Raw genomic sequence first — 113,401 nt, 5'->3', positions numbered from 1 at the left:
GTTGGGGGTGTCGGTGGCGTTGACGTCATCAGGCCGCAGGCCGTCCCACACGAACACGATCGTGCGCGTCGCGGCGAGCGGGGTGGGCGCAGAAGTTGGCGTGGGCGTCGGGCTGGTGGCCACTTGAGCGCGGCCGCCGCCGTCATGGCAAGCCGACAGCATCGCCGTCATCGACAGCATCATCGTCGTTGCCAACAAACCCGCGCGCTTCATCGGTTCGCCCCCTTAAATAACCAAGTGGGATGTGCGCTAATTCGGGTTGGTGACTCTGTTATGAAATAGTGTGCCTTGCTGAACTAAAATCAATGAAGGCAAGATGAAGACGATCTTGCACTTATCGGTCTGCTATGGAGGCGCGGTAATTGCTTTACAGGCTCCAGGTTGCTGACTTTCTATGCCCATTATCGATGCGTTGATCGATCAAGGGGATATCGACCTCCCGGATTAACGATCGGGGGCACGCAGATTGTCAGAGGGCATTGATGCTATCCGCACGCGAACTCTCGCGAACGCTTGCTCGCGTCCGAGTGAGGGGCAGCGATTTGATGGAGCGGGTGAAGGGATTCCGATCCAATTTCTTACGGCGCCGAAAGCCACGGAAATCCGCGGTTCTTGGTTCGTCCGATCAGCCTTGTGCTACAGGTTGGTGCACAGTTCAATGCACAATCCCGACGCCCGCAGCGTGCGGGACTCGCTTGGCGGATTTAGGTCTGCGTGGTGGTTAGCGGAATGACCGCTCTCGGGCGGCGATCGCGAGAAAGTGGACGTTCGTTCAGGTGGCGGAGCAGGGCCTCGAATGCCCGTCGATGGTGGTTAGCGGACCGGCAGCTTCCGGTAGCTGCGCGTCACTTAGAAGACCTTCGTTCAGGCAGCTCTTGAACGACTGTGGATGGCTGATCATGAGGGAAACGGCCCGGTCGCTCCCGAACGCGGAATGAACTCTCGCCGCTCGTTTAATCACTTTCGGACGGCAGCTAGGTGCCGGTATCGGCCGCTCGTCGTACTGCTACCCGCTGCCTGAGCTTACTTTTCGGTGCTGCGAATGCGATTTAGCTAGATCAAAGTCGGTAGCAATCGGGCGCATTTCAGAACTGTCACACCTCGCATGTGAGGGCCGCCCACCTTGTAACCGGCACCTCTTAGACGCCGTTCGCGCCAGCCTCTCTGCCGAGCCGGGCTAAATTACCTTCGAGCCGCCGCTCCACGTCGGTTGTAGGCTCGCCCCAAATGCCGCTGAGTTCGGTGAGAGCACCTGCGCCTTCCCACGGCCACATGGCGCGGCCTGCTACCTGAGCGAATGGTCCATCACTCTCGGTCAGCAGTCGATCGCGAGGCATGCGCTTCGCCAGCTCCCGGCCTTTGTCGCTTCGCAGCATGGCCGGTCCTACGCTGAACCAGCAGCCAAGATCGACCGCGCGCGCGAGCTCGCGGTGCGTGCCCGAGAACCAGTGCAGGATCGGCGTGCCGACGCCGGGCCTGGCTTCGATCGCGTCGAGCACAGGGGTGGCTGCTCGGCGGCTGTGCAACGAAAGGACCCGGCCGCCGGCGGCGCTGCAGATGTCGAGGACGCGCCCGAAGACGAACGTTTGGTCTTCCCAATGCCGCTTGAACTCGGGGGCACCATCGAGCCCGATTTCCCCGACGTAGCGGGTTTCGCCGATCAGCCGCTCAAAGAGCTGCACCTCACCCTTTCGCTGATGGGCGATCTGAGGGTGCAGGCCGAGGGCAGTCCGGATGCGCGGCGCACCTTGCGCCAATGCCGCCGTGCCCGACCATGCGGAGGGCGTGGTCGTGACGGAGAGAACGTAGAGTCCGCTCTCCGCACAAGCGCGCGCGACGCCGTGCGGGTCCGGGTAAAGATCGAGGTGGCAGTGGAAATCGATCACTTGACGCCGTGTTGCTGATGCAGCGCTCGCAGTTCCTTCAACCCTCGCTCGATCAGGTTCCGCAGCGGCGCCGGATCACCCATCCTCGGGTAGGCCAAGGCCGGCCCCAACCAGGCGTCCAATCCGTCGGCCGCTACCTCGGCGTTCGCCATAACGACCGAGCGAACGTCGTCGAAGTTGGCGTGATCGGTGTCGTTCTTTCCCAGCTTGGAGAATTTGTAGAAGGTCGTGTCCGCCTCGCCCCAGGCGAGGAAGGCGGCGCGCCTCACCTGGCACGGTACGCAGCGACCACAATGCTTGTAGTTAAAGACACGATATCGGCCGCAGCTCACCGACGCGACGGCGTGTGCCTTGAGGCGCGGCTGGTCGGCGCACTCTCGCATCATCTCGCCCTTCGTCATGTGCTCGTAGGGGTTGGCGATCCGCACCCTCAGGTTCGCCGCCGCAAGGACGTCGCGCAGACGGTTCAGAACCTCGGGATGCGCAGTGCGAGTGCTGAGGCTGCCAAGTCGCGCGCCGGTCAGCGGCGGGTTGATCGCGATGAAGCCGTTCTCGCACACGTAAAACGACACTTCGTCGCCATTGTGGTAGGCGGCGAGCGACGTGGCCGCGAGCACGCCGAAGGCGATGAAGATCAGGGACCGGGCGCGCTGCGAGTCCTCCTTCTTCCATGGCGGCGTCGCGTTGTGATTAAGGGCAAGGTGCCGGAGCCCTCCGCCGATCGCGGCGGCGAATGCGGCTTGATTGGCCCCGTCACCGCGGACGATGTTGCTGACCGCGAGCGGCTTCCGGCCGGCTTTGGCCAAGTCGATCGCGCCGATAAGGCTGTCGAGACCACCGGACAGGAGCACTACGCAGTCTTCGGCCGGACGCACCGGCTCGCGAGGAGGTGCGGGCAGTACGCCGCCGCCGACGAAGGTCAGGCGCCAGCGATCGGTGGAGAGGAACTTCAGGACAGCTTCAAGCGCCGACGCCTGCGTGTTCCAGAAGTCGGGATCAGCGACCGCGACGGTCAGGTCAAACTCGCGCGTCCATCCGTCGGCGCTCTCCGATCGCCAACCGGCCAGGTCGGCCGTGACCACGGCCAGAGCGAGCGAGAGAAAGTCCCAAGCTTTCGGCGCGCCTTCCAAGCGTGCCCGCAAGAAGTCGGCCTTTGCGGCTTGGCCGGCGCTGCCGCGAGGCGACCGGCCTTCCTCGGCGGCGCCCGGCTGCCCGTACAGCACCACGTTCAACGCCCCGTCCTCGACGAACGGGTAATCCTCGGGCGCGCAGACCAACCTCATTCTGCGTACCCCTCGAAGACCTCGAAGGTTTCGCGCAACGCTTCCCTCACCACCTCGCTGATGCGCCCGGCGGTCAGGGTGCGCCCGGCTTCGCGCAGCTTGCGGAAGGCGGCGGACACGGTCTCCTTCACGTAGTCCCGCGCCTGCTTCAAGCGGGACAGCGCGGTCGTCGCGCTCGGCGCCTTTTCGCGGATTGTCTGGCCGACATCGAGATCGAACCGGCGGAACACGTCATGGGCGGTGAACCGCTCGATGGCGAACTCGCGCTGCTCGGGGGTGAGGTTCAGGAGGTCGGCGTCCGGGAAGCGGGTGAGGAGCTCGGAAAGGGCGTCACGGATCGCCGCGCGCGACGCCTCAGCGTCCTGCGTCCCGTCGACCGGACGAACGGCTTCGACGACCGCGTCCATGATCTCGTCGGCCGAGCGACCGGCGAGGAGCGCCGGATCGAGCGAGCTGCCGGGGGCCGCCGGCTGGCCCGCCGCCAATCCGGCCAGGGCTCCGCCGAGCGCACCGGCGGTCGAGGCGGTCCCGCCCATCCGCCGCGCGGCCATGCGCGATCCTCCGTAGCCGCTGCGGGCGTAATGGCCAAAGCCCCGCCGCATCGCGCCAGTGTCGCCGCTGCCCGCGTAATCGCCAAGGCTGCGGGTCACGCCAATCCAGCGTCGCTCGGGCGCGATCGGCGCCGGCGGCGGAGCCGCAGGCGGAACGTCATCCCGAGCCGGCTCATCGCCCACTGGCGCTTCAGGCGGCGGGTCATCCACCCACGACGGGACCATGGAGACGCCCGAGCCGGGGCCCTTACTGGACTGCGACGTTCCCACTTTCCCTCCGCTTTTTGATAGCCGCCTTCACCGGCCGGCTGACCTCGCCGCGCTCCCAGGCCTGAAACACGCCAGCCGCCCACGGGCGATCGCCGATCTTCGGCACGATATTGGGCTCGATCTGGGCCGGCGGCCGTTCGCGCAGGAAGGCCGCAAGCCGCGCGCCCTGCGCAGGGTCCGCCTCGGCGATCGCGAGACATGCCTCCAGTATCGGCGGAACGCCCCAGGCTTGTTCTTGCCGAGCGCGGTCGAGCAGCCGGTCCATCATCACCGTTGTCTCCGCCCGGGCGACCTTCGCCAGTCGATCGCCAAGCGCGGCGGCCATGTCGGGGTGCTCGAGCAGCGCCGAGAGCAGGTCGGCGGCTTCGGAGGAGAGGCGGTCCTCGGGGGTGACGAGCGGCGCGTGCTCGCGGCTGACGTAGAGCGCGCCGCGCAGGTCGACGTCGGCGAGCGCCGGCGGCAACGTCAGCCACTCTGTGACGAAGGGGTCATCCCACGGCGCCTGGAGCTTCAGCTCCGCCCCGGCCACCGCCTTAGCCTCCCACTCGGCCAAGAACGCCGGCTTGCCGCTGTCGTTGGCGCTCGCGGCCGCTATAAGCTCGGCGTATGCCTTTGGATCACCAAGCCGTTCAAACAGCAGAAGCTTGGCCAAAACAGCTTCGTCGACGCCCACGCCCTGCGCCTTCGAGATCGTCATGCGGATCGCAAGCGCGTTCAGGAAGCGCTTGATCAGTCGCGGGTTGCCCAAGATCCCGGATGCAGTCGTCATGAGCGGGGCCAGCCGGTCGGCCGTGTCGAGCTTACCCACTAGCTCGTCGGGGAACGCGTCGTGGAGCGACTGGACGAAGGCGCGGTCGACGCGCTTCCCCTGCCAAGTCTGGCGGAGCTGCTGGCAAACGCCGGCGCGGATCGTCTCCTTCACCTCGTCGCGGAGGTCGCTGTTCTCGACGAACAGCAGCATCATGTAGGCGCGCACCTCCTGCGTGCCCAAGGCGGGCACGCGGATTGGCACCTGAATCAGCTTGTCGAAGTAGTTTGTGACGAGCAGATCGTCGCTCACGCCCTCGAAGTGCTTGCGCACCGCGTGCTTGATCATCTCGTTGTCGGCCGCGATCACGAAGGCGGTGTGCTTGAGGAACAGGAAGAGGCGGATCGCCTCTAGCGTCGAGATGGTGGTCGGCGGTAGGCAGCGGTCGAGATCGTCGATGAGCACGACCAGCGTGACGCCGAGTTCCTCGAGCGCCTCCTCGAAGCTCTCCCGCAAGGCCTGGATCTCCTTCGGCGGGGACGTCTCCGCCTTGGGCGCGAGCAGGCCACCAGCGGCCTCCGCCGCCTCCTTCGCCTTCTTCTGAGCGTCATCGAGCTCGCCCTCATCGACGCCGTCGAGCGCGCGCTTGCCCAGGCCGAAAAGGCCGCCGAGCATTCCAACGGGCGGGAGGCCGAGCGCCAGCGCGGCGGCATCGCCCGCCACGATTTTGGCGCCACGCAACCAACGAACCCGCCTGACGATGCTCGCGACCTTATCGACCGCGGTCTCCCGCTTTTCGGCTTCGGCCTGTAGCTTGGCGGCGATCACGTCCATCAAGGCCGCGCGCGCGTCGTCGTAGCCCTGATAGAGCCAGGCGTTGAACTCGACGAAGACGAACTCTCTGCCGTCGGCTTCGGCGGGCCGCGCCGCGAGGGAACTCTGGGTCAGTTTGATCAGCGACGACTTACCGATGCCCCACGCGCCGGAGACGCCGATTGAGATCGGCCGGCCGCGGGCCTGGACGATGATCTCGGCGACGGTGTCAGCAACGCCGGAGAAGTTGAGAAAATCTCGCGCGGTCTCGTTGTCAGCCCACACGTTAGACTCCGATTCTACTTGTGGCCGAGCTACTCGGGTCGACAGGTGAGAACAACCCGCGAACGCTCCGCTCGATGACCTGAAAAGGGGTGCTCGCCCGTCCTGAGGAGGCGGGGACCGGCCCATGCCGATCCCCGAGGCTTCACTCCGCGGCGTCGAGCATGTCCCGCTCGTTGTCCGCGACGTCTTCCTCATCGTCGACGTCGACATCGGTGCTGGCCACCGGCGCGGGCCGTGCTGCGTCGACGCCGTGCACGCGCCGGAAGGTGCGGGACCACACGACGAACTCCTCGTCCATTTGGGCGATGAGGTCGCGCCACGCCTTGCAGTCGCGGGAATCGACGCCCTTGACGTCCACCATCAGCCGGCCGTCATCACCCTCCACCTTGCCGAGCGCCTCGAAGGCGGCTGCGACGGCGTCCATCGCGGTCGCCAGCACGGCGGTGGCGTTGTGCAGGCGATCGGCGGGGGTGTCGCCCGGCCGGTGGGCCTTCGACTTGCCCGGAGGCGGAAACTCGCCCCGCAGAAAGGTGTCGTTCACGATGCGTTCGCCGCCGTCCTCGTCCGCCACCACGTTCCCGGAGTCATCGACGATCCGGATCGCCCGGCCGGCGGCGTGGTCGCGCAGCGCTTGGCCCAGCTGCTGGACGCCCTGCGGCGTCTGACGCATGGCCTCCAGCACCTCGCCGGGTGTCCGCCGGTCGGGCTGGAGGTTGTTCGCCGTGCCGCGGTCGCCGCTCAGCCGCCCGTCGATGACAAGCGGCAGGGCTGACCGCACCGCGAGCTCGAGCGTCGACGGCCCGGGCTCGTCCGCCCGTCCGGCAACCGTCGCCGCCCGCACCTCGTCGAGCGCGTCGGCGACGAGCTTGTCGGTGTCGCGGCCCGTCGGAGCCCAGTCGCCGGCGTGGACCGCCTTGCCGAAGCCCTTGCGCAAGTAGCGCCGGGCCTGATCAAGCCGGCCCGGATCTTCGGCCACCGCACGCAGGATGAGCGCGGTGGCGAGCGAGTTCAGCAGACCCTGGTTGACGTTCTTGCGCGTGGACTGGCTCGTGACGGCCACTCGGATCGCCTCACGCACATGCGGCTCGGGGTTCGTCAGCAGCCGCACGATCTCGGCCGCCCGGCGAGCCGGATCGTCCGACAGGTGCGCCGCTCGCGCCTCGTCCTTGGTCAGGCTCCCGGCGTAGTAGGCGGCCTGCGTCGGCGTGATCAGCCGCCGCCGCTCCAGCTCGTCGAGCACCTCGTCGGCTAGCGACTCGTTCTCAGGCCCTTCGCCCCACGGAGTCGGAGGGTCGACGTGGCGAAGCGCCACGAGCGACTTCAGCGCCGTCGGGAACCCGGTGGCGAAGCCGGAGGCGCCAGCGGAATAGGGCTCGAACCCGACGATGATGAGCGCGGGGATCCGCTCGCAGCGCATCACCGCCTGGTCGTCGCCGCTCGCCGCGCCCGCCTGGAGCGCTTCGTTCAGCCGGCGGATATGCGCCCGGAACTTGGCGTCGCCCTCCTCGTAGGGCACGTCCGCCGAGCGAATGCCGAGGATGTCGTGAGCAGCGGTGAGCCGCGACGACCCTTCGGCCGTCGCGAGCACCGTCACGGGTTCAGAGCCGTCCCCATGGCCGTAGGTAGTCGCCACTAACCACACCGCCTCCATCACGCCCTGATTGCGGATGGAGTCTCGCCAATCATTATTCGCGATGACGTAGGCCTTGGCCTGCTCCGCGGCCCAGGTCAGGTGGTGGCGGCTCTCGATGTCGACCGCGAGCTCGGCCGTCGTGGCCGACACGCCCTTCGGCGTGCGCGGCTCGGGCAGCGGCCGGAACTTCGAGTCCTCTTTGCCAGTGCCGGGGTCGACCGCGAAGGGGTGCTTGCGCGCCGGCAGCGTGCGCGGATTGCGAGCGTCCGGCACGCCCTTACGTGCCCAAACGGTCGTGCGGATGCCGAGCAGCACGCCGCCTGGCACCGCGATGCGCTCGGCGTTGGGGTCGCTCGGTTCGCCGATGCTCTTGCGCACGGCGGACGGGTCAACGACCGCGTTCGCGATCGCCATGGCCGCGCCGCGCGAGAGCCCGAAGGACTCGACGAGCTTGTCGCCGAGCGTCTTCCGTGCGCCGGCGTGGGCGTACTCGGGGAGGGCCTCGACCGGACGGGGGAGGACGGGAGTGTCGTTAAACTTAGGCATCTCACAGGTTCCTTGGCATGCGCGACCGGGCCAAAAGCCTGGTAGGGCCTCGGTCGCGACGGTTAGCGTCGATCCGAGGTGCCAAGGACCGTGAAGGTCCGTGCGCTTCCTCCTTCCGCTTACCGAGCAGGGCTCGGCGTAACCGAAGGCGGCGTTAGCGGTGCGAGACCTTGTCGAGGCGTACAGGACCAGGGGCTCAAACGCCGATGTCCCGCGTGACCGCCCCTTCGCGCGCGAGGCGCAAGGGTTGAGGGTCCCACGACGCTACGTCGCGGTTTCTGTAACATAGATGACGACGAGTGCACGAGTCAATGCCGCGTCGAACACGCCGGCGCGCTTCAGGCGGTCGGATCCGGCTCGGCCACGAGATCGCGCTTGATCCAACTCGCTCACCGGACACGCCGATCCAACCTCACCGACTCGGAACCCTGAATGGAAGTTCCTCGTTCGTTCTGATATTAGAGCGATGCAGGATTATCGAGGAACCCGAAGCGTGACTCCGAGCCGCCCCTTTCTAGGCGAGACCACTGATCGGGAGAAAGCCTTTCCCGACATCGAGTCGCTCGAGCTCACGGTCGCTCAGGACCCTTACGAGCACTACGCTCGCCACGCGTGGCAGCGAGAGAGCCGGTTCACGAAGACGGACATTCCCCGCCGGCTGGGCTGCCTCAATCCCCGCTGCCAGCAGGGCGGGCTCGATTTGGAACAGATCGTTCTGTTCTCTTCCCCTGGCAAGCACAGCTACTACTGCAATGGCCACGAGGGTACGCCCAAGGAGCGTCGCAAGGGCGACCCGTGTGACAATCGCTTCGACGTGATGCTCGCCGTCGTCCGCCGCCCATCTAGGAGCGGTAAGGTGGTTCGGTCCAAAGAACAGCGGCTAGGCTATCTGCGAGGGAAGACGACCGACGGCGACGAGGTCGTAGTCAGCGTGGCGAAGATCGGACGCGACTACCGCATCGGATACGGTCACCGTGATCATCTTTGCCCTCCCTCCGTGCGCGACATGGAAGGGGTCAAGCGCGAGGCGCTCCTCGTCTTTCACGTCCGCGATGCAGCCTTCGAGCCGCAGTGACTCTGCGGCGCCAAAGCCATGAGCGACGAGGAAGAACAGGAAACAGACCCGCCAAGCGTGGTGCTCGCATCGCTGGCGGATCTCGCCTCCGCTGACATCGCGGCCGCGCTCGACGGCCTCGACCACGCTGACGATCATGCGCTGGAGCGGGCGCTGGATCACGCAGCGAAGGAAGCCGAGGCCCGCGGAGCCTCGCCCGCGCAGCGCGGCTACGGGCTGCTGTCGATCCTCTGCACGCTTCACCTGCGCGTCGAAGACCAGGCCGCAGTCTGGGGACCGCGTTGGCAGGGGCCGGAGGGGCGCTCGTACACCGCGAGCGACTTTCGCGGCGAACAGACCGCCATCTTAGCCGAGATGGCGGGGGCGATCACCCATCCCGCGCTCCGAGCGAGGGTAGCGGACGTCGTCTGGCATAACGACCGTGCGCGGCGCGCGGCAGCGAACCTCGCGGTCGAAGCCTACTGCGAACTGATCGAACGCCGTTTGGACGGCAGCTACGTGCGCCGGTTCTCGCCGGATAGCATCCTCGATCTCGTGGACTGGTTCCACCGCGCTCTCCAGATCGTCGCTTTGTCGCGCAAGCGCGGGGAGATGCCGGAGGCACCCCGGCGCGTGTTCGAGTCCCTGTACGCTCAAGCCGACCCGGCCGGGCAGTATGTCGCTTTCACCAAGCTCGCGCGTCTTGGCGTGGAGTACGGCCTGACCGAGTGGGCCAAGGTTGCCCCCGACGCTGAGCGGCTCGCGGACCGACGCGGCGGCGGCGATTACCCGATGGCCGTGCAAGGCGTCTGGGACCTAGCCGCCCAGGGCTACGCCAAGCTCGGCGACGATGAGGCTCAGCGCCGCTGCCAGGAACGGTCGGTCGACGAGACGCTTCGGATGCGCGAGCAGGTCGGCTCCGCGGCGGCGCAGGCCTACTGGACCCGCAAGGCGATCGGCGAGCTGCGGGCGGCGAGGGGCTTCAAGGACCGCATCGCCAAACTGCGGGCGGAGCTGCGCGAATTCCAGGACGCCTCGCTCGACGAGTTCGGCCAGTTCAGCATCCCGATGGACCTGACCAAGGAGCGCCAGGGGACGATCGAGCTCTTCGACGGGCTGACCCTGCCTGACATCCTGCTCCAGTTCGCCCTGCTCTCGACGTCGCCCAAGGTAGAGGAGCTACGGCGGCAGGCGCTCGAAAGTCGCAAGAGCAGCTTCTTCGGCTCGCTCTTCGGGGCCAGCTATTCCGATCACGAAGGCAAGACGGTCGCCGAAACGCGGGCAACACCGCTCGAGGGCGAGCCCGACGAGGCTTGGTTTAAAGAGCAATCGCTTCAATATCTCGACCTCTGGCGGCACCAGATCGTCGGCGGCTTCATCGAACCGGCCCGGCGCACCGTCATGCTCAGGTTTCCGCTGGAGGAGCGGCACTTCGGGCCGATCGCGAGCATGAGCCCGTTTGTTCCGCCGGGGCACGAGCACCTGTTCGCGCTCGGCCTCGCGCGATTTTGGCAGGGCGACTACGCCTCGGCCGCACACCTGCTCATCCCGCAGCTCGAGAACTCGCTTCGCTACGTCCTCCTGAACGCCAACCGCGAGTCGTCGAAGATGAAGCCGAACCTACTCCAAGAAGATCGTTCGCTATCGGGGCTGCTCCAGTGGCTACGTCCCGAGCTTGCGGAGATTTTCGGCGCGGACCTCGTCAACGAGATCGACCTCCTCTTCAATCATCGTCCAGGCCCCGCGCTGCGGCACGACCTGGCGCATGGCAAGATGTCGGTCGGGGCCTGCTACGATCCCACCGCGATATATGCGTGCTGGCTGATCTACCAGCTCATGTGCCTCCCTCTGGTCCGCCATTGGAAGGATCGGGTCGCACCAGCACTCGAGCGGGCTGCCATCTAAAGAGTTGGGGGCCGCATGCTCCCTTATGCGGGCTCCTGGTCGCTCCGAATAGCGCAACGCTCGGTGTAGCAGGCCGGAACTCACCCCGGTTTACTTAATTCCCCTTCGACCGTCGGATCAGGTGCTTTAAGTTCAAACGTCGGGGTGTCCGTCCACTTCAGCGCCTGGTGCACCCGGACACGGAGCGTGCCTTTCATCTCTTCGCCGAGCTCAAAGGTCAGCTCGGCGTGCCGATCAGGAGCTGTCGTCTCGGCATATCGCACCTCGCGAAGCGACATTGCGGAGAACAGCCAAGCCTCGCCCGGTCGGAAATCGGCACCAAACACGTCGACGCCCTCGACCGTGGCGATGTAGGACGCCCCTCTGCCCGCGCGCGGGCGCTGCTCGATCGCTAGTCCCGGTCGATCCGCGGCCGGCGCATAAAGGAACCGTCGGAGCGCCCGGCCCTCGGCGTTGCGCGAAACGACGAGCACTGGCTCTGGGCCGACTTGCTGGATCAGTGGTCGCAAGTCGCGCCAGAATGCTTCCTCTTCCGCTCGACCAGCGACCGTCGCCTCGATGCGAGGGCGCTGGCAGAACGCAGCCCAGGCGTGCCGACCCGCCATTTCGCGGGACCCGGAGACCAGCATCTCCTCGAAGCTGGAGCTAGGCGACTCCATCGGCGGCTCTGTGAGCTGCGCCTTGCCGATGCCCGAGAAGGTCATGTCGCGCCACTCGGCGATGTCGCTTTCGGCTGCGCGACCGACCTCCACACCGCGAAAGAAGGGCGCCTCGACTTCCGAGGTCAGCAGCGCTTCTTCGATCGCTAAGCGGAGACGCTCCAGATTCGCGGGGTCGGCAGGGCGAGCTTGAAGTCGGTGTCGCCGCTTCTCCTCGATCGCATTTGCAATCTCGCTGACGATCTCCCGCAATCGAGCCTTTGACCGCTGCGGGTCCCGGTTTGGCGAAAGAAGCTGCATGCCGCGATCAAGCGCGGGAAACGGCTGCTCCAGCGTCGAGTGGAAGCGCTCGAGCTGGTGGAGGATGTCTCGCAGCGAGCCGTCGCCTTCCGGTAGCACATCCTCCTCGTGCGCGAGCGCGGTGATGCGCTCCTTCAGACCGTCGTCGCCCTCGTCGGGAACATGCGCAAGCAGGATTACGAGGTCGGACAATAAGAGACCGTCACGCCCGTGCAGCGTAGAGGGCGTAAACACGCGCCCTGGCACCACGCGACGCTCGGTCATGTTGTCGAGCACTGCGACGGAGTGGTCGAGCTCGGCCGCGTAGGAGCCATCGCGATACCGCTCTCCCGTCATCTCAAGGCGCAGCAGGTCAAGAAACAGCGAACGGAAGCTCAGCGGTTCCCAACCTGTATGACGGTGATCGTCGTCGCTCGCCTCTCGGCTGAGCAGCGCCCGCGCGGTGCGCGCACCAATATCCGAGGCTTGCTTCTCGTTGATGGTCCAGAACAGTAGCAGCGCTGACGTCAGCAACACGGTGTCGTCGTGCGCACCCCGGATTACACTTGCGAACAGCTGGTCCGGTGTTGGCGGCGGCATGTAATCGTAGCCGAGCGGAGCGGCCTTTGCGCTCGCCTCTGGCCAGTCCAGTTCGAGGATGCTCGGGAACAGCAGACGCCGGTGCCGCAGCTCGGCTCGATCGTCCAATCGATGATCGACCGCGTGTGCCCACCGCACCAGCGCCTCACGGAACAGGGCGGCACCCGTTTCGTCTTCGTTCCAAACAGCCGTGGCGAGGCAGTAGGCCGTGTTCGTCAGGTGCTGCCACAGGAAGGGCCAGCTCGCCCTGAACGCCGCCCAGCGCTCGACGTCCGTGCGCTCTCCACGCTCACGCCAACCGTACATGGACCGCGGGTAGTGGAGCAGGCTTTCCCAAGCTCCCACGATATCGGGAATCGCGCTCTCGTACGCCTTCGCGTCAGACCCCGCGAGCGCCAGCCGGGGCTCCGCAGCCTGCCCCTGACGGGTCTCGACGGTGGTGCGCTTCGTCACCCAGGCTTCGAGCCGGCTGACGAGCAACGGACCAAGATCCAAGATCGCGCGCAATACGTTCGGCGACATCTCCGGGTCGCCGGGTCCTGGCATGAGTCGGCCGGGAACGTAGGCGAGGGATCGGGCGAAATGGCTGTCGTCAACGAGCTTGTCCGCGGCGCGCTCGAATAACCGACGGTACTGCCTGATCCACTCCTTATGTGGCGCATGCCATGCATTCCCCGCGATCTCGGCGAAGTTGAAAGCAGCACCTTTCGGGTCGCGCGAGGCTCCGAGCGCCAGCAAGAACCGGTGATAACGGGTCATCTCGCGGAACGCGCCGTCGAAGGCGACCGGCGCAAGGCGCTCGATCTGCGCCGCTACCTTGTCGGCCAACTCTTCGAGGATCTCCTCGGGGCTGGGGAGCTCACTCTTAATCGCGGCTGCTCCTAAAGATGAAAGCATGCCGCAAAACGAGTTTCTCGAAGGCGGTCAGGGGCATACCTTCGCGCCTTCGGCACCAGCTGACGTTTCCACGAAGTATCCCGCCCATCTGGGGCGTGAACCATATCGAGGGTCCCTGGCGCCCAAGACCTCGCGACGGTGGCGTGGGTTGCTCAGCAGTCGCTCTAACACACCGGGCGGACCAGCGCCGCAACACCCAGCGTACCCACGCCATCCTGACGTCGTGCAGCACGGCCGGTCGATGAAAGACCGTCTCGACTTCGACGGCCCAAGGCGCGCCGAAGTCGAAGCCGAAGGCCGCGGTGGGGCGCTCCGGGTCCTCATCGTTGTCGCCGATAAGCTCCTTCGTCGCGAGCCCATACAGCTGCTCGCAGAGCCGCTGGGTCAGATCGCGCGGCAGTACGACATTGGCGGTGTAGCGTTCGCGGAGCATCTCGCGAGCCGACTGCTGGACGAACCGAAACGTCGTCGCGATGAAGTAGGCCACCGCGGCGAGGTTCAAAAGCAACCAGGCAAGGTGGAGACCCAACAAGCAAAGCTTGAAGATCTGAAGCTCGGTCCCGAGCCCGAGGCGGTGAAGTAGGAACTGCAAGGGCCAGAGGAGCTGGGCGCACAACACCGCTGCCAGGGCGACGCAGCTCGCGACGAGCTCGAACGAACAAGCGGCTGAAGATGGAAGCGCGGTAGCCGACCCGAATGTCGATAAGTTGGTCATCACGCCATGTGCTTTCCTACGTGAGTCGCTGATCGTTGAGCGATCCGCCGTGCATGTTGACCGAAGCCAGAGCCACGGTTTGCGGATCGTAGGTCATGCCGGCCAGCGTTCCGTCGGCGATGCGGGCGACAATTTCGTCGATTATGGGCAACGGAACCAGGAACCATTCGCGTGGACGAACCGGTTTGCCGAATCGATCGGGTATCTCGACGTCGAAGCGAACGGGGTCGAGGACGCGGTGGATCAGCGCCTCCAAGCGGGAGCGGTGTACGTCGTACAGCTTGTAGGTGGCGACGACGTCCACACCGGCAAGGAGATAGGTGGCGTCCTCGGCGGCACCTGCGACGCGCGCCTCGACCGATCCGCCGGTAATGCCGATCTTGTGGACGAGATCGCGGTGCGCGGCGATGGTCGGGTGCGTCGAGCGGCTGCGCAGGACGTAGAGTGTGCCGGTCGGCAGGTGGTCGGGCTCGACCTCGGCCTTCGCGGTGCTGTCGAACAGCGGTCCGGCGGTCGGTTCGGTGATCCGGCGGCCGCCCTCGTCCTTGTACAGCGCGCGCTGAAGCGAGCGGAGCAGCAGGTCGCTTTCGGTGCCGTTGGAATAGACGACGCGCAAGCGGGCGTCGGTTTCGCCATTGGGCGCCGCGATCGGCTCGCCCACCTCGGCCACATAGGCCAACTGGCCGCTGACGATGAAGAATTCGCCCTGCTTAATATCGGCCTTCGACATGCCGAGATCGCGGACGAAGGGGCGCGTGGTGCGGACGCCTGCGTCGAGATCGGCCTGGACCTGGTCGAAGAGCGGCCTGAACGTCGCGAAATCGTCGCATCGTTTGGCGCTGGCGACCTCCTCGGCGGCCTGGCGATCGGCATTGGAGCGGACGTTGCGCAACTGGGTAATGTCGTTCGATGCGTCGAACTCGATCCCCAATTCGGCGAGCAGCGCGTTGTCGTCCAGATCGTCGATGGCATCGGCCCCCATCGCGCCGTCCAACAGGCCGTGTACGTCCATATCCGCCAGCAGTTCGCGGCATTCGGCCTGCGCGCGGAGCCGGTCGAGGCGCACGGCGTAGAGCCGCTCAAAGATGTCGCGGCCTTCGCCATGCCGGGGGACGCGGCCGTGTTCGTCATGGAAGCGGACGATATCCTCGAAGCCCGCTATGATCCGTTCCTCGCGCGGGGTGCGGGCGCGGACCTTCTTGGGTGTTAGGTCGACGCCGAGTTCGGCGAGAATATCGTCGTCGGTCATGTCAGCCATGAACGGCGCCCCCCGCGGCCTGAGCTTTCGCGCGAAAGCGGGCGAATGCGGCGACGCCTTCCGCCAGCTGGCGCTCCCAAGGATCCTGCGACGTCGCCTCGGGCGCGCGGCCACGTTCGCGTTTCCACTGGACCGCGCGGATCGCGAAGGCGCGCGCCTCTTCCTCGGTCAGCGTGGTCTTGCGCGCCGAGATCGCCGCCTGCACCTGCCGCAGCGTAGCCTCGTTCATCGCCTTGGCGATGATCGCCTGCGCGGCATCGAAGGGGTTGATCCGGTCGATCAGGTCGATGTCGAGCTCGCGCACGTTCATGAACTTCCGCACGCCATCGACGAACGAGGTGTTCGCCTTCAACTCGCCCGTACCGTCGTCACTCGCCGTCTCAGTGACGATCTTCGCCGCCTGCTGGGTGATGTTGAGCGCGGCGATGGCGTGCTGGCGGATCGCTTCCTGGTCCGTCTCGCTGAGGTCGGGGTAGCGGTCGCGGACGATCTTGCCCATGCGGACCTGGGTCAGTTCCTCCGGGACCACCTCCGGGTCGAATAGGCCGCGCTCGATCGCCTGCTTGTCCTGGATGAAGCTGGTGATGACCTCGTTGATGTCCTCGGCGCAGATGCGCTTGCCCTCGGTCGAGCTCGGCAGCACCAGGTCTTTCAGCTCGAAGTGGAACTGGCCGCGTTCCTCGTTCCACCCGACATTCGTGCGGCCCTCGACATACCCGTCGGGACCATAGACGAAGCCGTCCTTCGGCCCGACGTCCTTGGGCGTGAACTCGAAGCGCGGGGCCAGCACCTGTTCCATCAACAGGCTGGCGGCGATCGCCTTCAGCGTGTCATTGACCGCCTCGGCCACCACGTCGTCGGCGGCGGCGGGTTCGGCGATCAGGTTGGTGAAGCGTGCGACCGTCTTGCCCGGCGCGTCGCGGGTGGCGCGGCCGATGATCTGGATGATCTCGGTCAGGCTGGAGCGATAGCCGACGGTCAGCGCATGCTCGCACCAGATCCAGTCGAACCCCTCCTTCGCCATGCCCAGCGCGATGATGACGTCGACATGATCGCGGTTGCTCCGCGCCTCCGGGCTTTTCAAGGCCGCCGCTACGCGGTCGCGCTTGGCGGGATCGTCATCGACCAGATCGGCGACCTTGATCGTCGCGCCCGCCGCCGTTTCGATCAGGTGGAAGCCGGTGACGGGATCGGTGCCTTTCCACGTGCCGAGGTGATCCATGATCTCCTCGACCTCGCGATGCTTGTCCTTGGTGCTTTCGCGGCTGTTGACGCTGGGGATGTGAACGATCGTCTTCACCGCCGGATCGAGCAGATCGTTGATCTTGTCGATATAGCGGCCGGTGTAGAAGCTGTACGCAATGTCGAGCGTCTTCAGGTAGCGATAGCCGTTGAGCTGCTCGTAATAGGTGTAGGTGACGGCGGTGAACTTCGCCTCGTCCTCCGCCGACATCACCGCGACCGCGTCGCCGCGGAAATAGCTGCCGGTCATCGCGACCAGATGGACCTTGTCGCGCGCGATCAGCTGGCCCAGTTGCGCGCCCAGCCGGTTCTCCGGGTTCGCCGAGACGTGGTGGAACTCGTCCACCGCGATCAGCCGCCCGTCGAAGGCCGCAATGCCCAATTCGTCAATCGCGAAGCGGAAGGTGGCGTGGGTGCAGACGAGAACCGTGTCGTCACAGCCCAGAAACTCGCCGACTGCCTTCACTTTCGACTTAGCGACCTTCACGTCGTCGGCGCCGGGCGTGTTGCACAGGTTCCAGTGCGGCTTCACCGTCCAGTCGGCCCAGAAGCCGTGCGCCGACAACGGCTCGTCGGCGAAGCTGCCACCGATCGAGCGTTCCGGGACGACGATGATCGCCTGTCTGACGCCCTGGTTGTGCAGCTTGTCGAGCGCGATGAACATCAGCGCGCGGGACTTGCCCGACGCGGGCGGCGACTTGATCAGCAGATATTGCTCGCCGCGATGCGCATAGGCGCGCGCCTGCATCGGCCGCATGCCGAGTTCGTTGGCGCTGGAAGACGCGCCGGTCTGGCCGGTGACGAGGCGGACGGCGGGGATGGGTCGGTTCTCGGTCACTGGTCAGCCTTATCGTGTTGGTCGACGAAGGCGGCCACGGAGCCGTAATGCTCCTTCACCCGCGTCTGCACCTTGCGCATCATGTCGGAGCCGCGCTCCGCCCAGCCATGCTTTTCGAACATGGCAGCGAAACCGCCATATCGTTCGGACGCGATCTGCGAGATCGCCTTGGCGTCGCCACCTTGTTCGAATTTGCTCATGCCATCGCCTCGTCCGCCCCAAGGCCGAACTGCTCGCGGAGGAAGTCAGCGGTCTGCTGGTCGTAGATCTTACAGGCGATCGCCTGATTGGCGAAGATGCCCTGATACGTCTTGGCCTCGCTGCGCGGATAGGTGCGTCGCCAGTCCACCCCCACTACATAAGCCGCGCGATCGGGATCATCGCTGAACTGCGTCAGATACCGGGTCGGCAGCACGTCAGTCAGCTTGCGGCCATCCGCCAGCACGAAATCCGATGCGAGCGTCTTGGGCGTGGTGACACGGCCATAGCCGAGATAGCCGGTCTTTTTCTGATAATAGAAGATCGGTGCACCGACCTCGAGCCGGTCGAGCTGATTGGTATAGTGCCGCCCGCCGTCGGCACCGAAGATGCCGTGCTGGCGCAGCTCTTCCCACGGCCGGTCTTCCTCCGCCCCGCCGGTGACATAATAAAGCCCCGACCACGGCGCCCTCGCCTTCTTCACGGCGCGGTCCTTCACCTCTTCCTGATCGAGCAAGCTGTCGGTGGTCAGCCATTCGTGACCCTGGTCGCCGAAGATGTTGAAGAAGCTGGCGTTGATGCCGACGTCATGCTCCTCGGACAGATATTCGATGATCCGCTTGGTCGCCTCGTCGACTTCGCTCGCCACCACAATCATCTGGTGCGAGGAGTTCAGCGTTTCCGGCACCGCCTTGCCGTAGCGGTCGCGGTACAAGTCCGCCAGAGAGCGGCCGGTGGCGGCGCGGACCAGATCGTGCACGTCCTTGGTGGTCAGATGCCGCACCCAGGACGCATAGTCGAGCACCTGCCCGACGATGTCGCGGGGAGAGCGATCGCGCTTCAATTCGATGATGATGAGGTTGCCGTCCTCGTCCATCGCCAGGAGGTCGATGCGCGTGCCGTGATCGGTCGCCACCTGACGGCCGATGACGAAGCCGTCGACGCCGACCAGGCTGAGGTCGGTCACCACCCAGTCCTCGATCCGGCTCTCGAGGTCGAGCGGCTTGCGGCGGCTTTCGACCAAGCCTTGCTCAGTGATGCGGAACAGGCGGGTCATGCGGCCTTTTTGCCCTTCTTCGGTTTCGGCTGGTTCGCCGTCATCTTGGTGTAGAGGCCGAACAGCTTTTCCAGCCGCTCGGTATCGTTGCGGAAGCGGCGGCCGATATAGATGCGCTCCAGTACCTCGTCATTCTCGTCATGCGCGCGGCGCAGATCGTCAGGCATCGCCTCGGGATCGTAGAGATCGGCGATGGTGGCGGGGAAATGCGCCTCGCGCGCGAGCAGGATGTTCTCGGCGGTGCGGGTGAGGTCGGCCTTGTCCTGTTCGGTGAGCTTGGGGACGGGGAAGGTGTTCCAGCCGAGGGTGTTGGAGTAGCGGTAATCAGTCTTAAGTTTGCCGCAAACGGTGCTCAGCCACGCCAAGTGCATCTTCGATGCAACGATCGAGAGCGCCCAGATGGGCGGATCAAGCATGACAAAAGCAAGGTTCGAGACGACCGTTCCGGCGGGCAAATAGCCGACGGGAAACCAAGCTCGAGACTCGGAGCTAACCGATGGTACGACTATAATCGACCGTGATCCCCAGCCAGCGTTGTGCTGAAATCTATGGGGGATCATGGAAAGCTCTTCTCGCGCCTCTTTTTTTGGACTGAGAAGCCTCAATTCACGAACTCTGCGCAATCGCTCAACTAAAGTTGGGATGAGATCAACCTGAGGCAGGTCCGCGTCAGGAATAACAAGGCAATTTCTTTTTAGCCCTTGAATGAAATCTGCAGAACCCATGAACGAACGTAGCCACTGGGAGGAATTTGGATATCTTACAAGTAGCTGCTCGCTCTCAGCTTCGGAAAGGATGAGGTTCCCACCGTCATTCGGGACGCTGCCGGTGATTAGGGTCGGTAATTGCGTGCTAATTGGACGAGGCTGACTCTCGACATAGGTGTTCTCACCGTCGAGCAGGTAGGCATTTATCTGTCGAACCGCCTTGGCGTGACCCTCCTCGTAGATCATCCTAGCTCGCCCGCACGATCCGGCGCACAAACCAACCACGACTACGATAACCCCAGCATTATTCGCAGCGCTATTTCGCCATTTGAACGAAAGGTGAGCGAATGACACGCTCACTCCACCCGCAAGCACAACGGGCCATAGCTGGGGTAGCTGACGACCTTGGGCGATAGAATTCGTCATCACTAAAGCAGATTGTGCGGAAGTTATGCGCACGTAATCCGAGGCAAGCAAAAGAAAGGCGCCAACGTAGTCGACGTACCCCCATTTGTCTAAGCGGCCACCGAACACGGCGTCCATATCCGCTAGATGCCATCCCTCCTTTTTGCCTTTGCCAAGGTAGGGAGGGTTGCCGCAAATATACGTCTCCGCTCCGGCGCCTTCCTCCAGACCATTCGCCTCCAGCGCTAGCCGCCCGGTCGCTCCAGCCAGATCACGCTCCGCTCCGGTCGCCACCCGTGCCGGCGGACACACCTCGAGCCAGTCCAGCCGCAGCGCATTACCAACAGTGATCTGACCCGTTTTGTGCAGCGGTAACACCATCGCGCGCGCTTCTTGCTGGCTGAGGTACAGGCAGTCCGCCTGGAACTCGGCGATCAGCATCGCGAGGCGGGCGATTTCGGCGGCAAAGCCCTTGATCTCGATGCCGTAGAAGTTGCTCAAGGGGATGACGCTGCGCCGCTCCTCCAGCTTCAGATTGGCCTCGCCGCCCAGCCGCTCGACGATCACCGCCTCGATCTCGCGCATCTCCTTGTACGCGATGACCAGGAAATTGCCCGATCCGCACGCCGGATCGAACACGCGGATGTTCGCCATCCGCCGCCGCAGGTTGCGGAGCTTCTGTCGGCTGTCGCCCGCCGCCTCCAGCTGCTCGCGCAAGGAGTTGAGGAACAGCGGGTTTAGCACCTTCAGAATGTTGGGCACGCTGGTATAGTGCATGCCCAGTTCGCCGCGCTCGCCATCGTCGGCGACCGCCTGTATCATCGAGCCGAAGATATCCGGGTTGATCTCCTTCCAGTCCAGCTCGCCCGCACGCAGCAGGTACGCGCGCGCCGTGCGGCTGAAGCGCGGACTCTCGGTCGCGCCGGTGAACAGGCCGCCGTTCACATAGGGAAAGACGTCGGCATAGGGCCGGATGCCTGCCGCGCGCCGATAGCGGTCGTCGAGATTGCCCTCATGCGTGACCGGCGTGTCCATCGCGCGGAACAACTCGGTCAGCACCTCGTGCGTGTTGCCCCATTGCTCATCGCCGCTGCCGTGACCGGCATGGCTCATCTGGGTGATGGTGGCGGTAAACTGGTTCTCGCGGAAGATGCCGGTATCCTCGGCGAAGAAGCAGAAGATCAGCCGTGCCATAAACTGGTTCAGCTCGTGCCGCCGCTCCTCGGTCGCCCAGTCCGGATTGTCCTTCAGCAGCTCGACATACAGCTTGTTGAGCCGCCCCGTCGCCTTGACGTCGATGGGGTTGTTCTTGATTTCCTTGACCGTTGAGATGCCCGCCAGCGGCAGGAAGGTCGCGAAGTGGCGAGGCAGGTCGGTGTAGGCGCAAGCGACCACGTCGCCGCCGACCAGATCCTCGGCCTCAACCGTCTCGCCATCGGTAGCGAGGAGGAACTTGGCCTTGGCGCTAACGGTCTTGGGACTGGCGCGCAGGGCGGCGAGCGTCGCGCAGACTTCGCCTGCGGGGGCGATGCCGATATGGATGTTGTTGCGCTGCAGGACGCCACCGACATCGGACTGATTGGTGCCGTTCTTCGTCGCTCGCAGGCGGTCGACGGTCGCCTTCTTGGCGCCGAACGCGGTGATGAACTGGAACGGGAATTCGGCGGCGTCGAACGGCTGTTGGACGAGGTCGGATACGGCTTCTTCGATTTCGACGGCGTTCATGCGGTTCGACAGGTCCAAGGTGCTGGCCCGCATCGGCGGGACTGAGTTATCGGGCGGACGATAGGACACGTCCGCCCGATAGTCATCGGTCGTGTGCCGCGTCAGGCTGCCGAGCGGATCGCCTCCATCGGCATGGCGTCGGCGTAGCTGCCACCGGCGGGAACGAAGACCGAGCCAGGAAGCTCGACGCCGTGAACCCGTTCGGTCACTTCTCGCCAGCGGCGGTGAGCGCGCTCGATGCCACTCTTGATCCGGCTCCGCGGCGGCAGCGCCGATGCGGTCAGAACATTGCGGGGGCCGACCGACCAGCGATGCGTGTCCGTCAAAATCTCGACCGACGTGTCGTTGCTGTCGAGGTAGAGCTGTACGTCGGCATGCCAGTCGACGTGGATGGTGGAGCGTGTGGCGAGAGAGACGCCCACCGGTCCGTCGGCGATGGGCAGGTCGAATTGGACGAGGATCATGTCGCGGCCGATCTCCTCGACGATGGCGGCGATTTTGAGCGCTTCGGCGAAGTTCTTGCGCCCGCCGGAGGCGAAGGCGATCGGATTGGCGATGGGTGCATATTCCGGATAGCCCATCGCGACCCGCAGGCCGTGGGTCCACGCCTGCATCGTGTCGATCGAATGCTGCTTGATCATGTCGATAATCTCCTTTGGGCCACCGGCCCGTTCGTTTCTTTTCCGCCCCCTTCACGAAGGCCATCATCGCTGCTCAGCGACAGGCCACCGGTGCGAAAATTTCCGCCTTGCGGGCTTCTGCGGCGAAGGCTGTGGCGAGCAGGTCGTCGCCGTATCGCCGCCAGTCGGCGGCGTAGGCGCGGTGGGCGCAGTGCTCGGCGACGAAGCCCGTCAGCCGTCGCGTCGCCTCCAGGACGGAGGCGGTGCCGCCGGACAGATGACGCCAGCGCATGAGGAGCGTGGCCGTGGTCAACACATCCCCTTCGCAGACCGAGCGGACGGCCGACCATTTCCCCTGCTCCATAAATCGGGAGACGAGGTCCGGGCGGCAGGTCAGTTTTGCCGGGATCCCTAGCCGGGCGGCGATCTCGGCCAGATGAACAGGCACTGCCCCGCCGCACATCTCGCCGCACAAGTCGAGATGCCCCGAGGCATCGCGGCGCCAAGGCGACTGCAGCGCCGTCAGGCTAGACGGCAGCCGCAGCCCCGCATCAATTGCCCCGATCAAAATTTGCGGCAGGTCGGTATGGAATCCACCCCACGTCACGATCCGGACGTGACCGAGATGATCCATGTCCGCAAAGAAGGCCCGCAAGGCAGCGGCCTCGTCCTGCTCCGGCAGGCCCCGGGTTTCGAGACGCACCGGACGCAGGCCGTCCTCGGCCTCAGTCATCACCAGCCAGCTCAGGGTGGTGATCCGGTGGCAGGGCCAGCGTGGCGTGACGCGCGGGTCGGTGCGCACTTCGCGCGGCGACAGATGCCCGGCGTCAACGGGCAGGAAGCGCTCGGCCATCTGGTAGCGGGCATGCGCTTCATGGTCATAGGCGAGCTCGGCGTCGAGGACGACGACGAAGCGGGGCGATGTGCCCTTCCAGAGCGAATTAAGGTCGTGATGCATCATGGTTCTCCGGCGGGCGCTGCGCGTCCGCATGTTGCGCGAGAGGTAGGTCAGCGGGCGGCGGGCTGAGCAGCACGCCAGCGGTCGAGCGCGCGAAGCGCGGCTTGGGCGGGGTGGCCGGCGTCGTCGAAGTTGCCGAACGACCTTGCCCAGCATTGCCAGCCAGCGATTGCCTCGCCGATCAGTTCGATGGCGGTGGTCGCCGGGTTTGGCAGCAGCACGGTCGGCATCGCCGCGTCACACTCGTCGACGGGGGTGCCTCGCGGACACAGGCAGGGCATGAGGTGCGCGCGCGCCTGACGGACATGCCAAGTGTGCCCACGCGGCATGTCGCGCCATCGCCCGGCGGTGTCGGTGGCGGCGGCGATGATGCGCGGATGCCGTGCCGGATCGACGAGCGCGAGTAGACGGCGCGGAACGCTGCCCCAGTTATCCCAGGTGACGATGCCGCTGGCCGCGGGGATGTACCGCTCCAGCCAGTCGAGCAAATCGACGGGTGTATCTCCCTCGTCCAGACACCGGGCGTCGGTAGTGAGGGCATGGCGGCCGCCATCCTCCAGCGTGACGCAGAGCAGCCCGATGCCGCACAGGAGGCGGCCATCTGGCCGGTGCTTGGCTGCGGGGCAGGCACCGATAGTTCTTACAGCTAATGCGATCGAAGCAGGCGCGTAGCCGCGCTCCTCGATCGATAGATCGATGAGGGACATGAATGTTTCCTTGGAACTGGCCACGGTCGCGGCCGGGATCAATCAGTCGGCGGTGAACAGCAGGTCGGCGACGTGAGCCTTTGCAGCGGGGCAGTCCGCCTCCTCCAGCCAAGTGGCAAAGCAGCCAGCCATGGCGCCAGCAACCCCCCGCGCAACGGGGTTCAGCATCGCCAGGCGCCGAATGACCAGCCGGAATGAGGCGATCGCATCGACCTGCGCATCCTGCTGGATGTCGTAGACGTCTGAGCGCATCCAACTGGCGAACCGCCTGCCCGCATCGGTGGGCGCACACAGGATCTGCGAGTGGGTGCAAGCCTGCTGGAACGTCACCGGATCACCGTTGAGGCGGGCGGACAGATCGAGCACGTACTGGTTGCCGCAACCCGCCAGCGTACGCAGGACCGGTGACCACTGCGCACCGGGCAGACGATCGAGTAGCGCGACAGCGTCATCCAGCTGATAACCGGTGATCGTCACGCCTTCGCGCATCAGATGCCGATTTAGCCAGAGCAGCAAGGTGTCAGTGGGGTCCGACGGCCGCAGGATGCAGCTGTCGAGGCTGAAGCGAACCCCCGATCCTTGCAGCGTCGCGGTTAGAACGGCGCCGCCGACAGGCATCTCCCGTTTGATGCCGACATGATGGCCGACATCGAGTTTAATGACGCTCAGCGCGCTGATGATGGATGTAGGAAGCATATGGTTGGGCTCCGGACGCGTGATCGCTTGCCGGATCGCTGGAGCGATCGGTTGTGGACACGCGAATGTTGGGGATGACCGGCGGAACCGGTCGACGACAAAGATTCTGATCGGAGGCCTACCGGCGAATGCCGATCTTGTTTTTCCTTCTTTCAAAATCTTCGCATCAGTCTTTCATAATAATCAGCGACACCGGCGCCGTTTTCCATGCTGCCGATATCGGCGCGGCTACAGCACCGGCTCTACGCCGGTCGCGGTCGTCGGCAGGCCCAGGAAGCGCGAGAAACGCCTCTCCTCGCTATCAGCTGGTGATATCCCGAAAGTTGTTTCGGAATGGCCAGTCGGACCGTCGTCGGCGATCCGGATCGCAGTGTCAGGGTGCCGCCATGCGCCAGCGCGATCTGGCGGGCTAGGCTGAGGCCGATGCCGGTACCGTCGGGCTTGGTGGTGTGGTCGGGGCGGAAGATGCGCGCGGCGGCGTCGGGCGGCACGCCGGCACCATCGTCCTCAATGTCGATCGCGAGCCCTGCGTCAATGACGTGCATACGCAACGCGACCTGGGCCTCGGTGCCGGGGGTGGTTGCCTCCGCGGCGTTCTGAAGCCGCGCCCAGATCGCCTGGTCCATCTGATCGCGGTCGAGCGGCCACCACAGGTCGCCCCCACCGCGACCGACAGCGTTGCCGCGGGCCAGCGTCCGGCGAACAACCGGGCCAGATCGTCTGCCATGTTGCGCAATCGCACGGGCGTCCGCGTCGGGGCGGGCAGCCGGGCGAGCGCGCGGGACGCTTCGGTGAAGCGTTGCAGTCCCTCCGCGCGCCGTGCCAGCGTGCCAGCGTGCCAGCGTGCCAGCGTGCCAGCGTGCCAGCGTGCCAGCGTGCCAGCGTGCCAGCGTGCAGCAGATCGATATCCATCACTGACTGCTCGACCGCCGCCTGGGCCTTGCTGACCGCGGCGCAAGCGCGATTGCAGGCCAATATCGACGGACTGGCCGCGGCAGATCTCGCGCTGAAGGGCGTGCGCGCCGAACATGGCTTCGGCCTGCGTCCAACGATCGACATCCTCGTCGCGGACCAGAGCTTCCGCGGCGCGCAGCTCGCGGCGGCGTCGGCGCGAGCCGATGTGCTGGTGGCACAAGGAGCGCTGTTGCGCGCAACCGGCCGGCTGCGGCAGGACGCGTATGGATGATGGAGATAGCCGGATTGTGTCGCAAAATTCGCCTGACCAGCCTTAACAAAAACCGCGTCCCTTCCTAAAAAGGATTCATGAGCTTCGAAGGCGGAGATATGGATCGCAGTCGCGCTAGCAGCGGCTTGGCGATTTGTGTGTTCGTCGAAGCGCGTTGACGATGAGCGAACTTTACGCCCTCTTGCGATTGATCGCCATGCTGATCTGGCGTGCCAACGATAAGGCAAGATCGATCCTGCCGGTGGTACCGTTGAGGTTGTCGCGCATGTCCGCACGGTTCGTCGATCACCCGCCTTCGGCTTGGGCAGCCCCGTAGATTCCTGTTGATCCGTCTTACCGCCGATCAACAAGGACAATGTCATGAACGAAATAGAACGCGGGCGCGGGCCGGCGAACGTAGCTGCGCATCAGAATGAAGACCCGGAAATCCTAGAGGAGGCCGGGCGTGTCCAGCTCAATGCCGATGGTTCGGTTACCATGGAAGCGCTAGACGAGCTATCAACCTGGGTACTCGGTATAGCCGCGACCTGCGGCAGCGAGGTCGCAGAAAAGGCACGTTACGTCCGCCAGCTGCGCGCGGCGAAGGGTGGTACGTCGAATACGAGCCAGACCGCCGGCCGCTTCCTCGCTCACCCGAGGTTGAAATCGGTGACGCTCACGAATGACCACCGAGCGCTGCTGGAACGGGTAGCCAAGGCGCAGGAGGCGCTTCGGCCCTTGATGGTCGCCGCAATCAGTAAAATGCTCGAACTCGAGCTGCATCTGGCCGACCTTCGGCGATGCGAGGACGCCATTGAGGGCAAGCGCCTTCGTGACATGGAGCAGAGCTATACCTGCATCTGGCCCGAGGCTCGCTCCGTCGTGTCGCGGCTGGGACGGGCCGGGGTACGAGAAGGCCACTGGTCGACAGTGACCCGTGCCACGGAGGATCAGATCGCCCAGCTCATTCTGACGGACAACCTGCTCGCCGGGGTGGGATCGCCCGACGATCCCCAGATGACCGTCGATGGCGAAAGCGATTTGTAGATGAGTGGCCACGCAAGGATGCTCGGCCGGCGGTTGCGGCGCACCCGCTCCTCCCGCGCTAGCGCTGGCCCGCGTGAGCGGGCCAAAAACTCGGCCGCAAGGTCGATCCACCGCTCTGCAGGAGCGCGCATAGTAAAAGATGCTGCGCATCATTTACTAGGTATTGCGCCTCATTCCCTGCTTTTCCATGCAGACCATAAAAAAGCATCAAGTTTGTCAACTTTGACAAATTACCGCAATTTATCTTGCTACATGCCACGCTTGTCGAGAATGGCCGGCAGAGTAGTGGTGATTTTCTGTCGGGCGAAGTCGCCAGATGTCAGCCCACCAGCTCATGCTGGACATCGCTCCATGACAAACTGGTCTGCAAAATCAGTATCTGACAACGGAAAGCATTCCTGATGCGGGAAGTTAATGATCTGATGGCGCTCCTTGTCGCCAGTGTCATGACCCGCGTCACGGGCTTGGACCGATCCGGTCAGGAAATGGTCGAAGCCCTCCATGCCAAAATGATGGCTGGCGACGTGACCGCGAAACACACGCTTCAGAACCCGTGGAACAGCTCGGTTCCGGCTTCGCGGCGCATGCCCGCCATCGAGACACGATTGGAGGAGTTGGGTGGCCAACTGCAAGAAGCCGGACCTGCTTTTTTGGCGCTGCTGCTGGAAATGCAGCGCCTCGAGAAGCAACGGCTTCATCAGCAGGACCGCGAGCAACAGTCGGTGCGCGGAGCAGTCGATATACAATCAGGATCGCTGGAAGCGGGATTCGAGCGCATCGTCCGTGTCCTTCAGGCTGAAGGCGTTACCAACCGGCACGGTAGCAGAGTCTCGGTGGCGACGCTGGCACGGTCAGCGCGTCTGATCCTGCGCCAGACGGAGGACCGCTGGTCCGATGAAGTTGTTTCGGTACGAGAATTGTCGCAGGCGAACGTTTTGCAGCGCGTTTGCGTGTTGCACGGCTGGAGTCTCCGCACCGGCGAGGTTCATGATTTCGACGGGTTGGGCGTGTTATGGCATCAAGACCCCGTGCACGGTACTTGGCGTACGGAGATCGCCCGAAATCCCAATTTCGATGCGAGCCGGTATCGTACGGCGTTGCCTGTCCCGGTGACGATCGATCCACCAGGTATTCCTCGGGATTGGACGCCGGAGAGTATGGTAGAGATGCATCCCGTCATTTGGGACGCACTTCCGCCGGACAAATATTATCGGTCATTCGTTCGTGAGCTGGAGGACGGAGAAAATCTCGCGTTCAATTGGACAGACGATTGGTCCGGGAACCCGGAACCGATGCCACGTCACGCCACCCTGGAGGCGATGCTCCGGTGGGACGAACGGTTCGCGGGCGATTATCGGCGGGCGGAGATGCGTTTCCGCGTGCTAGACGGGTATCGCGCGGAATTGGGGGACGTGACGCTTGAGGAACTTGCGCAATCCCCCAAGGAAAAAGCCAGAGAGTTGCTCGATTTTGCTTTTCCGGTGGGCAGGACCGTGCTTTTCGATGTCGTCAAATGGGATGCTTGGCGGCCTTGGGGCATTTTATTAAAAACATTGAAAGTTTTTTTGGAATGTCATCCCGACGATCAGGGTGCGCGTGGCAGCCTTGTTTTCGCTTGGGCATATTTCCTGAAGGGCCGTTTGGCTCAATCCGACGACGACCTTCCCGCCTTCGTGCGCGAGGCGCTGTTCGACTGGATGATGCTGCCCGTCACTTCTACGCTGACCCCGGCCGTGCGTATTCTCGTTCCACGCGATACGCTTACGATAGATGGCGGGCGAAGGCTGGAGGAGAGCGACGAGGATTAGGTCACGATCCGGCCGTCAGGCTTGTTTTGGAACACTGACTCGCCACAGCGAGGCCTGCAAATAATTCGATTGTAACATTTAGTAGCTGTTATCGCGTTCGACGATCGTTAGGTGGGTGTTCGGGAATGCCGATCCAACGAAGCGGATACTCGTTTGCAAAAAGAGCCGGTCAACGGAAATCGAATCAAGTACTGGCTGGTCCTGCTGATCGGCTTGGACGTGAGGTGGGGGCTCGCGCGCACATAGCACTGCCGTGCCGCGGTTTAGTCCGAGCGAGCGGACACGGCAGGTAGCTTGGCGATCAACCCTTTCTTCGTGATGCACATCCCACCGACGACCCGGTCCGCGAACGCTCTTCCAGCGGCAACAGGCCGAGGGAGGCGGGCGTGAGATGGGCAGTGACGTTCGGCGTCGCTTCGCACATCAGCGCGAGCCGCTTTTCCAGGATCGCGGCGCCCCCTTTGGCGAACCATGCCTTGCTATAACTGCGCGGGCCCGTGCCCTTGCGCGCATGGCCCATGATGTCGTCGACGTGGATCTGCTTGGCTTGTGAATCCTCAAGCGCGCTGCCCCCTGAGGTGCGCATGGAGTGGAGATCGGCCCGCTTGCCCGACGCGGTGCGGAGGAGCGGTGTGATCCTGTCGACGTGGTCGAGCAGATAGCGGCCGCACGTCGCGTAGAACCGGACGCCGCCACGCTTCGCCAGATCCCCGCGATACAGTTCGGGAAACAGCATTTTATGCCCTTCGCTCTCGATCGCCTCCACATACTCCTCGAAGCCGAGGCGCAGCAGTTCCGGGTGCAGCGGGATGACGCGATAGCGCGAGGGGCGCTTGAGCCCTGCCGCCGTGACGCCGTCCTTGCTCTTCGTCATGTTCGCCTTGACGAGAAGGAAGGGGGTGCTGACGTCGAACACGACCTCTTCGCACTCCAGACCGCACGCCTCTTCGCGGCTCATGAAGGTATAGGCGAGCAGCAGCGGTACCCAGTAAGCGGCATCCTGCCAGACAACACCCTGCGGATCGGCCTTCAGCCGCCGCTTGCATCCGCCGCCGCCGGTGTAGATCGGACTGGAGAAGGCGCAGACCAGCTGCTCTTCCATCCACGGCATTCTATCGGGATCGCCGGGATTTTCCGGGATCGACGCGGCGTAGGCGAGGAAGTCGACGATCAAGTCCTTGCCGTACCTCGACCGCCAGGATGTCTTGGCCAGCTCTCGCGAAAAGCGCGCCATGATCGTCAGGTCGCGATTGTAGGTGCGGTCGCTGCGTGGCGTCTTAACCTTCATCGCTTTGATGTCCGCTAGGACCTCGTCGAGCGGGCGGGACATGGCCCCCTCTGCGAAGGTTCCCCACCGAAACTCCACCGGCAGCTTTCGCAAGGTCTGTGCAAAATGCTGAGCGTCAGCTGGGCCATAGTCGCACAGTCGCTTGTCGCCGGTGATCCACACGAAACCATGGATGACACGCCGGCGCTGGTCCATGTCCGCATTCCAGCTGCCCGATCCGCGAATCAGTGCGATGGTGGGCTCGATTACCTCGCTGAACCTTCGGGTGTCCGGGATTAGGAACAGTGAGCCGGCGGGTGCGTGCGAGTCGCCGCTACCGGTTGCCGCGCCATTCGTATCAGCCGTGCCGACTGCCGCTGCCCGGCGGATCGCTGCGACCACATCGTCGTCGAGCAACGCCGCGAACGGATCGCCCTGTCGAATGGCAAGCGGATGGCCCGCGAAGTTCGCGCGCGCCTGAGCCTCCGCCCGGGCGAGGAGAAGCTGGACTCGCGCATCGCCGATCGTCCGGTCGGTCACCGGCGCCGATAGCTGGTGCAGCACACACTCGGCATCTCGCCGGGCACTTCGATGCGGAGCGAGCGATTTTAGCATGAGCACGACCGCGGCGCGGTCCTTCGCCGAGAAGCCATCGGTCAGCTCGTCGATCAGGTCGGATGGCACGCTATCGGCATCGACAGGCAGGCGGGCGGCAATCCGGTAGGTCGCCTCAAGGACGCGGAGCGGTCGACGGTCGAGCCCCGCCGTCATGTCACCGTCGAGCCGGGAGGCCATCGCCAGCCCCAGTTCCTCGTCTAGGGCCACCCGGAACACGCTCTCCAACTCGCCCGCTTTCAGAAAGCCGCGACCGGCACGATCGAACATCTGCATCGTCAACACCTCCCATTTTACCGATAGCCGGGTGGCGAGACGACGTGCCTCGACCGGATCTGCGGTGGTCAAAGGGACCGTTATAGGACGGTTGACGATTTTCCGCAGGTACAACCTGCGGCGATAGTGATAGCGCGCGCCGCGCCGCCACAGATAGGAAATCGAGGCCACATCCACGTCTCGCCCGGACGCCGGCGCGGACCTCTCATGCGGGCGGACGCTACCATCGTGTGCACAGCTTGGTGCACAATCCGGTGTCCCGCGAGGCGCGGCCGGACGCCGGAATGGCGGATTTATGTGGGTTCAGCGCGAATGTGGAGCGGGTGAAGGGAATCGAACCCTCGTCGTAAGCTTGGGAAGCTTCTGCTCTACCATTGAGCTACACCCGCGTGGCGCTCCCGTTGCCATGAGGCAACCGAGACGTCAACGCGATTCGGCGTGGTAGCCCAGCACGAAGGCGATCACAGTCGCCGCCGGCATCTCGCACGGCCGCAGCGCGACGCGCCCGCCGGCGAGGCGGTAGAGGTTGAAGCTTATTCGCAACGTGCCGCCGAGTTCCTCGCCGTACAGCCACAGGCGCCGTCGGTCGGCGCTCTCGGCGAGTGTGACGCCCCAGCGCCGCCCGTCGTACGTGCCCTCGCCGTGACCCGGCGGCCAGTCCTCGAGCGTGGCAAGGAAGGCCGCCGGGGGCATCTCATCAGTCGAGATCGCCATTGCCATGACCATGGCCGACCGTCACCTTCGCGCCGGTGTCCGCGCCGCGACCGGTGCCGGTTTCCCACCAGTAAGGCAGGCGCTTGCGGTTGCCGGTCGCGACTTCGTTGAGGGTGGCGGCGTCGTAGAGCCGGCCGCCGAGCATCACGCGATTGATCCTGTCGCTGTTGCGGATGTCGGCGGACGGATCGGCGTCGAGCACGACCAGATCGGCGAGCTTGCCGGGTTCCAGCGAGCCGACGTCCTTCTGATAGCCCAGCGAGGTCGCCGAGGCGATCGTGCCGGCGCGCAGCGCCTCGATCGGGGTCATCCCGCCACGCACGAAGCTCCACAGCTCCCAATGCGCGCCGAGCCCGGGTTGCTGGCCGTGTGCGCCGATTGCGACATGCACGCCCTTGTCGGCAAGCTTCTTGGCCTCGCGCGCTGTGGCGCCGTCGACATAATCCTGCTCGGGCGCGATCGGACGGCGCGCGTTCTGCGCGGCGAGCAAGGCGGGCGGGGCATGTCGGGTGAGCAGCGGGTGCCGCCACACGTCGCTGTGCGCGCGCCAATACGGGTCGCCCGCCAGCCCACCGTAAGCGACGACCAACGTCGGGGTGTAGCCGACCGTCGTCTGCGCCCACAGGCTGAGCACGTCATTGTAGAAATGCTCGAGCGGGACATTGTGCTCGAGCGTCGAATTGCCGTCCTGCACCAGCGACATGTCGAGCGTGTAGAGCGAGCCGCCCTCCGGCACGACTTCCATCGCCTCGGCCTGCGCGGCGGCGACTACCATCTGGCGCTGTTCGCGGCGCGGCTGGTTGTAGTTCTTGACGCTGTGCGCGCCCTGCGCCTTCAGCCTGCGGACGATCGACAGCGCATCGTCGTAGCTGTCGATCTGCGCATAGACGTCAGGGCTTTTCGCGCCATAGATCACCTCGCCAGTCGAGAAGGTGCGCGGCGCAAGCACCAGCCCGGCGGCCTGCATCTCGGCGGCGGGGAAGATCTCCGCCGAGCGCGACGACGGATCGTGGACGGTGGTGGTGCCGAGCGCGAGATTGGCCATCGCCGACCAGTTCTGCTGCGGGACCAACTCGTCGTCGCCTTGCGGCCCGTGCGCATGCGCGTCGACGAAGCCGGGGATGATCGTCTTGCCGGTGACGTCGACGGACGTCGCGCCCGCCGGGATCTGGACCGAGGCGCGCGGGCCCACCGCGACGATGCGGTCGCCGCGGATCAGCACCGTGGCGTTATCGATGATACCGCCATCGGCGCCGGCCATCGTCACGACGCGCGCGCCGGTGAGCGCGACGGTCGCAGTCGGCTTTGCGGCGGCGACGTCCATCGACAGCGACACGCCGGTGCGCGGCGCGGCGAATTTGGCGGCGTCCTCGTCGGCCGGCGCGGTGCGGAACAGCGCGGCGGTGTCGGCGGAATAGAGCGTCGGGCCGGTGCTCCAGTGGATGCGCTTGCCGTTGTCGGACCAGTTGATGAAGTCCGCCCCGTCCGCGCTGACCCGCGTCACCGGCAGCGCGCCCGACTTGGTGTCGACCTCGACTGCCTGCGTGCCGGGCATCAGCGGCATGACGAAGGCTTCGTAATTCTGGCGGAACGCGACGTAATCGCCGGCCGGCGAAATCTGGAAGTCGTTGACCAGCTCGCCCGCGGCATGGACGCGGCGGTTCTCGCCCGACAGATCGGTGCTGACCAGCTGGCGCTTGTTGGCTTCGTTGACGATCAGGAAGACGCGGTCACTGGCGGTGCCGAATTGTGGCGCGGCGGCGTCTTTCGCGACGCGGACCGGCGCGCCGCCGCTCGCGGCAACGCGGTAGACGCCGGTGCCGGGGTTGCCACGCGGGGCGGTCAGCTCGCCGCCCTCACCCTGTTCGAAGACGATCGTCTTGCCGTCGGGCGAGAAGCGCGGCCGGCGGTAATGGCCCGCAATTGTCGTCACCGCCTTCGCGGCGCCGCCGCTCGCCGCGACGGTGCGGATCTGCCCGAGCCCGGCGTCGGTCCAGCCGGTGAAGACAATCGTGCGCCCGTCACGCGACCAGCTTGGCCACAGCTCCATCTCGTCGGTGGCGCGTGTCAGTCGCTTCGGCGCGCCGCCGGCGAGCGGCTTGATCCAGAGCTTGCCGAGCGTCTCGAACACCACCTGTTTGCCGTCGGGTGAGACGGTCGCCCAGCGTGTCGCCCTGGTCATGAAGCGGGCGGGGGCGACCTCGACCTGCGGGTGCGCGGCCTCGGCGATCACGCGCGTGTCGTCGACGCGGAACGGGATCACGCCCGCAGTGCCGCCGTCGATGCCGACGCGGCGCAGCTTGCCGCCCGACCAGAAGACGATCGCCTTGTCGTCGGGGGTCCAGCTCATGTTCGGATAGACGCCGGTGACCGCCCACGTCTCCTGCACGTCGCGGTCGAGCGGGCCGTAGACGATCCGCTCGTCACCGCTGGCGAGATCCTTGACCCACAATTTCGTGACATTGTCGTCGCGACGGACGAACGCGATCATCTTGCCATTGCGCGACGGGGTCGGGCGCACCGAGCCGCCGACGCCGCTGACCGCAGTCGTCACCTCGCCGGTGTCGATGTCATAGCGCTCGATGTCGAACAGGTCGGTGCGCGAATTCTGCGCATATTCGAAGATCGGTCCCGACGAGACGTTGCGGGTGTAATAAATGCTTTTGCCATCCGGGGCGTAGATCGGTTCGCCCAATTCCTTTTGCAGCACCTCGCTGGCGCGCTTGACCAGCTGCACCCCGCCGCCGCCCGAGACATGGTAGAGCCACACCTCGCCGGTGCCGAGCGAGCGGCCGGTGGTGAAATGCTTCTTGGCGGCAATGAAGCGCCCGTCCGGGCTCCACGTCGGCTGGTTGAGCAGGCGGAAATCCTCCTTGGTCACCTGCCGCTTGTCGCTGCCGTCGACGTTCATCACCCAGATGTTGTCGCCACCGCCGCGGTCGGAGGTGAAGGCGATCCGGCGGCCATCGGGCGAGAAGCGCGGCTGATGCTCGAACGCCAGCCCCTCGGCGATGCGCGTCGGCGTGCCGCCCGCGATCGGCATCGTGTAGATGTCGCCGAGCAGGTCGAAGGCGATCGTCCGCCCGTCCGGCGACACGTCGACGTTCATCCAGCTGCCTTCGTCCGTCGTGATCCGCACCTGCTTCGTGCGTAGCCCACGCGGTGCGTTGACGTCCCATTTGGCGGATTTGGCGTCCTTCGCGCCGGCGGCGGCGGTGGCCGGTGCGGGCGGCGGCAGGGTTCCGGCGGGATCGGGTGTCGGTGCGGTCGCCTCATTCTCGGGCACCTGGGTCTGTTCGACCGGCTTTTCCTGTGCGGCGAGCGGCGCGGCGAGCAGGCACAAGGCGATGGCGGTCATGGCGCGAAAGGTCACGTTAAGAGATTTCCCCTGATTGCACCGCCATCGTGCCGCGATCCGGACGGCACGTCACGCGCCAAATCGCGGCGAGTGCGGCCATGATGCGAAAGTGGCCGGTCCAATAAAATGGATCAGCGCTAGCGTCGTCAAACCATGTCTAGGATGCGATCGGACTTTGCGGGAATATTGTGTGCCTGAACGCTTGCCCCTACATCGTTTTGAGGAATTTGTCGCGCTGTCCGAAGAGGATCGGCAGCGGGTAAATGCATTGGGGGATGCGTCGACGCCCTTGCCGCGCCATGCCGTGTTGCGCCGCGAGGGCGAGGTGCCGCGCCATGTCTATCTGTTGCTGAGCGGCTGGGTCGGAGCGTCGGTGCTGCTGCCTGGCGGGGAGCGGCAAATCGTCAAGTTCCACCTTCCCGGCGATCTGCTGGGCACGCCGAGCATGTGCCTCGCGCAAGCCGCCGATACCCTGACCGCGCTGACGGCGGTGACAATCAGCCGCGTGCCACTGGCGGCGTTCGGCGCGCTGTTCGCATCCTCGCCGCGCTTCGCTGCCGCGATGTTGCTGAGCGTGCAGCGCGAGCGCGTCGCGCTGATGGATCGGCTCGCTGCTATCGGGCGCACTCCGGCGATCGCACGGGTCGCGGCGTTGCTGCTGGATGTCCAAGAGCGGTTGCGCCCGCTGGGCGCGGTGAGCGAGGACGGCTTCGACATGCCGCTGACGCAGGAGCAGATCGGCGACCATCTGGGCCTGACCGCCGTGCACGTTAACCGCGTCTTCCGGCAGATGGCCGAAGCCGGTCTCGTCTCGCGCGACCGGCACCGGATCTCGCTGCTCGATGCAGGACGCTTGCGATCGATGTCGGCACGGCAACAACGTGTCATGACGCGCGACGTGGGATGGCTGCTGAACGACGGGGGCGGCTGACGCGCTGTAGTTAACCGCTTCTTCGTCAACCTCGTCTAACGGGCTGCCATCGGTCGGAACGATGGGACGAGCACAGGCGTGGCGATTTTCTACGATGCCAGCGGGCGACGCGCCCGGCGGGTGCGTGTGGCGTTGGGCGTCGCGATGGGCGTACCGCTGCTGCTCGCCGCCTTGCTGATCGCGGCCGTGGTGCGCCCCCTCGCAGCCGTCGCGCCACGCTTTCAGATGCCCGACGCTCCTCATGCTGCAACGGCGGTGCCGGCGCGCGACGTGCCGGGCGGGGCGTGGTTGCCCGCGAAGAACGGCGCTGCACTGACCGGCGGGACGATGGGCTTCTACATGCCCTGGGATGCGCCGTCGCGGCAATCGCTGGCGGCGCATGTCGGCGAGCTGGAGTGGCTGGTGCCAGGGCTCGCGACCGTCACCGGCGCAAATCACCGTTTCATCGCCGAGGACGATCCGTACATGCGGCAGGTGCTGGCGCACGCGAGGCGTCGCCCGCGCGTGCTGCCGATGGTGCAGAATGCCGCGGCGGACGGAAGCTGGGATGGTTCGGGCACCGCCGCATTGCTCGCCGATCGCGCCGCGCGCGCACGGCTCGCGGACCAGATCGTCGCCTTGGTCACGCGTGAGCGCGGCGCGGGCGTGATGCTCGATCTCGAGAGCCTGCCGGCAAGCGCGCATCGTGACTATCGCGTGTTCCTCGGTGAATTGCGGACGCGCTTTGCGCCGCGTGGCTGGACGGTGGCGCTGGCGACGCCGGTCGCCGATCCCGATTGGGACCTGCGCGCTTATGCCGCGGTTGCCGATCGGCTGGTGCTGATGGCCTATGACGAACATTGGATGGGCGGCGCGGCGGGGCCGATCGCGTCGCAACCGTGGTTCGCGCGCGTGGTGGCACAGGCGGTAGCACAGGCCGGTGCGGACAAGGCGATCGTCGCGATCGGCAGCTATGCCTATGACTGGCAGGGACGCACGACCGTCCCGCTCGCGATCTCCGACGCGCTGGCGCTGGCCGCGCAGGCCGGGGTGACGCCGCAGTTCGACGTCGCGAGCGGCAACAGCCACTTCGCCTATAATCGGGACGGCCGGCATCACGAGGTCTGGATGCTCGACGCGCCGAGCGCCACCAACCAAATGGCGGTGGTGCGGCGCACCGGTGCGGCCGGCGTCGCCTTGTGGCGGCTGGGCAGTGAGGATTCGTCGGTGTGGCGCGCATTGTCCGGCTCCAGGCGACCTGATCTGCGCACGGTGCCGGCCCCGGCCGGGATCGCGGTGCGCGGGAAGGGTGAGATCATGCGCATTACCGCGGAGGCGACACCGGGCACGCGCGACGTGACGTGGCGTGACGGGCTGATCCGTGCCGCGCGCTTCGTACAATTGCCGCAGCCCGATATCGTCGAGCGCACCGGCGCGCACCGCCGCCAGATCGCGCTGACCTTCGACGACGGGCCGGATCCGGCGTGGACGCCACGGATCCTCGACATACTGGCGCGCGAACACGCGCCTGCGACTTTTTTCGTCACCGGCACCAATGCGCTGGGGCAGGGCGCGCTGCTGCGGCGGATCGTCGCGCAGGGCGGCGAGCTGGGCAACCACTCTACCTCGCACGCCGATCTGTCGCGCCGGTCGGAGGACGCCATCGCACTGGAACTGAAGGCGACCGAGCGGATCGTCGAGGCGTACACCGGGCGCGCGATGACGTTGTTCCGTCCGCCATTCCTCGGCGACGCCGATCCTGACCGGCGTGACGAGCTGCATGCGACCCGGGTCGCCGCGCGGCTGGGATATCTGACGGTCGGGCTCAACGTCGACCCGCTCGACTGGCAGGGGCCGCGCGCCGAGCTGATCGCCGAGCGAGTGATCGCGCAGGTCGCGGCGGGCACCGCCGAGCGTCCGGCCCAGGTCGTGCTGCTCCATGATTCGGGCGGCGACCGGACGCAGACGCTTCGCGCGCTGCCGCTCATCATCCACGGATTGCGAGCGCGTGGGTATGACTTCGTTCCCGTCTCGACGCTCGCGCGGCTTTCGACGGCAGCGGTGATGCCGCAGCTGCGCGGCTCGGCGGCGGCAGATGCGGCGGGGACGCGCGGGCTGTTCGACGGGCTGGCGTGGCTGCGCGATGCCGGGGCGGTGCTGTTCGCGACGGTGATCGCGATCGGCATGATGCGCGCGGTGGCGCTGACCGGGCTCGCGCTCTGGCGGCGGCGGCGCGAGGCGGCGCCGGACAATGCACCGCATCTGGTGCCGACGTTCGTTTCGGTGCTGATCCCCGCCTTCAACGAGGCGCGCGTGATCGAGGCGTCGGTGCGGCGCATCCTTGCCAGTACCGGACCGCGCATCGAGGTGATCGTGATCGACGACGGCTCGACCGACGGCACCAGCGCAGTCGTGCAGGCGGCGTTCGGGATCGACCCGCGCGTCCGGCTGCTGACGCTGACGAACGGCGGCAAGGCGCGTGCGCTCAATACCGCGCTGGCACAGGCGCGCGGCGATGTGGTGATCGCGCTCGACGCCGATACGCAGTTCGAACCCGACACGATCGCGAAGCTGACGCGCTGGTTCGCCGACCCACTGATCGGCGCGGTGGCGGGGAATGCCAAGGTCGGCAACCGGACCAACCTCATCACGCGTTGGCAGGCGCTGGAATATGTCACCGCGCAGAATCTGGAGCGGCGCGCGTTGCTGGCGCTCGGCGCGGTGACGGTGGTACCGGGCGCGGTCGGCGCATGGCGGCGCACCGCGCTCGATGCGGTCGGTGGATATCCCGAGGACACGCTGGCCGAGGACCAGGATCTGACGATCGCGGTGCAGCGCGCCGGGTGGCGCGTGGCGTGCGACAACGAGGCGATCGCCTGGACCGAGGCGCCGGAGACGGTGCGTGCGCTGTTCAAGCAACGCTTCCGCTGGGCATTCGGGACGCTGCAATGCCTGTGGAAGCACCGCGGCGCGCTGGGGCAGCGCGGCGGGCTGGGGCGCGTCGGCTTGCCGCAGGCGTTGGTGTTCCAGTTCCTGTTCACGCTGGCGGCACCGTTGATCGACATCGCGCTGTTGCTCGGCATCGGAGGCACGATGTGGCGCGTCCATGATCGCGGCTGGGACGCGGCGGGCGGTGACGCGCTGACCGTGGTCGCGTTCTGGGCGGCGTTCGCGGCGGTCGACCTGGCGTGCGGGTGGATCGCCTACCGGCTCGACGGACGCGAGGCGCGTTTCCCGGGTATCCGCTTGTTGATGCAGCGGTTTGGGTATCGGCAGTTGTTGTATGCGGTGGTGTTGCGGGCGCTGTACGTCGCCGCGACGGGGCCGAAGGTCGGATGGGGCAAGCTGGAGCGCACCGGCAGCGTTGCGGTGAACGAAGCGGGCGCGCCGCCGGAACCGCTGCGCGCGGCGGCGTGACCTCAACCGCGGATGTTGCGAATGTTGAGACGCTGGCGGGGTGAACGTTGAGGATGGACGGCGGCATCATTACGGCGTGATGCCGGATGTGGGACGGTGTAGGACAGGGTTTCGCCGGGCTGGCGCGGGCGGCAAAATGCGGTAGCGTGCCTTACCTGATGTTGCCGGAGCGTGCCCTCATGTCGTTGTTATCTGCCCTGTTCGTCCTCGCCGCCGCTGCGCAGGGCGAGCATGTCGCGATTCAGGCGTCGGATATCGATCGCAGCGCGACCTTCTATCACGAGGCGTTCGGGCTGCAGCTCATCAAGCAGCCGCTGCCCAACCGGCGCTGGATTGATCTCGGCAACGGTTTCGCGATGCACATCCTCGACGGACGGACCGCGCCCAAGCCGTCGAACATCGCCGAGCATGTCGCGATCCATGTCGACGATCTGGCGAGCGTGACCGCGTGGCTCGACGCGCACAAGCGGCCGTGGACCGATCTGGCGGGCAAGCCGCGGACGATGCAGACCCGCTTCGACGGCGTGCGGCAGATCTACACGCAGGACCCGGATGGCTATTGGCTGGAAGTCAGCGACAGCCGTGGGGTGGCGGCGAAGTAGCGCTGACCGATTGCCCCTCTACTTGCGTCACCTCGACGAGGCCGGGTCAAGCTTCGGAACGATCGTGACGACGTGGAACGCCCTGTTACCAAGGCCTTCCCAACTGGGCCCCGGCCTTCGCCGGGGTGACAGCTACGTTAGTCGACGATTGCGTGCGGGACGAAGCGGGCTAGGTCACGGGTGATCGGGCCGTCGTCTTCGCGGATCGACAGCGCGACCGGCTCGTCGCCGACGATCCATGATCCGATCACCGCATGTTGGCCGTCGAAGACCGGGAGTGGGCTGAGCGCCTGAATGATATGGCCTTCCTCGCCGTAGCCGCCTTCAGGGCCGTGGTCTTCGGACGGGCCGTCGTGGAGCTCGATGTCCCAGCCTTCGCGTGAAAACAGCGGCTTGCGGACGAAGCGGTCGCCGATTTTCGCGACGCCTGCCGCATCGTCGGCGAAGGCGGCGGGGAGGAGGTTGGGATGGCCACGGTGGCGCTCCCAGAGCAGCGGGAGCATCCCCTTGTTCGACAGGATCGCCTTCCAAGCCGGTTCGAGGAACATGGTCTTCGTCGCGGGCAGGTGCGCAGCGTACGGCTCGCGCAGCATGTCCTCCCATGGGTAGAGCTTGAAAAGCGCTGCGATCAGAACGCTTTCCTCGTCGACGAACTGGCCGTCGCGGTCGACGCCGATCCGGTCGATCGCGACGAACGCCGGATCGAGCCCGGCCTGACGCGCGGTATCCTCGAGATAGCGGACGGTCTGCCGGTCTTCCTCGTGATCGGCGACGCTCGCGAAATGCAAGGTACTTCCGGGGGTTAGCAGCGCGCCGAAGCGAGCGACCAGCGCGTCGTGGAGGCGGTTGTACTGGTCGGCGTCGGCGGGGAGGGTGCCGTCGGCGATGCGGTCTTCGAGCCATTGCCACTGGAACAGCGCGGTCTCGTAGATGCTCGTCGGGGTGTCGGCGTTATATTCCAGCAGCTTGGCCGGGCCGGTGCCATCATAGGCGAAGTCGAAGCGGCCGTAGAGCGAGGGCGCGTTCGCCTTCCACGACGCCGCGACCACGTCGCGCATCGCCTCGGGGATCGCCAGCCGGTGCATCAGGGTATCGCTTCCGACCACCTCGGTGACCAGATCGAGGCAAAAATAATGCAGCTCTGCGCTCGGCGTCTCTATTCCCGCCTCGATTTCGTCGAGCGAGAAGCGGTAATAAGCGCGTTCGTCCCAGTAACGCTGACCATCCATGTGATGGAAGGTGAAGCCCATCGCGCGGGCGGTGTCCTCCCACCCGGCGCGCTCACCCGTGACGATGCGTTCCACCGACGATCAGCCGCCGGATTTGTCGTCGAGGCGTTTCGCCTCGCCGCCGTCGCGCGGGGCGGACAGGCGGGCGAGGATGTCGTCGGCGCTCGACGCGCCCGGCAACAGCCCGGCGCGCTCCAGCTTGGCGTCGAGGTCGGCGCCGGTGCGCATGTCCTCCAGCTCGGCCGAGGCGCGGAACTTCTCCTCGCGCACCGCCTGCCGCTCCTTGAGCCGCGCGAGGCTGTCAGCGGCCGAGCCGAGCTGCGATTGCGCGCCATGCGTGTTGCTGGCGATCTGCGCCTGCGCCTGCTGGACGCTTTCGTTGGCGCGGACGACGTCGACCTCGCGGCGCAGCGCCTCGATCTTGCCGTCGCCCTGCTTGATGATCCCGCGCATCCGGTCTTCGGCGGTGCGCATGTCGGCGACCTGCGGGTTCTTGGCGTTCAACTCGCGCTCGATCTGCGCGAGCCGCTCGGCGACTTCGCGCGCGAGGTCCATGTCGCCGCGACCCATCGCGGCGCGCGCCGACGCCTCGTACTTGTCGCGCTGCGCCGAGAGCTGCTCGATGTCCTTCTCGATCAGCCGACGCTTGGCGGTGACGGTAGCGAGATCGTCGCGCGCCTTGGCCTGCGCGGTCCCGGCATCGCGGAGCTGCTGGTCGAGGATCGTCAGCGCACGCGCGTCGACCACCGACTGGCCCGCCTCGTGCGCGGTGCCGCGGATCAGCGTGACGAATTGCTTCCACATCGACATGGTATCGTAGTTCCTCAGGCGGCGGCGAAGGCGTGGCGCAGGTCGGCGGCGGCGTCGAGCGCATTGTGCGCCAGCACGCGCAGCTCGATCAGGATCGTGCGCAGCGTCGACTCGATCGAAAGCTCGCCGATCAGCTCGTAATATTCACGCCCGTCGACCTCGGTGATCGCGAAATTGGACAGCGGGACCAGCTTCTGCGCCTTGAGCAGAAAGTGGTTGAAGGCGGCGGGGTCGTCCATCTCGGCGACCGGCCACAGCAGCGTGGAGACGACGATCTGCTCGCCCGCGACGCTGAGGAACACCGCCAGGTCGCCGTGTTCGCGCATCGTGACGCGCAGCACGTCGCCGACGCGCTCGACGCTGACCTCCGCGGCATGATCGGCGGCACCCAGCGCCTCGGCCAGCCGCCCGATCGTCCACACCCGTGCCGTATCGTCCACGCTCTTCGTCCTATCGCTATGCTTGACACTCCAAGCATAAGCCCGCAGCCTTTGGCAAGGTGATTGGGCTGACGGGAATGCGCGCGACATGATCTTCGGCAGCCTGTTCGGCGGCGGACGCGACGCGGCGCGCAGCACGGTGGCGGTGGTGCGCGACGTGACGATCGGGCGGATGGTGCGGCTCGATGCGCTGGCGTGGCGGCGGCTGGCGGGCGGCACCTTCACGCTCGACCGCGACACGCTGGAGATCACCGCGCAGGGGATCATCAAGCTGGATGACGGCGGCGGGTACGTCCACCGTTTCTATACCGACGACGAACTGATGCTGCAGGCGGTCAGCCAGCAGCCCGACGGATCGGACGCCGACGACTTCACGCTGTTTCGCCCGTGGTCCTCGACCTATGCGACCGGCGGGTGGGACGATGCGGCGTTTCGCGACCGGCTGAGCCAGCCGGTGTGGAACGAGGCCGGGCTGCCGCCTTTCCGCCGCTTCTGGTACGATGGCGACGAGCGGGTGCAGCCGCCGGTGCAATTGTGGGAAGCGCTCTATTACGAGCGCGACGGCGATCCGGTGAAGCATATCCGTCAGCAATGTATGCTCTACGTCCGCGATCTGGCGCCGGAAGGGCAGGAGCTGCTGCTCGCGCTGTCGGCGCGACCGGAAGGGGGCGATACGACGCACGACATCATGATCGGACTGCCGCTGTCGCCGGCGGAGTTCAGTGCGTAGCCTCATCTGCCGTTCGCATCGAGCTTGTCGACGTGCGTGTCTCCGGTGTTCCGCGTGGCGCACGTGCTTCGACAGGCTCAGCACGAACGGGGTGGGGCGGACTTGCCGCGTCCTGCATCATGGCGGGGTAAGGGGATGAGGCCGGAGTCAGCCGTCATTGCGAGCGTAGCGAAGCAATCCAGTGTTGGACCAGGACGCCCTAGATTGCTTCGCTACGCTCGCAATGACGGTTTCGGGTGAGGCGGGCGGTCGTTAGACGATCGATCACGTAGAAAAGGGGAGCACGCATGTTCGACACGACCGCCTTTCTGTTCGGAGCCGGGCATTTCCTGATCGCCTTCGCGATCGCATGCCTGTTCCTCGCGATCTTCAAATGGCTGTATCAGGTCTCGACGCCCTATGACGAACGGCGGCTGGTCGCGGAGGGCAATATGGCCGCCGCGATCACCTTCGGCGGGGCGATCGTCGGGTTCGCGCTGCCGCTCGCCTCTGCGCTGGAGGTGACCGCCAACCCGCTGGAGTTCGTGGCATGGGGCGTGCTGGCCGGGGTGATCCAGGTGGTGGCGTCGCTGGTGGTGCGGCGGATCGTGATCCGCGATCTGGTGGCGCGGATCGAAACCGGCAATGTCGCGAGCGCGGTCTATATGGCGGCGACGTCGATCGCGATCGGGCTGCTCAACGCCGCCTGCATGAGCTATTGAGGCCGACGCGATGACCGATTCCTCTCCCCCCCGCCGCAAGCGTTCCGCCGCCGCCGGGCTGACCGCGGCCGGTGCGCTGGCGATGCTGTCGGGCTGCGACGGCACACCCGACCAGCAGCAGTTCGGCCCGCCCACCGAAGTGTCGGCGTTCAAGACCGTCGACGAATGCGTCGCCAGCGGCGCGTTCGCCAAGGTGACGTGCGAGAATGCCGCCAAGGAAGCCGCGAACACCGACGGAAAGGCCGCGCCGCGTTTCGACGAGAAGAGTCTGTGCGAGGACCAGTTCGGCTCCGGCCAGTGCCTGGCGCGCAACGAGGGCGGGCAAAGCTTTTTCGTGCCGCTGCTGACCGGGTTCATGATCGGGCGGCTGCTGAACGGCTCGGGCTATCGCTACAACGGCCTGTACCAGAACCGGCGCGACGGCAGCTGGTACACGCCGTCGGGCGCGTGGCTGTACGGCGGCGGCTATGGCGGGCGCGGGTACAATTATCAGGTCGGGTCGCGCGCGGTGACCGCGCCGATCACCACGCAGCGCATCCAGACGCGCAGCTCGGTGGTGTCGCGCGGCGGGTTCGGCGGGCGGGTCTCGGCTCGCTCCAGCGGTGGCTGGGGTGGCGGACGCTCGTTTGGCGGCTGAGGGCCGAGGGTGACGCAGCCGATCGGCGCGTGATGCGTTCGCGCTGAGGTCAAGCGAACAAAGGACAGGAATGACCCGGCTTTTCCACGTCAGCGACGTTCATTTCGGCGCGGAGGACCCGGATGCGGTCGCGTGGTTCCGCGACGTGGTGGCGGAAGAACGGCCCGATGCGGTCATCATGACCGGCGACCTGACGATGCGCGCGACCAAGCGCGAGTTCGATGACGGCGGCGCGTGGCTGAAGAGCCTCGGCGTGCCGGTGACGCTGGAGGTCGGCAATCACGACATCCCTTATTACTGGGACCCGCTGCGGCGGCTGTTCGCGCCCTATTCGCGCTATGCGGCGGTCGAGAAGATGATCGAGCGACCGCTGGAGATCGACGGGATCACGATCGTCCCGCTCAAGACCACCGCGCGCGCGCAATGGCGGTGGAACTGGTCGAAGGGGCGAGTGAGCCATGGCTCGCTGCGCCGCGCGCTGGCGCTGGTCGAGGCGGCGCCGCGCGGCAATCTGATCTTCGTCGCCGGGCACCATCCGCTGATCGACGGCGGGAGCCAGGGGACCGCGAAGACGAAGCGCGGCGATGTCGCGCTGGCGGCGCTGGCGGATGCCGGGGTCCATGCGGTGCTGTCGGGGCATGTCCACGACCCGTTCGACATGCCCTATGAGCGCAACGGCTGGCGATTGCGGATGATCGGCGCGGGGACGCTGTCGAAGCGGACGCGCAACTCGCCACCGGCGTTCAACGAGATCCGGGTCGAGGGCGATCGGTTCGAGACATTGGTGCGGACGATGTCGGCGCAGCCGGTGTATCCGATCAGCGAGACGACGGCGGCGGGGCGGTAGGGCACCGCCGTAGCCCTCTCCCCGGCGGGGAGAGGGCTTAACTCGATGGCTTTCGCGCGCCACAGCCCCTATCTCCCGTCCGTGCCCAAGAAACCCAGCCCCGGCCTGCCGACGCGCGAGCAGATCCTCGATTTCATCACCTCCTCCGCGACGCCCGCGGGCAAGCGCGAGATCGCGCGTGCCTTTGGGCTGACCGCGCAGCAGAAGATCGCGCTCAAGGCGCTGCTCAAGGACATGGGCGACGAGGGGCTGATCGACTCCGCACCCGGCCGCGCGTTCCACAAGATGGGCGGGCTGCCGAAGGTGACGGTGCTGCGGATCGTCGACGTCGATCAGGGCGGGAACGTCTGGGGCGTGCCCGAGCGCTGGGAGGCCGATGTGCCCACCCCGCGGATCCGCGTGCGCGACCGCAAGCATGGCGCTTTGGGAGTCGGCGAGCGGATCCTCGCGCGCACCGAGGAAACCGGCGGCGGCTGGACCGCGCATCCGATGAAGGTGCTCGCGCCCGCTTCCGAACAGGTGATCGGGGTGCTGCGGCGCGAGGGCGACCGGCTTTGGTTGCAGGGCGTCGAGAAGAAGGAGCGGCGCGAATATCCGGTGTCGGACGCCGGCGGCGCCGAGGCGGGCGATCTGGTCAGCGCCGAGATCGCCGGGCGGCCGCCGCGCGTGATGGCGAAGGTGGTGCAGCGGCTCGGCGATCCGTTCGCGCCACGCAGCTTCTCGCTGATCGCGATCCACAAGCACAATATCCCGGATGTCTTCGCGCAGGAGGCGCTCGACGCGGCGGAGACGGCGGCGCGGCAGCCGCTGGGCGAGGGGCGCGAGGACCTGACGCACTTGCCGATCGTGGCGATCGATCCGGCCGATGCGCGCGATCATGACGATGCGGTCTGGGCGACCCCCGACGACGATCTCGCCAACGACGGCGGGTGGAAGGCGATCGTCGCGATAGCCGATGTCAGCTTCTACGTGCGGCCGGGCAGCGCGATCGACCGCGAGGCGCGCGCGCGCGGCAATTCGGTCTATTTCCCCGATCGCGTCGTGCCGATGCTGCCCGAGATCCTGTCGGCGGATGTCTGCTCGCTGAAGGCGGGCGAGGATCGCGCGGCGCTGGCGTGCCATCTGAAAGTGACGAAGGCGGGGGCGCTCAAGAGCTGGCGGTTCACGCGCGCGGTGGTGCGGCTGGCGGCGAACATCGCCTATGAGGAGGCGCAGGCGGCGATCGACGGCGGCAGCGGCTTTGGATGGGACGATGCGCTGACCGAGAGGGCGCTGGTGCCGCTGTGGGACTGCTGGCGGGCGCTGGCCGCGGCGCGCGACAAGCGCGAGCCGCTCGACCTCGACCTGCCCGAGCGGCGGGTGGTGCTCGACGAGAAGGGGCGGATCATGTCGGTGGCGGCGCGCGAGCGGCTCGACGCGCACCGGCTGATCGAGGACTTCATGATCGCCGCCAATGTTGCCGCCGCCAAGGCGCTGGAGGCGAAGAAGGCGCCGGTGATGTACCGCGTCCACGAAGCGCCGGCGCGCGAGAAGCTGGTCGCGCTCAAGGATTATCTCGAGACGTTCGAGGTGCCGTTTGCGCTGGGGCAGGTCGTGAAGCCGGCGACCTTCAATCGCATCCTCGATCGCGTCGGCGACGTGCCGTTCCGCCCGGAGATCATGGAGCAGATCCTCCGCTCGCAGACGCAGGCTTATTACGCGCCCGCGAACCACGGGCATTTCGGGCTGTCGCTGGGAAGCTATGCGCATTTCACCTCGCCGATCCGCCGTTACGCCGACCTGATGGTGCATCGCGCTTTGGTGTCGGCTTACGGGCTGGGGCCGGGCGGGTTGAACGGCGACGAGGATTTCGAGCTGGCGGGCACGACGATCAGCAAGCTGGAGCGCCGCGCGATGGAGGCCGAGCGCGAGACGATCGACCGCTATGTCGCCGCGTTCCTGTCGGAGCGGGTCGGCGAGCTGGTCGAGGTGCGGATCACCGGCGTCACCAATTTCGGCTTCTTCGCGACGGTCGACGGGATCGGCGGTGACGGGCTGATGCCGGTCCGCGATCTGGGCGGCGAATATTTCCGCTTCGACGAGGCGGCACGACGGCTGGTCGGCGAGCAGAGCGGCGAGGAATATGCGCAGGGGCAGCGGCTGGAATTGCGGCTCGCCGAGGCCAATCCGGTGTCGGGGGCGCTGCGCTTCGAGCTGCCCGAGGGGCGCTATGGCGGCGCGCGGACCGAGCGCGCGCCGGCGAAGGGCATCAAGCCGCCGCGCGTGCTCAAGCGGCGCGGGCGGCCCGGCAACCTGCGTCATCAGAATCGCAAGAAGTAAGAAGGAGTTCGCATGTCCGGCACGATCATGGCGGCGCTGATCGCCAAGGCGCGCAACCGCGTCACCTGGCACTTCACCTCGGCGGGCGCGACGGCGAAGGAGACCGCAACGAAGTTCCCGACGCCGACGTCGCGGCTCGACCGGCGCGTGTTCGAGCGGATGTTGGCGTTCGGCGCGATCGAGAAGACGCCGGAAGGGCTGTACTGGCTCAACGAGGCACGGCTGTCGGATTACCGCAAGGAGTCGCTGGCGCGGGTGCTGGGGATCCTGGCGATCGCCGGATTCGCGGCGGCGGGTGCGATGGCGGTCGGCGGGTAGGCGCGTCGACGCTGGGAGCCCTGCGGCGCAAGTAGGTCCGTCAGCGCCAGCATTTCACATCATGGAGGATCGTCACTCCGGGCTTGCCCCGGGGTCTCGCTGTTGCCCGCACGTCGGGTGAAACGCGGGACCCCGATGCGAGACCGGGGTGACGGCTGTTGGACGATCGGCCGGGCGCTCTCTTGCGGCCGAACTCTTCGCCATGCCAGTCATCCACAATCTGTCCACAGCTTGCGAACGTTCGATCCACCGTCTGTCCACAGGTCAGCAAACCGCCTGTCCGCCGTTTGCCAACCGACTGTCCACCGAGTTATCCACAGGCACATAACCCGCTCACCAGTGGCGCGGGGCGCGTGCAGGCGCTAACCGGGCAGCCATGTCGCACCGTCCGAACCGCCTGTACCTTTCCTCCGACGCACTGGTCGCCAACTGGCGCGCGCTGGCGCGGTTGAGCGGGGCGGCGGCGTGCGGGGCGGCGGTGAAGGCCGATGGCTATGGGCTCGGCGCGCGCGCGGTGGTGTCGCGGCTGCTCGACGCCGGGTGCCGCGACCTGTTCGTCGCGACCTGGGCTGAGGCGGCGGCGATCGCCGACCTGATCGACGGCCGTGACGCGACGATCGCGGTGCTGCACGGGTTGCGCGAGGCGGACCTGCCGCTGCCCGACCTGCCCGGCGTCCGCCCGGTGCTGAGCACCGCGGCGCAGATCGCGCGCTGGCGGCTGATCGCGCCGGGGCAGCCGTGCGACGTGATGGTCGACACTGGCATGAACCGGCTGGGCATCGGCGAGGCCGAGGTCGCGGGCGGGCTGCTCGATGGGCTGGCGATCGACACTCTCATGAGCCACCTCGCCTGCGCCGACGAGCCGGCCCATGCGCTCAACGAGACGCAGCGCGCGCGCTTCGCGGCGCTGGCGGGGCGGACCGATGCCAAGCGGATGAGCCTCGCCAATTCCGCGGGGATCGCGCTGGGCGATGGCTATCATTTCGATCTGACGCGCCCCGGTTTGGCGCTGTATGGTGGGGTGCCGGTCGCGGCGCTGGCGGGATCGATCTGCCCGGTCGCGACGATCGCGGCGGAGGTGCTGCAATGCCGGACGGTGCGCGCGGGCGAGACGGTCGGCTATAATGCGACATGGCAGGCGGAGCGCGATCTACCGGTGGCGATCGTCAATCTCGGTTACGCCGACGGCTATCGCCGCGCGCTGTCGAGCCGTGGCTGCGCGTTCGCGGGCGATGCGCCGCTGCCGGTGATCGGGCGCGTGTCGATGGACCTGCTCGCGCTCGACGCCAGTGCTGCGGCGGTGTGCGAGGGCGACTGGGTACGGTTCGACGACGATCTGGTCCATGTCGCGGCCGCCAGCGGGGTCAGCCAATATGAGCTGCTGACCGGGCTGGGGCATCGGTTCGAGCGGGTGTGGTCGTAAGGAATTGCGCACGCGCGGTGCACGCCACATCCGTTCGTGCTGAGCCTGTCGTAGCACGCATCCCGTCGCGCACGTCCTTCGACAAGCTCAGGACGAACGGCAGGTTGTATGCCGACGTGCGGGAAAATGTCCGGCATCACCCCGCCATGCGCAGCCAGTCGGTGAGCGGATCATAGAGCAGCGCGCGCGCGCGGCCACCGACCATCATCCCGACATGCCCGGCGGCAAGGTCGCGGCGCGCGGCAAGACCGATCGCGGTGGCCGCGGGCGTGATGCGGTCGGTGAGTGACACGAACTCGATCGCGGGGCACGGCAAGGCGTGCGGGTCGACCATGTGGCCGCCGACCTGCCAATTGCCGCGCCCCGGCCGGTCTTTGGCGAGCAAGGTCTCGAACAGATCGGCCCCGGCGGCATAGGTGAGCGGGGCGCCGCCGTTCGCCCAATCCTCCAACTGCACGAAGTCAGCGGCGCGCTGCGGCGCCATCGTCGCGAAGGCGGCGTATTTGGCAATCGTGCGCGCCGGGTCGAGCTGCCAGAAAGCGGTCTGGAGCACTTCCATCGGCAGCACGCCCAGCGACTTTGCGCCCGGCGCAACCTGCGTCCATAGCGCGGCGAGCGCAGCGCGTGCCTCGTCGCCATAGCCGGCGAAGTGCCAGGGAGCGGCGATCGTTGCGACGCCGGCGACGCGGCCGGGGGCGGCGGCCGCGGCGGCGGCAAGCGCGAGTGTCCCGCCGAGGCAATAGCCGACGAGCAGCACCGGGCGGTCGAACCGCCTTAGCATCGGGAGCAGACGGTGCGTGACATGGCCGGCGAGGTCGAGCGTGGCATCCTGCGTGCGCGGCGTCCCCCAGTCGACCAGCCACGGGTGGAAGCCAGCCGCGGCGAGATGCGCGACGAGCGAGCGGCCGGGGGCGAGGTCGAGCACCCAGGGCGGGTTGATGAGCGATGGCACCAGTATCACCGGCACGCCGTCGCTGCCGCGCGCACCATCGCGCAGCCGTGCGGCACCGCTGCGATAGCGCACCGGTCGCATCCGCCGCCGTTTGCGCGGCGCGTCCTGAAAACGACGCAACCCGGCCAATGCTGCAACCGCCTGTTGCGGTGATGTTGCAGTTTCGCGGCGCAGCATGTCGAGGAAAAGCGGAAGCGGTCGCGGACCGTAACCAGCGTGTTGCAGCGCCACATTTTGTGCAATACCACGAACGGGTTCGGTCACGGGGATCTCGCGCGATGAAGAAGCAGCATGGTACCGACGGCGTGGTCGTCATCAAGAAGTACGCCAATCGCCGGCTCTACAATACCGAAAGCTCCTCCTACATCACGCTGGAACATCTCGCGGCGATGACGCGCGAAGGCCGTGAGTTCAAGGTCGTGGATGCCAAGACCGACGAGGACATCACCCACAACGTCCTCACCCAGATCATCATGGAGGCCGAAAGCCGCGGGCAGACGATGCTGCCGGTCAATTTTCTGCGCCAGTTGATCGCGCTGTACGGCGATTCGATGCAGGCGATGGTGCCGGATTATCTCGACGCCTCGATGGACAGCTTCCGGCGGAATCAGGCGCAGTTCAAGACCGCGGTCGAGGGGGCGTTCGCGGGTTCGCCCTTCGCCGAAATCGCCAAGCGCAATCTGGAGATGTTCGAGGCGGCGGCGCAGGCGTTCAAGCCGCCGGTGGCGCCGGCCCCCGCCGCGGCGGGAACCGGCAAGGACGGGGAGATCGCCGCGCTCAAGGCCGAGCTGGCGCAATTGCGCGACAAGGTCGACAAGCTGGGGGAATGAGCGGCGGGGTCCCCACTCACACCGTTCGTGCTTCGAAAGGCTCGGCACGAATGGTGTGGGCGGGGCTTTGCAGCAGGGCCGGGGCGACGCCGGCTTACTTCGGTTTCACGAACTTGAGCGTCATGCGATCGCTCTCGCCGATCGCGGCATATTTGGCGCGGTCGACGTCCTTCAGCGCATAGCTGGGCGGCAGCGTCCAGACGCCGCCCGGCCAGTCGGCGGTGTCCCTGGGATTGGCGTTGACCTCCGACCTGCCCGCCAGCCTGAACCCGGCGGCGGTCGCGAAGCCGATCACGCTGCTCGGCTTCATATAACCGCTCTTTTCCTCGGCGGCGGAGTCGCGCGCTTCGGGGAGGCGGTGCTCGACGACGCCGAGCGTGCCGCCGGGCTTGAGCATCCGGTACATCGCCGCAAACATCTGGCGCGCCTGATCCTCGCCGCCGAACCGCCAGTTGTGGACGTTGCGGAAGGTGAGCACGACATCGGCGCTGCCGTCGGGCACGGTCGGCTGACCGGCTTGCGCAGGGAGCGCGGCGAGCTGTACCTTGCCATAGGTCGCGGCGTCCTTGCCCTGCAGCGCGCGGACCGCGTTCAGCCCCTTCTCCCATGGCCCCGCGACATAATAGCGCCCGCGCGCGGCGGTGAGCGGGGCGAGGATCTCTGTGTACCAGCCGGCGCCCGGCCAGACCTCGACCACGGTGTCGGTTGGCTTTACCCCGAAAAATGCGAGTGTTTCGGCGGGGTGGCGATAGCGGTCGCGCGCGATATTGGCGGCGGTGCGCGTCGGCGCGGCGACCGCAGCGGCGATCGGCGCGCGCGCGCGCGGGGCGGCGGTGGCCATGGCGGGTAGCGCGAGCAGCAGGACGGGAGCGAGACGATGCATGGACGTAAACCTCTCCGCGATTGGATGCGCCGGAGGCTGACGCGGCGATGAGCGATGCGCAAGACCTGCTGTATGTCATTGCGGTCGCGGCGCTCTGTGTCGCGGTGCTTGCGGGGTGGCGCGAGCATCGGCGGCGGCGGCGCGCGGACCCCGATGCGGTGGGCTGGATCGACTGGACGTTGGTGCAGGTGATCGCGCTGATCGTGGCGGCGATTGCGGGGTGGGTTGCGCTAAAGGCCTGAACCGGCAGCGGGAACCACAGCTGGCGCACCGGGTTTGTGTTCGGATCGAAGGCTCTTGTCGCAGCGCTTGACGCGCAATTCTGCCCTTAGTGTCGGCAGGATGACGGTGCTGTGGCCTTCACCCGTCAGTGCAGGTGCAAGCATGAAGCCAGATATATGTACGATTGCGCCGAACGTCAGCGCCGATGACGGGGTCGTCACCGTGCTGTCGCGGTGCGGCGCAAGTTACAATCTGACCGCCGAGGCCGCGATGCGGCTGAGCGAGGAACTGGTCCGCAGCGCCGCGCGCGCGCGGGGGCAACAACGGATGAGCGAACCTAGAGCCGACGACCGGCTGCGCTAGTCAGGATTTCGTGAGCGGCAGGGGCGAGGGGCGCGGAGTGACCGTGGCGACGATGACGGTCGCGGCAGTGCGGCCGACATCGTCCTCTACCGTCACCCGCCAATGGCCTTCTTCCGCATATTGCGGGTGATCGGCGAGGTAGCGGCCCAGCCGCTGCACCGCCTGATTGCGGGCCGCCGACAGGTCGGTGCAGTCGATCGTGGTCCGTTCGGATTCGCGTCCGGCGAAGATGATGGTGAACTGCGGCATCACAACCCTTTTGTGTTTCCAGTATGACAACGATTGGAGCGGCAGGTCGATGCCGATGGCCGACGCTTTTGCGTCAGTAGAACTGCCGCAGCGTCAGCGATCGACGCGTGCCGTCGCAACCGTCGAGCGTGACGACGCGCCCGACCGCCCCCGCAGGCCATGCGGCCAGCGGACTGCGGGCATATGTCGGGCCGACGCGCGTTCCGTCGACCGCGCAGATCGTCTCGCCCTCCCGCCAGCCGCTCGCCGCCGCCGGGCTGCCACGCATCACATGCAGGACGCGCAGCCGCTCCCCGGACAGGGCGAGCAACAGCCCGCTGGTCGAGCGCAGCGTCGGCGCGTCGGTCTGCGGGGTGGCGCCGAGCAGCATGTGCCCCGCGGCGGGGTCGAGCAGCACGCGGTAGCGCTGGAGGAAACCCGAGCCGATCCGCCCGGCGGCCCCAATCGTGTCGGAGAAGCCGCCCGCCGGCTCGACGCGCACCTCCACATCGCGCGCGATCGCGTCGCCGATCCGTAATGCGGGGACGATCGCCATGTCGCTGACCACCGCGCCGGCGAGCCCGAACGAGACGGTGGTCGTCACCGGTCCGGCGGCGGCGCGCGCAGTCGCCCACGCGGCCGGGCCCAATGTGATCGCCGATCCGTCGCCGGTATCGACCACCATCGGCGCCAGCGTCGCGCCCCCCGCACCGATCGCGCTGACATAGACCATCCGCTCGGGCGCGATCGACAGCGGGGCGGCGGCGCCCGCGAACGGGCGGCTGCCGCTGCGCAGCAGGCGGAAGCGGCGCGCCTGATAGTCGATGTCGAGCGCATAGGGCGCGGTGAGGTCACGCCCGACGAGCAGGTCCACCGCCAAGGCGCTGCCGGTCGCGGCGGCGGGCAGGTCGGCGACCGCGAGGCTGCCGCCGCGCCGCGTCACCGCGCCGATCGCGATCGCGCGCGTCTCGACCCGGCCGATCGCGACGCTGCCACCGATCACGATCGCGCGGCCCTCGGCGCGGACCGGCAGCCGATACGCCTCGGCGAAGCGGCGCGCGAGCACCGAGTAGCTGACGCCGGTGTCGAGGATCGCGGTCACGGGGCGCCCGTCGACCGCCATGGTGAAGCGGATCTGGTTGCCGGGCGTCAGGTCGAACGGGATCCAGCGACCCTCGGCATCGGCGGCGAGCGTCGAGCGTCCGGCCCACGCCGCGCGGGGTTCGGGCAGCGGCGCGGCGGCGAGGGCGAGCGGCAGAAGTGACAGGATCGGCACGCGGATGGTGTAGCGGATCGTGTGGGCGTGTCACGGGTGGCTTAGCCGTGTGAGTCATCCCCGCGTCGGCGGGGATCCAGACGCGCAGATCTGTCGATAGAGGGGCGAGGTCAAAGGTTCTGGATTCCCGCCTTCGCGGGGCGACGGCCGCGTGCCCCGTTACAGGCACGCCTCCAGATACGCCTGATCGAAGCCGAACTGCTTGGCCTTGTCGATCGTGTACGGGCGCAGCCCCATCGAGCGATATTCGCCGATGATCTTCCCGTCGGCGCTCTCGTCGAGATATTCGAACTTGAACAATTCCTGCGTGACGATCACCGGGCCTTCCATCCCGATCACCTCGGTAACGTTGGTGACGCGGCGGCTGCCGTCGCGCAGGCGCTTGACCTGGATGATCATGTCGACGCTGTCGGCGATCTGGCGGCTGATCGCCTCCTTGGGCACCTTGATGTCCGACATCATCACCATGTTCTCCATGCGCGCCAGCGCCTCGCGCGGGGAGTTGGAGTGGAGCGTGCACATCGAGCCGTCGTGGCCGGTGTTCATTGCCGCGAGCATGTCGAAACACTCGCTGCCACGGATTTCGCCGAGGATGATGCGATCCGGACGCATACGCAGCGCGTTCTTGACGAGGTCGCGGATGCTGATCTCGCCCTGACCCTCGAGATTGGCGGGGCGGGTTTCGAGCGGCAGCCAGTGCGGCTGCTGCAGGCGCAATTCGGCGGCGTCCTCGATCGTCAGCACGCGCTCGCCCGGGTCGATCATCTTCGACAGCGCGTTGAGCATCGTCGTCTTGCCCGAGCCGGTGCCGCCCGAGATGACGATGTTGAAGCGCGACGCGCCCGCGACCTTCAGCGCGGTCGCCATCTTCGGGCTCATGCTGCCGAAGCCGGCCATCATGTCGAGCGTGATCGGCTTGGCGGAGAATTTGCGGATCGAGATGGCGGTGCCGCGCAGCGACAGCGGCGGCACGATCACGTTGACGCGGCTGCCGTCCTTCAGGCGTGCGTCGGCGAGCGGGGTGGTCTGGTCGACGCGCCGGCCGACCGAGTTGCAGATGCGCTGCGCAATCTGGAACAGATGCTCCTCGTCGCGGAACTGGATCTGCGCCATCTCCAGCTTGCCCTTGCGCTCGACAAAGGTCTGATCGGGGCCGTTGACCATGATGTCGCTGATCTCGGCGTCGGCAAGCAATTCCTCGAGCGGGCCGAGCCCGAGCAATTCGTCGACCAGCACCTTTTCGAGCGCGAATTGCTCGCGACGGTTGAGCGTCAGCTTCAGCTCGGCGAGCACCTCGCCGATGATCGGGCGAAATTCCTCGGCCAGCTCGTCCTTTCCGAGGGTCGCCGCCGCCTCCGGGTCGACGCGTTCCAGCAGGCGCGGAAGCACCTGCTCCTTGATCTTGTGGATCGACGCCTCGAAGCCTTCCATGCGGCTTGCGCCGGGCTCGCCGGTGGCGTTCTGTCGATCCGACAGCCGTTGCATCGCATCGACCTGCCCCGGCGGGGTCAGCGGATCGAGCACGGCCAGCGCGTCGAGCGGCGGTGCGGTTTCGACGGCCTGGTCGTCGCGCGCGCCAGTGCCGGGCTGGACGTGCATCGGACGCGCCACGCCGAACCCGCCGCGTACCCCCACGCCATTGCCACCATTACCCATGCCGCCGTTGCGGCGTCCGAACGCGTTCATCGACCCTGATCGTCCTCGAAGTGGCTCGGCAACGATCGCTACCGCGCAAGCCTTTCGATTTGGCTAACCAATCGCTGTCGCGCTCTGGTGGAGCAAGGTGCGGAAGGCAGTGCGACGTACCGGGCGGGGCAGCGAGACGTCGCTCGGCACCGCCGCCGCGCATGACACCAGCGCGGCCGCGCCCGCCCGCCACGCCGGATCGCCGCGCCGCAGCGTGGCGGCGGGGAAGGTGGCGTGCAGCCCGGCACCGTCTTCATCGAACGCGAACCGGCACCATCCCCGCGCGGTCGCGGCGAGCAATAACGCACCCGGCGGGGCGATGAGGCATGTCCAGTGGATCACCTCGTCCGCGCCCCCCGCCGCCGCTGCCTGCGGCGTCATCCCCAATCGCGCCGCATCGGCATAGAAGCGACTCGGTGCCGCATAGCCCGCCGCATAGATGGCGGCGGTCACGCTTTCCGTCGTGCGTAGCGCGGCGAGCACGCGATCGGCGCGACATGTCCGGGCGAAAGCGGCAGGCGTGACGCCGGTCAGACGATGAAAAAGCCGGTGGAAATGGTGTGGCGCGTAATCAACCGACGCCGCAAGCGCCGCCAGCGAGGGCGCGACATCACTGGTGAGCAGCGCCGCCGCGGCGATCACCGCCTCCCGATCGCGCGCAACCGAATCGGGCAGGCAGCGGCGGCACGCGCGATAGCCCGCCGCGCGTGCCGCCGCGGCATCGGGAAGGAAGGCGACATTTTCGCGCCGGGGGCGGCGCGCGGCGCAGCTCGGCTTGCAGTAGATATGCGTGCTGCGCACCGCGACCACGAAATGCCCGTCGAACGCGCGGTCACGGCGGGTAAAGGCATCCCAGGCGGTGTCGGAGTCGATCGTTGCGCGCATGCCAGCGGGTCTACGCCAGCCGTGCGCGGGGCGCATCCCGCAGCTTGCGCCCAAACCGTGGCCGGGACATCACCGCGGTTTCACTCCGGTTGCATCGCGGTTCCCCCTTTGCTACGCGCGCCGTACCCAAGCGAGGCGCTCCTTACGTGCGCCATCCGTTCGCATGGGTGGGCACCCTTGGGTCATGACGAGGAAAGTGAATCGCGTGGAGAGTTCCAGCGGTAATCAGGGCAGCAGCGTTCAGGCCGGCCTGGGCGGTCGGTATGCCAGTGCGCTGTTCGATCTGGCGGTGGAGGCCCGTGCGGTCGATCGCGTCGAACAAAGTCTGACGGCGGTGCGCGACGCACTGGCGGCGTCGCGCGAGTTCGCGGAGCTGGCCGCTTCGCCGGTCATCGCGCGCGGGCAGGCGGTCAAGGCGGTGGTCGCCACCGCCGACGAACTGGGGCTCGATCCCACGACGCGCAGCTTCCTCGGCGTGCTGGCGGAAAACCGCCGCCTGTCGTCGTTGCCCAAGATCATTCGCGCCTTCCGCGCGATGGCCGCGCAGCATCGCGGCGAAACCACCGCCGAGGTCACCAGCGCGCACCCGCTGACCCCCGAGCAGGTCGACGAGCTGAAGCAGCAGCTTCGCCGCCGCGTCGGTCGCGACGTGACGGTCGACCTGGCGGTCGATCCGCAGATCCTGGGCGGGCTGGTCGTCCGCATCGGTTCCCAGATGATCGATTCGTCGATCCGCACCCGTTTGAATGCGCTTGCCAGCGCGATGAAAGGCTGAGTTGATGGACATTCGCGCCGCAGAAATCTCCCGCGTCATCAAGGACCAGATCGCCAATTTCGGCACCGAGGCGCAGGTTTCGGAAACCGGGCAGGTGCTCAGCGTCGGTGACGGCATCGCGCGCATCTACGGGCTCGACAACGTCCAGGCGGGCGAGATGGTCGAGTTCGCCAATGGCGTGCAGGGCATGGCGCTCAACCTTGAGGCTGATAACGTCGGCGTCGTGATCTTCGGCTCGGACTCGGAGATTCGCGAGGGCGACACCGTCAAGCGCACGGGCACGATCGTGGACGTGCCGGTCGGCAAGGGGCTGCTCGGCCGCGTGGTCGACGGGCTCGGCAATCCGATCGACGGCAAGGGCCCGATCGCGTCGGACCAGCGCAGCCGCGTCGAGGTCAAGGCGCCGGGCATCATCCCGCGCAAGTCGGTGCACGAGCCGGTGCAGACCGGGCTGAAGGCGATCGACGCGCTTGTGCCGGTCGGCCGTGGCCAGCGCGAGCTGATCATCGGCGACCGCCAGACCGGCAAGTCGGCGATCGCGATCGACACCTTCATCAACCAGAAGCAGGCGAACGCCGGCACCGACGAATCGAAGAAGCTGTACTGCGTCTATGTCGCGGTCGGCCAGAAGCGTTCGACGGTCGCGCAGCTGGTCCGCACGCTCGAAGAGAATGGCGCGATGGAATATTCCATCGTCGTCGCCGCGACCGCGTCGGACCCCGCGCCGCTGCAGTTCCTCGCGCCCTATACCGGCACCGCGATGGGCGAGTATTTCCGTGACAACGGGATGCACGCGGTCATCGTGTTCGACGATCTGTCGAAGCAGGCGGTCGCCTATCGCCAGATGTCGCTGCTGCTGCGCCGTCCGCCGGGCCGCGAAGCCTATCCCGGCGACGTCTTCTATCTCCACTCGCGCCTGCTGGAGCGTGCAGCGAAGATGAACGAGGCGAACGGCTCGGGCTCGCTGACCGCGCTGCCGATCATCGAGACGCAGGCCGGCGACGTGTCGGCGTACATCCCGACCAACGTGATCTCGATCACCGATGGCCAGATCTTCCTTGAGACCGACCTGTTCTTCGCGGGCATCCGCCCGGCGATCAACGTCGGCCTGTCGGTCAGCCGCGTCGGCGGCGCCGCGCAGACCAAGGCGATGAAGAAGGTGTCGGGCTCGATCAAGCTCGAGCTGGCGCAGTATCGCGAGATGGCGGCGTTCGCGCAGTTCGGCTCGGACTTGGACGCCTCGACGCAGAAGCTGCTGAACCGCGGCGCGCGGCTGACCGAGCTGCTCAAGCAGCCGCAGTTCAGCCCGATGCCGTTCGAGGAGCAGACCGTCTCGATCTACGCGGGCACCAACGGCTTCATCGACACCGTGCCGGTCACCGACGTCAACCGCTACGAAGCGGCGATGCTCAGCTACATGCGCGCCGATCACGCCGACGTGCTGACCGCGATCCGCGACAGCCGCGAGCTGGGCAAGGACACCGAGGCCAAGCTCAAGGACGCGCTCGGGCAGTTCGCGAAGACGTTCGCTTAAAGGCATTTAGCCCTCTCCCCGCTGGGGAGAGGGTTGGGTGAGGGGCAGGTGTCTCACCGAGACGGACCTCTCTGCGAGGCTCCAGCCCCTCACCCCGACCCTCTCCCCAGACGGGGAGAGGGAGAAGAAGGACCCAAATGGCAAGTTTGAAGGCCCTCAAGATCCGCATCGGCTCGGTGAAGTCGACGCAGAAGATCACCAAGGCGATGAAGATGGTCGCCGCCGCCAAGCTGCGCCGTGCGCAGGAGGCGGCGGTCGCGGGGCGTCCCTATGCCGAGCGGCTGGAAGGCGTCGTCGCCAGCCTCGCCCGCACCGTCGGCGTCGGTGCGTCGCCGCTGCTGGCGGGCACCGGCAAGGATCAGGTGCATCTGCTGGTCGTCGCAACCTCCGAGCGTGGCCTGGCGGGGGCGTTCAACACCAACATCGTCCGTGCCGCGCGCCGCAAGGCCGAGGAGCTGGAAGCCGCGGGCAAGACCGTGCGCTTCTACATCGCCGGCAAGAAGGGGCGCGTGATGAAGCGCTTCTATCCGACCGGGATCGTCGCTGACCATGATCTGTCGACGATGAAGACCGCCAGCTTCGACGCCGCCAAGGACATCGCCGACGATCTGATCGCGCGCTTCAAGGCGGGCGAGTTCGACGTCGCGCACCTGTTCTACGCGCGCTTCCAGTCGGCGCTGGTGCAGGAGCCGATCGGCGCGCAGATCATTCCGGTCGCGATTCCCGAGGTGAAGGGCGCGAAGGCGTCCGACGCGACGGTGGAATATGAGCCGAGCGAGGAAGCGATCCTCGACGATCTGCTGCCGCGCAACGTCGCGATCCAGATCTTCCGCGCGCTGCTGGAGAATGCCGCCTCGGAGCAGGGCAGTCGCATGACCGCGATGGACAATGCGACCCGAAACGCCGGCGACATGATCAAGCGGCTGAGCATCCAGTACAACCGCGCGCGTCAGGCGGCGATCACGACCGAGCTGGTCGAGATCATCTCGGGCGCCGAGGCACTGTAAGTCACGTCATCGTCTCTCTCCAAGAGAGGCGCACTATGTTAAAGCAGACAGAAACCCCCCGGCTACGCAGGGGCGACGAAGAGGTAAGACAATGGCCACCGTCCTAGAGGATCGCCCGACTCACCTTACGGGCCAGACCAACAACACCGGCCGCATCAGCCAGGTGATCGGCGCGGTGGTCGACGTGCATTTCCCGTCGCAGCTGCCGGCGATCCTGTCGGCGCTGGAGACCGAGAACAACGGCCAGCGGCTGGTGCTCGAGGTCGCGCAGCATCTCGGCGAGAACACCGTGCGCACGATCGCGATGGACTCGACCGAGGGGCTGACCCGCGGGCAGACCGTCACCGACACCGGCGCGCAGATCCTGATGCCGGTCGGTCCGGCGACGCTGGGCCGTATCATGAACGTCATCGGTGAACCGATCGACGAGCGTGGCCCGATCGCGACCGACCTGCGCGCGCCGATCCACGCCAAGGCGCCGGACTTCGTCGACCAGTCGACCGAGAATGCGATCCTTGTCACCGGCATCAAGGTCATCGACCTGCTGGCGCCCTATGCGAAGGGCGGCAAGATCGGCCTGTTCGGCGGCGCGGGCGTCGGCAAGACCGTGCTGATCCAGGAGCTGATCAACAACATCGCGAAGGGCCATGGCGGCACTTCGGTGTTCGCGGGCGTCGGCGAGCGGACCCGCGAGGGCAACGATCTGTACCACGAATTCCTCGACGCGGGCGTCATCGCCAAGGATGCCGAGGGCAATGCGGTCAGCGAGGGTTCGAAGGTCGCGCTGGTGTACGGCCAGATGAACGAGCCGCCGGGCGCGCGTGCGCGCGTGGCGCTGTCGGGTCTGGCGATCGCGGAATATTTCCGCGACCAGGAAGGGCAGGACGTGCTGTTCTTCGTCGACAACATCTTCCGCTTTACGCAGGCGGGCGCAGAGGTGTCGGCGCTGCTGGGGCGTATTCCGTCGGCGGTGGGCTATCAGCCGACGCTGTCGACCGACATGGGCGCGCTGCAGGAGCGGATCACCTCGACCAACAAGGGCTCGATCACCTCGGTGCAGGCCGTCTACGTCCCCGCGGACGATCTGACCGACCCGGCGCCGGCGACGTCGTTCGCGCACCTTGACGCGACGACCGTGCTCAACCGCGCGATTTCGGAGCTGGGCATCTATCCGGCGGTCGATCCGCTCGATTCGACCAGCCGCGTGCTGGAGCCGCGCACCGTCGGGCAGGATCACTACGAAACCGCGCGTGCGGTGCAGGCGACCTTGCAGAAGTACAAGTCGCTGCAGGACATCATCGCGATCCTCGGGATGGACGAGCTGTCCGAAGAGGACAAGCTGACCGTCAGCCGCGCGCGGAAGATCCAGCGCTTCCTGTCGCAGCCGTTCCACGTCGCCGAAGTGTTCACCAATATCCCGGGCAAGTTCGTCCAGCTGGAGGACACGATCCGCAGCTTCAAGGCGGTGGTGAACGGCGAGTACGATCACCTGCCCGAGGCGGCCTTCTACATGGTCGGCGGCATCGACGAGGCGATCGCCAAGGCCGAGAAGATGGCCAAGGAGGCGTAAGGCTTCTTAGCGCTTAGCCCTCTCTCCAAGAGGTGAGGGTAGGGTGAGGGGCGGCCGCGCGCACTGTCGCGTGTTGCATCGTCACCGTCCCTCGCTACCCGTCACCCCGGCCCTCTCCCCGGAGGGGAGAGGGAGTTTAAGGTCAAGAACATGCTGCATTTCGAACTCGTCACGCCGGCTCGCCTGCTCATTTCCGAGGACGTTCACATGGTGACCGTGCCCGGCACCGACGGAGACTTCGCGGTGCTGGAGGGCCATGCGCCCTTCATGTCGACGATCCGTGACGGCGCGGTGCTGGTGCAGAAGACGCCCGGTGGCCAGCCGGAGTCGATCGCGATCCGCGGTGGCTTCGCCGAGGTCAATGCGCGCGGGCTGACGGTGCTCGCAGAACACGCGGGGTAAGCGTTTCGACGCTTCCTTGGTGATTGCCTCGGAATTTATCCCGGAGCCCTGCCACTTCGTCATTGCGAGCGTAGCGAAGCAGGGCGTCCTGATCCTGTCCTGGATTGCTTCGCTACGCTCGCAATGACGGTTTGGCCGGTCGAATTGCATGAGGCGGGCGTTCGGAGGAAGAAGCGGGGTCCCGGGTCAGGCCCGGGACGACGGTGGTGGGACGAAACGTCTCGAGCCTAAGAAGTATCCAGCCCTACTTCTGCGCGTCGTCACCATCCTCCGGTTTCGCGTCCAGCGATACCGCGATCGTGTCGATCACTGCGGTGTTGCTGCTTTCCACCGCGGTAAGCACCGCCCCTGCCATCGTCGCCAGCGCGCCGCCATGCGGATCGTAGGCGACGAGGCGCAGCGCGGGGATCGCGGCACTGTAATCCTTCTTGCGGATGTGCATCGCGGCGACCTGCATCGCCAGCCCGGTGTCGAACGGCGCGAGCGAGAAGGCGTAGTCGAGGCCCTTCTCCGCATTCGGGCTCATCGGTCCACCCGAACTGCGCAGCGCCTGATAATGAGCGACGAGCGGCCACGGATCTTCGGCATCGAGGTGATTGGCGGTGATGAACCACTGCCGCACCGCCTTCCAGCGCGCCGGGTCGGTGACATGCTCCTTTTCGGCCAGCCCGGCCTGCGCCATGCCGCGATAGATCAACGCCTTGCGTGACTTGGGATCGACGGCGAGCGCGCGGGACGCGGCGGCGTCGGCCGCCGCATAGGCACCGGCATCATATTCTGCCTCGGCGAGTGCGACCTGCACCGCGGGATCGTTCGGCCAGTCGGCGGCGATCTTGCGCGCGGCGACCGCGACGGTGGGGGCGGTCTTTCCATTAACGCCGCGCGTCGAGCGAAGCACGACCGGCATGATCGCCTCCTCGCCCGGCGTCAGCGCGCGGGTCGTCACGGGATCGATCGGCAGCGCCTCGATCTTCAGCCCCAGCATCGGCAGCGCCTTGCGCGCATAGCCGTTGAGCGCGCTGTCGAGCTTGCGTGGGTCGCCGAGCAGGGCCGCCTTGCTCTTGGGATCACCGCCGCTCTCAAAGGCCTTCAGATAGGCGGCAAGTTGCGCGCGGCGTTCGGGATTGAGCAGCATGTAATGGGTGAGTAGCCAGGAGCGGCCATAAAAGACCTGTATCCGGTTCGGATCGGCGCGCTTCTCGCCGGGCGACATCGTCAGCAGGTCGCGCATCGGCAGCATCTGGTCGTCGATCAACCCGTAGGCGCGGTAGAGCGGCGGCGCGCCGATCAGCAGCCGGTCCGGCTGGAACACCATCGTCGCGTTGAATTCGGCAAATCCCTCGACGAACCACGCCGGAAAGGGCCGATCGCCCCACGACGAGAACATGAAATGATGCGCATATTCGTGGAGCAGCACCGCCTGCGGCGTCATCGCGAGCGTGCCCGTGTCGTTGGTCCTGCGCGGCACGAACGCCACCGGGCCGGACAGCCGCGGCATATACACCCCGGCCATGTTTCGCTCGCCCAGCAGCTTCTGCAAGGCGGTGATATCCTTGAGGACGAAGACGTTCACTCGTTGTGTCGGGCTGAACGCCGGATCGGCCATACCGCGCATCACGCGCATCGCCTTGTCGAACCGTTCGAGCCGCGTCGCGAACTCGGTGACCTTGTCGGGTTCGTCGTCCGAATAGACGACGAAGTGGCGTGACGATGCCTGCTGCCATGTCGCGGCCGCCGGCGTGGCAATCCCAAGGGCCAGCGCCGCCGCTGCCCATATTCCCCGCATCATCCGCCCCCGCCCATTTACCCCGTTCGCAGCGTACGAGCGGCGCGCGAAGCGTCAACCGGCGCGCATCAAGCGTCGTTGAATTGCAGGCTGGCCAGCCGCGCGTAGAGCCCGCCGGCGCCGATCAGTGCGGCATGGCTGCCCTCCTCGACGATGTGGCCGCCGTCCATGACGACGATCCGCGAGGCGGCACGGACGGTGGCGAGGCGATGCGCGATCACGATCGTGGTACGCGAGGCCATCAGCCGTTCGAGCGCGTCCTGCACCAGCCGCTCGCTTTCGGCATCGAGGGCGCTGGTCGCCTCGTCGAGCAGCAGGATCGGCGCATCGCGGAGCAGCGCGCGCGCGATCGCGACGCGTTGCCGCTGTCCACCCGACAGCCGGGCGCCGCCTTCGCCGAGGAAGGTGTCGAGACCTTCGGGGAGCGCGCGGAGGAAATCGGCGGCGTTGGCCGCCTCCGCGGCTGCCCACACCTGCGCGTCGTCGGCGTCCCAGCGACCGTAGCGCAGGTTGTCGCGCGCGCTGGTGCCGAAGATTACCGTTTCCTGCGGCACCATCGCGATCCGCGCGCGGACCTCGGCGGGGTCGGCATGGACGAGATCGACGCCGTCGACGAGCACCGCGCCGCGCGCGGGCTGGTAGAAATGCTGGAGCAGCTGGAACAAGGTCGACTTGCCGGCACCCGACGGGCCGACCACCGCCAGCGTTTCGCCGGGGGCGACCTCCAGCGTGAAGTCGTGGAGCGCCGCTACATCGGGGCGACTGGGGTAGCGGAACTCGACGTCGCGGAAGGCGACGCGGCCCTGCGGCGGCTGCGGCAGCGCCACCGGGTGCACGGGTGGCGCGATCTCGGGTCGCTCGGCGAGCAATTCGCTCAGCCGCCCCGCCGCGCCCGCGCCGCGGAGCAGATCGCCATAGACTTCGGTCAGCGCGCCGAACGCGCCGGCGACGATCCCGCCGGTCAGCACGAAGGCGGCGATCGCGCCGCCCGACAGTCGCCCGGCCGCGACGTCTTCAGCGCCTTCCCACAGCACCAAGGTGATCGCGCCGAAGATCAGCCCGATGACGATCGCGGTCATGATCGCGCGCAGCGCCACCCGCTTGCGCGCCGCCGCCATCGTCGCCTCGACCGCGTCGGTGAAGCGCGCACTTTCGCGTGCCTCCTGCCCGAACGCCTGAACGATCTTCATCGCGCCCAATGTCTCGACGACGATCGAGCCGACGTCGGCGATCCGGTCCTGCGAGGTGCGCGACAGATTGCGGACGCGGCGCCCGAGCAGGGCGATCGGCGCGATGATGAGCGGAATGCCCGCCAGCAGCATCGCCGCGAGCTTGGGCGAGATCGCGAACAGGTAGATCAGCCCGCCGATCGCGGTGAACGAATTGCGCAGCGCGATCGACACCGTGCTGCCGACCACCGTCTCGATCTGCCCGGTGTCGGCGGTGAGCCGCGAGGCGATCTCCGACGGGCGGTTGGTTTCATAGAAGGACGGGCTGAGCGTCATCAGATGCCGCTGCACCTCGGTACGGATGTCGGCGACGACGCGCTCACCAAGCCAGGCGACGAAGTAGAAGCGCACCGCGGTGCCGAGCGCGAGCACGACGACGATCATCAGCATGTAATGAAACGACGATGCCACGGACTCGGCGGACGCACCGTTCCCGGCGAAGCCGCGGTCGATCACGCGCTTGAAGCTGTACGGGATCGCGATCGTGGCGCCGGAGGTGACCGCCAGCGCGCTAAACGCCGCGGTAATCTGGAGCGGGTATTTGCGGGCGTGTCGAAAGACCATCGCCAGGTTGCCGAGGCGGCGGGAAGGAGCGACGTCGGAAGCGCTGGCCATGCGCGCGGCCTAGCAGCGCGGGCCGGCGCGCTCAACGTATCGCTGGAGGTGGGCCCGGAATTCGACTGCAATCGTTGCAGTCGCGTTGCGACCGACCAAGTTGCTATAGGCGCCGCACCGGCGGGGCCGGGGAAGGAAGACGCGAATGTTGTACGACGCCTATGAATTCCAGCGCTCGTGGCTGGCCTCGGCCAGTGCGATGGCGACGGTGGGCGCCAACTGGCTGAACAACCCGTCGAATCCGTTCGCCTATCTGGGCGGCGGTCCGGTGATGGCGTCGGCGCTGGAGGTGTTCGCGCACGCCTCGGCGTCGCGCGGCAAGCCGGCGTTCGGATTCGAGAAGACGATCGTCGACGGTCGCGAGGTAGCGGTGGTCGAGGAAATCGTGCTGCAACGCCCGTTCGGGCAGTTGAAGCGCTTTCGTCGCGAGGGTGTCGAGGGCGGACCGCGGCTGCTGATCGCCGCGCCGATGTCGGGGCATTTCGCGACGCTGCTGCGCGGGACTGTCGAGCGGATGTTGCCGGTCGCCGACGTTTATATCACCGACTGGCGCGACGCGAAGCTGGTGCCGACCCGCGACGGGCGCTTCGATCTCGACGATTATATCGACTATCTGATCGCGTTCCTTGAAGCGATCGGCCCGGATCAGGACGGCGCGGCGGATGGGGCGCATGGCGCGCACATGCTGGCGGTGTGTCAGCCCTCGGTGCCGTGCCTCGCCGCAACCGCGCTGATGAGCGCCGACCGCAACCCGTGTCGTCCGCGCACATTGACGATGATGGGCGGGCCGATCGACACGCGCGAGGCGCCGACGGCGGTCAACACGCTGGCGACCGAACGCCCGTTCGCGTGGTTCGAGCAGAATGTGATTGCGACGGTGCCGCTGCTGTATCCGGGCGCGGGGCGGAAGGTCTATCCGGGCTTCCTGCAGCTGTCCGGGTTCATGACGATGAACCTCGGCAACCACATGATGAGCCATTACGAGCTGTTCAAACATCTTGTCACCGGCGACGACGACAGCGCCGAGGCAACCAAGCGCTTCTATGACGAATATCGCTCGGTCTGCGACATGACCGCGGAATTCTATCTTCAGACGATCGATACGGTTTTCCAGTCGCACAGCCTGCCGAAGGGCGAGATGCTGCATCGCGGGCGGCGCGTCGATACCGGCGCGATCACCGACGTCGGGTTGCTGGCGATCGAGGGTGAGCGCGACGATATCAGCGGGCTGGGGCAGACCAAGGCGGCGCTGACGATCGCCACCGCGCTGCCCGAGGAGAAGAAGCGTTACTACATGGCCGAGGGTGTCGGCCATTATGGGATCTTCAACGGCTCGAAATGGCGCAACCGGATCGCGCCGGTGGTCGAGGAATGGATGGCGGCGAACGGCTGATACGAAACGGGCCGGTCGCTTGTGGCGACCGGCCCGTTTCTTACTTCTCCACCCCTGCGACGGCAGGGATCTATGGCTGTTTGGTTCGTCGAGTTGGTCTGACACACGAGCTTTGTGTCATGTGTCAGACATTCCGCGACATCAGACAGACATGGGCCCCTGCCTGCGCAGGGGCGATGGGTCAGGCAGGGCTGTTTTCTGCGGTGGTCTCAACCTTGGCGTGGCTGCCGGCTTCATCGGCCTTGATCGTGCCGCCGAACAGCATCTTTACACGGCCCGACAGCGACAGATCGGTCTCCCACAGTTCCGCGGACTCGATGTCGACGCGCAGCAGCGCGAGATTCGGGTCGTTGCGGCCCTCCGGGAACCACGCCTCGACCTGGTTATTCCAGAGCTTGTCGATCTGTGCCTGATCGTTGTCGATTCGCGCATTGCCGTCGAGGCAGGCGAAGAAGTCGTGCCCCTTCGAGACGTACTGCGCCATGACCCGCCCGCCGCCGGCGAGGCGGTTGGTCTTGCCGATGAAGAAGAAGAGCGTGTCGACCTGATCCTCGTCGAGCTGCGCGGTGAGCGGTTCGTGGTGGGCGTGGCCGTCCGCCGGGCCGACCATGACGAAGGGGCTGTCGGCCATCTTCTTCCAGAGATCCTGCTTCAGCTTTTTCGGATCGGTGTTGGCGTCGGCCATTGTCGCATCTCCTGTTCGGGTTCGACGGGAGAACGTGAGGCGGGGGCGTTGGTTGCGCGGTCGTTTCGTCGGCGTCATGATCTCGCTTGGCGGCAATCCCGCCGTCAATCAGGAGCACGGAAATGACGTATGCCGGCTTGTGCCTGTTTCTCGGCACGATGTTCGCCTTCACCACCTTGGTGTTGAAGGTGCTCGAAATGGCCCGGAAGCAGTAACACAGGGGCGGGGCCCGGTCTGGCAGCCGGGCCCCAAACCAATTGAGCCCCGACCGCTGGCACGATCGGAGCTCATCAGGAGTCGGAATGACGTTACCGACGCCATTCACATAGCACAGGACGTGCTATATTCAACGTCACAGCACCTCGAACAGCCCGGCCGCGCCCATGCCGCCGCCGACGCACATCGTGACGACGACATGCTTGGCACCGCGGCGTTTTCCCTCGATCAGCGCATGGCCGACCATCCGCGCACCCGACATGCCATAGGGGTGGCCGATCGAAATCGCGCCGCCATTGACGTTGAGCAATTCGTCGGGGATGCCGAGCTTGTCGCGGCAATAGAGTACCTGCACCGCAAACGCCTCGTTCAGCTCCCACAGGCCGATATCGTCCATTTTCAGGCCGTTGCGTTCGAGCAGCTTGGGCACGGCGAAGACCGGGCCGATCCCCATCTCGTCAGGTGCGGTGCCTGCCACCGCCATGCCCATATACCGACCTAGCGGCGTCAGCCCACGTTGCTCGGCGAGTTTCTCCTCCATCAGCACGCTGGCCGAGGCGCCGTCCGACAGCTGCGAGGCGTTGCCGGCGGTAATGTTGAGGTCCGGCCCCAGCACTGGCTTCAGCCCGCGCAGTCCCTCCAGCGTGGTGTCGGCACGATTGCCCTCGTCCTTCGACAGCGTCACCTGTTCGTGGGAGACCTCCTTCGTCTCCTTGTTCACGTTCGCCTTGGTGGCGGTGACGGAGACGATCTCGGCGTCGAAGCGCCCGGCGGCCTGCGCCTCGGCGGTGCGCATCTGCGAGCGATAGCCATACTCGTCCTGCGCCTCGCGCGATATGCCGTAGCGCTTGGCCACGATTTCGGCGGTCTGGAGCATCGGCATGTAGATGTCCTTGTGCATCGCCAGCAGCTCGGGATCGGGCGCGACGCGCATCTCGGGCGTCTGCACCATGCTGATGCTCTCGACCCCGCCGCCGATCGCGATCTGCATTCCGTCGAGGACGATCTGCTTGGCGGCGGTGGCGATCGCCATCAGCCCGGAGGCGCATTGCCGGTCGAGCGACATGCCCGACACGCTGGTCGGCAGCCCGGCGCGCAACAGGCTGGTGCGCGCAATGTTCGGCGACTGATGTCCTTGTTGCAGCGCGGCGCCTAGCACGACGTCGTCGACCTCGGCGCCGTCGATGCCGGCGCGCTCGACGGCGGCCTTGATCGCGTGGCTGGCGAGCGTCGGGGAGGGCAGGTTGTTGAACGCGCCGCGATAGGCGCGGCCGATCGGGGTGCGGGCGGTGGAGACGATGACGGCGGAGCGCATGAGACGGGGCCTTTCGGTGCAGCCTAGACGAAGATTTGCGTGATCCATTCGGCGAGCATCGCGGGCTTTTCCTGGCCCTCGATCTCGATCGTCACCTCGGCGATGGATTGATACTGGCCGGGGCGCTTCTGCTCGAATGACAACAGGCGCGACTGTGCCCGGATACGCGCGCCAGACGGAACGGGGGCGAGGAAGCGGACGCGATTGCCGCCGTAATTGACGTGCATCGTCGCGTCGCTGACCGTCGGCAGGTCGGGCGTCTCGGCCATCAGGCGCGGCAGCAGCGACAAGGTCAGGAACCCGTGCGCGATCGTGGTGCCGAAGGGGGTCGCGGCGGCGCGCACCGGGTCGATGTGGATGAATTGGCGGTCGCCGGTGGCCTCGGCGAAGGCGTCGATCATCGCCTGGGTGACGTCGATCCACGCCGAGACGCTGGTGCGTCCAACCGAACCTTCTACTTCGTCGAGCGTCACGGCACATCTCTCCCGACCTTTGCGGCTCTTTATGCGCATTGGCGCTACGCTCGCAAGGTGGGACGGACCGAATATATGAAAAAGACCAGTTGCCGCTACGGAAGCGACGAACCCGACCTTCTAAAACGGAAGCCCGCGCCGATGATACGCTTCGGCGCGGGTCCTTGGTCTTAGCGGCAGCGCACCTTGCCGCGGTCGATCTCGCGACCGAGCAGCGCGCCCGCGCCGCCACCGGCCAGCGTGCCGAGCAGCCCGCCGCCGACGAGATTGCCGAGCAGCGCACCACCCGCGCCGCCGACCACCAGCCCGGTGGTGCCGTCGTTGCGGCGGCAGTAGCTACGCCCGTCGCGCCCGCGATAGACCTGATCCTCGCGGCTCAGGCGACGCTCGCGATAGTTGCCGCGACGATAATTCCGCGAGGCGTCCCAATCGTTACGGTCGCCCTGCCATTGGTAATCGCGGTCGCGATCCCGGCGTTGCGCGTCCGCCGCAGGAGCGACGACCATCGGGGCGGAGACGGTGGCGATCGCCAGCGCCGTCAGCAGAGCCTTCTTCATCTCGATTATACTCCTACCAGTGCCTGCACGAACGTTGCAGACACGGAAGGGTTCACGCCGGTTGCGCGACGGCGTGTCCGGGACCGGGAACGAGCAGCTTTTCACGCCGGGCGACGATCAGCGGGACCACGATCTGCCCCGCCACGTTCACCGCGGTGCGCCCCATGTCGAGGATCGGATCGATCGCAAGCAGCAATCCGGCCCCTTCGAGCGGCAGGCCGAGCGTGGTGAGCGTCAGCGTCAGCATCACCAGCGCGCCGGTCAATCCAGCGGTCGCCGCGGAGCCGATCACCGAGACGAGCGCGATCAGCACATAGTCGGGCGCATGAAGTGCAATGCCGTAATATTGCGCGACGAACAACGCCGATACGGCCGGGTAGATCGCGGCGCAGCCGTCCATCTTGGTCGTCGCGGCGAAGGGCACCGCGAACGCGGCATAGTCACGCGGGACGCCGGCCTTTTCGGCGACATCCTCGGTAACGGGCAACGTCGCGATCGACGAGCGCGAGACGAAGCCGAGCTGGATCGCCGGCCAGGCGGTGGCGAAGAAGCGGCGCGGCGAGAGGCGGTTGGCGGCAAGCAACGCGGGGTAGACCCCGAACAGCACCAGCGCGAGCCCGAGATAGACCGCCCCTGCGAAGCTGCCGAGCGCGGCGAGCGACGACCAGCCGTAGCGGACGATCGCGGTGCCGATCAGCCCGGCGGTGCCGATCGGGGTGAGCCGCACCACCCAGCGCAGCATCTGGCGGAAGATCGTCAGCAGCGAGGCGTTGACCGACAGAAACGCCTCGCCCGCCGCGCCGACCTTCACCGCCGCCGCGCCGACCGCGATGGCGACGACGATCAGCTGCAGGACGTTGAACGAGATGCCGGTGGTGGCCGCGCCGTCCTTCAGCTTGGTCGACGCCTCCAGCCCGAGGAAATTGCCGGGGATAAGCCCGCGCAGGAAGTCGAGCCACGAGCCGGTGGTGCCCGGCGCGACCGCGCTCGCCACATCGACCCCGGCGCGCACGCCCGGCTGCAGGAGTGTGCCGAGCGTCAGTCCGATCGCAACCGCGATCAAGGCAGTGATCGCGAACCACAGCAATGTCTGGCCGACCAGCCGTGCGGCGTTGCCGAGATCGCGCAACGCCGCGACCGAAGCGACCAAAGCGGTGAAGACCAGCGGGACAACCAGCGCCTTGAGCAATTTGACGAAGCTCTCGCCGGTGAGGTGGAGCGTCTCGGCGAGCGCGCCATCGGGGGCAGAGCGCGCCACGAAGCCGAGCGCAACGCCGATCGCCATGCCGGCGAACACCTGCACCGTGAAGGAAGGTTTCTGCATGGTGCCGAGGTGAGCGCGGGCGCGGGATTGTGCCAGCAACTTTGCATTTGTAGGTGGGGAGCGGGGCTTTGGGGGCTCCGTAATTTTGCTGGAGAGGGGCTCTAACCATCCGACCATTGCCATGACCTGCGCGTCCGGACCCCCGCCTGCGCGGGAATGACGGGGTGGGGCGGGCGACGGTCAGGTTTTGGGGAGGTGCCCCGGCTCGGCGTACGGCATCACCAGCGTCCCGTCGGGGGCGGCGGTGTAGGTGGTCTGGGTTGGATACGGGATCGTGATCTTCTCCTCCGCAAAACGCCGCATGATTGCGACGAGCAACCGGTTGCGGACACTGTGCGCGGTCGCCCAATCGTCGCCGGGCGTGTCGACCTGGAGCACGAAGTCGAGGCTCGATGCGCCGAAGGACTCGAAGCCGGCGCGCGCAACCTTGGCGCCTTCCGCCTCGACCAGCTCGGTCAGAATTGCGGGGACGCGCTCCAGCGTCTCGGGCGGCGTCTCATAGGCGACACCGATCGTGTACGACACGCGGACGTGGTCGCGCTGCGACGTGTTCTGGATTTCCTTGTCGAGCAGGTTGCGGTTGGAGATGATCCGCAGCTCGCCGGTGAAGGCGCGGATGCGGGTCGACTTCAGGCCGATCGCCTCGATCACGCCGCTGGTATTGCCATAGCTGACCTTGTCGCCGCGCCGGAACGGGCGATCGAAGATGATCGCGAGCGCGGCGAACAGGTCGGCGAAAATGCCCTGCGCGGCCAGACCGATCGCGATGCCGCCGACGCCGAGGCCCGCGACGAGGCCGGTGACGTTGACGCCGAGGTTGCTGAGCACGACGACGAGCGCGATCGCGAACACCGCGAAGCTGACGAGCAGGCGGATCAGCCCCATCGCGCTCATCAGCGCCTCGCCCGAATAATGTTCGTCGCGGGTGCGATGCTCGATCGCGCCGAGGATCAGCTCGCGCGCCCAGATCGCCGCCTGGAACACCGCGGCGACGGTGAACAGAAAGGTGATCGTCTTGTCGAGATCGGCCGGTGTTGCGGCATAGCCGTCGACCAGCTTGGCCGAGAGCATGATGATGAAGAAGGCGTTGGTCCGCTCGATCGCGCGACCGAGCACCGCTGCCCAGCCCTTGCCCGAGGCGCTGCGCCGGGCGAGGCGCGGTCCGAACGCGCGCACCCAGAACAGCAACAGCGCGATTGCGACGCCAATCCCGACCGCGATCAGGATCTGCAGCCAGTGCTGCTGCAACCAGATGAAGCTCGAATGGAGCAGCGCGCCGGCCTGCTGACCGACGCGATCGGTATCGAACGCCGCCTTTCCGGCGGCGGCAGTACTGGAATTGCTCATGTCAGGCGGCTTTCAGCTCGCACGCACCACAGGCTTCGAGGAAGGCGATCAGCCCGCGCTCGGTACGCGTCAGATATTGCGTCGATCGCGGTAGCCGCAGCGACTGGCGGAACGCGGCCTGCGCGGCCTTATCCTTGCCGAGTTCGATCAACGCCGGGTGGACATAGGATTTGCGGGCGATCGCGGGGGTGTTGCCGAGATGCGCGACGACCGGTTCGAGCATCGCCTTGAGTCCGATCGGCGCCTCGGCCTCGATCAGCGCCTCGAAGGCGACGACGCTCGCCCCCCAGGTGCGGAAATGCTTGGCGGTGAAGCCGTCACCCATCGCCGCACGCAGATAGGCGTTGACGTCCGACGAGGTGACCGCATGCGGTTCGCCGTCGTCGCCGACGTACTGGAAGAGTTTCTGGCCCGGAAGGTCCTGACATTTCTTGACGAAGCGCGCGAGGCTGCCGTCGGTGATCTTCAGCTTGCGGATCTTGCCCGACTTCGCCTTGTACTCCAGCTTGAGCGTGCTGCCGCTGATCTGCGCATGGCGGTCGCGGAGCGTCGTTAGCCCGAAGCTCTTGTTCGTCTTCGCATAAGTCTCGTTGCCGATGCGCAGCGCCGCGACATCAAGCAGCTTGACCACCGCGGCGACGGTACGTTCCTTGGTGTGGCGGCGGCGTTCGAGATCGGCCTCGACACGCGCACGCAATTTGGTCAGCGCGCGGCCGAACGGGGCGCAGAGGTCGTATTTGGCCGCCTCCTGCTGCGCGCGGAAGCCGAGGTGATAGCGATATTGTTTGCGGCCCTTCTCGTCCCAGCCGACCGCCTGGATATGGCCATCGGGATCAGGGCAGAACCAGGCATCGGTGTAGGCCGGAGGCAGACCGATGGCGTTTAACCGATCGATTTCGTCGCGATCGGTGATCCGTTTGCCGCTCGCGTCATAATAGGCCCAGGCATCGTGGCGCGTGCGCTTACGCGTGATTCCTGCGGTATCATCCTCAAAGAAAACGATATTACCTGCCACTTGTGCCCTTCCGCGGTGCTGTGACCCGAGTCTGGAAATGCGCAAGGCCCGCGCATCGTTCCCGGAACGGGCGGCGCACGCGAGGGGTTGGGGCGCCGGAACACTTCCTTTCCAGCAGGAGACTGACATGGCCGATTTGTCGCAAGCCCGCGTGCTGATGATCGCCGCCGACGGGTTCGAGACCGTGGAACTGTTCGAACCGCGCAAGGCGCTGGAGGCGGCCGGCGTCACTGTCACGCTCGCCTCGATCAAGCGCGATCCGATCCAGGGCATGAAGGGCGATATCAACAAGGCGGAGACCGCCACGCCCGACCTTACGCTGGAGGAGGTCGAGGTCGACGATTACGACGCGCTGGTGCTGCCAGGCGGGGTCGCGAACCCCGACAAGCTGCGCGTCGTGGATCTGGCGGTCGAGATCGTCCAGCAGTTCATGGACGAGGACAAGATCGTCGCCGCGATCTGCCACGCGCCGTGGTTGCTCGCTGAGGCCGACGTGATCGACGGGCGACGCGTGACCGGCTTCGTTTCAATCCGCACCGATCTGGCCAACGCCGGGGCCGAAGTCGAGGACGAGGAAGTGGTGATCGACGATAACCTGATCACGAGCCGCAAGCCGGACGACATTCCGGCGTTCAACAAGGCGATCATCGACGCGCTGACGGAAGAACTCGCCGACGCCGATTAAGCAGCGAGCGTGGTAAACGCCGCAGCAGGGATACCGCGGCGTTTACCATCTGCTCACGATTGTGCCGCTATACTGCGGACATGATCGACGACATCCTTGCCCTTCCGCTTTCCGCGCGCAGCCACGGCGTGCTCGATGCCATGCGCGCGGCTGTGTCGCGGCTGGGGCGCCGGCGTATCGAACGCACAACTGCGGCAGGCGGAGCGGCACCGTGTGCCTGGATGGCGCCGCCCCCGGAGCGGCCCCTGCCGCGCGACCTCAATCTGAAGCTGAGTGCCTTCGATCCGGGCGCGCTACGCCGCTGTACGCCGAGGTCGGCGGCGGCATTCGTCGATCCGATCGTACTGGAGCGGACGTTGCAGCGTATTCCGGCGCGCTAAGGTCGCACGCCACGGTCACGCCTTCCAGCCGCAGCATGACTCGGTCGGCATAGGGCTCGCGCGTGGCGACGTGGAGATCGGCGAGCATGTGGCCGGGCAGGTTGAGGTCGAGGCTTCCCAGCATCGCCAACCACGCCTCCAGAGCATCCCCCCTGATGGCATTCGCCACCAGCTCATGCCGTTCGCCCGAGAAGGTGGCGCTGTGCCACGCGGTCGCGCGATGATGTTCCACCACCAGCAACACGCCGCTGCGCGCCGCGGCATGCGACACCGCGCGCTCAAATCGCGCCGTGCTCATGACGGGCGCGCCGACAGGATCGCCTCGACCCGCGCGCACAGCGCAGGCCCCGGTATGCGCCCGCGGCGCAAGTCGCGGACCAGCCGCGGATCGTTGACCGCGCGCCGTCCGAACGTGGTTTCCGCCACGCCGGTGCGCCGCAAATAGATGTCGATGTCACTCAGCAGACACATGGATCATCACTCCGAATCTATGTTCTACATATGTTCTGTTTTGTTCTTCTTGTCGAGGAAAAATCCTCAGTGTAGGGTTTGTCGATGAACGACACGCCACAACAGTCACTTGCAGCGGCGGCGCGCGCGCGCGGGGTGGCGCTGTCGGCGCTGTCGCGGATGCTGGGACGCAATCAGGCGTATCTTGGGCAGTACGTAAATCGCGGCTCGCCACGCGTCCTGCCCGAGCGCGAGCGGCGGATGCTCGCCGACTTCCTCGCGATCGACGAGGCGCTGCTGGGCGCACCGCCGCCGCCCGGCGACGAGGTGGCGGTGCCATGGCTGGCGGTGCGCGCGGCGGCGGGGACCGGGCAGGTGCCCGACGAGCGCGTGCTGCGGACAGAACGTCTTCCGCGCGCTGCCCTCCGCGGGGCGGGTGTGGCCCCCGACGCGGCGTCGGTGATCGCGGTGACGGGCGACTCGATGGCGCCGACGTTGAAGGACGGCGACCGGCTGCTGGTCGACGCCAATGCGCGCCGGGTGGTGGCACGGGGTGGCATCTATGTCGTGCGGCGCGGTGACGCGGTGGTGGTCAAACGGCTGGTGCCGGTCGGCGACGCGATCGAAGTGCGCAGCGACAATCCGTTATGGCCCGTCGAGCGCGTCTTGCCCGACGACCTGGCGGTGATCGGGCGGGCGACGTTGCTGCTGCGGCGGCTGTAGCGGCGCGCGCACGGGCTCGTTACACTCGCCGGAGAACAAGGAGAGGTAGCGCATGAAACTCGCCAGTTTGAAGCAGGGGCGCGACGGTCGCCTGGTCGTCGTCTCGGACGATCTGGCCTGGTATGCCGATGCCGGGCATATCTGCGCGACACTGCAGGCCGCGCTCGACGACTGGACGCAGGTCGCACCCGCGCTGGAGCTGCTGGCGGTCGATCTCCGCAACGAGGCGATTCCCCGCGAACGCTTCCACGAACATGACGCCGCCGCGCCGCTGCCGCGCGCCTATCAGTGGGTCGACGGATCGGCGTATGTGAACCATGTCGCGCTGGTGCGGCAGGCGCGCGGGGCGGAACTGCCCGACAGCTTCTGGCACGATCCGCTGATGTATCAGGGCGGGTCGGACGGATTTCTTGGCGCGCGCGATCCGATCCCGCTCGCCGACGAGGACTGGGGCTGCGATCTGGAGGGCGAGGTCGTGGTGGTCACGGGCGACGTGCCGCTGGGCGCGACGCGCGAAGAGGCGCTGGACGCGATCCGGCTGGTCGGACTGACCAACGACGTATCGCTGCGCAACCTGATCCCGGCCGAACTCGCCAAGGGGTTCGGGTTCCTGCAAAGCAAGCCGGCGTCGGCCTTCTCGCCGGTGTTCGTGACGCCCGAGGCGCTGGGCGATTGGTGGCAGGACGGCAAGCTGCACCGCCGGTTGCTGGTCGAGGTGAACGGTGCGCCGTTCGGTCGCGCCGAGGCGGGCGAGGACATGACCTTCGACTTTGGAACGCTGATCGCGCACGCCGCGAGGACGCGCGCGCTGGGGGCGGGGACGATCGTCGGGTCGGGCACCGTCTCCAACCGCGATGCCGATGGCGGGCCGGGACGGCCGATCACGGACGGGGGGGTCGGTTATTCGTGCCTCGCCGAGTTGCGCACGATCGAGACGATCCAGCACGGCGCGGCGCAGACGCCGTATCTCGGCAAGGGTGACACGGTGCGGATCTGGATGGAGGACGAGCGCCACCATCCGATCTTCGGGACGATCGAACAGACGGTCGGCTGACCCGCTACGCCTCGGGCGACGCGCGCTGGGCGCGGAGCTCGGGGCGGCCGAGCATCGTGAAGCCGATGAAGGCGGCGACCAGTCGATGGTCGTCGACGGTCGCGAGCATTTGCTTGAGATCGTGAAGGAACAGCGTGGCGCCGCTTGCGTCGCGGACGCGACGCGCATCCATCGCCCAGCCGCCGAACTGTCGCTCCGGCACCGCGCGCCGTTCGACATAAGCGATCGAATCATGACGCGGGTCACGCGCAATCCGCGTCATCAACGCCTCGACCTGCGGTTGCACCCCTTCTAACGCCTGGATGAAGCGGCCGCCGTCGTGAAGCAACAGCCCGGTGATCGCCTGTCTGCCGTTGAAGCGAGCCGCCTCCGCCGCCAGCTGCGTCAGGTCGATGTCGTCGAGCGGCCGAACAGCGCGGCTGATATAGACCAGCTGGTAGACGGTATCAGCCATCCGCCTGAAATGAATAGATTTCACAACAAGTGTTAGCGCAATTCATTACAATTCGTCGCCGCGATGGCGGCGGATACGGCGCGTCCGGCTCAATGGAAGTCGTGGCTGCGGATCGGGATCACGTCCTCGGGATCGCAGCCGTTGCGGAACGGCGGGTGATAGTCACTGCGCACGCGCGTTTTCCAGCCGGGGTCGCCGCGATCGGGTGAGCCGGGGTGGGTCGCGCCGTCACCACGGCTGGTGAGACGCGGCAGGTCGATGTCGCCGACCGCGCGCAGCATCGCGGTGCGATCGTGGATGCGATCGGCGATGACGTGGATCACTTCGCCCTCACGCTGCACGACGCCGGTGACGCTGATCATCGCCGAGGACATCACGACGGTGCGCTGCGCCTCGAACCGGTCGGGCCACAGGATGATGTTGGCGACTCCGGTCTCGTCCTCGATCGTGATGAACAGCACGCCCTTCGCCGACCCCGGCTTCTGGCGGACGAGGATGATCCCCGCCACCTCGACGCGGCGGCCGTCGCGTGTCTGGCGGAGCTGCGCGCACGGGATCACGCGCTGGTCGGCGAGCCGGTCGCGCAGGAAGAACAACGGATGCTCGCGCAAAGTGAGCTGGGTGGCGCGGTAATCCTCGACCACCTCGCGCCCGGCGGTCAGCGGCACCAGACTGACCGGCGGTTCGCGGCGCTCGGCCGCCTCCAGCAGCGGCAGCGGCGTCTCGCCGAGCCCGCGGATCGCCCATAACGCCTGCCGCCGGTCGAGCCCGAGCGCGTGGAAGCCATCGGCCTTGGCGAGCTTCTCCAGCGTCGCGAGCGGCACGCCCGAGCGGCGCCACAAATCCTCGATCGAGCGGAACGGCGCCTCGGCACGCGCGGCGATGATCCGCGCGACCTCGATCATCGACACGCCGTGGACGATCTTCATTCCCAGCCGCAGCGGCAGGCGCATGGTGTCACCCTCCTCGACCAGCCGCGTATCCCAATCGCTGTCGACGACGCACACCGGGCGGATCACCACGCCATGCTCGCGCGCGTCGCGGACGATCTGCGCGGGGGCGTAGAAGCCCATCGGCTGCGCATTGAGCAGCGCGCAGCAGAACACGTCCGGGTGGTGGCATTTCATCCAGCTCGACGCATAGGCGATCTTGGCGAAGGACGCCGCGTGACTTTCGGGGAAGCCGTAGGAGCCGAACCCCTCGATCTGCTTGACCAGCCGCTCGGCGAAGTCGGGGCCGATGCCTTTCTTCGCCATGCCCTCGATCAGCTCGGTTTTGAACTGCCCGACGCCCTGCGTGTATTTGAAGGTTGCCATCGCCTTGCGTAATTCGTCGGCGCGCGCCGGCGTGAAGCCCGCGCCCTCGATCGCGACCTTCATCGCCTGTTCCTGGAAGAGCGGCACGCCATGCGTCTTGCCGAGCACCGCCTTCAGCTCGGGCGATGGATAGTCGAACTCGATCGCAGGATTGCGGCGCTTCTGTTCGCGGCGTTTGAGATAGGGGTGGACCATGTCGCCCTGGATCGGGCCGGGGCGAACGATCGCGACCTGGATCGCGATGTCGTAGAAATTGACCGGCAGCATCCGGGGCAGCATCGCCATTTGCGCGCGGCTCTCGATCTGGAAGACGCCGAGCGTGTCGGCTTTCTGGATCATCTTGAACGTCGCCTCATCGTCGGTCTGAAGATCGGGATGGTCGAGCGTCAGCTGCACATTCTTGTGGCGTGCGAGCAGGTCGAAGGCGCGGCGCATACAGCCGAGCATCCCGAGCCCGAGGATGTCGACCTTCATCATCCCGGCTTCCTCGACATCCTCCTTTTCCCATTCGATCACGCGGCGATCGGCCATCGCCGCGGGCTCGATGGGTACAAGCGCGTCGAGCCGGTCGCGGGTGAGGACGAAGCCGCCGGGATGCTGCGACAGATGCCGCGGGGTGCCGATCAACTCGCGCGCCAGTTCGAGCGTGAGCGCGAGCCGCGGGTCGCCGCGGTCGAGGTTGAGCGCGTCGACATGGCGGTCGGCCACGCCTTCCTCCGACCAGCCCCATACCTGCCCGGCGAGCGCGGCGGTCATGTCCTCGGGCAGACCGAGCACCTTGCCAACCTCACGCACCGCGCCGCGCGCGCGGAAGCGGCTGACCACCGCGGTCAGCGCGGCATGGTCGTGGCCGTAGGTGTCGTAGATCCACTGGATCACTTCCTCGCGCCGTTCATGCTCGAAATCGATGTCGATATCGGGCGGTTCGGCGCGGTTTTCGGACAGGAAGCGCTCAAACAGCAACTGGTGGACGATCGGGTCGATCGAGGTGATGCCGAGCACGAAGCAGATCACCGAATTGGCCGCCGACCCGCGCCCCTGACACAAGATGTCCTGGCTGCGCGCATATTCGACGATCGAATGGACGGTCAGGAAATAAGCGGCGTAATTGAGTTTCGCGACCAGCCCGAGTTCCTTGGCGAGCAGGTCCAGATATGCCTGCGGGACCGCACCGTCGAAGCGCCGGTCGAGCGCGCGGGTGGCGAGTTTCTCCAGCGCCTGTTGCGGCGTCTGCCCGGCCATCACCCTTTCTTCGGGGTAGAGATATTGGTCGCGCAGGTCGCGCGGCGAGAAGGTGCAGCGCTCGACCACCGCCTCGACCGCGGCGAGCGCGTCGGGGAAGCGCGCGAAGCGGCGATCCATTTCATAGGGCGGGTGAAGGCAGCGATCGGCGGAACGCTCGCGGCGCAGCCCGAGCGCGTCGATCGTGGTCTTCTCGCGGATCGCGGTGACGACGTCCTGGATCATGCGCTTGTCGGGATGATGGTAGAGCACGTCGCCGGTCGCGAGCGGGGCCAGCCCGTAGCGGCGCGCAGCGGTGGCGGCCTCGTAGAGCCGGCGCGCGTCGTCGGGGCGGCGCTGCTGCGTCAGGCAGACATGGCCGCGCGGGTCGCCCGAACCTGCACCGAACAGATCGGCCATCCAGCGCAGCTCACCCTCGTCCGCACCGTCCGTGCCGGGGACGAGCGCGGCGACCAGCCCGGCGGCGTGCGCGGCGACATCCTCCCAGTGCAGGAAGCAGCGGCCTTTTTCGCCATGCTGCGGGCGGGCGCGCGCCTTGCCGATGGTCAGCAGCCGGGTAAGCCGGCTCCACGCGGCGAGATCCTGCGGCCAGACGAGCAAAGACGCGCCGGTGACGAGATCGAGCCGGCAGCCGGCGATCATCCGCACCGGGTTGCCCTGCGCCGAGGTCTGCTCGGCAGCGACCATGGCGCGGACGATCCCGGCGACCGAATTGCGATCGGTGATGCCGAGCGCGGGGAGGCGCATTTCCGAGGCTGTGGTGAACAGTTCCTCGCACGACGACACGCCGCGCAGGAAGCAGAAGTGCGTCGAGACCTGAAGTTCGGCATAGGTCATCGCCGCTTCCGTCCGTCATTGCGAGCATAGCGAAGCAATCCAGGGCGTACTGGTCCGGCTCTTGATTGCTTCACTGCGCTCGCAATGACGAACCGGGATCGCATGACATGGGCGCCGCTCAATTGCCCAGCCCATGCAGGAACCAGCTGAGGTCGCCGGTTTCGCTGCGCAGTCCGTCGCCGCGGCGGAACAGCCAGAAGCGCTGACCGGCCTCGTCCTCGACGCGGTAATAGTCGCGGACTGCCATCCGCTCGGGCGCGCGCCGCCACCATTCGCCCGCGACGCGTTCCGGTCCTTCGGCGCCGACGATGCGATGCGTGGTGCCGCGCCACGTGAAGCGCTTCGGCGGCTGGTCGGGGAGTTCGGCGAGGACGTGGTCGATCCGTTCCGGCCGACGCAGCAGCAACACCGGGCGCGGCCAGCGCGGGTGCCATGGGTGATCGGGAGTGCGCGCGTCGAGGTGGCGGACGTCGTCGGCGCGCAGCTTGTGTGTCTCGCGTTGTGGCGGATCGAGCGGCGCGGTGCGCGTCCACGAGCGTTCGGGGACGTCGCTCTCGACTGGGGCGATGCGCCACAGCCGGCCGACGCCGATGCGGTTGATGAGCGCGTCGATCAGCGGGGCGAGATCGGGTGCGGCGTCGTCGGCGAGCGCGGGGGCGAGTGTCTCGGCACCCAGTGGGTCGGCGCGGCGCACGATCAGCGCGATGCCGTCGATGCCGTAGCCGGGCTCGATCTCCTCGATACGGCGCAGCGTGAGCTGCAGCATGTGCGCGGCGTCGCGGGTCGGGCGAGCGAAGCCGAGCCGCAAAATCTGTGGTACGCCGTCGACGCGCGCGGCGATCATCTCGACCGCGCGCGCGCCCTGACCGGCCTTGGCCAGCGCGACAGCCAGCCGCTGCATCAGTTCGCGCAGCCAGTGCGCAATCGCCTCGGGGGTGGCGATCGGCTCGACGAAACGCTGCTCGACCACGACGCGCGTCGGCGGGACGATCGGCTCGAACGGTTCGGGCAGCTGGCCGAGCGCCTGATCGATGCGGTCGGCGATCGCGCGGCCGAAGCGGCGGACGAGCGGCGCGCGGGGGAGCGCGGTGAGCTGGCCGATCGCTTCGATCCCCAGCCGCGCGAGCAGTTCCAGCGGGGCCGCGTCGAGCCGCAACGCGGCGACCGGCAGCTGCGCCAATGCTTTGCCGTGCCCGGCTGGCGGAACGATCTGTACCGTATCGCGCGCGCCGAACCGCGCCAGCGCCCAGGCCGCGCCCGGCGTGTCGGCGACCGCGATGCGCGCGGCGATGCCGTAGCGCGAGAGCAGCCGCAGCAGCCGGCGGCAGAAGCGCGCCTCGCCGCCGTGGAGATGCGCGACCCCGGTCAGCTCGACGAACAGTCCGTCGGCGTCCGACACCGCAACGGTCGGTGCCCAGCGGCGCGCGAGCAAGGTGGCGAGCGCGGCGAGATCGGCGGCGTCGCGCTCGGGCTCGGCCTCGCGCACGTCGAGTCCCGGCACCTGCGCGCGCGCCATGGTCAGCGCGGTACCGGGGCCGATGCCGAGCGCGCGCGCCGCTTCATTGGCGGCGGCGATCTCGACGCGTGCGCCGCTGCGCTGCACCGTCACTAGCGGCGGTTCGTCGACGGGCGCGGGCAGGGGGGACGCTTCTTCGTCGTCGCAGACGCGCGCGACCATCGTCGCCAGCGTGCGCCCGGTCTGGAAGAAGCGGCCGTGGCCGTAGCCGGGCGCAGTCGGCGCGCTCTTGCCATGATTGTCGGGGTGCGGCCCCTCGCCGGGGAATTGCACCGCGGGCATCGCGGCGAGTTGCTTGAGGCTCTGCGCGAGATTGGGCGGGGCGACATGTCCGGCCTCGCCGCCATGCCCGTCGCGCGCGCTGCGGCGTGGCGCCTTCATCGCGCGGCGGACGACGACATCCTCGCCGGGGCCGAGCACCGGCGGCATCCGGCCCATGCGGCGCAGCGCGCCCGGTTCGTCGGGGGGCATGGGGCGGAACGGGTTTTCGACCAGCTCGGTCTTGCGCGACAATTCCTGCAGCGACGGGCGGCGGTGCGCGGGGAGTGCGTCGACCGTCGCTTGCAGGTCCTCGTTGTGCCAGCCGCGCGTGCCGGGTCGGAACAGCGGCTCGGCAGCCTCGGTGCGGCGCGACAGTTCGCGGAACGGGGTGGCGGCGGCCTCGCTGGTGCGACCGAGCTCACGCTGTGCGGGGCGGCGGTGCACGGGCAGGCTGGCGACCGCGCTCTCGACCTGGTCGCGCGTGTCGGCAAGCCCGCTGCCGGGGTCGGTGCGCGCCCAGCGCGCGCCGGGACGCCAGCCGCCGCCACGCGGCACCGAGCATTGCTGCGCGCGCTCGGCGGCGGCGTCGACACCCAGCGCGTCGAAAGCGGCGCGGCCGTCGGCTTCAGCCGACCGCGCGGCGCGGCGCTCGATCCGCCGCAGCCGGTCGATCGACCAGCTGGGCAGGTAGAGCGAGGCGACCCGTTTCATCGGAGCCCTCCACCAAGAGTTCGAACGGATCGCCGCCGCGCTGGCGCACGCATTCGACGTGCCAGCACGCGCGGCCCAGCCCGCCCCACGGCACCTGCGACGAAGGCGCGTGCGCGACTCGCCAGCGCGTTACCGCCGCGGACGGCGCGGTGATCGGATCGGTGCCGTCGAGGGTCGGGCGGCGCAGCAGCAAGGCGGGGGTGCCGCCGCCCTCGGCGGCGAGTTGCAGCCGGCGTGCCTGCGCCATCTGGACGCGCTTCGCCTCGCCGACCACCGCGCCGAGCCCGCGGTGGCGCAGCCCTTCCTCGACCAGCGCGAGCAATTCGGCGTCGTCGCGCGCCTCGGCATAGACGACGCGCGACGGCGCGAGCCCGGCCTGGAACAGCCCCGGCGCGAACAGGTCGCGCGAGCGCACGACCCACAAGACCTCGCCCTGCGTGCGCGCGGCGATCCCGGCGGCGAACAGCACCGCGGCGGCATCGTCGCCCCAGCCGGTGCCGCGCGAGGATACTTCGTGGAGCGCATCGGTCCGCATTCCGTGGTCGGCAAGGCGCGTGTCGAGTTCAGCGATGCCGAACGGCAGCACGGGCCGGTCACGCGCCTCGCCGGTGATGGCCTGCAAACTCTCGCGGAGCGCGGCAAGGGTGGGAACGGGACCGGGCACAGGCGACTCGCAATCAATATGTTCGCTATTTGTTCCTATCTGCGTTCCGGCGTCAAGGCTTTGCGGTAGCTAGGAATGTGGGGGTCGGCTGCTCCTATTATTCGCCTCGTTCGTCTTCCCGGACTTGATCCGGGATCCCGCTGCTACCGCGGCTGACAAGAAGAAGCGGGGCCCCGGATCAAGTCCGGGGGGACGATCCATGGGGGAAGGAGACTATGCCGCCTCCGCCTGATCCTCCGCCGAGCGTGTCACCCGCAAGATCTCGCTCACCACGCGGCGTTGCTCGCGGCGGGTGACCACCGGCGCGAGGCGTCCGGTGTCGTCGCAGGCTATCGCGGTCGCCGCGAACGGCGCGCCGTCGGTCTGCCGCGCGAGCGTCACCTCCCAGCGCGGGCGCGCGGTGCCGACCATCGGCACGGTGCCGATCCGCCAGCGAGTAGCCGCCAACGAGGTGGCCGCGAACGGATCACCGCCTTCGCGGGCGGGGCGTTTGAGCAACAGCGCGACGGTGCGCCCCCGCATCGCGGCCTGATGCATGCGCTTCGTTGCCGCAGGAGTGGCGCGGCGCACCTCGCCGATCACCGCGCCGAGGGCCGGATGGCGCAGGCCTTCCTCCATCAATGCGAGCACCCCGGCGTCGTCGTCGGCCTCGGCATGGATCACGCGCTTCGACATCAAACCGGATTGGGTCAGCGCAGGCGCAAACAGGTCACGCCGCCGGACCACCCAAAGGATCGGCCCCCACGCCCGCGCCGCAACCCCCGCGACGAACAAGGTCGCCGCCGCATCGTCGCGCAGCGATGGCGTCGCCGCCGCAACCTCATGCAGCGCATCGAGCCGCAATCCCCCGTCGGTCAGGCTCGAGTCGATGTCCGGCACCCCGAACGGCATGATCCGCCTGCGGCTATGTCCGTCGCCCGCCAAGGCGCACAGCGTCTCGCGCAAAGAAATGAGGGCGCTCGACTCGGGCACGACAGACAGGACTCCGCAGCGGGTTTTCGTTCGCAATTTGTTCCAGAATCACGGCGCGAGTCAATGGTCTGTCACGATCCAAACCGGCCGGATTGTGTGGTCAGCGCTTCAAAATGGCTTTGACTGGCGTTGAAACAATATTACAAGCGGCTGAAATCGTGCTGCGTGCCAAGCAGCGCATGACGGAGAGTGAAACGTGGGCGAAGAACCCGGTATCGTGCACCCGCGCGGCAACCTGCCGCCCCTGTCGCTGCACGTCCCCGAACCCAAATTTCGGCCGGGCGATGCGGTGGATTTCTCCGATGTCGCCATCCCGCCCGCCGGCGCGGCACGCCGCCCTGATACCGCCGAGGCGGCACGCGACTTCACCGACCTCGCTTATTCGATGGTGCGCGTCCTCGACGAGAATAACCAAGCAGTCGGCGCCTGGAACCCGCGGCTGTCGCCCGACACGCTGCGGCGGATGCTGCGCCACATGGCGACCGTCCGCGTCTTCGACGAGCGGATGTTCCGCGCGCAGCGGCAGGGCAAGACCAGCTTCTACATGAAGTCGCTCGGCGAGGAGGCGGTGGCGGTCGCCGCGGCGCACGCGCTGGATGCCGAGGACATGTGTTTCCCCTCCTACCGCCAGCAGGGGCTGTTGATCGCGCGCGGGTGCCCGATGGTCGACATGATGAACCAGATCTATTCGAACACCGGCGACAAGCTGCAGGGCAAGCAGCTGCCGGTCATGTATTCGGAGAAGCGCTTCGGCTTCTTCTCGATCTCGGGCAACCTGACGACGCAATATCCGCAGGCGGTCGGCTGGGCGATGGCCTCGGCGTCGAAGGGCGATACGCGGATCGCGGCGACGTGGTGCGGCGAGGGCTCGACCGCGGAGGGTGATTTCCATTCCGCGCTGACCTTCGCGACCGTCTATCGTGCGCCGGTGATCTTCAACGTCGTCAACAACCAATGGGCGATCAGCAGCTTCTCGGGCTTTGCGGGCGCGGAGGCGACGACCTTCGCGGCACGCGCGGTCGGCTATGGGATTGCCGGCCTGCGCGTCGACGGCAACGATGCGCTGGCGGTCTATGCCGCGACCGCCTGGGCGGCGGAGCGCGCGCGCACCAACGCCGGGCCGACGCTGATCGAGCATTTCACCTATCGCGCCGAGGGCCATTCGACCTCCGACGATCCGACGCAATATCGCTCGGCAGGCGAGCCGACCGCGTGGCCGCTCGGTGATCCGATCCGGCGGCTGAAGGACCATCTGATCGCGATCGGCGAATGGGACGAGACGCAACAGTCCGAGATGGACCGGGAGGTCGCCGAGGAAGTGAAGGCGGTGCAGAAGGAGGCCGAGAAGAACGGCGTGCTCGGCCACGGGCTGCGCCAGCCGCTCGACTCGCTGTTCGACGGGGTGTTCGAGGAGATGCCGTGGCATTTGCGCGAGCAGCGCCAGATGATGATCGACGAGGAAACCGCGAGCGGGCGGCCATGGGACCGGACGTGAGGGCCTGTCTTTCCCTCTCCCCTGGACAGGGGAGAGGGATGCGTAGACTTGGCAGCTCGCTGCCTAGTCGTAGCTGGGTGAGGGGTGGAGCGAGCCATCGGCTCGCGCGCTGCTCCGCAGCGCCATCCCCTCACCCAACCTCCGCTAAGCGGCTGCGCCGCCAAGCTACGGTATCCCTCTCCCCTTCTGCGAAGGGGCGAGGGCAGGAAACGATATGACCGACACAATCGAACAACCGGTGGACGACACCACCACCCGCATGAACATGATCCAAGCGATCAATTCTGCGATGGACCTGACGATGGCGCGCGATCCGGCGATCGTCGTCATGGGCGAGGATGTCGGCTATTTCGGTGGCGTCTTCCGCGCGACCGCGGGGCTCCAGAAGAAATACGGCAAGACCCGCGTCTTCGACACGCCGATTACCGAATGCGGGATCATCGGCGTCGCGGTCGGCATGGGAGCCTATGGGCTGCGCCCGGTGCCTGAGATCCAGTTCGCGGACTACATCTACCCCGCGCTCGACCAATTGGTCAGCGAGGCGGCGCGGCTGCGCTATCGCTCGGGCGGCGAGTTCACCGCGCCGCTGACGGTGCGCTCACCGTTCGGCGGCGGGATCTTCGGCGGGCAGACGCACTCGCAGTCGCCCGAGGGGATCTTCACGCACGTCTCCGGGGTGAAGACCGTCATCCCCTCGACGCCGTATGACGCCAAGGGGCTGCTGATCGCGGCGATCGAGGACAATGATCCGGTGATCTTCTTCGAGCCGAAGCGCATCTACAACGGCCCGTTCAACGGCCATTGGGATCGCCCGGCGGAGAATTGGTCGAAGCATCCCGGCGGGGAGGTGCCGAAGGGATATTACAAGATCCCGCTCGGCAAGGCGAACGTGGTGCGGGAGGGCGAGGCGGTGACGATGCTCGCCTATGGCACGATGGTGCACGTCTGCGCGCAGGTGGTTGCCGACACTGGCGTCGATGCCGAGATCGTCGACCTGCGCACGCTCGTCCCGCTCGACATCGAGACGATCGAGGCGAGCGTGAAGAAGACCGGGCGCTGCATGATCGTCCATGAGGCGACGCGGACCAGCGGGTTCGGTGCGGAGCTGGCTGCGCTGGTGCAGGAGCGGTGCTTCTACCACCTCGAGGCGCCCGTCGAGCGTGTCACCGGCTTCGACACGCCGTATCCGCACAGCCTCGAATGGGCCTATTTCCCCGGACCGGTGCGGATCGGGCAGGCGCTCAAGAAAATTCTGAAGGACTAAGGCAGATGGCGCGTTTCACCTTCAAGCTGCCGGACATCGGCGAAGGCATTTCCGAGGCGGAGATCGTCGCGTGGCACGTTGCGGTCGGCGACCGCGTCGAGGAGGACCAGAGCCTCGCCGACATGATGACCGACAAGGCGACCGTCGAGATGGAATCGCCGGTGGCGGGCGTGGTGGTCGAGATCGCGGGTGCGGTCGGCGATCAGGTGTCGATCGGCGCGCCGCTGGTGGTGATCGAGACCGAGGGGGAGGGTGAGGTTGCCTCGCCGGCCGCGGAACCGGAGACGCTGGAGGCGGAGAACCCGGGCGTCGAGGAAGTTGCCGCTAAGCCCTCTCCCCCGCGGGGAGAGGGTTTGGGAGAGGGGGGGGAGCCTCGCAGAGAGGCCGGTCTCGGTGAGACCCCGGCCCCTCACCCCAGCCCTCTCCCCGGAGGGGAGAGGGAGCCTGCGTCTCATACCGCCCACTCTCCCGTCCTCGCCTCCCCTGCGGTTCGCGCCCGCGCCAAAGACCTGAACGTCGACCTCGCCGCGATCCGCGTGCCAGAGGGCGAGCGGATCCGCCACGCCGATCTCGACGCCTATCTCCGCTACAATGCCGGGCAGGGCTATCACGCCCCGCACGCCGCGCGGGCGCGCGAGGACGAGCAGGTGCGCGTCATTGGCATGCGTCGTCGCATCGCCGAGAACATGGCGGCGTCCAAGCGCAACATTCCGCACTTCACCTATGTCGACGAGATCGACGTCACCGCGCTGGAGGACATGCGCGCCGACCTCAACGCGCATCGCGGCGAACGGCCCAAGCTGACGCTGCTGCCGCTGCTGATCGTCGCGATGTGCCGGACCTTGCCCGACTTCCCGATGCTCAATGCGCGCTACGACGACGAGGCAGGCGTGGTGACGCGCACAGGGCGCGTGCATGTCGGGATGGCGACGCAGACGGATGCCGGGCTGACCGTTCCCGTCATCCGCGACGCGCAGGACCGCAACGTCTGGCAGCTCGCGACCGAGATCGCGCGGCTGGCGGGGGCAGCACGCGCCAACAAGCTGACGCCGCAGGAGCTGGGCGGGGGCACGATCACCGTCACCTCGCTGGGGCCGCTCGGCGGGATCGCGACCACGCCGGTCATCAACAGGCCCGAGGTGGCGATCATCGGGCCGAACAAGATCGTCGAGCGTCCGGTCTTCCGGGGTGATGACATCGTGCGGGCCAAGCTGATGAACCTGTCGATCAGCTGCGACCATCGCGTCGTCGATGGCTGGGACGCGGCGAGCTATGTGCAGGCGCTGAAGACGTACCTGGAAACGCCGGTGCTGCTGTTCGCCGACTGACGGGGACGACGGATACCCGCGCTTCCGTCGCCATGCCGACGGTGAGGACAACCGGCTCCACCGGAAACGAAGCCTTGCCCTCCCGGGCGCGTTGAACGCGCGCCCCAACGGCGGGATCCCTCAGCGCGCCTTTGTACCGATCAAGCCTGGTGCGTCCGCTATAAAACGATCGAGCACGCCATCGGCGATGCGGATCGTACCGTCGAAGCGCGTCGCGCCGGGAATGGTCTTTACCGCCGCCGCTTCAGTCGCGAGTCGCTGAGCGTCGGCGAAGTATTGCCGGGCGGCGGAGCTGTGCGCGTCGGCGGCAGTGAGGCCGGCGGCGGTCTGTTGCAGCGCGCGGCCCCAAAGCGCCAGTGCGTCGAGCCACGGGCGTGACTGGTTGGTGAAGGACGTATCCGCCACGCCGCCACGAATGGCGTCTGGGGCGGCGGCCACGTCGTCGGCGGCGCGGGCCAGATCGGCGATCGCCTGCGCGCGCGCGCCGGTATCGCCGTCGGCCAGCGCCTCGCGAACACGGGTGAGCAGCGCGTGGAGGCGCGGGGACTGTTCCTGCCAAGGCTGGCTGCCGAAGGTCGGGGCCATGTGCTGCGTATCGAACAGGGTCAGCAGCGCGTCGGTCGCGTGTGTGTCGCCGCCGGCCAGTTCGCGCGCCGACCAATGCCAAGTGCGCTCGGCATCGTAGTCCTTGTCGTTCCATGCGAACGCCAGCACGCCCGTGACCGCGACGCGGCTCGGCGCTTCCTGGTTCATCGGGTTCGACAGGATACCGGTCAGCTCGCCCGACAGCCCCGCCTCGCGGCGTGCATAGGGCGCCATCAGCAGCCGACCGGTGGTCTGCGCATAATCGTTGACCGGATAATTGTCCCACAGCAGCGTCTTGCGCCCGAATGCCTTGGTCGCGGCCTTGGCATCCGGCACCGAGATCGCGGGCGGTACGACATCGGTGCCGGTCCATTGCACCACCACCTTGGGGTCGAGATTGTCGCGCAGCGCCGCTTTATAGGGTGAGTCCTTGGCGTCGTAATATTCGGTCGGGACCATGATGAGCGGGGGCGCCTTGGGATCGCGGCGCGTCAGGTCCGCCTGCACCGCGTTGAGCAGTTGCGCCTGTGCCTTGCCCGCTGCCGCCGCGCCCGAGGGGCCAAACGCGGCCTGATCGGCCTCGCAATTCCATTTCTTATATTCGATGTCGTCGAGGGCGACGTAGAAACGGTGGATACCGATCGCGCGCAATGCATCAAATTTTGTGTGTAGCGCCTGAAGGTCGGCGGGGGCCGAGAAGCAAATGGTCGGCCCCGGTGAGATCGCGTAGACGAAATCGACATGGTTGCGCGACGCGGCTGCCGCCAGCGTGCCGAGCTGCGCCAGCGTAGCGGCTGGATATGCCTCCCGCCAGCGATCACGCGCGTAGGGATCGTCCTTCGGACTGTAGACGTAGGTGTTGGCCTTGACCGTCGCGAGGAAGTCGAGGTGGCGGGTGCGTTCGGCCATCGTCCATGGCTTGCCGTAGAAACCCTCGATCGTGCCGCGCACCGGCATGGCGGGATGGTCGCGAATCACCAGTGCGGGAAGCGTGGGACGCTGCACAAGCTGGCGGAGCGTCTGCACCGCGTGGAACAGGCCGTCGGCATCGTGGCCGGCGAGCGTGATGGTGTGCGTGGCGGGCGTTATGGTGAGCGTATAGCCCTCGCGCGCCGTGTCGGGGGTGGTGCCGGCCAGCGCGGTGCGGACGAGCGGCGCATCGGCGAGGCCGAGGACGATCTTCGGCTGCTTTGACGCGCGATCGAGGCGGCGCGTGGTGGCGATCGTCTCGACGCCGGCGTCGCGCAGGAGTTGCTCCGCGAACGTGACGGTGGCGGCATCGGTGCCGGGCGCGGCGACCAATGTGACCTGGCGGCCCAAGGCCATGGTGTCGGTACCGAGCGTCAGCTCGGTCGGTGCGGGGAAGATCGCCGGGCGGGTGGCGACCTGTGCGGTGAGCGGGGTGGACGACAGGAGCGTGGCGACCAGCAGGGGCAGGCCGATGCGGCGGGTCATGTCGTTCTCCGGTACGCTATTGGTATTATATGCGTCGTAGGACGTTGCCGGGGCCGGGGCAACTGCACTGATCGTTCGCCTCACCCCTCATTCGGCATGACGAGGTAGCAGGCGGTCACTCCCCCTTCATCGCCAGCGCGCGAGCGTAGAGCGCCTTGCGGTCGACGCCGAACGCCTTGGCGACTTCCCCCGCCGCCTTCGAGGCGGGGAGGCGGGTGAGCGCTTCGGCGAGCGCGGCGTCGGCATCCTCGATCGCGGCCGGTGCGGGGGGCTCGGGCGGGGCGACGACGACGACGATCTCGCCCTTCGGCGGCGCATCGGCATAGCGTTCGGCAAGCGTCGACAGCGTGCCGGTGACCGCTTCCTCGAACTTCTTGGTAATCTCGCGCGTCACCGCCGCCTCGCGGTCGCCGAGCCCGGTGGCCAGCGCGGAGAGGCAGGCAGAGAGGCGCGGGCCGGCCTCGTAGATCACCAGCGTCGCGCGGATCGCGGCGACCTCGGCGATCGCGGTGGCGCGCGCCTGCTCCTTCGAGGGAAGGAAGCCGAGGAAGAAGAAGCGGTCGGTCGGTAGTCCGGCGAGCGTCAGCGCTGCGACAGCGGCACACGGGCCGGGGATGGTGACGACCTGATGCCCGGCCGCGCGGGCGTCGCGCACCAACTTGTAGCCGGGGTCGGAGATCAGCGGCGTGCCCGCGTCCGAGACCAGCGCGACCACCTCGCTCGCCATCCGCGCGATCAACTGCGGGCGGACATGCTCGGCATTATGGTCGTGATAGGGGGTCATCGGGCGCTTGGTCCCGATGTGGCGGAGCAATCCGGCGGTCACGCGCGTATCCTCCACGGCGATCACGTCCGCGCCCGCGAGCACCTCGGCCGCGCGGGGGGAGAGATCGCCGAGATTGCCGATCGGGGTGGCGACGATGTACAGGCCAGGGGTCAACGGGTTCACGGGAGTAGTCATGGCAGAGGCGATCGGGCGTTCGCAATGGTCGAGCGCAATGTCGCGCGTCATCACGGTCGCGGGGGCGCTGTTGCTCGCGGCCTGTTCGACGGTGGTGCCGCGCGGGCCGGTGCAGCAGGCGCCGACCGCACAGCCAGCGCCGCCGCCGCGCGAAACCGCGCCGGAGGTGGTGAGCGGGCTGCCGCAGGACGCCGCGCGCAACCGTGTCGCGCTGCTGGTGCCGCTGACCGGCAGCAACGGCGGTGTCGGGCGCAGCCTTGCCAACGCCACGCAGCTGGCGCTGCTCGACACGCGCAACCAGCAGGTGCGGATCACCAGCTACGACACCGCGACCGGCGCGGCGGCGGCGGCGAGCCGCGCAATCCGCGAAGGCGCGCAGCTGATCCTCGGGCCGCTGCTTGCCGAAGACGTCCGCGCGGTCGCGCCGATCGCGCGTGCGGCGAAGGTGCCGGTGCTGTCGTTCTCGAACGATACCGGCGTGGCGGGCAATGGCGCCTATGTGCTGGGTTATGCCCCTGCGCAGGCGATCGAGCGCGTCGTCGCCTATGCACGCGGGCGCGGGATCGACAATTTCGGCGGGATCGTTCCCAACGCGCTATACGGCAGCCGCGCATCGACCGCCTTCCTGCGCGCGGTCGAACAGGCCGGCGGGCGCGTCGTGTCGCTTCAGACCTATGATCGTGGCAGCGGCGCGCTGGGCAGCGCGGTGCAGCGGATGGCGAAGGACGCGCCGTTCGGCGCGGTGCTGGTCGCCGACAGCGCGGCGACCGCGACCGCGGCGGTGCCACTGATCCGGCGCAACAGTCCGTCGACGCAGATCCTCGGCACCGAGCTGTGGAATTCGGACGGCGCGTCGCGGTCGTCGGCGGTGCTGAACGGGGCGTGGTTCGCTAGCGTGCCGGACACCTTATATCGCCAATATGCACGCAATTACCGCGCACGGTTCAACACGGCGCCGTATCGGCTGTCGAGTTTGGGCTACGACTCGGTGCTGCTGGTGGTGCGGATCTCGCGCGAGTGGCGGCCGGGCGCGGCATTCCCGGAGAACCGGCTGCGCGACGCCGACGGTTTCGCAGGGATCGATGGCGCGTTTCGCTTCGGGCGCGACAATGTCGCCGAACGCGCGCTGGAGGTGCAGGAGATCCGTGGTGGCGAGACGGTGACGGTGTCTCCGGCTCCAACCGGCTTCACCGGAAAATAGCCAGCGCGGGCTATGGCATGCCGGGGGCGGTCGTGTAGAGGATCGTGATGCCGATCCTTACCGCCGTCACCCATGCCGATCTGATTGCCGATGTCCGGACGCTCGCCGCGAAAATCGCGCGCGATACGACATGGCGCCCCGACTGGCTCGTGGGCGTCGGACGCGGCGGACTGGTCCCGGCGGTGTACCTGAGCCATGCGGCGGGGCTGCCGATGCAGTCGGTCGATTATTCGGCGCAGGACGACACGCGCGCCGCCCCCGCCATCGAGCGGCTCGCGGCATTGACCCGCGAGGGGCAGAAGCTGCTGTTCATCGACGACATCAACGATTCGGGGCGGACGATCGCCAAGCTGCGCGGGATGCTGGAGCAGGCGGGCGCGGCGGCGGAGGCGATGCGCTTCGCGACGCTGATCGACAATCGCGGCTCGGCGGCGAAGGTCGACCTCGCGGCGCGAACGATCGACCGTGCGGTGACCAAGGACTGGTTCGTGTTCCCGTGGGAAGCGCTGGCGCCCGCGACGTCGATCGCGGCGGATGCGGCAGCGGTGCCGGAGCGGACGGCCTAGGTTCTATCGGCCGAGGGGAGTACTCTGAGCCGTTCGCCCTGCGCTTGTCGAAGGGCGGGCTGCCGGGGGCATGTGCTTCGACAAGCTCAGCACGAACGGTGAGAGGGGTGGCCCGCCGGGTACGTCCCCCGGTCAGGATCGCTCATGGCAGCGTGACGATGCCCGTCACATGCACCGTCGCGCCTTCGGCATGGACTGCGCCGTTGACGATGCCGGTGATCGTCACCTCCGCGCCCGGCTCGGCGGTCACGTCGCCGCGCACCATGCCCGAAATGGTGACGCGGCAGCCCATGGCCACTGTGATGTCGCCGCTGACGATCCCCGACACGTCGGCGTCGCTGTCGAGGCGGATCGCGCCGCTGACGATGCCCGACAGATCCCTCATGCCTTGATGAGTCCGATCTCGACCAGCCGCTGATGCAGATAGCCGTTGGCGGTGATCGGCTCGGGATAGCGGTTGGGGTTGGCGTCGGTGATCGTCTGCGGCAGCGTTTCGATCAGGAAATCGGGCGCGGGATGCAGGAAGAACGGCATTGAATAGCGCGAATGGCCGCGGCGCTTGGGCGGCGGGTTGACCACGCGGTGCGTGGTCGAGGGCAGGACGTGGTTGGTCAGCCGTTGCAGCATGTCGCCGACGTTGACGACCATCGCACCCTCCGGCGGCTTGACCGCCAGCCACTGGCCCGTGGCGCGGTCGAGCAGCTCCAGCCCGGCCTCCTCGGCCCCGAGCAGCAGGGTGATGAGGTTGATGTCCTCGTGCGCGCCGGCGCGCACGCCTTCGGCATCCGCCGGGATCGGCGGGTAGTGGAGCAGGCGCAGTACCGAATTGCCGTCCTTTACCGCCGGATCGAACCAGTCGGGGGCAAGGCCGAGATGCCGGGCGATCGCCGACAGCAGCCGGTCGCCGGCGCGGTCGAAGGCGGCGAACAGCTCGACGAACGTGTCCCGAAAACCGTCCGGGCGCTCGGGCCAGATGTTGGGCGCCATCTCGTCGGCGTAGCGATGGCCTTCAGGCAGCTCGCGCCCGACGTGCCAGAATTCCTTGAGGTCGACGTGGCGCGCGTCCTTCGCGATCTCGGTCTTGAACGGGGTGTAGCCGCGCGCGCCGCCGCCGCCGGCTTTGTGATAGCGGCGCTTCTCTTCCTCCGGCAGCGCGAACAACTCGGTCGTCTCCGCCCAGGCGCGGTCGATCAAAGGCTGCGGCACGCCGTGATCGGCGACGATCGCAAAGCCGAAACGCTCGAACGATCCGCCGAGTGCGGCGGCAAAGCCATCGGGATCGCGTGCCTGATCGGCGAGGCTGAGCGTCGGGACGTCAGCGGTATCGGGGGCGACGGGGGTGTCGAGCATCGTCAATCATCCGTGATTCTGAACGCTCTAGGTAAGCGCTCCGGTCGCCGGACGCCAGCCGCCGGAACCGGTGGGGCAGGTCTGCCGTTCGATTGTCGTAACGATTGGAGGAGCTTCGCGATGGGCGGGCATCAGGTGCAAGGTCAGGGCTCGGGCGACGATGGCTATGACGAAGACGGCTATGACGAGAGCCAGCGCGCCGAAATCCTCGAGGCGACCCGTGACGGACCAGGCGACGGCACGATCATCGTCGATCTCGAACCCGATGTCGGTACCGACGACGATGCCGAGGATGAGGACGAGCTGTTGATGACCGACGGCGAGGTTGCCCGGCAGGACGGCGACGTCGACGCGGACGACAGCGACGTCGCCGAGGACGAAGTGCAGGCCGAATTCGACGACGGCAGCGTCGAGGAGGACGAACTCGACGATCGCGACGACACCGCATTGCGTCCCTGACCCGGAACGGGCGGGGGGAGATTGACCCCGCCCTTAACGCGGCACAGGATGCGCGGCATGCTGATCGTCGCGATCCTGCTACAGGCCGCAGCACCGTCGGTGACGACAAGACGCTCAATCCTCGCGCCGGTGAACAATGAGCCGTGCGTTCGCAGTAGCGAACAAGGCGAGGTGGTGGTGTGTGCCGATCCACTCCCCTCGCAGGCGCTACCTCTGCCGAACGAGGCGGTGTCACCGGGGCCGCGCCCGGTCGATCGCAATATGACCGGGATCGGCGCGCTGGCGGCGGAATCCGGCCCCTGTGCGACGCGACTGGATGGATGCACGGTCGGCGTCAATATCCTCGGGCCGGTGGTCGCGCTCGTGCGCGGCATACAGAGCGTGGTCGCGCCGGGCAGCTGTTGCGAGCGACCGGGCGAGGCGACCGACCCGGTAATGCTCATCGGCGATGCGGTGAAAGGCGTCGCTCATGCGGGGAAACACAAGCGTGGCCAGCTGAGGCGCGAGGCGATCGACCTCGACGAGCCGGTGCTGACGGGGCGAGTGCATCCTTAGTAGCAAACGTCCGACGTCTTCTTCTTCACCCCGAACTTGATCCGTGCTCCCGCTTCTTCGTCCCTCATGGAAAAGCGGCGCCCCGGATCAAGTCCGGGGTGGCGACAAACGATATTTCCACCTCATGACCGTTGTGGCGTGGACTCGCGCTCGATGATCGCGTGCGGGACGATCATGTCGCTGACGGCTTCGCCGCCGTCGCCGGTGCCGATCAGTCGCTCGGCGGCGCGGAAGGCCATTTCCTCGGCAGGTTGACGGACGGTGGTGAGCAGCGGCCAGATACGCGCCGCCAGCGTGGTGTCGTCGAACCCAGTGACCGCGAGGTCGCGGGGGAGGACTAGCCCGCGACGATGCGCCTCGGCGATCACGCCGGCTGCCATGTCGTCGTTGCTGCACATGATCGCATCGGGGCGTGCCGGACCGGCCAGAAGCGCCTGTGCGGCTTCCTCGCCCGAGCTGCGGTCGAAGCGGCCTGCGATCACCAGCGTCGGGTCGGCGGCGATGCCGTGGGCGGCGAGCGCATCTTGATAGCCCTGCACGCGTGGTGCGCTGTCCGAGTGGCGGGGGTTGCCCGCGATCAGCGCGATGCGGCGATAGTTGCGCGCGATCAGCAGCGTCGTCAGTTCCTCCATCGCGGCGCGGTTGTCGATCCGCACCGTGGCGACACCGGGCATGACATGGCCGACCGCGATCGCCGCGACGGGGAGCGCGAGTTCCCGAAGGACCGGCGAGTCCCGCAGCAGTTCGGCGAACGGCGGCACCAGCAACAGCGCGTCCGCGCCGCCACGCGCCAGCGAGCGGGCGGCTGCCTCGGCAGCGTCGGGGGTGCCGGGCGCTTCCTCATGGAGCAGCAGTTGCAGCCCGCGCGCATTGGTGGCGCGCAGCGCGCCGACGAGGATCGCGTCGAGGAACGGCGCGCGCGCGCCGCTGTAGAGCAGCCCGACCGTGGTGGCGCGGGCGCGCGCAAGGCGGCGCGCGACGACGTTGGGAACATAGCCGAGTTCGGCGACCGCGGCATGGACCGCCGCGATCGTTGCCGGACTTGCCCGACCGGCGCGATTGATGACGTTGGAGACGGTCATCGCCGAAACGCCCGCACGTTCGGCGACCGCGCGAATGGTGACGCCCTGGCGGCGACGCTCGCTCATGCGAAAACCCTGCGCCATCCGTCATCGCGGCCCGCGAGGCGGGCTTGCTCCACCCGCGGGGCGCGCGATGACGGCGGCGGCACGGCGCGGTCCTAGATGGTGCCGGCCTTCATCAGCTTGACCGCATTGTCACAGGCGCGCGCGGTCATCGCCATGAAGGTCAGCGACGGGTTGACGCACGCCACCGACGCCATCTGCGCGCCGTCGGTGACGAACAGGTTCGGCGCATCGTGCGCCTGGTTCCACTTGTTGAGCACCGAGGTGCGCGGATCGGCGCCCATTCGCGCGCCGCCCATTTCGTGGATCGCATCGCCGGGGACGTGCTCGCCTTCGCGGCTTTGCACGTCGGTCAGCCCGGCACCACGCAGCATCGCTTCGCCCTGCTCGCGCGCGTCGGCCATCATCTTCAGCTCGTTGTCGCGGAAGGTGACATTGAACACCATCAGCGGCACGCCGAAGCGATCGACCTTCGTCGGGTGAAGCGAGACGCGATTGTCCTCGTACGGCAGACACTCGCCGAACGCGGTCATCCCGAACTGCCAGCCGCCGTACTTGCGCATCCCGTCCTTCATCGACTTGCCGAAGCCGACCGGACCGGCGGGCGAGCGATAGGCCGAGCCCTGATAGCCATAGCCGCGCTTGAATCCGACGCCCTCGTCGCCGCCGACGTTGCGGAACCGCGGGATGTAGACGCCGCCCGGACGGCGACCGTACTCGATATACTCGGTCATGCCCGGGATGTTGCCGCCGATGCTGACGCGGAAGATGTGATCCATCACATATTTGCCGAGCGTGCCGCTGCTGTCGAACCAGCTGCGTCCGTCGGGGCGCTTCGAGTTCATCATGATCTGCACCGAGGCGAGCGCCGAGGCACACAGGAACACCATCCGCGCCTTCACCACCTGCGCCTGCCCGGTCTTGGCATCGATGTAGCGGACGCCGGTCACGCGCTTCTTGGCGGCATCATATTCGAGGTTGGTGACCACCGCGTCGGAGCGCAGCGTCAGCCGGCCGGTCGCGCGCGCCGCCGGCAGCGTCACCGCCTGCGTCGAGAAATACGCGCCGAACGAGCAGCCGTTACCGCATTGGTTGCGATACTGGCACTTCGTGCGGTTCTGATCCGGCTTGTCCTCGGTCATGTTGGTGAGGCGCGTGTTGATGAGCTTGCGACCCGGGAACTTGGCCTCGAGCCGCGGCTTCACCCACTTCTCCGCGATGTTCATCTGCATCGGCGGCTGGAAGTCGCTGTCGGGCAGCTGCGGCAGATTTTCGCGCGAGCCGGACACGCCGATGTAGTTCTCGACGTATTTGTACCAGGGCTCGACGTCCTCGTAGCGGATCGGCCAGTCGATCGCGACATTGTCGCGCTTGTTTGCCTCGAAGTCCTCGGGCGCCCAGCGGAACGTCCAGCGGCCCCAGATCAGCGACTTGCCGCCGACCGCGGCCGGGCGGATCCAGTAGAACTTGCTGCCCTCGTCATAGGCATAGGGGTTCAGCCGGTCGTCGTTGTAGAACTTGCGGTTGCTGGGCGTGACATAGCCGTGCTTGGTGATGAAGTAATCGCTCTCCATCAGCGCGGGCGGCATCGAGTTACGCGCGGGCACCTCGTAGGCGGGCTTGCCGTCGTACGGATAGCCCTCGCCATGTTCGACCATGATGCCACGGTCGAGCATCAGGACGCGCAGGCCCTTTTCCGTCAGCTCCTTCGCGGCGAAACCGCCGCTGACGCCGGAGCCGATGACGATCGCGTCGAAAGTATCGGTCGCTGCCATAAGTAAAATCCTCTCCGTCGGCGCGATCAGAAGGTCAGCTTGCGCAACGTGTTGAAGCTGGTGGTGATGTCAGGCAGGTACGGCGCCGGGCACTCGTCATTCTCGACGTAGAAATGCTTCACGCCCGCCAAGCGGTTGAGTTTGAAGATCGCGCCGAAGTCGATCTTGCCGTCACCCACCGCGCACATGCTGCCATCGGCGCGCTTGTCCTTGACGTGATAGGCATAGATGCGACCGGCGTGCTGCCGGATCATCGCCGCCGGGTCCTGCCCCGCGGTGATCGCCCAGAACAGGTCGATCTCCAGCTTGACCAGCGCCGGATCGGTCTCCTTGAGCAGCCGGTCGTAGAGCGAGACGCCGCCGGGCTTCACGGTGAATTCGAAATCGTGGTTGTGATAGGCGAACGCCAGCCCGGCCTTCTTCAGATCGCGCGCGAAGCGGTTGAAGTCCTTGAGCGCAATGTTCCAGCTCGCCTCGTTGCGGTGCTGGTCGGTCATGTACGGCAGGATGATCGTATCGGCACCCAGCGTCTTGGCCATCTTCACCACGCCGTTGAAGTCGGCGAGCAGCCACTCATAAGGGACGTGGACCGACGGCGCCTTCAGCCCGAGCCGGTCCTGCGTGCGGCGCAGCGCGGCATGGTCCATCTTGTCATAGCCGCCACCGCCATATTCGACTTCGCGATAGCCGATCTTGGCGACCTTCTCGAGCGTGCCCATCGGGTCCGGCCCGAAGAGCTCGCGGACTGTATAGAGCTGGAGCCCGATCGCGCCGAGCTGCGCGGCCTGGGCTGATACCCCGAACAGGCCGAGTGCGGCGAGGCCGCCGGCACCGGCGAGGACGTTGCGACGCGTGGCGATCATGAGGAATAGACCTTGTTGACGTTGGAATAGGGAAAGGCGCCGTCATAACTGCCGGGGACGGGCAGATATTCGCGCTCCTGCGTGATGCCGATCTCCGACGTATAGTAGCCGGCGATCACCATCTGGCGGAACGGGCCGAAGAACGCCGCGCCCCCCGGCAGCTTGTCGTCCATCGCGAGCGTCAGCAGCGCGTCATGCTGCGCCGGGGTGAGCTGTGCCGCCGGCTTCTTGTAATCGGCCTGCGCGCGCGCCGCGATCGCGTCGAGCCCGGCGATGATCGGCACGCGATCCTCGGGAGTCGACCAGTCGGCGAGCAGCTTCTCGATATATTCCGGCACCCCGGCGGCGATCGCGCCCGGCGTGTCGGTGGTCGGGATCACCCGGTCGCTGAGCGCGCTCATCAACGCGCGCTGTGGCGCGGTGAACACCTGCACGCTGGGCGGTCCCTCGCTGATGACGGGGATGCCGCCACCCTTTGCCGCCGCGGCGGTCGCCGCGCGTGCCAGCGGGGCGTACAAGGACGCTCCGAACATGGCGGCGATGCCGCCCAAGGCCTGTCGTCTGTCGATCACTCACCCTCTCCCGTCATGCTGATGCTGCGCCGGCTCATGCTGCGTCGATCGCACGGTAAGCGGCGATCAGCCGCTCCTCGCCCGCGCGTCCCGGTTGCGATGTGCCATGTTCCATGCCGATCACGCCGCGGTAGCGACGCTCGCGCAGGAAGCGCACGATGTTGTTGAAATTGACTTCGCCGGTCCCGGGCTCCTTGCGGCCGGGATTGTCGCCGAACTGGATATAGCCGACCTCGTCCCAGATCATGCCGAGCGAACGGATCAGGTTCCCGGACTGGATCTGCTCGTGATAGCAATCGGCGAGCACCTTGACCGCCGGGCTGTTCGCGCCGCGCGCCACCGCATAGCCCGACGCGAACGAGCGCATGTAGACGTTGGGATGGTCGGTGCGCGTGTTGAGCGGCTCCATGACCAAAGCCAGATCGTGCGGGGCGAGGATGTCGCCGGCGCGGCGCATCAGGTCGATGACGCGCCCGGTCTGGATCTCGACCGGCACCTTGTGGTCGACGAAGCCGGTGACGACGGTCATGTGCTTCGCGTTCAGCCGCTTGGCGACCTCGACCGAGGCGCGAACGTCGGCGAGGAACGCCTCGCGCTCCGCGCCGTCGTCGCTGCCGAAGATCGGGCGGAACGCTGACCATTTCGGCATCGACGCGACGAATACGCCCATTGTCATGCCGCGCTGTTGCAGCGCTTTCGCCATCGCGTCCTGTTCGGCGACGCTGCGGCTGCGCGCCTCGTTATCCTCCCAGGCGCGGAAGCCCTGATCGGCGGCGAAGGCGATCTGCTCCAGCCGGTCGCCGCGACTCGCGAAGCTGCCCTCGTGCGGAGCGTAGTTGAGCGAGAAGGTCGCAGCGTTGCTCGTGTGCACCTGTCCCTGCGCCGACGACGACAGCGCCGCAGCAGCGGCTCCTGCCAGAATCGTGCGGCGCGAAGGGGTCATGCCGCTGCGACCGTCGCGCGGCGGCGACGCTCGGACAGCCAGATCGCGCCGAACACGAACAGCAGCACGACCGGCACCAGCGCCAGCTTCGCAAAGGATTGCGAGGCAGCGGCGTCCTCGACCTGACGCAGCGCTTCGCCGGTCAGTTGCTTGAACGCGTCTGGCCCGCCTGCGAGCCGCACCTTGGCCTCGTCGAACATCCCGCCCAGCGCCGGGAGCACGAAGAAGCTGGCGAGCGCGCCGGCCGAACCGACCAGCCCGATCGCCCATGCCCCGCCACGCGGATAGCGTTCGGCGACCGAGGCGAGCATCGTCGGCCACATCGCGCAGACGCCGAGACCCCAGACGGTCGAGGCGACCAGCGCGGCGACGGGCGACTGCGCGCGCGACAGCAGGAACAGCCCGATCGCGGCGAGCAGGCTGGAGATCCACAGCAGGCCCGGATTGGACAGCTTGCCCGCTAGACGCCCGGCGAAGTGGCGGAACACGAACATCAGCGCGCTGACATAGACGAGCAGCAGGATGCCACGCATCCCGACGCGGTTGGTGAGCGCGACGTCGAGCCACTGGCCCGGCGCAAGCTCCGACGAGGCGGTCAGGAACATCGCGCCGAACCACACGAAGAAGCTCGGGCGGCGGAACACCTCGCCGATCATCGTGCCGAAGCTCTCGCCCTCAACCGCCGCGGGGGCTGGGGGGAAGGTCGTCGTCCCGCCGATGATGACGACGCCGATCGCGGGCAGGAACACCAGCCCCATGATCGCCTGCCACGGCAGGACGTTGGCGAGGAACACGCCGGCCAGCCCGCCGATGATGAGCCCGCCCGGATACCAGGCGTGGAGCACGTTGAGCCGGTGCGTGGTCTCGTCGGGATAGAGGCGCGCGGTCAGCGGGTTGATCGACGATTCGGCCAGACCCCAGCCGATCCCGCTGAGCATCATGCCCAGCCACACCAGCGAGTAGATGGTCATGCCGGTCGCGATCGCGCCGGCGCCGACGATCAGCGCGGTGCCGAGAATGAAGCAGACGCCCGAGCCGATCACGATCCGCTTGGCGCCAATCTTGTCGAGCAGCGCGCTGGCGACGAACAGGGTGATCGCGAAGCCGAGGAACGCGGAGCCGAGCGCCGCGCCGATCAGCTCACCGGCCTGCACCGGTGCTATTGGATCGATCCACTCCGCCTTCAGGCTGCTGGCGATCGCCGCACGCAGCGAGGCGCTGACCGCCGCGGTGGTGAGCGCGAGTACGCTCAACCAGAACAATCGGGACCGATGCTGCCCCGTGAATGCCGCTGCCTCTGTCTGCACCCTCTACCCCTTTTCAACCGCGCGATTCTTTTATCTGATTTTTGCAATTTGACCGATCAGTCGAGCCCGAGCAAGCGCCGGTTCGCGGCTGGATCGGACCCGCCCGCGAAATCGTCGAAGGCGCGTTCGGGACGACGGATCATGTGCGCGGCGATGAACGGAGCGCCTTCGCGCGCGCCGTCCTCGGGGTGCTTGAGGCAGCATTCCCATTCGAGCACCGCCCAGCCGGCATAGCCATATTGCGTCAGCTTCGAGAAGATGCCGCCGAAATCGACCTGCCCGTCGCCGAGCGAGCGGAAGCGGCCGGGCCGGTCGACCCAGTCCGAATAGCTGCCGTACACGCCCGCCTTGCCGGTCGGGTTGAACTCCGCGTCCTTGACGTGGAACATGCGGATTCGCTCGTGATAGAAGTCGATGAACTGGAGATAGTCCATCGCCTGCAGCACGAAGTGGCTGGGATCGTAGAGGATGTTGGCGCGCTTGTGCCCGCCGACCGCATCCAGGAACCGCTCGAAGGTGGTGCCGTCGTGCAGGTCCTCGCCGGGATGCAGCTCGAAGCAGAGATCGACGCCCTCGTTCTCGAACGCGTCAAGGATCGGCGTCCAGCGCTTGCCAAGTTCGGCGAAGGCATCCTCGACCATCCCGGCCGGACGCTGCGGCCACGGATAGACGAACGGCCAGGCGAACGCGCCCGAGAAGGTGGCGTGCGCGTCGAGACCGAGCCGGCGGCTCGCCTTGGCGGCGAGCTTGAGCTGATCGACCGCCCATGCCTGCCGCTCGGCGGGCTTGCCGCGCAATTCCTCCGGCGCGAACACGTCGAACGCTGTGTCATAGGCCGGATGAACCGCGACGAGCTGGCCTTGCAGGTGAGTCGACAATTCAGTGATCGCGACGCCCGCCTCGCGGCAGCGGCCGACCAGCTCGTCGGCGTAGTCCTGGCTCTCGGCGGCAAGTTTCAGATCCATGCACCGTTCGTCGCGGGTCGGGATCTGCACGCCTTCGTAACCCGCCTCGGCCATCCAGCGCGCGGCGTTGTCGAGCGTGTCGAACGGCGCGGCATCGCCCATGAACTGCGCGAGGAACACGCCCGGGCCGCGCATGGTACCGCCGCCGCTCACTTGGCGGTCTCTGACTTCAGATAGGCGATGATCGCGGCACGCTTGGCGGGATCCGGGGTCGAGATCGGCATCCGGGTGCCGGGCACCTTCTTCTGCGGCGCGGCGAGATATTCATTGAGCGACGCGTCGTTCCACTTCAGCTGCGCCTTCTTGAAGGCGGCCGAATAGTTGAAGCCTGGCGCGGAGGCCGGGGCGCGGGTGAACAGACCGGCCAGGTTCGGGCCGATGCCGTTGCGCTCGCCCTTGTGGAGCGTGTGGCAGGCCTTGCATGCGGCGAATGCCTGTTGCCCGTTCTGCTGCGCCGGCGCGGGTGCCGAGGCGACCAGCGCGACAATGGCGGCGACTGGCGCGGCGGCCAGACCGGCGATCAACTTCATCGCATACTCTCCAAACCCGAATTGATTGATGCCAGTTTACCGCTAAACCGGGCGATAGCAAGGCGGCTGACGTTACGGTCTTCGTAATGCCGGTATGCGGATGACGGGAGGATGAATGGCGCGGGTAGAACCACTTAAGCTCGGTATGGTCGGCGGAGGCGAGGGCGCGTTCATCGGCGCGGTCCACCGCATGGCGGCGGGCGTCGACGGCGACTGGCGGTTGGTCGCCGGCGCGTTCAGCACCGATGCGGGCCGCAACACACGTACCGGCGAGCTGCTCGGTCTCGATGCGGGACGCGTTTACGGCTCAATTGATGACATGCTTTCGGCCGAGCGTGCACTGCCCGAGGGCGAACGGATCGACGCGGTTGCAATCGTGACACCGAATCACCTCCATGCGCCGATGTCGATCGCGGCGCTCGACGCGGGTTTCCACGTCATTTGTGAAAAGCCAATGTCGCTGAACCTGGAGGAAGCGCAGGCGATCGCGGCGGCGGCCGAGCGGAGCGGGCGGCACTATGCGCTGGCCTTCACCTACAGCGGCTATCCGATGGTCGAGGAAGCCCGCGCGCGCGTGGCGCGGGGCGACTTCGGCGCGATCCGGCTGGTGCAGGTCGAGTATTCACAGGGATGGCTGAGCAGCGCGCTGGACCGCGAGGGCAATCGTCAGGCCGAGTGGCGCACCGATCCGGCGCGCGCCGGGCTGGGCGGGTGCCTTGGGGATATCGGTACGCACGCCTTCCAGCTTGCCGAGCATGTCAGCGGCCTGCGCGTCGACTCGCTATGCGCGGATCTGACGACGCATGTGCCGGGGCGGCGGCTCGACGACGACGTCAGCGTGCTGCTGCGCTTCGAGGGCGGCGCGCGCGGCGTGCTGAAGGCGACGCAGGTCGCGGCGGGTGACGAGAACGGGCTGCGACTGCGCATCCACGGCGAAAAGGGCGGGCTCGACTGGGCACAGATGGAGCCCAACACACTGACGCTGCGCTGGCTCGACAAGCCGGGCGAGGTGGTGCGCACCGGCGGACCAGGGCTGGCCGAGACAACCTTGGGGCGCATCCGTACCCCGGCCGGGCATCCGGAAGGCTATATCGAGGCGTTCGCGAACATCTATCGCGCGGTCGCGGCGACGATCCGCGGCGGCGATAGCGTCGCCGAACGCGGTGCGGCGGCGTGGTTCCCGGGGACGAACGACGGCGTGCGGACGATGGCGTTCGTCGAGGCGGTGGTCGCCAACGCCGGGTCGGACCAGAAGTGGAGCGGGCTGGCCGATTGACACAACCTCCGTTCGTCCTGGGGAAAGGCTGAGCCTGTCGAAGCCTTGTCTGAAGGGGCGCGCGCGACAAGCCTGCTTCGAGACGATGATCGGGTCGGATCGTCCCCCGGACGATCCTGAACATGCCGGGGGCGTGTTCACCCGATCATTTCGGCAAGCTCCCGATCACTTCGGCAAGCTCAATGCCTCCTCAGCACGAACGGAGTTGGTTATGTCCGAAGCACCTACCGCACCACCTTCGGCAAAATCGCGTCGAGCAGGATCATCCCCGCGTCGGTGACGCGCAGCCGCTCCTCCTCCCGCACGATCAGTTCGGGCAGCGCCGCGATCGCGGCGAGATCGACGATCTCATCAACGCGCATCCCGCCCGCCGCTGCGATCGCCGCGACATCGACGCCTTCGCGCAGCCGCAGCCCCATCAGCAACGCCTCGCTGACGCGGGTCGCCGCCTCCAGCGGCTCCTCGCTCTCCAGCCCGTGGCCGTTGCGCGCAACCGCGGCGAGCCAGTTCTCGGGCTTCTTGCGCCGAAACGTCGCGAGATGGTCGCGCCGGCCATGCGCGCCAGGGCCGATGCCGGCGTAGTCGCGGTATTGCCAGTAAGCGAGATTGTGGCGGCTCTCCGCGCCGGGGCGGGCGTGGTTGGAGATTTCATAGGCGGGCAGCCCCACCGCGGCGGTGCGCGCGCGGGTGAGTTCGAACAGATCGGCGGCGGTGTCGCCATCGGGTATCGTCAGCCGCCCCGCCGCCGCCTCGGTCGCGAAACGCGTGCCAGGCTCGATGGTCAGTTGGTAGAGCGACAGATGTTCGGTCCCGAAGGATAGCGCGCGCGCCAGCTCGTCCTCCCACGCCGCCTGCGTCTGACCGGGGCGGGCGTAGATCAGGTCGAAGCTGACGCGCTTGAAATGACGCTGTGCCACGTCGAGCGCGCCGAGCCCCTCGCGCACATCATGTGCACGACCCAGGAAGCGTAACGCGTCGTTGTCGAGTGCCTGCAGCCCCAGCGAGACGCGATTGACCCCGGCGGCGGCGAGGTCGGAAAAACGCGCCGCCTCGACCGACGACGGGTTCGCCTCCAGCGTGATCTCGACGTCGCCGACCGGCACCCACGCCTTCGTCGCCGCCTCGATCAGTGCGGCGACGGTGGCGGGTGGCATCAGCGAGGGGGTGCCGCCGCCAAAGAAAATCGACCCCAGCCGCCGGTCCGGCAGCAGCGCGGCCTCGTGCGCGAGGTCGGCGAGCAGCGCGCGGTGCCATTCCGCCTCGTCGACCGTCGCGCGGACGTGGCTGTTGAAGTCGCAATACGGGCATTTCGAGACGCAGAACGGCCAGTGAATGTAGAGCGCGAGCGGCGCGGCGGCGCGCGCCGCGCGGTCCTTCGCCGCGGCGTCGGGAGAGACGAGGTCGATCATGGCCATGATCGCGCGCATATGGCGGTTCGTCGTGGCAAACGCCACCGTCACCGCACGGCGGAGTCGATCGATGTTGCCGTACCGCAACGACTTTGGCATCCCGCGCGGCGATGCCGGTCCGCCGATTCGTCGTGTTGATGTTTGCCCTGCTTCCCGCTGTGCCCGCCGGGGCCGCCGGGGTCGAGTTCCGAATCCAGCGGCCTGCACCGGCGCGCGACGGATCGCTGCTTCAGCAGGCGATGCTCGAGGCACACAATCGTGCGCGCAACGCCGTGGGGCTTGCGCCGCTCGCGTGGAATCCGGCGCTGGCCGCCGCCGCCGCGCGCCATGCGCAAGAGCTGGCGCGCAGCGGGCGGCTGTTCCATGCCTCGCCATCCGGGGAGGATGCCGGTCAGGGCGAGAACCTTTTCGCGGGAACGCGCGGCGGCTATGATTACGGCGAAATGGCCCGTTACTGGCTGGAGGAGCGACGCAACTTTCGCAATCGCCCCGCGCCGCGTTTCAGCCGCACCGGTCGCTGGCAGGATGCGGCCCATTATGCGCAGATCGTCCGGCGCGCGACCACCGAGATCGGTTGCGCGATGGAGAGCGGGCGGACGCAGGACTTTCTCGTATGCCGCTACAATCCCGGCGTCGGGGCCGCAGGGCGTCGTCTTTACTGACGTCGATGGCGGTGGATCGCATCGCGCCGCGCAAGGTTATGGCCGCGATGACCGAACGAAACGATCACCCGTGGTGGGAAAGCGGCACCGTCTACCAGATCTATCCGCGCTCCTTTCAGGACAGCGACGGTGACGGCGTCGGCGATCTGGCCGGGATCGAGCGGCGGCTCGATCATGTCGCCGCGCTGGGTGTCGACGCGATCTGGCTGTCGCCGATCTTCCCGTCGCCGATGGCCGACTTCGGCTATGACGTCGCCGATTATTGCGGCATCGAGCCCCTGTTCGGGGATCTCGCGGCGTTTGACCGCTTGCTGGCCGCGATTCATGCGCGCGGGCTCAAGCTGCTGCTCGATTTCGTCCCCAACCACAGTTCGGATCAGCATCCGTGGTTCGTCGACAGCCGGTCCGGGCGCGACAGCCCGAAGCGTGATTGGTACATCTGGCGCGATCCCGCCCCCGACGGCGGCCCGCCCAACAACTGGATCAGCGATTTCGGCGGATCGGCGTGGGAATATGACGCGGCCACCGGGCAATATTACCTCCACGCCTTCCTGAAGCAGCAACCCGACCTCAACTGGCGCAATCACGCGTTGAAGACGGCGATGCTCGATGCGATGCGCTTCTGGTTCGATCGCGGCGTGGACGGGTTCCGGATCGACGTGCTGTGGCATATCGTCAAGGCGGAGGGTTTCCCCGACAATCCGGCCAATCCCTACTGGCGGCCGGGGATCACCGAGCGCGACCGGCTGATCCAGCAACATTCGACCGACCAGCCCGAAGCGCATGCGATCGCCGCCGAGATGCGCGCGCTGGCCAATGGATATGGCGCCGGGGGGCAGGGGCGCGTGCTGATCGGTGAGATCTTCCTGCCCAACGATCGCCACGCGCGCTGGTATGGCACGCCCGAGCGTCCGCAGGTGCATTTGCCGTTCAATTTTCAGCTGATCGAGAATGCGTGGGACGCCGCGACGCTGCGCACGATGATCGCCGCCTATGAGGCGAGTTTGCCGGCGCACGGCTGGCCGAACTGGGTGATCGGCAGCCACGACGCGCCGCGGATCGCCGCGCGCATCGGCGAGGCGCAGGCGCGGGTCGCGGCGATGCTGCTGCTGACGCTGCGTGGGACGCCGACCTTGTACCAAGGCGACGAACTGGGGATTGGGACGGTGGACATCCCCCCAGACCGCGTCCGCGATCCGCAGGAGCTGCGTCAGCCGGGAATCGGGATCGGGCGTGACCGGTCGCGGACGCCGATGCCGTGGGACACGTCGCCCTTTGCCGGTTTCTCGACGGTCGAGCCGTGGCTGCCGCTCAATCCCGACTGGCCGACCCGCAACGTCGCCGCGCAAAAGGCCGATCCCGGATCGATGTTGATGCTGTACCGGCACCTGCTGGCGCTGCGTCGTGCACGCCCGGCGCTGGCGGTCGGCGATTTCCGGTTGCTCGACGCGGCGGACGGGGTGTTGGCCTATGAGCGACGGCACGGCGGAGAGGTGCTGCGGGTGGCGCTCAATCTGACGGAGCGCGCCACCACCTTCGACTGGGTCGGCGACGTGCTCGCCTCGACACTGGATGGCGCACCCCAACCCGGCATGCTCTACGCCAACGAAGGCTTGATCTTCAAACCATAGCCGCCGCCCCGGCGAAAGTCGGGTGACAAGCGAGGCGGAAGCAACGAGGACCACCATTCATGAAGATCGCCATGCTCGCCCCGATCGCGTGGCGCACCCCGCCGCGGCATTACGGCCCGTGGGAGCTGGTCACGCATCTGCTGACCGAGGCGCTGGTCGAACGCGGAATTGACGTCACCTTGTTCGCGACGCTCGACAGTCTCACCAGCGCGACGCTGGATGGCGTGGTGCCCGCGCCTTATTCCGAGGATCCCGCCATTGACGCGAAGGTCTGGGAATATCGCCACCTCAGCCATGTGTTCGCGCAGGCCGAGCGGTTCGACCTGATCCACAACCAGGCCGACTTCCCGGCGCATGCGTTCGCGCCGCTGGTCGACACGCCGATCGTGACGACGATCCACGGCTTTTCGTCGGACCGTATCCTGCCGATGTACGCGCCCTTTCAGGACCGCGTGCATTATGTCGCGATCAGCGACGCAGACCGGCACCCCGACCTGCGCTACGCCGCGACGATCCACCATGGCATCCCGCTCGACGACTTCCGCTTCGACGCCGGGGGGGGCGAGGCGCTGTTGTTCTTCGGGCGGCTGCATCCCGACAAGGGCGCGGCGGAGGCGATCGCGGCGGCGCACGCGACGGGGCGCGCGCTGAACCTGTACGGAATCGTGCAGGATCAGGGCTATTACGACCGCGCGGTCGCACCGGCGCTGGGTGATCGCATCCGCTACCACGGCGCGGTCGGCGGCGAGGCGCGGGTTGCGGCGCTGGGGAAGGCGCGTGCCTTGCTCCACCTCATCAATTTCGACGAGCCGTTCGGGCTGTCGGTGATCGAGGCGATGGCGTGCGGCACGCCGGTAATCGCCACCCGCCGCGGCTCGATGCCCGAGCTGATCGAGGACGGCGTCACCGGCTTTCTGGTCGACACGCCCCAGGAAGCGGTCGCGGCGATCGAACGTGCCGGGGATATCGATCGCGCCGCCTGCCGCCGCGCGGTGGCCGAACGGTTCAGCGTCGCACGCATGGCCGACGATTATATTGCGCTGTACCGGCGTATTCTCGGCTGATCGCGCCTATCTCTACCGTATGACCCTGACGACCGAGAAGCGCGCCACGCTTTACCGGATGGTGATGCCCACGCACACCTGCCCCTATGGCGTGAAGGCGAAAGACCTGTTGCGGCGGCGTGGCTTTGCCGTGGACGACCATTGGCTGCGAACCCGCGAGGAAACCGACGCTTTCAAGGCCGAACATGGCGTCAAGACCACGCCGCAGACCTTCATCGGCGGCGAGCGGGTCGGCGGCTATGACGATCTGCGCCGCCACTTCGGCATCCACGTGCCCGCCACTGGCGAGACGAGCTATCGCCCGGTGCTGGCGGTGTTCGCGATGACCGCGCTGATGGCGCTGGCGGTGAGCACCGCGGCGTTCGGGACGCCGCTGACGCTGCGTGCCGCCGAGTGGTTCGTCTCGCTCAGCATGTGCGTGCTCGCGCTGCTCAAGCTGCAGGATGTCGAGACCTTCTCGACGATGTTCCTCAACTACGACCTGCTGGCGAAGCGCTGGGTGCGCTATGGTTATGTCTATCCGTTCGCGGAAGGGCTGGCGGGGGTGCTGATGACCGCGCATGTCGCGGACTGGCTGTCGGTGCCGCTGGCGCTGTTCATCGGGACGGTCGGCGCGATTTCGGTGTTCAAGGCGGTGTATGTCGACAGGCGGGAGCTGAAATGCGCGTGCGTCGGCGGCGCGACGCGGGTGCCGCTGGGGTTCGTGTCGCTGACCGAGAACGTCATGATGATCGCGATGGCGGGGTGGATGGCCTTCGCATAGCCGCGTCACAGATGCCGCTTGCCCAGCTTCCGCGCCAGCGTTCGCCGGTGCATTCCGAGCCGCCGTGCCGCCTCCGACACGTTGAACCCGCAGTCCGCGAGCGTCTGGTGAATATGCTCCCACTCCAGCGTGCGCAGCGAGGTGGGTGAGGCGACCAGCTCGACGCTGGCGTCGCCCTCGCCGCTGGCCTGGAACGCCGCCTCGATATCGTCGGAATTGGCGGGCTTGGACAGATAGTTGGTCGCACCCAGCTTCACCGCCTCGACCGCGGTGGCAATGCTGGCGAAGCCGGTCAGCACCACGATCCGCATCTGTGCGTCGAGTGCGTGGAGCCGTGCGACGCACGACAACCCGGACGCGTTGCCGAGCCGCAGGTCGACCACCGCATGATCCGGCTTCAACGCCGCCACCGCCGTGTCGAGATCGTCGGGATCGGTAATCGCACGCACCTGATAGCCGCGCCGCTCGAACGAGCGCGCCAGCGTCCGTGCGAACACCTCGTCATCCTCGACAATCAGCAGTCGCCGCTCGCTCATGCGCCTTCCTCCGGGATCGAGATCGCCGCGATCGGCAGCGTCAGCGTCACCTCGCCCCCGCCGCCGTCGCGATTGCGCGCCGACACGGTGCCGCCGAGCGTCCGCAATACATTGACCGCGAGAAACAGGCCCAGCCCGGCGCCGCGGCGCGTCTTGGTGCTCATATAGGGCTTGCCGAGCCCGTCGAGGATCGCGGGCGCAAAGCCGCGCCCGTCGTCGCGCACCGACAGCACCAGTCGGTCGCCGTCCCACCACGCGCACAGCGCGATCGTGCGGCCACCCGCCTCCAGCGCATTGTCGAGCAGGTTGGTGATCGTCTGCGCCAGCGCCTTGTCGGCGACGATCCGCGGATCGCCGGTCATCAGATGTTCGTAGGCGGCGGCGACCTGCGTCTTGCCGCGCCAGTCGCCGACGATCCCCGACAGGAAGGTCTTGAGCGTGGTGCGCACCGGCCCCATCCCGCGCACCTCGCCCGACGCGAGCAGTACCTGGCTGAGGATGTCCTTGCAGCGCGTCACCTCCGTGCGCATGTCGTCGAGATCGGCGAGCAGCGCGGGGGAGCCGGCGATCGCGGGCTCGCGCCGCCAGTCGCCCAGCATCACCGCGATCGACGACAGGGGCGTGCCCAGTTCATGCGCCGCGCCGCTGGCGAGCAGCCCCATGCGGACGATATGCTCCTCCTCGGCGGCGCGCTGGCGGAGCGCGGCAAGCCGGGCGTCATGTTCGGAGACGTTGCGGACGATGCGCGTGACGAACAGCGCCAGCAACGTGGCGGTTAGGGTAAAATTGAACCAGCTTCCCGCGACGTAAGGAGTCGACAAGGTGGAGGCCCAGCCACGCGGCAGCGCGAACGGCGGCGCGGCGTGCGCGAGCCACGCGAACACCGCACTGCTCAGCGCGACCATCGCCCAGCTGGCATGATCACGCAGCAGCAGCGCGGCGATCACGACCTGAAGCAGAAACAGGGTGACGAACGGATTGCTGACCCCGCCGCTGAGGTACAATTGCGTCGTCAGGCAGGCGACATCGACCAGCAGCGTCGCGAACAGCGCGCCATAGGTGATCGGCCGCCGCCCGACGATTTGCGCAATCGCGAGATTGAGCGCGACGAGCACCGCGACCGCGCCAAGCATCGCGACCAGCGGCAGGTGCACGCCGACGATGAAATGGACGAGCAGGATCGTGGCGAGCTGCCCGCCGACGGCGAGCCAGCGCAGGATCGACAACAGCCGCACGTTGCGCCGCCCGGCGTCCTCGCGCAGCCCGGTTCCGGCGATGATGTCAGAGGCGGCCATGTCCGCTCCTTACGGCGGATCGGGTAGGGTGCGCTATCGGTCAGATCGCCTGGTGGCTGAAAGCGGTTCAAGGCCAACAATACACGACGAGACGAACAAGCGGACAATGTGGCCGATCGCCGCGGGGTCTCTTTGTCGATCGGCAACCGATCTTTGGCCCGTGGCCTCGAACCCTTGTTACGCCTCCCTGATCGAAGCGCTGGAATAGGGCGAGATCGTCTGCCAACCGAGGGTGGAGTAGAGAGCCCGCCCGTCCTCGGTGGCGACCAGCAGCTCGCGCTTCGCGGTGTCCCGCCGGGCATCGTGGAGCGCCTGCATCAGCGCGTGGCCGAGGCCTTTGCGGCGATGACCGGGTTCAGTCACGATGCGATCGTACACGAAGACTTGTTCGGTCTCGGCAGCGTAGCCGCTCGCGGCCAATATACCCGTTGGTGAGAGTATTCGT

General features: G+C 67.1%; 101 protein-coding genes and 1 tRNA gene (2 of these 102 running past the window's edge). 40 read left to right on the top strand and 62 right to left on the bottom strand.

Annotated elements, in window-relative coordinates:
- From ACI2JO_RS06330 to ACI2JO_RS06305, 6 genes are all read right to left on the bottom strand, one after another.
- Nucleotides 1–213 carry the 5' end (the start) of an alkaline phosphatase family protein gene (locus tag ACI2JO_RS06330; protein WP_404719852.1) on the bottom strand. The gene continues 1,923 nt to the left of window position 1, outside the view, so 213 of the gene's 2,136 nt are visible here — the first part of the coding sequence; the start codon lies at nt 211–213; its stop codon lies off the left edge, out of view.
- 926 nt (nt 214–1,139) lie between these two features.
- On the bottom strand, nt 1,140–1,886 hold the full coding sequence (qatD, locus tag ACI2JO_RS06325) for a Qat anti-phage system TatD family nuclease QatD (protein WP_404719851.1): 747 nt from the start codon (nt 1,884–1,886) through the stop codon (nt 1,140–1,142).
- Nucleotides 1,883–3,169: a Qat anti-phage system QueC-like protein QatC gene (gene qatC, locus ACI2JO_RS06320; protein ID WP_404719850.1), complete on the bottom strand. Its 1,287-nt coding sequence runs from the start codon at nt 3,167–3,169 to the stop codon at nt 1,883–1,885. The genes qatD and qatC overlap by 4 nt, the downstream gene beginning before the upstream one ends.
- On the bottom strand, nt 3,166–3,819 hold the full coding sequence (gene qatB, locus ACI2JO_RS06315) for a Qat anti-phage system associated protein QatB (protein WP_404719849.1): 654 nt from the start codon (nt 3,817–3,819) through the stop codon (nt 3,166–3,168). The genes qatC and qatB overlap by 4 nt, the downstream gene beginning before the upstream one ends.
- Nucleotides 3,820–3,967: 148 nt before the next feature.
- Nucleotides 3,968–5,836 (bottom strand): P-loop NTPase fold protein, encoded by a 1,869-nt coding sequence (locus tag ACI2JO_RS06310; RefSeq protein WP_404719848.1) that lies wholly within the window; start codon nt 5,834–5,836, stop codon nt 3,968–3,970.
- Nucleotides 5,837–5,978: 142 nt separating this feature from the next.
- Nucleotides 5,979–8,015: a hypothetical protein gene (locus tag ACI2JO_RS06305; protein WP_404719847.1), complete on the bottom strand. Its 2,037-nt coding sequence runs from the start codon at nt 8,013–8,015 to the stop codon at nt 5,979–5,981.
- 493 nt (nt 8,016–8,508) lie between these two features.
- Here ACI2JO_RS06305 and ACI2JO_RS06300 point away from each other — a divergent pair, with 493 nt between their 5' ends.
- Together ACI2JO_RS06300 and ACI2JO_RS06295 are read left to right on the top strand one after the other, a co-directional pair.
- The gene (locus ACI2JO_RS06300) at nt 8,509–9,090 is read left to right on the top strand and encodes a hypothetical protein (RefSeq protein ID WP_404719846.1); all 582 of its coding nucleotides are present in this window, start codon (nt 8,509–8,511) and stop codon (nt 9,088–9,090) included.
- Nucleotides 9,091–9,108: 18 nt separating this feature from the next.
- The gene (locus tag ACI2JO_RS06295) at nt 9,109–10,974 is read left to right on the top strand and encodes a DUF4209 domain-containing protein (protein ID WP_404719845.1); all 1,866 of its coding nucleotides are present in this window, start codon (nt 9,109–9,111) and stop codon (nt 10,972–10,974) included.
- Nucleotides 10,975–11,054: 80 nt separating this feature from the next.
- On the opposite strand, the gene ACI2JO_RS06290 is transcribed toward ACI2JO_RS06295, so the two are convergent.
- Nucleotides 11,055–13,340, bottom strand: a complete 2,286-nt coding sequence (locus ACI2JO_RS06290; RefSeq protein ID WP_404719844.1) for a hypothetical protein — start codon at nt 13,338–13,340, stop codon at nt 11,055–11,057.
- A gap of 310 nt (nt 13,341–13,650) precedes the next feature.
- Here ACI2JO_RS06290 and ACI2JO_RS06285 point away from each other — a divergent pair, with 310 nt between their 5' ends.
- Nucleotides 13,651–13,992 carry a hypothetical protein gene (locus ACI2JO_RS06285; RefSeq protein ID WP_404719843.1) on the top strand — a complete coding sequence of 114 codons (342 nt, stop codon included), beginning with the start codon at nt 13,651–13,653 and terminating at the stop codon, nt 13,990–13,992.
- A gap of 148 nt (nt 13,993–14,140) precedes the next feature.
- Here the strand turns inward: ACI2JO_RS06285 and ACI2JO_RS06280 are convergent, their stop codons facing one another.
- The 10 genes from ACI2JO_RS06280 to ACI2JO_RS06235 form a co-directional block, all read right to left on the bottom strand.
- Nucleotides 14,141–15,382 carry a GIY-YIG nuclease family protein gene (locus ACI2JO_RS06280; RefSeq protein WP_404719842.1) on the bottom strand — a complete coding sequence of 414 codons (1,242 nt, stop codon included), beginning with the start codon at nt 15,380–15,382 and terminating at the stop codon, nt 14,141–14,143.
- Nucleotides 15,375–17,462: a DEAD/DEAH box helicase gene (locus ACI2JO_RS06275; RefSeq protein WP_404719841.1), complete on the bottom strand. Its 2,088-nt coding sequence runs from the start codon at nt 17,460–17,462 to the stop codon at nt 15,375–15,377. The genes ACI2JO_RS06280 and ACI2JO_RS06275 overlap by 8 nt, the downstream gene beginning before the upstream one ends.
- A complete protein-coding gene (locus ACI2JO_RS06270) occupies nt 17,459–17,662 on the bottom strand; it encodes a hypothetical protein (protein ID WP_404719840.1) in 204 nt (67 codons plus the stop codon). Before ACI2JO_RS06270 ends, ACI2JO_RS06275 begins: the two co-directional genes overlap by 4 nt.
- Nucleotides 17,659–18,717 carry an endonuclease NucS domain-containing protein gene (locus ACI2JO_RS06265; protein WP_404719839.1) on the bottom strand — a complete coding sequence of 353 codons (1,059 nt, stop codon included), beginning with the start codon at nt 18,715–18,717 and terminating at the stop codon, nt 17,659–17,661. Before ACI2JO_RS06265 ends, ACI2JO_RS06270 begins: the two co-directional genes overlap by 4 nt.
- Nucleotides 18,714–21,554, bottom strand: a complete 2,841-nt coding sequence (locus tag ACI2JO_RS06260) for a class I SAM-dependent DNA methyltransferase (protein ID WP_404720337.1) — start codon at nt 21,552–21,554, stop codon at nt 18,714–18,716. Before ACI2JO_RS06260 ends, ACI2JO_RS06265 begins: the two co-directional genes overlap by 4 nt.
- A 101-nt stretch (nt 21,555–21,655) precedes the next feature.
- Entirely contained in the window at nt 21,656–22,195 is a 540-nt protein-coding gene (locus ACI2JO_RS06255) for a hypothetical protein (protein ID WP_404719838.1), read from the bottom strand.
- A gap of 73 nt (nt 22,196–22,268) precedes the next feature.
- A complete protein-coding gene (locus ACI2JO_RS06250; RefSeq protein ID WP_404719837.1) occupies nt 22,269–23,132 on the bottom strand; it encodes a hypothetical protein in 864 nt (287 codons plus the stop codon).
- A 50-nt stretch (nt 23,133–23,182) separates the two neighbouring features.
- The gene (locus ACI2JO_RS06245) at nt 23,183–23,839 is read right to left on the bottom strand and encodes a hypothetical protein (RefSeq protein WP_404719836.1); all 657 of its coding nucleotides are present in this window, start codon (nt 23,837–23,839) and stop codon (nt 23,183–23,185) included.
- Between the two features lie 42 nt (nt 23,840–23,881).
- The gene (locus ACI2JO_RS06240; RefSeq protein WP_404719835.1) at nt 23,882–24,535 is read right to left on the bottom strand and encodes a hypothetical protein; all 654 of its coding nucleotides are present in this window, start codon (nt 24,533–24,535) and stop codon (nt 23,882–23,884) included.
- Nucleotides 24,536–24,777: 242 nt separating this feature from the next.
- Nucleotides 24,778–25,161: an ATP-binding protein gene (locus tag ACI2JO_RS06235; RefSeq protein WP_404719834.1), complete on the bottom strand. Its 384-nt coding sequence runs from the start codon at nt 25,159–25,161 to the stop codon at nt 24,778–24,780.
- Nucleotides 25,162–25,475: 314 nt separating this feature from the next.
- Here ACI2JO_RS06235 and ACI2JO_RS06230 point away from each other — a divergent pair, with 314 nt between their 5' ends.
- The 3 genes from ACI2JO_RS06230 (at nt 25,476) to ACI2JO_RS06220 (ending at nt 28,555) form a co-directional block, all read left to right on the top strand.
- Nucleotides 25,476–25,721, top strand: a complete 246-nt coding sequence (locus ACI2JO_RS06230; RefSeq protein WP_404719833.1) for a hypothetical protein — start codon at nt 25,476–25,478, stop codon at nt 25,719–25,721.
- A 360-nt stretch (nt 25,722–26,081) separates the two neighbouring features.
- On the top strand, nt 26,082–26,747 hold the full coding sequence (locus ACI2JO_RS06225; RefSeq protein WP_404719832.1) for a hypothetical protein: 666 nt from the start codon (nt 26,082–26,084) through the stop codon (nt 26,745–26,747).
- A gap of 401 nt (nt 26,748–27,148) precedes the next feature.
- Complete coding sequence (locus ACI2JO_RS06220; RefSeq protein WP_404719831.1) at nt 27,149–28,555, top strand: hypothetical protein; 1,407 nt, start codon at nt 27,149–27,151, stop codon at nt 28,553–28,555.
- A 301-nt stretch (nt 28,556–28,856) separates the two neighbouring features.
- Here ACI2JO_RS06220 and ACI2JO_RS06215 read toward each other — a convergent pair whose 3' ends face one another.
- From ACI2JO_RS06215 to ACI2JO_RS06200, 4 genes are all read right to left on the bottom strand, one after another.
- Nucleotides 28,857–30,884: a DUF6538 domain-containing protein gene (locus ACI2JO_RS06215; protein ID WP_404719830.1), complete on the bottom strand. Its 2,028-nt coding sequence runs from the start codon at nt 30,882–30,884 to the stop codon at nt 28,857–28,859.
- Nucleotides 30,885–31,028: 144 nt separating this feature from the next.
- Nucleotides 31,029–31,102: transfer RNA gene (locus tag ACI2JO_RS06210), tRNA-Gly, on the bottom strand.
- Between the two features lie 34 nt (nt 31,103–31,136).
- A complete protein-coding gene (locus ACI2JO_RS06205) occupies nt 31,137–31,427 on the bottom strand; it encodes a hypothetical protein (protein ID WP_404719829.1) in 291 nt (96 codons plus the stop codon).
- Nucleotides 31,411–34,785: an amidohydrolase family protein gene (locus tag ACI2JO_RS06200; RefSeq protein ID WP_404720336.1), complete on the bottom strand. Its 3,375-nt coding sequence runs from the start codon at nt 34,783–34,785 to the stop codon at nt 31,411–31,413. Before ACI2JO_RS06200 ends, ACI2JO_RS06205 begins: the two co-directional genes overlap by 17 nt.
- 289 nt (nt 34,786–35,074) lie before the next feature.
- On the opposite strand from ACI2JO_RS06200, the gene ACI2JO_RS06195 reads away from it, so the two are divergent.
- From ACI2JO_RS06195 to ACI2JO_RS06185, 3 genes are all read left to right on the top strand, one after another.
- Nucleotides 35,075–35,716 (top strand): Crp/Fnr family transcriptional regulator, encoded by a 642-nt coding sequence (locus ACI2JO_RS06195; protein ID WP_404719828.1) that lies wholly within the window; start codon nt 35,075–35,077, stop codon nt 35,714–35,716.
- 78 nt (nt 35,717–35,794) lie between these two features.
- Nucleotides 35,795–39,112, top strand: a complete 3,318-nt coding sequence (locus ACI2JO_RS06190) for a glycosyltransferase (protein WP_404719827.1) — start codon at nt 35,795–35,797, stop codon at nt 39,110–39,112.
- Nucleotides 39,113–39,291: 179 nt separating this feature from the next.
- A complete protein-coding gene (locus ACI2JO_RS06185) occupies nt 39,292–39,714 on the top strand; it encodes a VOC family protein (protein WP_404719826.1) in 423 nt (140 codons plus the stop codon).
- Nucleotides 39,715–39,851: 137 nt separating this feature from the next.
- On the opposite strand, the gene ACI2JO_RS06180 is transcribed toward ACI2JO_RS06185, so the two are convergent.
- The 3 genes from ACI2JO_RS06180 to ACI2JO_RS06170 are packed head-to-tail and all read right to left on the bottom strand — an operon-like array spanning nt 39,852 to nt 42,193.
- On the bottom strand, nt 39,852–41,018 hold the full coding sequence (locus tag ACI2JO_RS06180) for a glutathionylspermidine synthase family protein (protein WP_404719825.1): 1,167 nt from the start codon (nt 41,016–41,018) through the stop codon (nt 39,852–39,854).
- A gap of 6 nt (nt 41,019–41,024) precedes the next feature.
- Nucleotides 41,025–41,753 (bottom strand): PspA/IM30 family protein, encoded by a 729-nt coding sequence (locus ACI2JO_RS06175; protein WP_028967112.1) that lies wholly within the window; start codon nt 41,751–41,753, stop codon nt 41,025–41,027.
- 14 nt (nt 41,754–41,767) lie between these two features.
- The gene (locus ACI2JO_RS06170) at nt 41,768–42,193 is read right to left on the bottom strand and encodes a YjfI family protein (RefSeq protein ID WP_404719824.1); all 426 of its coding nucleotides are present in this window, start codon (nt 42,191–42,193) and stop codon (nt 41,768–41,770) included.
- An 88-nt stretch (nt 42,194–42,281) separates the two neighbouring features.
- Here ACI2JO_RS06170 and ACI2JO_RS06165 point away from each other — a divergent pair, with 88 nt between their 5' ends.
- The 7 genes from ACI2JO_RS06165 to alr all read left to right on the top strand — a co-directional run bounded on the left by ACI2JO_RS06165 (nt 42,282) and on the right by alr (nt 49,168).
- A complete protein-coding gene (locus ACI2JO_RS06165) occupies nt 42,282–42,923 on the top strand; it encodes a DUF2491 family protein (RefSeq protein WP_404719823.1) in 642 nt (213 codons plus the stop codon).
- A 287-nt stretch (nt 42,924–43,210) separates the two neighbouring features.
- Nucleotides 43,211–43,624 carry a DUF350 domain-containing protein gene (locus tag ACI2JO_RS06160; protein WP_028967110.1) on the top strand — a complete coding sequence of 138 codons (414 nt, stop codon included), beginning with the start codon at nt 43,211–43,213 and terminating at the stop codon, nt 43,622–43,624.
- Between the two features lie 10 nt (nt 43,625–43,634).
- Nucleotides 43,635–44,261: a DUF1190 domain-containing protein gene (locus ACI2JO_RS06155; protein WP_404719822.1), complete on the top strand. Its 627-nt coding sequence runs from the start codon at nt 43,635–43,637 to the stop codon at nt 44,259–44,261.
- 70 nt (nt 44,262–44,331) lie between these two features.
- Nucleotides 44,332–45,108: a metallophosphoesterase family protein gene (locus ACI2JO_RS06150; protein ID WP_404719821.1), complete on the top strand. Its 777-nt coding sequence runs from the start codon at nt 44,332–44,334 to the stop codon at nt 45,106–45,108.
- A 45-nt stretch (nt 45,109–45,153) separates the two neighbouring features.
- A complete protein-coding gene (locus ACI2JO_RS06145; protein WP_404719820.1) occupies nt 45,154–47,427 on the top strand; it encodes a ribonuclease R family protein in 2,274 nt (757 codons plus the stop codon).
- Between the two features lie 12 nt (nt 47,428–47,439).
- On the top strand, nt 47,440–47,745 hold the full coding sequence (locus ACI2JO_RS06140; protein WP_404719819.1) for a hypothetical protein: 306 nt from the start codon (nt 47,440–47,442) through the stop codon (nt 47,743–47,745).
- Nucleotides 47,746–48,121: 376 nt separating this feature from the next.
- The gene (alr, locus tag ACI2JO_RS06135; protein WP_404719818.1) at nt 48,122–49,168 is read left to right on the top strand and encodes an alanine racemase; all 1,047 of its coding nucleotides are present in this window, start codon (nt 48,122–48,124) and stop codon (nt 49,166–49,168) included.
- Nucleotides 49,169–49,304: 136 nt separating this feature from the next.
- On the opposite strand, the gene ACI2JO_RS06130 is transcribed toward alr, so the two are convergent.
- The gene (locus ACI2JO_RS06130; protein ID WP_404720335.1) at nt 49,305–50,297 is read right to left on the bottom strand and encodes an alpha/beta fold hydrolase; all 993 of its coding nucleotides are present in this window, start codon (nt 50,295–50,297) and stop codon (nt 49,305–49,307) included.
- Nucleotides 50,298–50,398: 101 nt separating this feature from the next.
- On the opposite strand from ACI2JO_RS06130, the gene phaR reads away from it, so the two are divergent.
- The gene (phaR, locus tag ACI2JO_RS06125; protein ID WP_404719817.1) at nt 50,399–50,950 is read left to right on the top strand and encodes a polyhydroxyalkanoate synthesis repressor PhaR; all 552 of its coding nucleotides are present in this window, start codon (nt 50,399–50,401) and stop codon (nt 50,948–50,950) included.
- A 94-nt stretch (nt 50,951–51,044) separates the two neighbouring features.
- Here the strand turns inward: phaR and ACI2JO_RS06120 are convergent, their stop codons facing one another.
- Nucleotides 51,045–51,833 (bottom strand): class I SAM-dependent methyltransferase, encoded by a 789-nt coding sequence (locus ACI2JO_RS06120; protein WP_404719816.1) that lies wholly within the window; start codon nt 51,831–51,833, stop codon nt 51,045–51,047.
- Nucleotides 51,834–51,880: 47 nt separating this feature from the next.
- On the opposite strand from ACI2JO_RS06120, the gene ACI2JO_RS06115 reads away from it, so the two are divergent.
- Both ACI2JO_RS06115 and ACI2JO_RS06110 read left to right on the top strand, forming a co-directional pair.
- Nucleotides 51,881–52,075, top strand: a complete 195-nt coding sequence (locus tag ACI2JO_RS06115; protein WP_404719815.1) for a hypothetical protein — start codon at nt 51,881–51,883, stop codon at nt 52,073–52,075.
- 142 nt (nt 52,076–52,217) lie between these two features.
- Complete coding sequence (locus tag ACI2JO_RS06110; protein WP_404719814.1) at nt 52,218–52,418, top strand: hypothetical protein; 201 nt, start codon at nt 52,218–52,220, stop codon at nt 52,416–52,418.
- On the opposite strand, the gene ACI2JO_RS06105 is transcribed toward ACI2JO_RS06110, so the two are convergent.
- From ACI2JO_RS06105 to ACI2JO_RS06090, 4 genes are all read right to left on the bottom strand, one after another.
- Nucleotides 52,419–52,667 carry a DUF6894 family protein gene (locus ACI2JO_RS06105; protein WP_404719813.1) on the bottom strand — a complete coding sequence of 83 codons (249 nt, stop codon included), beginning with the start codon at nt 52,665–52,667 and terminating at the stop codon, nt 52,419–52,421.
- Between the two features lie 73 nt (nt 52,668–52,740).
- The gene (locus tag ACI2JO_RS06100; protein ID WP_404719812.1) at nt 52,741–53,922 is read right to left on the bottom strand and encodes an aspartyl protease family protein; all 1,182 of its coding nucleotides are present in this window, start codon (nt 53,920–53,922) and stop codon (nt 52,741–52,743) included.
- A gap of 159 nt (nt 53,923–54,081) precedes the next feature.
- Entirely contained in the window at nt 54,082–55,608 is a 1,527-nt protein-coding gene (locus ACI2JO_RS06095; RefSeq protein WP_404719811.1) for a CpaF family protein, read from the bottom strand.
- A gap of 63 nt (nt 55,609–55,671) precedes the next feature.
- The gene (locus tag ACI2JO_RS06090) at nt 55,672–56,493 is read right to left on the bottom strand and encodes an Ada metal-binding domain-containing protein (protein ID WP_404719810.1); all 822 of its coding nucleotides are present in this window, start codon (nt 56,491–56,493) and stop codon (nt 55,672–55,674) included.
- A 205-nt stretch (nt 56,494–56,698) separates the two neighbouring features.
- Between ACI2JO_RS06090 and ACI2JO_RS06085 the strand changes: the two genes are divergently transcribed.
- The 5 genes from ACI2JO_RS06085 (at nt 56,699) to ACI2JO_RS06065 (ending at nt 61,781) form a co-directional block, all read left to right on the top strand.
- The gene (locus tag ACI2JO_RS06085; RefSeq protein WP_404719809.1) at nt 56,699–57,268 is read left to right on the top strand and encodes a F0F1 ATP synthase subunit delta; all 570 of its coding nucleotides are present in this window, start codon (nt 56,699–56,701) and stop codon (nt 57,266–57,268) included.
- 4 nt (nt 57,269–57,272) lie between these two features.
- Nucleotides 57,273–58,802: a F0F1 ATP synthase subunit alpha gene (atpA, locus tag ACI2JO_RS06080; protein ID WP_404719808.1), complete on the top strand. Its 1,530-nt coding sequence runs from the start codon at nt 57,273–57,275 to the stop codon at nt 58,800–58,802.
- Nucleotides 58,803–58,939: 137 nt separating this feature from the next.
- Complete coding sequence (locus tag ACI2JO_RS06075; protein ID WP_404719807.1) at nt 58,940–59,809, top strand: F0F1 ATP synthase subunit gamma; 870 nt, start codon at nt 58,940–58,942, stop codon at nt 59,807–59,809.
- A 91-nt stretch (nt 59,810–59,900) separates the two neighbouring features.
- Complete coding sequence (atpD, locus tag ACI2JO_RS06070) at nt 59,901–61,379, top strand: F0F1 ATP synthase subunit beta (protein WP_404719806.1); 1,479 nt, start codon at nt 59,901–59,903, stop codon at nt 61,377–61,379.
- Between the two features lie 150 nt (nt 61,380–61,529).
- Nucleotides 61,530–61,781 (top strand): ATP synthase F1 subunit epsilon, encoded by a 252-nt coding sequence (locus ACI2JO_RS06065; protein ID WP_404719805.1) that lies wholly within the window; start codon nt 61,530–61,532, stop codon nt 61,779–61,781.
- A 244-nt stretch (nt 61,782–62,025) separates the two neighbouring features.
- Here the strand turns inward: ACI2JO_RS06065 and ACI2JO_RS06060 are convergent, their stop codons facing one another.
- Nucleotides 62,026–63,567, bottom strand: a complete 1,542-nt coding sequence (locus ACI2JO_RS06060) for a hypothetical protein (protein WP_404719804.1) — start codon at nt 63,565–63,567, stop codon at nt 62,026–62,028.
- Between the two features lie 68 nt (nt 63,568–63,635).
- Entirely contained in the window at nt 63,636–65,411 is a 1,776-nt protein-coding gene (locus ACI2JO_RS06055) for an ABC transporter transmembrane domain-containing protein (RefSeq protein WP_404719803.1), read from the bottom strand.
- Between the two features lie 145 nt (nt 65,412–65,556).
- Between ACI2JO_RS06055 and ACI2JO_RS06050 the strand changes: the two genes are divergently transcribed.
- Nucleotides 65,557–66,804, top strand: a complete 1,248-nt coding sequence (locus ACI2JO_RS06050) for a polyhydroxyalkanoate depolymerase (RefSeq protein ID WP_404719802.1) — start codon at nt 65,557–65,559, stop codon at nt 66,802–66,804.
- Between the two features lie 181 nt (nt 66,805–66,985).
- Here ACI2JO_RS06050 and ACI2JO_RS06045 read toward each other — a convergent pair whose 3' ends face one another.
- The 7 genes from ACI2JO_RS06045 to ACI2JO_RS06015 form a co-directional block, all read right to left on the bottom strand.
- Entirely contained in the window at nt 66,986–67,489 is a 504-nt protein-coding gene (locus ACI2JO_RS06045; RefSeq protein ID WP_404719801.1) for a pyridoxamine 5'-phosphate oxidase family protein, read from the bottom strand.
- A 352-nt stretch (nt 67,490–67,841) separates the two neighbouring features.
- Entirely contained in the window at nt 67,842–69,020 is a 1,179-nt protein-coding gene (locus ACI2JO_RS06040) for an acetyl-CoA C-acyltransferase (protein ID WP_404719800.1), read from the bottom strand.
- Between the two features lie 23 nt (nt 69,021–69,043).
- Complete coding sequence (locus ACI2JO_RS06035) at nt 69,044–69,532, bottom strand: MaoC family dehydratase (protein ID WP_404719799.1); 489 nt, start codon at nt 69,530–69,532, stop codon at nt 69,044–69,046.
- A 131-nt stretch (nt 69,533–69,663) separates the two neighbouring features.
- Nucleotides 69,664–70,050: a glycine zipper 2TM domain-containing protein gene (locus ACI2JO_RS06030; RefSeq protein WP_404719798.1), complete on the bottom strand. Its 387-nt coding sequence runs from the start codon at nt 70,048–70,050 to the stop codon at nt 69,664–69,666.
- Nucleotides 70,051–70,102: 52 nt separating this feature from the next.
- Nucleotides 70,103–71,374, bottom strand: a complete 1,272-nt coding sequence (locus ACI2JO_RS06025) for a dicarboxylate/amino acid:cation symporter (protein ID WP_404719797.1) — start codon at nt 71,372–71,374, stop codon at nt 70,103–70,105.
- Between the two features lie 180 nt (nt 71,375–71,554).
- Nucleotides 71,555–72,721 carry a mechanosensitive ion channel family protein gene (locus ACI2JO_RS06020; protein WP_404719796.1) on the bottom strand — a complete coding sequence of 389 codons (1,167 nt, stop codon included), beginning with the start codon at nt 72,719–72,721 and terminating at the stop codon, nt 71,555–71,557.
- 1 nt (nt 72,722) lies between these two features.
- Nucleotides 72,723–73,736: a DNA topoisomerase IB gene (locus ACI2JO_RS06015; RefSeq protein ID WP_404719795.1), complete on the bottom strand. Its 1,014-nt coding sequence runs from the start codon at nt 73,734–73,736 to the stop codon at nt 72,723–72,725.
- A gap of 127 nt (nt 73,737–73,863) precedes the next feature.
- Between ACI2JO_RS06015 and ACI2JO_RS06010 the strand changes: the two genes are divergently transcribed.
- Entirely contained in the window at nt 73,864–74,421 is a 558-nt protein-coding gene (locus tag ACI2JO_RS06010) for a type 1 glutamine amidotransferase domain-containing protein (protein WP_159756181.1), read from the top strand.
- A gap of 258 nt (nt 74,422–74,679) precedes the next feature.
- On the opposite strand, the gene ACI2JO_RS06005 is transcribed toward ACI2JO_RS06010, so the two are convergent.
- Complete coding sequence (locus tag ACI2JO_RS06005) at nt 74,680–75,099, bottom strand: hypothetical protein (RefSeq protein ID WP_404719794.1); 420 nt, start codon at nt 75,097–75,099, stop codon at nt 74,680–74,682.
- The gene (locus ACI2JO_RS06000) at nt 75,096–75,272 is read right to left on the bottom strand and encodes a hypothetical protein (RefSeq protein WP_404719793.1); all 177 of its coding nucleotides are present in this window, start codon (nt 75,270–75,272) and stop codon (nt 75,096–75,098) included. The genes ACI2JO_RS06005 and ACI2JO_RS06000 overlap by 4 nt, the downstream gene beginning before the upstream one ends.
- A gap of 84 nt (nt 75,273–75,356) precedes the next feature.
- Here ACI2JO_RS06000 and ACI2JO_RS05995 point away from each other — a divergent pair, with 84 nt between their 5' ends.
- The gene (locus ACI2JO_RS05995; protein ID WP_404719792.1) at nt 75,357–75,974 is read left to right on the top strand and encodes a helix-turn-helix transcriptional regulator; all 618 of its coding nucleotides are present in this window, start codon (nt 75,357–75,359) and stop codon (nt 75,972–75,974) included.
- Between the two features lie 52 nt (nt 75,975–76,026).
- Nucleotides 76,027–77,028, top strand: a complete 1,002-nt coding sequence (locus ACI2JO_RS05990; protein WP_404719791.1) for a fumarylacetoacetate hydrolase family protein — start codon at nt 76,027–76,029, stop codon at nt 77,026–77,028.
- A gap of 4 nt (nt 77,029–77,032) precedes the next feature.
- Here ACI2JO_RS05990 and ACI2JO_RS05985 read toward each other — a convergent pair whose 3' ends face one another.
- From ACI2JO_RS05985 to ACI2JO_RS05965, 5 genes are all read right to left on the bottom strand, one after another.
- The gene (locus ACI2JO_RS05985) at nt 77,033–77,482 is read right to left on the bottom strand and encodes a BLUF domain-containing protein (protein ID WP_404719790.1); all 450 of its coding nucleotides are present in this window, start codon (nt 77,480–77,482) and stop codon (nt 77,033–77,035) included.
- An 89-nt stretch (nt 77,483–77,571) separates the two neighbouring features.
- Nucleotides 77,572–80,877: an error-prone DNA polymerase gene (locus tag ACI2JO_RS05980; RefSeq protein WP_404719789.1), complete on the bottom strand. Its 3,306-nt coding sequence runs from the start codon at nt 80,875–80,877 to the stop codon at nt 77,572–77,574.
- A gap of 118 nt (nt 80,878–80,995) precedes the next feature.
- Nucleotides 80,996–83,365 (bottom strand): DUF6504 family protein, encoded by a 2,370-nt coding sequence (locus ACI2JO_RS05975; RefSeq protein WP_404719788.1) that lies wholly within the window; start codon nt 83,363–83,365, stop codon nt 80,996–80,998.
- On the bottom strand, nt 83,280–84,029 hold the full coding sequence (locus ACI2JO_RS05970; RefSeq protein ID WP_404719787.1) for an ImuA family protein: 750 nt from the start codon (nt 84,027–84,029) through the stop codon (nt 83,280–83,282). The genes ACI2JO_RS05975 and ACI2JO_RS05970 overlap by 86 nt, the downstream gene beginning before the upstream one ends.
- A gap of 213 nt (nt 84,030–84,242) precedes the next feature.
- Nucleotides 84,243–85,001 (bottom strand): ImuA family protein, encoded by a 759-nt coding sequence (locus ACI2JO_RS05965; protein WP_404719786.1) that lies wholly within the window; start codon nt 84,999–85,001, stop codon nt 84,243–84,245.
- A gap of 196 nt (nt 85,002–85,197) precedes the next feature.
- Here ACI2JO_RS05965 and ACI2JO_RS05960 point away from each other — a divergent pair, with 196 nt between their 5' ends.
- The 3 genes from ACI2JO_RS05960 to ACI2JO_RS05950 all read left to right on the top strand — a co-directional run bounded on the left by ACI2JO_RS05960 (nt 85,198) and on the right by ACI2JO_RS05950 (nt 89,088).
- Nucleotides 85,198–86,496: a 3-methyl-2-oxobutanoate dehydrogenase (2-methylpropanoyl-transferring) subunit alpha gene (locus ACI2JO_RS05960; RefSeq protein WP_404719785.1), complete on the top strand. Its 1,299-nt coding sequence runs from the start codon at nt 85,198–85,200 to the stop codon at nt 86,494–86,496.
- 259 nt (nt 86,497–86,755) lie between these two features.
- Entirely contained in the window at nt 86,756–87,760 is a 1,005-nt protein-coding gene (locus ACI2JO_RS05955; RefSeq protein WP_404720334.1) for an alpha-ketoacid dehydrogenase subunit beta, read from the top strand.
- Between the two features lie 5 nt (nt 87,761–87,765).
- Nucleotides 87,766–89,088, top strand: a complete 1,323-nt coding sequence (locus ACI2JO_RS05950; protein ID WP_404719784.1) for a dihydrolipoamide acetyltransferase family protein — start codon at nt 87,766–87,768, stop codon at nt 89,086–89,088.
- Nucleotides 89,089–89,208: 120 nt separating this feature from the next.
- Here the strand turns inward: ACI2JO_RS05950 and ACI2JO_RS05945 are convergent, their stop codons facing one another.
- Both ACI2JO_RS05945 and rsmI read right to left on the bottom strand, forming a co-directional pair.
- On the bottom strand, nt 89,209–91,128 hold the full coding sequence (locus ACI2JO_RS05945) for a beta-N-acetylglucosaminidase domain-containing protein (RefSeq protein WP_404719783.1): 1,920 nt from the start codon (nt 91,126–91,128) through the stop codon (nt 89,209–89,211).
- 115 nt (nt 91,129–91,243) lie between these two features.
- Nucleotides 91,244–92,089, bottom strand: a complete 846-nt coding sequence (rsmI, locus tag ACI2JO_RS05940; protein ID WP_404719782.1) for a 16S rRNA (cytidine(1402)-2'-O)-methyltransferase — start codon at nt 92,087–92,089, stop codon at nt 91,244–91,246.
- Between rsmI and ACI2JO_RS05935 the strand changes: the two genes are divergently transcribed.
- A complete protein-coding gene (locus tag ACI2JO_RS05935; RefSeq protein WP_404719781.1) occupies nt 92,088–93,290 on the top strand; it encodes a penicillin-binding protein activator in 1,203 nt (400 codons plus the stop codon). The two genes, rsmI and ACI2JO_RS05935, sit on opposite strands and share 2 nt — an antisense overlap.
- 47 nt (nt 93,291–93,337) lie before the next feature.
- Nucleotides 93,338–93,856, top strand: a complete 519-nt coding sequence (locus ACI2JO_RS05930) for a phosphoribosyltransferase (RefSeq protein WP_404719780.1) — start codon at nt 93,338–93,340, stop codon at nt 93,854–93,856.
- Nucleotides 93,857–93,998: 142 nt separating this feature from the next.
- Here the strand turns inward: ACI2JO_RS05930 and ACI2JO_RS05925 are convergent, their stop codons facing one another.
- Both ACI2JO_RS05925 and ACI2JO_RS05920 read right to left on the bottom strand, forming a co-directional pair.
- Complete coding sequence (locus tag ACI2JO_RS05925) at nt 93,999–94,241, bottom strand: polymer-forming cytoskeletal protein (protein ID WP_404719779.1); 243 nt, start codon at nt 94,239–94,241, stop codon at nt 93,999–94,001.
- Nucleotides 94,238–95,206, bottom strand: coding sequence for an isopenicillin N synthase family dioxygenase (locus tag ACI2JO_RS05920; protein WP_404719778.1), 969 nt, complete (start codon nt 95,204–95,206; stop codon nt 94,238–94,240). The genes ACI2JO_RS05925 and ACI2JO_RS05920 overlap by 4 nt, the downstream gene beginning before the upstream one ends.
- A gap of 120 nt (nt 95,207–95,326) precedes the next feature.
- Here ACI2JO_RS05920 and ACI2JO_RS05915 point away from each other — a divergent pair, with 120 nt between their 5' ends.
- The gene (locus ACI2JO_RS05915) at nt 95,327–95,665 is read left to right on the top strand and encodes a DNA primase (protein WP_404719777.1); all 339 of its coding nucleotides are present in this window, start codon (nt 95,327–95,329) and stop codon (nt 95,663–95,665) included.
- 57 nt (nt 95,666–95,722) lie between these two features.
- A complete protein-coding gene (locus tag ACI2JO_RS05910) occupies nt 95,723–96,220 on the top strand; it encodes a hypothetical protein (RefSeq protein WP_404719776.1) in 498 nt (165 codons plus the stop codon).
- A gap of 122 nt (nt 96,221–96,342) precedes the next feature.
- On the opposite strand, the gene ACI2JO_RS05905 is transcribed toward ACI2JO_RS05910, so the two are convergent.
- From ACI2JO_RS05905 to ACI2JO_RS05870, 8 genes are all read right to left on the bottom strand, one after another.
- Nucleotides 96,343–97,368: a LacI family DNA-binding transcriptional regulator gene (locus ACI2JO_RS05905; RefSeq protein WP_404719775.1), complete on the bottom strand. Its 1,026-nt coding sequence runs from the start codon at nt 97,366–97,368 to the stop codon at nt 96,343–96,345.
- A gap of 92 nt (nt 97,369–97,460) precedes the next feature.
- Nucleotides 97,461–99,140 (bottom strand): GMC family oxidoreductase, encoded by a 1,680-nt coding sequence (locus ACI2JO_RS05900; protein WP_404719774.1) that lies wholly within the window; start codon nt 99,138–99,140, stop codon nt 97,461–97,463.
- 26 nt (nt 99,141–99,166) lie between these two features.
- Complete coding sequence (locus ACI2JO_RS05895) at nt 99,167–100,003, bottom strand: sugar phosphate isomerase/epimerase family protein (protein WP_404719773.1); 837 nt, start codon at nt 100,001–100,003, stop codon at nt 99,167–99,169.
- Nucleotides 100,000–100,575 carry a gluconate 2-dehydrogenase subunit 3 family protein gene (locus ACI2JO_RS05890; RefSeq protein WP_404719772.1) on the bottom strand — a complete coding sequence of 192 codons (576 nt, stop codon included), beginning with the start codon at nt 100,573–100,575 and terminating at the stop codon, nt 100,000–100,002. The genes ACI2JO_RS05895 and ACI2JO_RS05890 overlap by 4 nt, the downstream gene beginning before the upstream one ends.
- A gap of 34 nt (nt 100,576–100,609) precedes the next feature.
- Entirely contained in the window at nt 100,610–101,518 is a 909-nt protein-coding gene (locus ACI2JO_RS05885) for a hydroxypyruvate isomerase family protein (protein WP_404719771.1), read from the bottom strand.
- Nucleotides 101,515–102,825 carry an MFS transporter gene (locus ACI2JO_RS05880; protein WP_404719770.1) on the bottom strand — a complete coding sequence of 437 codons (1,311 nt, stop codon included), beginning with the start codon at nt 102,823–102,825 and terminating at the stop codon, nt 101,515–101,517. The genes ACI2JO_RS05885 and ACI2JO_RS05880 overlap by 4 nt, the downstream gene beginning before the upstream one ends.
- A 56-nt stretch (nt 102,826–102,881) precedes the next feature.
- Entirely contained in the window at nt 102,882–103,925 is a 1,044-nt protein-coding gene (locus ACI2JO_RS05875; protein WP_404719769.1) for a sugar phosphate isomerase/epimerase family protein, read from the bottom strand.
- A gap of 14 nt (nt 103,926–103,939) precedes the next feature.
- Nucleotides 103,940–104,320, bottom strand: a complete 381-nt coding sequence (locus ACI2JO_RS05870) for a c-type cytochrome (RefSeq protein WP_404719768.1) — start codon at nt 104,318–104,320, stop codon at nt 103,940–103,942.
- Nucleotides 104,321–104,435: 115 nt separating this feature from the next.
- Between ACI2JO_RS05870 and ACI2JO_RS05865 the strand changes: the two genes are divergently transcribed.
- Nucleotides 104,436–105,596: a Gfo/Idh/MocA family protein gene (locus ACI2JO_RS05865; protein ID WP_404719767.1), complete on the top strand. Its 1,161-nt coding sequence runs from the start codon at nt 104,436–104,438 to the stop codon at nt 105,594–105,596.
- A 224-nt stretch (nt 105,597–105,820) separates the two neighbouring features.
- Here ACI2JO_RS05865 and hemW read toward each other — a convergent pair whose 3' ends face one another.
- Nucleotides 105,821–107,005, bottom strand: a complete 1,185-nt coding sequence (gene hemW, locus ACI2JO_RS05860; protein WP_404720333.1) for a radical SAM family heme chaperone HemW — start codon at nt 107,003–107,005, stop codon at nt 105,821–105,823.
- A gap of 137 nt (nt 107,006–107,142) precedes the next feature.
- Between hemW and ACI2JO_RS05855 the strand changes: the two genes are divergently transcribed.
- The 4 genes from ACI2JO_RS05855 to ACI2JO_RS05840 are packed head-to-tail and all read left to right on the top strand — an operon-like array spanning nt 107,143 to nt 111,125.
- Nucleotides 107,143–107,667, top strand: coding sequence for a CAP domain-containing protein (locus ACI2JO_RS05855; RefSeq protein ID WP_404720332.1), 525 nt, complete (start codon nt 107,143–107,145; stop codon nt 107,665–107,667).
- 47 nt (nt 107,668–107,714) lie between these two features.
- Entirely contained in the window at nt 107,715–109,298 is a 1,584-nt protein-coding gene (locus tag ACI2JO_RS05850; RefSeq protein WP_404719766.1) for an alpha-amylase family glycosyl hydrolase, read from the top strand.
- Between the two features lie 59 nt (nt 109,299–109,357).
- On the top strand, nt 109,358–110,362 hold the full coding sequence (locus tag ACI2JO_RS05845) for a glycosyltransferase family 4 protein (RefSeq protein WP_404719765.1): 1,005 nt from the start codon (nt 109,358–109,360) through the stop codon (nt 110,360–110,362).
- A 19-nt stretch (nt 110,363–110,381) separates the two neighbouring features.
- Entirely contained in the window at nt 110,382–111,125 is a 744-nt protein-coding gene (locus ACI2JO_RS05840) for a glutaredoxin family protein (protein ID WP_404719764.1), read from the top strand.
- 5 nt (nt 111,126–111,130) lie between these two features.
- Here ACI2JO_RS05840 and ACI2JO_RS05835 read toward each other — a convergent pair whose 3' ends face one another.
- From ACI2JO_RS05835 to ACI2JO_RS05825, 3 genes are all read right to left on the bottom strand, one after another.
- Nucleotides 111,131–111,661 carry a response regulator transcription factor gene (locus tag ACI2JO_RS05835; RefSeq protein WP_404719763.1) on the bottom strand — a complete coding sequence of 177 codons (531 nt, stop codon included), beginning with the start codon at nt 111,659–111,661 and terminating at the stop codon, nt 111,131–111,133.
- Nucleotides 111,658–112,956, bottom strand: coding sequence for an ATP-binding protein (locus ACI2JO_RS05830; RefSeq protein ID WP_404719762.1), 1,299 nt, complete (start codon nt 112,954–112,956; stop codon nt 111,658–111,660). The genes ACI2JO_RS05835 and ACI2JO_RS05830 overlap by 4 nt, the downstream gene beginning before the upstream one ends.
- 177 nt (nt 112,957–113,133) lie before the next feature.
- A protein-coding gene (locus ACI2JO_RS05825; protein WP_404719761.1) for a GNAT family N-acetyltransferase crosses the window boundary here: on the bottom strand, nt 113,134–113,401 show its 3' end. Its footprint extends 371 nt past the window's final position; only the last 268 of its 639 coding nucleotides appear in the window; the start codon falls outside the window, past its right edge; its stop codon occupies nt 113,134–113,136.

Origin of the sequence: Sphingomonas sp. NPDC079357 (assembly GCF_044901155.1) — a bacterium.
GTDB lineage: Bacteria > Pseudomonadota > Alphaproteobacteria > Sphingomonadales > Sphingomonadaceae > Sphingomonas.
The sequence above is the reverse complement of the archived record's forward strand: the minus strand, read 5'-3'. Positions and strand labels throughout refer to the sequence as shown.

What these genes read in the sequence shown, in the direction of transcription:
- qatC (WP_404719850.1), bottom strand. Translation starts at nt 3,169, where the DNA reads ATGAGGTTGGTCTGCGCGCCCGAGGATTACCCGTTCGTCGAGGACGGG.
- ACI2JO_RS06305 (WP_404719847.1), bottom strand. Translation starts at nt 8,015, where the DNA reads ATGCCTAAGTTTAACGACACTCCCGTCCTCCCCCGTCCGGTCGAGGCC.
- ACI2JO_RS06295 (WP_404719845.1), top strand. Translation starts at nt 9,109, where the DNA reads ATGAGCGACGAGGAAGAACAGGAAACAGACCCGCCAAGCGTGGTGCTC.
- ACI2JO_RS06285 (WP_404719843.1), top strand. Translation starts at nt 13,651, where the DNA reads ATGAAAGACCGTCTCGACTTCGACGGCCCAAGGCGCGCCGAAGTCGAA.
- ACI2JO_RS06280 (WP_404719842.1), bottom strand. Translation starts at nt 15,382, where the DNA reads ATGGCTGACATGACCGACGACGATATTCTCGCCGAACTCGGCGTCGAC.
- ACI2JO_RS06270 (WP_404719840.1), bottom strand. Translation starts at nt 17,662, where the DNA reads ATGAGCAAATTCGAACAAGGTGGCGACGCCAAGGCGATCTCGCAGATC.
- ACI2JO_RS06265 (WP_404719839.1), bottom strand. Translation starts at nt 18,717, where the DNA reads ATGACCCGCCTGTTCCGCATCACTGAGCAAGGCTTGGTCGAAAGCCGC.
- ACI2JO_RS06260 (WP_404720337.1), bottom strand. Translation starts at nt 21,554, where the DNA reads ATGAACGCCGTCGAAATCGAAGAAGCCGTATCCGACCTCGTCCAACAG.
- ACI2JO_RS06255 (WP_404719838.1), bottom strand. Translation starts at nt 22,195, where the DNA reads ATGATCAAGCAGCATTCGATCGACACGATGCAGGCGTGGACCCACGGC.
- ACI2JO_RS06250 (WP_404719837.1), bottom strand. Translation starts at nt 23,132, where the DNA reads ATGCATCACGACCTTAATTCGCTCTGGAAGGGCACATCGCCCCGCTTC.
- ACI2JO_RS06245 (WP_404719836.1), bottom strand. Translation starts at nt 23,839, where the DNA reads ATGTCCCTCATCGATCTATCGATCGAGGAGCGCGGCTACGCGCCTGCT.
- ACI2JO_RS06240 (WP_404719835.1), bottom strand. Translation starts at nt 24,535, where the DNA reads ATGCTTCCTACATCCATCATCAGCGCGCTGAGCGTCATTAAACTCGAT.
- ACI2JO_RS06235 (WP_404719834.1), bottom strand. Translation starts at nt 25,161, where the DNA reads ATGGACCAGGCGATCTGGGCGCGGCTTCAGAACGCCGCGGAGGCAACC.
- ACI2JO_RS06225 (WP_404719832.1), top strand. Translation starts at nt 26,082, where the DNA reads ATGAACGAAATAGAACGCGGGCGCGGGCCGGCGAACGTAGCTGCGCAT.
- ACI2JO_RS06220 (WP_404719831.1), top strand. Translation starts at nt 27,149, where the DNA reads ATGCGGGAAGTTAATGATCTGATGGCGCTCCTTGTCGCCAGTGTCATG.
- ACI2JO_RS06205 (WP_404719829.1), bottom strand. Translation starts at nt 31,427, where the DNA reads ATGGCGATCTCGACTGATGAGATGCCCCCGGCGGCCTTCCTTGCCACG.
- ACI2JO_RS06200 (WP_404720336.1), bottom strand. Translation starts at nt 34,785, where the DNA reads ATGACCGCCATCGCCTTGTGCCTGCTCGCCGCGCCGCTCGCCGCACAG.
- ACI2JO_RS06185 (WP_404719826.1), top strand. Translation starts at nt 39,292, where the DNA reads ATGTCGTTGTTATCTGCCCTGTTCGTCCTCGCCGCCGCTGCGCAGGGC.
- ACI2JO_RS06175 (WP_028967112.1), bottom strand. Translation starts at nt 41,753, where the DNA reads ATGTCGATGTGGAAGCAATTCGTCACGCTGATCCGCGGCACCGCGCAC.
- ACI2JO_RS06165 (WP_404719823.1), top strand. Translation starts at nt 42,282, where the DNA reads ATGATCTTCGGCAGCCTGTTCGGCGGCGGACGCGACGCGGCGCGCAGC.
- ACI2JO_RS06160 (WP_028967110.1), top strand. Translation starts at nt 43,211, where the DNA reads ATGTTCGACACGACCGCCTTTCTGTTCGGAGCCGGGCATTTCCTGATC.
- ACI2JO_RS06155 (WP_404719822.1), top strand. Translation starts at nt 43,635, where the DNA reads ATGACCGATTCCTCTCCCCCCCGCCGCAAGCGTTCCGCCGCCGCCGGG.
- ACI2JO_RS06150 (WP_404719821.1), top strand. Translation starts at nt 44,332, where the DNA reads ATGACCCGGCTTTTCCACGTCAGCGACGTTCATTTCGGCGCGGAGGAC.
- ACI2JO_RS06145 (WP_404719820.1), top strand. Translation starts at nt 45,154, where the DNA reads ATGGCTTTCGCGCGCCACAGCCCCTATCTCCCGTCCGTGCCCAAGAAA.
- ACI2JO_RS06140 (WP_404719819.1), top strand. Translation starts at nt 47,440, where the DNA reads ATGTCCGGCACGATCATGGCGGCGCTGATCGCCAAGGCGCGCAACCGC.
- alr (WP_404719818.1), top strand. Translation starts at nt 48,122, where the DNA reads ATGTCGCACCGTCCGAACCGCCTGTACCTTTCCTCCGACGCACTGGTC.
- ACI2JO_RS06130 (WP_404720335.1), bottom strand. Translation starts at nt 50,297, where the DNA reads ATGCTGCGCCGCGAAACTGCAACATCACCGCAACAGGCGGTTGCAGCA.
- phaR (WP_404719817.1), top strand. Translation starts at nt 50,399, where the DNA reads ATGAAGAAGCAGCATGGTACCGACGGCGTGGTCGTCATCAAGAAGTAC.
- ACI2JO_RS06120 (WP_404719816.1), bottom strand. Translation starts at nt 51,833, where the DNA reads ATGCATCGTCTCGCTCCCGTCCTGCTGCTCGCGCTACCCGCCATGGCC.
- ACI2JO_RS06115 (WP_404719815.1), top strand. Translation starts at nt 51,881, where the DNA reads ATGAGCGATGCGCAAGACCTGCTGTATGTCATTGCGGTCGCGGCGCTC.
- ACI2JO_RS06110 (WP_404719814.1), top strand. Translation starts at nt 52,218, where the DNA reads ATGAAGCCAGATATATGTACGATTGCGCCGAACGTCAGCGCCGATGAC.
- ACI2JO_RS06105 (WP_404719813.1), bottom strand. Translation starts at nt 52,667, where the DNA reads ATGCCGCAGTTCACCATCATCTTCGCCGGACGCGAATCCGAACGGACC.
- ACI2JO_RS06095 (WP_404719811.1), bottom strand. Translation starts at nt 55,608, where the DNA reads ATGAACGCGTTCGGACGCCGCAACGGCGGCATGGGTAATGGTGGCAAT.
- ACI2JO_RS06090 (WP_404719810.1), bottom strand. Translation starts at nt 56,493, where the DNA reads ATGCGCGCAACGATCGACTCCGACACCGCCTGGGATGCCTTTACCCGC.
- atpA (WP_404719808.1), top strand. Translation starts at nt 57,273, where the DNA reads ATGGACATTCGCGCCGCAGAAATCTCCCGCGTCATCAAGGACCAGATC.
- ACI2JO_RS06075 (WP_404719807.1), top strand. Translation starts at nt 58,940, where the DNA reads ATGGCAAGTTTGAAGGCCCTCAAGATCCGCATCGGCTCGGTGAAGTCG.
- atpD (WP_404719806.1), top strand. Translation starts at nt 59,901, where the DNA reads ATGGCCACCGTCCTAGAGGATCGCCCGACTCACCTTACGGGCCAGACC.
- ACI2JO_RS06065 (WP_404719805.1), top strand. Translation starts at nt 61,530, where the DNA reads ATGCTGCATTTCGAACTCGTCACGCCGGCTCGCCTGCTCATTTCCGAG.
- ACI2JO_RS06060 (WP_404719804.1), bottom strand. Translation starts at nt 63,567, where the DNA reads ATGCGGGGAATATGGGCAGCGGCGGCGCTGGCCCTTGGGATTGCCACG.
- ACI2JO_RS06055 (WP_404719803.1), bottom strand. Translation starts at nt 65,411, where the DNA reads ATGGCCAGCGCTTCCGACGTCGCTCCTTCCCGCCGCCTCGGCAACCTG.
- ACI2JO_RS06050 (WP_404719802.1), top strand. Translation starts at nt 65,557, where the DNA reads ATGTTGTACGACGCCTATGAATTCCAGCGCTCGTGGCTGGCCTCGGCC.
- ACI2JO_RS06045 (WP_404719801.1), bottom strand. Translation starts at nt 67,489, where the DNA reads ATGGCCGACGCCAACACCGATCCGAAAAAGCTGAAGCAGGATCTCTGG.
- ACI2JO_RS06040 (WP_404719800.1), bottom strand. Translation starts at nt 69,020, where the DNA reads ATGCGCTCCGCCGTCATCGTCTCCACCGCCCGCACCCCGATCGGCCGC.
- ACI2JO_RS06035 (WP_404719799.1), bottom strand. Translation starts at nt 69,532, where the DNA reads ATGCGCATAAAGAGCCGCAAAGGTCGGGAGAGATGTGCCGTGACGCTC.
- ACI2JO_RS06030 (WP_404719798.1), bottom strand. Translation starts at nt 70,050, where the DNA reads ATGAAGAAGGCTCTGCTGACGGCGCTGGCGATCGCCACCGTCTCCGCC.
- ACI2JO_RS06025 (WP_404719797.1), bottom strand. Translation starts at nt 71,374, where the DNA reads ATGCAGAAACCTTCCTTCACGGTGCAGGTGTTCGCCGGCATGGCGATC.
- ACI2JO_RS06020 (WP_404719796.1), bottom strand. Translation starts at nt 72,721, where the DNA reads ATGAGCAATTCCAGTACTGCCGCCGCCGGAAAGGCGGCGTTCGATACC.
- ACI2JO_RS06010 (WP_159756181.1), top strand. Translation starts at nt 73,864, where the DNA reads ATGGCCGATTTGTCGCAAGCCCGCGTGCTGATGATCGCCGCCGACGGG.
- ACI2JO_RS06005 (WP_404719794.1), bottom strand. Translation starts at nt 75,099, where the DNA reads ATGAGCACGGCGCGATTTGAGCGCGCGGTGTCGCATGCCGCGGCGCGC.
- ACI2JO_RS06000 (WP_404719793.1), bottom strand. Translation starts at nt 75,272, where the DNA reads ATGTGTCTGCTGAGTGACATCGACATCTATTTGCGGCGCACCGGCGTG.
- ACI2JO_RS05995 (WP_404719792.1), top strand. Translation starts at nt 75,357, where the DNA reads ATGAACGACACGCCACAACAGTCACTTGCAGCGGCGGCGCGCGCGCGC.
- ACI2JO_RS05990 (WP_404719791.1), top strand. Translation starts at nt 76,027, where the DNA reads ATGAAACTCGCCAGTTTGAAGCAGGGGCGCGACGGTCGCCTGGTCGTC.
- ACI2JO_RS05985 (WP_404719790.1), bottom strand. Translation starts at nt 77,482, where the DNA reads ATGGCTGATACCGTCTACCAGCTGGTCTATATCAGCCGCGCTGTTCGG.
- ACI2JO_RS05980 (WP_404719789.1), bottom strand. Translation starts at nt 80,877, where the DNA reads ATGACCTATGCCGAACTTCAGGTCTCGACGCACTTCTGCTTCCTGCGC.
- ACI2JO_RS05975 (WP_404719788.1), bottom strand. Translation starts at nt 83,365, where the DNA reads ATGAAACGGGTCGCCTCGCTCTACCTGCCCAGCTGGTCGATCGACCGG.
- ACI2JO_RS05955 (WP_404720334.1), top strand. Translation starts at nt 86,756, where the DNA reads ATGAACATGATCCAAGCGATCAATTCTGCGATGGACCTGACGATGGCG.
- ACI2JO_RS05950 (WP_404719784.1), top strand. Translation starts at nt 87,766, where the DNA reads ATGGCGCGTTTCACCTTCAAGCTGCCGGACATCGGCGAAGGCATTTCC.
- ACI2JO_RS05945 (WP_404719783.1), bottom strand. Translation starts at nt 91,128, where the DNA reads ATGACCCGCCGCATCGGCCTGCCCCTGCTGGTCGCCACGCTCCTGTCG.
- ACI2JO_RS05935 (WP_404719781.1), top strand. Translation starts at nt 92,088, where the DNA reads ATGGCAGAGGCGATCGGGCGTTCGCAATGGTCGAGCGCAATGTCGCGC.
- rsmI (WP_404719782.1), bottom strand. Translation starts at nt 92,089, where the DNA reads ATGACTACTCCCGTGAACCCGTTGACCCCTGGCCTGTACATCGTCGCC.
- ACI2JO_RS05930 (WP_404719780.1), top strand. Translation starts at nt 93,338, where the DNA reads ATGCCGATCCTTACCGCCGTCACCCATGCCGATCTGATTGCCGATGTC.
- ACI2JO_RS05925 (WP_404719779.1), bottom strand. Translation starts at nt 94,241, where the DNA reads ATGAGGGATCTGTCGGGCATCGTCAGCGGCGCGATCCGCCTCGACAGC.
- ACI2JO_RS05920 (WP_404719778.1), bottom strand. Translation starts at nt 95,206, where the DNA reads ATGCTCGACACCCCCGTCGCCCCCGATACCGCTGACGTCCCGACGCTC.
- ACI2JO_RS05915 (WP_404719777.1), top strand. Translation starts at nt 95,327, where the DNA reads ATGGGCGGGCATCAGGTGCAAGGTCAGGGCTCGGGCGACGATGGCTAT.
- ACI2JO_RS05910 (WP_404719776.1), top strand. Translation starts at nt 95,723, where the DNA reads ATGCTGATCGTCGCGATCCTGCTACAGGCCGCAGCACCGTCGGTGACG.
- ACI2JO_RS05905 (WP_404719775.1), bottom strand. Translation starts at nt 97,368, where the DNA reads ATGAGCGAGCGTCGCCGCCAGGGCGTCACCATTCGCGCGGTCGCCGAA.
- ACI2JO_RS05900 (WP_404719774.1), bottom strand. Translation starts at nt 99,140, where the DNA reads ATGGCAGCGACCGATACTTTCGACGCGATCGTCATCGGCTCCGGCGTC.
- ACI2JO_RS05895 (WP_404719773.1), bottom strand. Translation starts at nt 100,003, where the DNA reads ATGATCGCCACGCGTCGCAACGTCCTCGCCGGTGCCGGCGGCCTCGCC.
- ACI2JO_RS05885 (WP_404719771.1), bottom strand. Translation starts at nt 101,518, where the DNA reads ATGACCCCTTCGCGCCGCACGATTCTGGCAGGAGCCGCTGCTGCGGCG.
- ACI2JO_RS05875 (WP_404719769.1), bottom strand. Translation starts at nt 103,925, where the DNA reads ATGCGCGGCCCGGGCGTGTTCCTCGCGCAGTTCATGGGCGATGCCGCG.
- ACI2JO_RS05870 (WP_404719768.1), bottom strand. Translation starts at nt 104,320, where the DNA reads ATGAAGTTGATCGCCGGTCTGGCCGCCGCGCCAGTCGCCGCCATTGTC.
- ACI2JO_RS05865 (WP_404719767.1), top strand. Translation starts at nt 104,436, where the DNA reads ATGGCGCGGGTAGAACCACTTAAGCTCGGTATGGTCGGCGGAGGCGAG.
- hemW (WP_404720333.1), bottom strand. Translation starts at nt 107,005, where the DNA reads ATGATCGACCTCGTCTCTCCCGACGCCGCGGCGAAGGACCGCGCGGCG.
- ACI2JO_RS05855 (WP_404720332.1), top strand. Translation starts at nt 107,143, where the DNA reads ATGTTTGCCCTGCTTCCCGCTGTGCCCGCCGGGGCCGCCGGGGTCGAG.
- ACI2JO_RS05850 (WP_404719766.1), top strand. Translation starts at nt 107,715, where the DNA reads ATGACCGAACGAAACGATCACCCGTGGTGGGAAAGCGGCACCGTCTAC.
- ACI2JO_RS05845 (WP_404719765.1), top strand. Translation starts at nt 109,358, where the DNA reads ATGAAGATCGCCATGCTCGCCCCGATCGCGTGGCGCACCCCGCCGCGG.
- ACI2JO_RS05840 (WP_404719764.1), top strand. Translation starts at nt 110,382, where the DNA reads ATGACCCTGACGACCGAGAAGCGCGCCACGCTTTACCGGATGGTGATG.
- ACI2JO_RS05835 (WP_404719763.1), bottom strand. Translation starts at nt 111,661, where the DNA reads ATGAGCGAGCGGCGACTGCTGATTGTCGAGGATGACGAGGTGTTCGCA.
- ACI2JO_RS05830 (WP_404719762.1), bottom strand. Translation starts at nt 112,956, where the DNA reads ATGGCCGCCTCTGACATCATCGCCGGAACCGGGCTGCGCGAGGACGCC.